This window comes from Sphaerisporangium sp. NPDC005289 (genome assembly GCF_040607455.1).
In the GTDB taxonomy this organism is placed as follows: domain Bacteria; phylum Actinomycetota; class Actinomycetes; order Streptosporangiales; family Streptosporangiaceae; genus Sphaerisporangium; species Sphaerisporangium rhizosphaerae.
The window spans coordinates 49,388-163,822 of sequence record NZ_JBEXGS010000012.1; the positions used below are offsets into that span (position 1 = coordinate 49,388).

The 114,435-nt window shown below is 71.6% G+C and carries 101 protein-coding genes and 2 pseudogenes (1 of these 103 running past the window's edge); 68 read left to right on the plus strand and 35 right to left on the minus strand.

Features of this window, described 5'->3' with window-relative positions:
* Positions 1-391: 391 nt before the first annotated feature.
* The 3 genes from ABZT47_RS21655 to ABZT47_RS21665 form a co-directional block, all read right to left on the minus strand.
* Positions 392-520: a hypothetical protein gene (locus ABZT47_RS21655; RefSeq protein WP_354844761.1), complete on the minus strand. Its 129-nt coding sequence runs from the start codon at positions 518-520 to the stop codon at positions 392-394.
* 256 nt (positions 521-776) lie between these two features.
* Positions 777-1,811 carry a TerC family protein gene (locus ABZT47_RS21660; RefSeq protein ID WP_354844763.1) on the minus strand — a complete coding sequence of 345 codons (1,035 nt, stop codon included), beginning with the start codon at positions 1,809-1,811 and terminating at the stop codon, positions 777-779.
* Positions 1,812-2,011: 200 nt separating this feature from the next.
* Positions 2,012-2,632, minus strand: coding sequence for a helix-turn-helix domain-containing protein (locus ABZT47_RS21665; RefSeq protein WP_354844766.1), 621 nt, complete (start codon positions 2,630-2,632; stop codon positions 2,012-2,014).
* A gap of 128 nt (positions 2,633-2,760) precedes the next feature.
* On the opposite strand from ABZT47_RS21665, the gene ABZT47_RS21670 reads away from it, so the two are divergent.
* The gene (locus ABZT47_RS21670) at positions 2,761-3,114 is read left to right on the plus strand and encodes a nuclear transport factor 2 family protein (protein ID WP_354844768.1); all 354 of its coding nucleotides are present in this window, start codon (positions 2,761-2,763) and stop codon (positions 3,112-3,114) included.
* A gap of 108 nt (positions 3,115-3,222) precedes the next feature.
* Here ABZT47_RS21670 and ABZT47_RS21675 read toward each other — a convergent pair whose 3' ends face one another.
* Positions 3,223-3,801, minus strand: a complete 579-nt coding sequence (locus ABZT47_RS21675; RefSeq protein ID WP_354844771.1) for a CGNR zinc finger domain-containing protein — start codon at positions 3,799-3,801, stop codon at positions 3,223-3,225.
* Between the two features lie 71 nt (positions 3,802-3,872).
* On the opposite strand from ABZT47_RS21675, the gene ABZT47_RS21680 reads away from it, so the two are divergent.
* Both ABZT47_RS21680 and add read left to right on the plus strand, forming a co-directional pair.
* Positions 3,873-4,652 carry a class I SAM-dependent methyltransferase gene (locus tag ABZT47_RS21680; protein ID WP_354844774.1) on the plus strand — a complete coding sequence of 260 codons (780 nt, stop codon included), beginning with the start codon at positions 3,873-3,875 and terminating at the stop codon, positions 4,650-4,652.
* Between the two features lie 82 nt (positions 4,653-4,734).
* Positions 4,735-5,781 carry an adenosine deaminase gene (gene add, locus ABZT47_RS21685; protein WP_354844777.1) on the plus strand — a complete coding sequence of 349 codons (1,047 nt, stop codon included), beginning with the start codon at positions 4,735-4,737 and terminating at the stop codon, positions 5,779-5,781.
* A gap of 125 nt (positions 5,782-5,906) precedes the next feature.
* Here add and pgl read toward each other — a convergent pair whose 3' ends face one another.
* The 6 genes from pgl to tkt form a co-directional block, all read right to left on the minus strand.
* On the minus strand, positions 5,907-6,680 hold the full coding sequence (pgl, locus tag ABZT47_RS21690; protein ID WP_354844780.1) for a 6-phosphogluconolactonase: 774 nt from the start codon (positions 6,678-6,680) through the stop codon (positions 5,907-5,909).
* A gap of 143 nt (positions 6,681-6,823) precedes the next feature.
* A complete protein-coding gene (locus tag ABZT47_RS21695) occupies positions 6,824-7,738 on the minus strand; it encodes a glucose-6-phosphate dehydrogenase assembly protein OpcA (protein WP_354844783.1) in 915 nt (304 codons plus the stop codon).
* Positions 7,739-7,763: 25 nt separating this feature from the next.
* Positions 7,764-9,473, minus strand: coding sequence for a glucose-6-phosphate dehydrogenase (zwf, locus tag ABZT47_RS21700; RefSeq protein WP_354844786.1), 1,710 nt, complete (start codon positions 9,471-9,473; stop codon positions 7,764-7,766).
* Complete coding sequence (locus ABZT47_RS21705) at positions 9,473-11,101, minus strand: glucose-6-phosphate isomerase (protein WP_354844789.1); 1,629 nt, start codon at positions 11,099-11,101, stop codon at positions 9,473-9,475. The genes zwf and ABZT47_RS21705 overlap by 1 nt, the downstream gene beginning before the upstream one ends.
* Before the next feature lie 140 nt (positions 11,102-11,241).
* Positions 11,242-12,351, minus strand: coding sequence for a transaldolase (tal, locus tag ABZT47_RS21710; RefSeq protein ID WP_354844792.1), 1,110 nt, complete (start codon positions 12,349-12,351; stop codon positions 11,242-11,244).
* Between the two features lie 10 nt (positions 12,352-12,361).
* Positions 12,362-14,473: a transketolase gene (gene tkt / locus ABZT47_RS21715; protein WP_354844795.1), complete on the minus strand. Its 2,112-nt coding sequence runs from the start codon at positions 14,471-14,473 to the stop codon at positions 12,362-12,364.
* 422 nt (positions 14,474-14,895) lie between these two features.
* Between tkt and ABZT47_RS21720 the strand changes: the two genes are divergently transcribed.
* Together ABZT47_RS21720 and ABZT47_RS21725 are read left to right on the plus strand one after the other, a co-directional pair.
* Positions 14,896-15,831: a heme o synthase gene (locus ABZT47_RS21720; protein ID WP_354844798.1), complete on the plus strand. Its 936-nt coding sequence runs from the start codon at positions 14,896-14,898 to the stop codon at positions 15,829-15,831.
* Positions 15,832-16,074: 243 nt separating this feature from the next.
* A complete protein-coding gene (locus tag ABZT47_RS21725) occupies positions 16,075-16,554 on the plus strand; it encodes a hypothetical protein (protein ID WP_354844801.1) in 480 nt (159 codons plus the stop codon).
* Positions 16,555-16,639: 85 nt separating this feature from the next.
* Here the strand turns inward: ABZT47_RS21725 and ABZT47_RS21730 are convergent, their stop codons facing one another.
* The gene (locus tag ABZT47_RS21730) at positions 16,640-18,082 is read right to left on the minus strand and encodes an FAD-binding oxidoreductase (RefSeq protein WP_354844804.1); all 1,443 of its coding nucleotides are present in this window, start codon (positions 18,080-18,082) and stop codon (positions 16,640-16,642) included.
* Positions 18,083-18,188: 106 nt separating this feature from the next.
* On the minus strand, positions 18,189-19,901 hold the full coding sequence (locus ABZT47_RS21735) for an ABC transporter family substrate-binding protein (RefSeq protein WP_354844807.1): 1,713 nt from the start codon (positions 19,899-19,901) through the stop codon (positions 18,189-18,191).
* Between the two features lie 102 nt (positions 19,902-20,003).
* On the opposite strand from ABZT47_RS21735, the gene ABZT47_RS21740 reads away from it, so the two are divergent.
* The 4 genes from ABZT47_RS21740 (at position 20,004) to ABZT47_RS21755 (ending at position 26,802) form a co-directional block, all read left to right on the plus strand.
* Positions 20,004-20,984, plus strand: coding sequence for an ABC transporter permease (locus ABZT47_RS21740; RefSeq protein WP_354844810.1), 981 nt, complete (start codon positions 20,004-20,006; stop codon positions 20,982-20,984).
* A gap of 17 nt (positions 20,985-21,001) precedes the next feature.
* Complete coding sequence (locus ABZT47_RS21745; RefSeq protein WP_354844813.1) at positions 21,002-23,713, plus strand: dipeptide ABC transporter ATP-binding protein; 2,712 nt, start codon at positions 21,002-21,004, stop codon at positions 23,711-23,713.
* Positions 23,714-23,944: 231 nt separating this feature from the next.
* Entirely contained in the window at positions 23,945-25,462 is a 1,518-nt protein-coding gene (locus ABZT47_RS21750; protein ID WP_354844816.1) for a PrsW family glutamic-type intramembrane protease, read from the plus strand.
* A gap of 266 nt (positions 25,463-25,728) precedes the next feature.
* On the plus strand, positions 25,729-26,802 hold the full coding sequence (locus ABZT47_RS21755; protein ID WP_354844819.1) for a lytic polysaccharide monooxygenase: 1,074 nt from the start codon (positions 25,729-25,731) through the stop codon (positions 26,800-26,802).
* Positions 26,803-27,336: 534 nt separating this feature from the next.
* Here ABZT47_RS21755 and ABZT47_RS21760 read toward each other — a convergent pair.
* The gene (locus tag ABZT47_RS21760; protein ID WP_354844822.1) at positions 27,337-28,068 is read right to left on the minus strand and encodes an ElyC/SanA/YdcF family protein; all 732 of its coding nucleotides are present in this window, start codon (positions 28,066-28,068) and stop codon (positions 27,337-27,339) included.
* 6 nt (positions 28,069-28,074) lie between these two features.
* Complete coding sequence (locus ABZT47_RS21765) at positions 28,075-29,109, minus strand: COX15/CtaA family protein (RefSeq protein ID WP_354844824.1); 1,035 nt, start codon at positions 29,107-29,109, stop codon at positions 28,075-28,077.
* 377 nt (positions 29,110-29,486) lie between these two features.
* Here ABZT47_RS21765 and ABZT47_RS21770 point away from each other — a divergent pair, with 377 nt between their 5' ends.
* From ABZT47_RS21770 to ABZT47_RS21795, 6 genes are all read left to right on the plus strand, one after another.
* Positions 29,487-30,611 carry an FAD-dependent oxidoreductase gene (locus ABZT47_RS21770; protein WP_354844827.1) on the plus strand — a complete coding sequence of 375 codons (1,125 nt, stop codon included), beginning with the start codon at positions 29,487-29,489 and terminating at the stop codon, positions 30,609-30,611.
* Positions 30,608-30,937 (plus strand): (2Fe-2S)-binding protein, encoded by a 330-nt coding sequence (locus tag ABZT47_RS21775; RefSeq protein WP_354844829.1) that lies wholly within the window; start codon positions 30,608-30,610, stop codon positions 30,935-30,937. The genes ABZT47_RS21770 and ABZT47_RS21775 overlap by 4 nt, the downstream gene beginning before the upstream one ends.
* On the plus strand, positions 30,934-32,418 hold the full coding sequence (locus ABZT47_RS21780) for an NAD(P)/FAD-dependent oxidoreductase (protein ID WP_354844832.1): 1,485 nt from the start codon (positions 30,934-30,936) through the stop codon (positions 32,416-32,418). The genes ABZT47_RS21775 and ABZT47_RS21780 overlap by 4 nt, the downstream gene beginning before the upstream one ends.
* Positions 32,415-33,308, plus strand: a complete 894-nt coding sequence (locus ABZT47_RS21785) for a dihydrodipicolinate synthase family protein (RefSeq protein ID WP_354844834.1) — start codon at positions 32,415-32,417, stop codon at positions 33,306-33,308. Before ABZT47_RS21780 ends, ABZT47_RS21785 begins: the two co-directional genes overlap by 4 nt.
* A 4-nt stretch (positions 33,309-33,312) precedes the next feature.
* On the plus strand, positions 33,313-34,314 hold the full coding sequence (locus ABZT47_RS21790; RefSeq protein ID WP_354844837.1) for a proline racemase family protein: 1,002 nt from the start codon (positions 33,313-33,315) through the stop codon (positions 34,312-34,314).
* Positions 34,315-34,384: 70 nt separating this feature from the next.
* Positions 34,385-35,740 carry an aldehyde dehydrogenase family protein gene (locus ABZT47_RS21795; protein WP_354844840.1) on the plus strand — a complete coding sequence of 452 codons (1,356 nt, stop codon included), beginning with the start codon at positions 34,385-34,387 and terminating at the stop codon, positions 35,738-35,740.
* A 122-nt stretch (positions 35,741-35,862) separates the two neighbouring features.
* Here the strand turns inward: ABZT47_RS21795 and ABZT47_RS21800 are convergent.
* A pseudogene (locus tag ABZT47_RS21800) lies at positions 35,863-36,018 on the minus strand (transposase); the annotation flags it as partial.
* A gap of 126 nt (positions 36,019-36,144) precedes the next feature.
* Positions 36,145-36,846, minus strand: a complete 702-nt coding sequence (locus tag ABZT47_RS21805; protein ID WP_354844843.1) for a helix-turn-helix domain-containing protein — start codon at positions 36,844-36,846, stop codon at positions 36,145-36,147.
* Positions 36,847-37,185: 339 nt separating this feature from the next.
* On the opposite strand from ABZT47_RS21805, the gene ABZT47_RS21810 reads away from it, so the two are divergent.
* The 21 genes from ABZT47_RS21810 (at position 37,186) to ABZT47_RS21910 (ending at position 63,827) form a co-directional block, all read left to right on the plus strand.
* The gene (locus ABZT47_RS21810) at positions 37,186-40,389 is read left to right on the plus strand and encodes a sugar-binding protein (protein ID WP_354844846.1); all 3,204 of its coding nucleotides are present in this window, start codon (positions 37,186-37,188) and stop codon (positions 40,387-40,389) included.
* Positions 40,386-41,285 carry an NAD(P)-dependent oxidoreductase gene (locus ABZT47_RS21815; RefSeq protein WP_354844848.1) on the plus strand — a complete coding sequence of 300 codons (900 nt, stop codon included), beginning with the start codon at positions 40,386-40,388 and terminating at the stop codon, positions 41,283-41,285. The genes ABZT47_RS21810 and ABZT47_RS21815 overlap by 4 nt, the downstream gene beginning before the upstream one ends.
* Entirely contained in the window at positions 41,282-42,607 is a 1,326-nt protein-coding gene (locus ABZT47_RS21820) for an extracellular solute-binding protein (protein ID WP_354844851.1), read from the plus strand. The genes ABZT47_RS21815 and ABZT47_RS21820 overlap by 4 nt, the downstream gene beginning before the upstream one ends.
* A 6-nt stretch (positions 42,608-42,613) precedes the next feature.
* A complete protein-coding gene (locus ABZT47_RS21825; RefSeq protein WP_354844854.1) occupies positions 42,614-43,564 on the plus strand; it encodes a sugar ABC transporter permease in 951 nt (316 codons plus the stop codon).
* A complete protein-coding gene (locus tag ABZT47_RS21830) occupies positions 43,561-44,400 on the plus strand; it encodes a carbohydrate ABC transporter permease (RefSeq protein ID WP_354844857.1) in 840 nt (279 codons plus the stop codon). The genes ABZT47_RS21825 and ABZT47_RS21830 overlap by 4 nt, the downstream gene beginning before the upstream one ends.
* 21 nt (positions 44,401-44,421) lie before the next feature.
* Positions 44,422-46,644 carry an FAD-dependent oxidoreductase gene (locus tag ABZT47_RS21835; protein WP_354844859.1) on the plus strand — a complete coding sequence of 741 codons (2,223 nt, stop codon included), beginning with the start codon at positions 44,422-44,424 and terminating at the stop codon, positions 46,642-46,644.
* Positions 46,645-46,707: 63 nt separating this feature from the next.
* Positions 46,708-47,958: an enolase C-terminal domain-like protein gene (locus tag ABZT47_RS21840; protein WP_354844861.1), complete on the plus strand. Its 1,251-nt coding sequence runs from the start codon at positions 46,708-46,710 to the stop codon at positions 47,956-47,958.
* Positions 47,955-49,100, plus strand: a complete 1,146-nt coding sequence (gene dgoD, locus ABZT47_RS21845; RefSeq protein ID WP_354844864.1) for a galactonate dehydratase — start codon at positions 47,955-47,957, stop codon at positions 49,098-49,100. The genes ABZT47_RS21840 and dgoD overlap by 4 nt, the downstream gene beginning before the upstream one ends.
* A gap of 43 nt (positions 49,101-49,143) precedes the next feature.
* Complete coding sequence (locus ABZT47_RS21850) at positions 49,144-50,115, plus strand: acetylxylan esterase (protein ID WP_354844867.1); 972 nt, start codon at positions 49,144-49,146, stop codon at positions 50,113-50,115.
* Between the two features lie 71 nt (positions 50,116-50,186).
* Complete coding sequence (locus ABZT47_RS21855; protein WP_354844869.1) at positions 50,187-52,223, plus strand: beta-galactosidase; 2,037 nt, start codon at positions 50,187-50,189, stop codon at positions 52,221-52,223.
* Positions 52,224-52,305: 82 nt separating this feature from the next.
* Positions 52,306-52,944 (plus strand): bifunctional 4-hydroxy-2-oxoglutarate aldolase/2-dehydro-3-deoxy-phosphogluconate aldolase, encoded by a 639-nt coding sequence (locus tag ABZT47_RS21860; RefSeq protein ID WP_354844872.1) that lies wholly within the window; start codon positions 52,306-52,308, stop codon positions 52,942-52,944.
* The gene (locus ABZT47_RS21865; RefSeq protein ID WP_354844874.1) at positions 52,937-53,887 is read left to right on the plus strand and encodes a sugar kinase; all 951 of its coding nucleotides are present in this window, start codon (positions 52,937-52,939) and stop codon (positions 53,885-53,887) included. The genes ABZT47_RS21860 and ABZT47_RS21865 overlap by 8 nt, the downstream gene beginning before the upstream one ends.
* Positions 53,884-55,905: an alpha-galactosidase gene (locus ABZT47_RS21870; RefSeq protein WP_354844877.1), complete on the plus strand. Its 2,022-nt coding sequence runs from the start codon at positions 53,884-53,886 to the stop codon at positions 55,903-55,905. The genes ABZT47_RS21865 and ABZT47_RS21870 overlap by 4 nt, the downstream gene beginning before the upstream one ends.
* Positions 55,906-56,238: 333 nt before the next feature.
* Positions 56,239-57,405 (plus strand): branched-chain amino acid ABC transporter substrate-binding protein, encoded by a 1,167-nt coding sequence (locus ABZT47_RS21875; protein ID WP_354844880.1) that lies wholly within the window; start codon positions 56,239-56,241, stop codon positions 57,403-57,405.
* 70 nt (positions 57,406-57,475) lie between these two features.
* Positions 57,476-58,369, plus strand: a complete 894-nt coding sequence (locus tag ABZT47_RS21880) for a branched-chain amino acid ABC transporter permease (RefSeq protein WP_354844883.1) — start codon at positions 57,476-57,478, stop codon at positions 58,367-58,369.
* A complete protein-coding gene (locus tag ABZT47_RS21885) occupies positions 58,366-59,331 on the plus strand; it encodes a branched-chain amino acid ABC transporter permease (RefSeq protein ID WP_354844886.1) in 966 nt (321 codons plus the stop codon). Before ABZT47_RS21880 ends, ABZT47_RS21885 begins: the two co-directional genes overlap by 4 nt.
* On the plus strand, positions 59,328-60,146 hold the full coding sequence (locus tag ABZT47_RS21890; RefSeq protein WP_354844888.1) for an ABC transporter ATP-binding protein: 819 nt from the start codon (positions 59,328-59,330) through the stop codon (positions 60,144-60,146). Before ABZT47_RS21885 ends, ABZT47_RS21890 begins: the two co-directional genes overlap by 4 nt.
* On the plus strand, positions 60,133-60,846 hold the full coding sequence (locus ABZT47_RS21895) for an ABC transporter ATP-binding protein (RefSeq protein ID WP_354844891.1): 714 nt from the start codon (positions 60,133-60,135) through the stop codon (positions 60,844-60,846). The genes ABZT47_RS21890 and ABZT47_RS21895 overlap by 14 nt, the downstream gene beginning before the upstream one ends.
* Positions 60,847-60,848: 2 nt before the next feature.
* Positions 60,849-61,940: a proline racemase family protein gene (locus tag ABZT47_RS21900; RefSeq protein WP_354844893.1), complete on the plus strand. Its 1,092-nt coding sequence runs from the start codon at positions 60,849-60,851 to the stop codon at positions 61,938-61,940.
* Positions 61,937-62,941 (plus strand): ornithine cyclodeaminase family protein, encoded by a 1,005-nt coding sequence (locus ABZT47_RS21905; protein ID WP_354844896.1) that lies wholly within the window; start codon positions 61,937-61,939, stop codon positions 62,939-62,941. The genes ABZT47_RS21900 and ABZT47_RS21905 overlap by 4 nt, the downstream gene beginning before the upstream one ends.
* Positions 62,942-63,152: 211 nt before the next feature.
* Complete coding sequence (locus tag ABZT47_RS21910; RefSeq protein WP_354844898.1) at positions 63,153-63,827, plus strand: GntR family transcriptional regulator; 675 nt, start codon at positions 63,153-63,155, stop codon at positions 63,825-63,827.
* 58 nt (positions 63,828-63,885) lie between these two features.
* On the opposite strand, the gene ABZT47_RS21915 is transcribed toward ABZT47_RS21910, so the two are convergent.
* Together ABZT47_RS21915 and ABZT47_RS21920 are read right to left on the minus strand one after the other, a co-directional pair.
* Positions 63,886-64,509 carry a TetR/AcrR family transcriptional regulator C-terminal domain-containing protein gene (locus tag ABZT47_RS21915; RefSeq protein WP_354844900.1) on the minus strand — a complete coding sequence of 208 codons (624 nt, stop codon included), beginning with the start codon at positions 64,507-64,509 and terminating at the stop codon, positions 63,886-63,888.
* Positions 64,506-64,937: a hypothetical protein gene (locus tag ABZT47_RS21920; RefSeq protein ID WP_354844903.1), complete on the minus strand. Its 432-nt coding sequence runs from the start codon at positions 64,935-64,937 to the stop codon at positions 64,506-64,508. The genes ABZT47_RS21915 and ABZT47_RS21920 overlap by 4 nt, the downstream gene beginning before the upstream one ends.
* Before the next feature lie 162 nt (positions 64,938-65,099).
* Here ABZT47_RS21920 and ABZT47_RS21925 point away from each other — a divergent pair, with 162 nt between their 5' ends.
* Positions 65,100-65,594, plus strand: coding sequence for a carbonic anhydrase (locus tag ABZT47_RS21925; RefSeq protein WP_354844905.1), 495 nt, complete (start codon positions 65,100-65,102; stop codon positions 65,592-65,594).
* Positions 65,595-65,695: 101 nt separating this feature from the next.
* Here ABZT47_RS21925 and ABZT47_RS21930 read toward each other — a convergent pair whose 3' ends face one another.
* Positions 65,696-66,607, minus strand: a complete 912-nt coding sequence (locus ABZT47_RS21930) for an EamA family transporter (RefSeq protein WP_354844908.1) — start codon at positions 66,605-66,607, stop codon at positions 65,696-65,698.
* Between the two features lie 395 nt (positions 66,608-67,002).
* Between ABZT47_RS21930 and ABZT47_RS21935 the strand changes: the two genes are divergently transcribed.
* Positions 67,003-67,377, plus strand: a complete 375-nt coding sequence (locus tag ABZT47_RS21935; RefSeq protein WP_354844912.1) for an STAS domain-containing protein — start codon at positions 67,003-67,005, stop codon at positions 67,375-67,377.
* Between the two features lie 9 nt (positions 67,378-67,386).
* Here ABZT47_RS21935 and ABZT47_RS21940 read toward each other — a convergent pair whose 3' ends face one another.
* Together ABZT47_RS21940 and ABZT47_RS21945 are read right to left on the minus strand one after the other, a co-directional pair.
* Positions 67,387-68,100, minus strand: coding sequence for an ABC transporter permease (locus tag ABZT47_RS21940; RefSeq protein ID WP_354845275.1), 714 nt, complete (start codon positions 68,098-68,100; stop codon positions 67,387-67,389).
* Between the two features lie 172 nt (positions 68,101-68,272).
* Positions 68,273-69,187 (minus strand): ABC transporter ATP-binding protein, encoded by a 915-nt coding sequence (locus tag ABZT47_RS21945; protein WP_354844915.1) that lies wholly within the window; start codon positions 69,185-69,187, stop codon positions 68,273-68,275.
* 217 nt (positions 69,188-69,404) lie between these two features.
* On the opposite strand from ABZT47_RS21945, the gene ABZT47_RS21950 reads away from it, so the two are divergent.
* The 12 genes from ABZT47_RS21950 (at position 69,405) to ABZT47_RS22005 (ending at position 83,131) form a co-directional block, all read left to right on the plus strand.
* Positions 69,405-70,418 (plus strand): VOC family protein, encoded by a 1,014-nt coding sequence (locus ABZT47_RS21950; RefSeq protein ID WP_354844919.1) that lies wholly within the window; start codon positions 69,405-69,407, stop codon positions 70,416-70,418.
* An 87-nt stretch (positions 70,419-70,505) separates the two neighbouring features.
* The gene (locus ABZT47_RS21955; protein WP_354844922.1) at positions 70,506-72,992 is read left to right on the plus strand and encodes a SpoIIE family protein phosphatase; all 2,487 of its coding nucleotides are present in this window, start codon (positions 70,506-70,508) and stop codon (positions 72,990-72,992) included.
* 261 nt (positions 72,993-73,253) lie between these two features.
* Positions 73,254-74,432, plus strand: coding sequence for a multidrug effflux MFS transporter (locus tag ABZT47_RS21960; RefSeq protein ID WP_354844925.1), 1,179 nt, complete (start codon positions 73,254-73,256; stop codon positions 74,430-74,432).
* A gap of 93 nt (positions 74,433-74,525) precedes the next feature.
* Positions 74,526-75,305, plus strand: a complete 780-nt coding sequence (locus ABZT47_RS21965) for a winged helix-turn-helix transcriptional regulator (RefSeq protein WP_354845278.1) — start codon at positions 74,526-74,528, stop codon at positions 75,303-75,305.
* Positions 75,302-76,714: a Fe-S cluster assembly protein SufB gene (gene sufB / locus ABZT47_RS21970; RefSeq protein WP_354844928.1), complete on the plus strand. Its 1,413-nt coding sequence runs from the start codon at positions 75,302-75,304 to the stop codon at positions 76,712-76,714. The genes ABZT47_RS21965 and sufB overlap by 4 nt, the downstream gene beginning before the upstream one ends.
* A 2-nt stretch (positions 76,715-76,716) precedes the next feature.
* Positions 76,717-77,838 carry a Fe-S cluster assembly protein SufD gene (gene sufD, locus ABZT47_RS21975; RefSeq protein ID WP_354844931.1) on the plus strand — a complete coding sequence of 374 codons (1,122 nt, stop codon included), beginning with the start codon at positions 76,717-76,719 and terminating at the stop codon, positions 77,836-77,838.
* Positions 77,835-78,173 (plus strand): non-heme iron oxygenase ferredoxin subunit, encoded by a 339-nt coding sequence (locus ABZT47_RS21980; RefSeq protein ID WP_354844933.1) that lies wholly within the window; start codon positions 77,835-77,837, stop codon positions 78,171-78,173. The genes sufD and ABZT47_RS21980 overlap by 4 nt, the downstream gene beginning before the upstream one ends.
* Entirely contained in the window at positions 78,174-78,920 is a 747-nt protein-coding gene (sufC, locus tag ABZT47_RS21985; RefSeq protein ID WP_354844935.1) for a Fe-S cluster assembly ATPase SufC, read from the plus strand.
* Entirely contained in the window at positions 78,917-80,179 is a 1,263-nt protein-coding gene (locus ABZT47_RS21990) for a cysteine desulfurase (RefSeq protein WP_354844938.1), read from the plus strand. The genes sufC and ABZT47_RS21990 overlap by 4 nt, the downstream gene beginning before the upstream one ends.
* Before the next feature lie 3 nt (positions 80,180-80,182).
* The gene (sufU, locus tag ABZT47_RS21995) at positions 80,183-80,620 is read left to right on the plus strand and encodes a Fe-S cluster assembly sulfur transfer protein SufU (RefSeq protein WP_354844941.1); all 438 of its coding nucleotides are present in this window, start codon (positions 80,183-80,185) and stop codon (positions 80,618-80,620) included.
* A gap of 73 nt (positions 80,621-80,693) precedes the next feature.
* Positions 80,694-81,068: a metal-sulfur cluster assembly factor gene (locus tag ABZT47_RS22000; protein ID WP_354844944.1), complete on the plus strand. Its 375-nt coding sequence runs from the start codon at positions 80,694-80,696 to the stop codon at positions 81,066-81,068.
* Positions 81,069-81,457: 389 nt separating this feature from the next.
* Positions 81,458-83,131: a DEAD/DEAH box helicase gene (locus ABZT47_RS22005; protein ID WP_354844946.1), complete on the plus strand. Its 1,674-nt coding sequence runs from the start codon at positions 81,458-81,460 to the stop codon at positions 83,129-83,131.
* Between the two features lie 80 nt (positions 83,132-83,211).
* On the opposite strand, the gene ABZT47_RS22010 is transcribed toward ABZT47_RS22005, so the two are convergent.
* Positions 83,212-84,228, minus strand: coding sequence for a LacI family DNA-binding transcriptional regulator (locus ABZT47_RS22010; protein ID WP_354844949.1), 1,017 nt, complete (start codon positions 84,226-84,228; stop codon positions 83,212-83,214).
* A gap of 436 nt (positions 84,229-84,664) precedes the next feature.
* On the opposite strand from ABZT47_RS22010, the gene ABZT47_RS22015 reads away from it, so the two are divergent.
* The 7 genes from ABZT47_RS22015 to ABZT47_RS22045 all read left to right on the plus strand — a co-directional run bounded on the left by ABZT47_RS22015 (position 84,665) and on the right by ABZT47_RS22045 (position 90,201).
* Entirely contained in the window at positions 84,665-84,928 is a 264-nt protein-coding gene (locus ABZT47_RS22015) for a phosphoribosyl-ATP diphosphatase (protein ID WP_248961442.1), read from the plus strand.
* An 80-nt stretch (positions 84,929-85,008) separates the two neighbouring features.
* The gene (gene hisG / locus ABZT47_RS22020; protein WP_354844952.1) at positions 85,009-85,854 is read left to right on the plus strand and encodes an ATP phosphoribosyltransferase; all 846 of its coding nucleotides are present in this window, start codon (positions 85,009-85,011) and stop codon (positions 85,852-85,854) included.
* Between the two features lie 105 nt (positions 85,855-85,959).
* Positions 85,960-86,850, plus strand: coding sequence for an ABC transporter ATP-binding protein (locus ABZT47_RS22025; protein WP_354844955.1), 891 nt, complete (start codon positions 85,960-85,962; stop codon positions 86,848-86,850).
* 3 nt (positions 86,851-86,853) lie between these two features.
* Positions 86,854-87,591 carry an ABC transporter permease gene (locus ABZT47_RS22030; protein ID WP_354844957.1) on the plus strand — a complete coding sequence of 246 codons (738 nt, stop codon included), beginning with the start codon at positions 86,854-86,856 and terminating at the stop codon, positions 87,589-87,591.
* A 3-nt stretch (positions 87,592-87,594) separates the two neighbouring features.
* Complete coding sequence (locus ABZT47_RS22035) at positions 87,595-88,740, plus strand: sensor histidine kinase (RefSeq protein WP_354844960.1); 1,146 nt, start codon at positions 87,595-87,597, stop codon at positions 88,738-88,740.
* Between the two features lie 94 nt (positions 88,741-88,834).
* Positions 88,835-89,440 carry a response regulator transcription factor gene (locus ABZT47_RS22040; protein ID WP_354844963.1) on the plus strand — a complete coding sequence of 202 codons (606 nt, stop codon included), beginning with the start codon at positions 88,835-88,837 and terminating at the stop codon, positions 89,438-89,440.
* 185 nt (positions 89,441-89,625) lie between these two features.
* Positions 89,626-90,201, plus strand: coding sequence for a dihydrofolate reductase family protein (locus ABZT47_RS22045; protein ID WP_354844966.1), 576 nt, complete (start codon positions 89,626-89,628; stop codon positions 90,199-90,201).
* Positions 90,202-90,264: 63 nt separating this feature from the next.
* Here the strand turns inward: ABZT47_RS22045 and ABZT47_RS22050 are convergent, their stop codons facing one another.
* Positions 90,265-90,864, minus strand: a complete 600-nt coding sequence (locus tag ABZT47_RS22050) for a TetR family transcriptional regulator (RefSeq protein ID WP_354844969.1) — start codon at positions 90,862-90,864, stop codon at positions 90,265-90,267.
* A 53-nt stretch (positions 90,865-90,917) separates the two neighbouring features.
* Between ABZT47_RS22050 and ABZT47_RS22055 the strand changes: the two genes are divergently transcribed.
* Complete coding sequence (locus ABZT47_RS22055) at positions 90,918-91,718, plus strand: SDR family oxidoreductase (RefSeq protein WP_354844973.1); 801 nt, start codon at positions 90,918-90,920, stop codon at positions 91,716-91,718.
* A 44-nt stretch (positions 91,719-91,762) separates the two neighbouring features.
* Positions 91,763-92,305: a GNAT family N-acetyltransferase gene (locus tag ABZT47_RS22060; protein WP_354844976.1), complete on the plus strand. Its 543-nt coding sequence runs from the start codon at positions 91,763-91,765 to the stop codon at positions 92,303-92,305.
* Here the strand turns inward: ABZT47_RS22060 and ABZT47_RS22065 are convergent.
* Positions 92,300-92,650: pseudogene (locus ABZT47_RS22065) on the minus strand (transposase); the annotation flags it as partial. The gene ABZT47_RS22060 and the pseudogene ABZT47_RS22065 overlap by 6 nt on opposite strands.
* A 410-nt stretch (positions 92,651-93,060) precedes the next feature.
* On the opposite strand from ABZT47_RS22065, the gene ABZT47_RS22070 reads away from it, so the two are divergent.
* Positions 93,061-94,104 (plus strand): hypothetical protein, encoded by a 1,044-nt coding sequence (locus ABZT47_RS22070; RefSeq protein WP_354844978.1) that lies wholly within the window; start codon positions 93,061-93,063, stop codon positions 94,102-94,104.
* A gap of 278 nt (positions 94,105-94,382) precedes the next feature.
* Here the strand turns inward: ABZT47_RS22070 and ABZT47_RS22075 are convergent, their stop codons facing one another.
* Positions 94,383-95,210, minus strand: coding sequence for an LLM class F420-dependent oxidoreductase (locus ABZT47_RS22075; RefSeq protein ID WP_354844981.1), 828 nt, complete (start codon positions 95,208-95,210; stop codon positions 94,383-94,385).
* A gap of 378 nt (positions 95,211-95,588) precedes the next feature.
* On the opposite strand from ABZT47_RS22075, the gene ABZT47_RS22080 reads away from it, so the two are divergent.
* Positions 95,589-96,224 (plus strand): isochorismatase family cysteine hydrolase, encoded by a 636-nt coding sequence (locus tag ABZT47_RS22080; RefSeq protein WP_354844984.1) that lies wholly within the window; start codon positions 95,589-95,591, stop codon positions 96,222-96,224.
* Between the two features lie 218 nt (positions 96,225-96,442).
* Here ABZT47_RS22080 and ABZT47_RS22085 read toward each other — a convergent pair whose 3' ends face one another.
* The 4 genes from ABZT47_RS22085 to ABZT47_RS22100 all read right to left on the minus strand — a co-directional run bounded on the left by ABZT47_RS22085 (position 96,443) and on the right by ABZT47_RS22100 (position 99,372).
* Positions 96,443-96,640, minus strand: coding sequence for a DUF397 domain-containing protein (locus ABZT47_RS22085; RefSeq protein WP_354844986.1), 198 nt, complete (start codon positions 96,638-96,640; stop codon positions 96,443-96,445).
* A complete protein-coding gene (locus ABZT47_RS22090) occupies positions 96,631-97,458 on the minus strand; it encodes a helix-turn-helix transcriptional regulator (RefSeq protein ID WP_354844989.1) in 828 nt (275 codons plus the stop codon). The genes ABZT47_RS22085 and ABZT47_RS22090 overlap by 10 nt, the downstream gene beginning before the upstream one ends.
* Before the next feature lie 209 nt (positions 97,459-97,667).
* Positions 97,668-98,312: a LysE family translocator gene (locus ABZT47_RS22095; protein ID WP_354844991.1), complete on the minus strand. Its 645-nt coding sequence runs from the start codon at positions 98,310-98,312 to the stop codon at positions 97,668-97,670.
* A 157-nt stretch (positions 98,313-98,469) separates the two neighbouring features.
* Entirely contained in the window at positions 98,470-99,372 is a 903-nt protein-coding gene (locus ABZT47_RS22100) for a helix-turn-helix transcriptional regulator (RefSeq protein ID WP_354844994.1), read from the minus strand.
* A 155-nt stretch (positions 99,373-99,527) separates the two neighbouring features.
* On the opposite strand from ABZT47_RS22100, the gene ABZT47_RS22105 reads away from it, so the two are divergent.
* The 3 genes from ABZT47_RS22105 (at position 99,528) to ABZT47_RS22115 (ending at position 103,109) form a co-directional block, all read left to right on the plus strand.
* Complete coding sequence (locus tag ABZT47_RS22105) at positions 99,528-100,445, plus strand: NADP-dependent oxidoreductase (protein ID WP_354844997.1); 918 nt, start codon at positions 99,528-99,530, stop codon at positions 100,443-100,445.
* Between the two features lie 244 nt (positions 100,446-100,689).
* A complete protein-coding gene (locus ABZT47_RS22110) occupies positions 100,690-102,366 on the plus strand; it encodes an NCS1 family nucleobase:cation symporter-1 (RefSeq protein ID WP_354845000.1) in 1,677 nt (558 codons plus the stop codon).
* On the plus strand, positions 102,363-103,109 hold the full coding sequence (locus ABZT47_RS22115; protein ID WP_354845003.1) for an aspartate/glutamate racemase family protein: 747 nt from the start codon (positions 102,363-102,365) through the stop codon (positions 103,107-103,109). Before ABZT47_RS22110 ends, ABZT47_RS22115 begins: the two co-directional genes overlap by 4 nt.
* Positions 103,110-103,193: 84 nt before the next feature.
* On the opposite strand, the gene ABZT47_RS22120 is transcribed toward ABZT47_RS22115, so the two are convergent.
* Positions 103,194-104,441 (minus strand): glutamate--cysteine ligase, encoded by a 1,248-nt coding sequence (locus tag ABZT47_RS22120; protein WP_354845005.1) that lies wholly within the window; start codon positions 104,439-104,441, stop codon positions 103,194-103,196.
* 376 nt (positions 104,442-104,817) lie between these two features.
* Between ABZT47_RS22120 and ABZT47_RS22125 the strand changes: the two genes are divergently transcribed.
* Positions 104,818-105,915: a serine hydrolase domain-containing protein gene (locus ABZT47_RS22125; RefSeq protein ID WP_354845008.1), complete on the plus strand. Its 1,098-nt coding sequence runs from the start codon at positions 104,818-104,820 to the stop codon at positions 105,913-105,915.
* A gap of 54 nt (positions 105,916-105,969) precedes the next feature.
* Positions 105,970-106,503, plus strand: a complete 534-nt coding sequence (locus ABZT47_RS22130) for a pyridoxamine 5'-phosphate oxidase family protein (RefSeq protein ID WP_354845011.1) — start codon at positions 105,970-105,972, stop codon at positions 106,501-106,503.
* A 157-nt stretch (positions 106,504-106,660) separates the two neighbouring features.
* On the opposite strand, the gene ABZT47_RS22135 is transcribed toward ABZT47_RS22130, so the two are convergent.
* Positions 106,661-106,963 (minus strand): hypothetical protein, encoded by a 303-nt coding sequence (locus tag ABZT47_RS22135; protein WP_354845013.1) that lies wholly within the window; start codon positions 106,961-106,963, stop codon positions 106,661-106,663.
* Positions 106,964-107,247: 284 nt separating this feature from the next.
* On the minus strand, positions 107,248-108,300 hold the full coding sequence (locus tag ABZT47_RS22140; protein ID WP_354845016.1) for an EAL domain-containing protein: 1,053 nt from the start codon (positions 108,298-108,300) through the stop codon (positions 107,248-107,250).
* An 813-nt stretch (positions 108,301-109,113) separates the two neighbouring features.
* Here ABZT47_RS22140 and ABZT47_RS22145 point away from each other — a divergent pair.
* Entirely contained in the window at positions 109,114-109,890 is a 777-nt protein-coding gene (locus tag ABZT47_RS22145) for an acVLRF1 family peptidyl-tRNA hydrolase (protein WP_354845019.1), read from the plus strand.
* Between the two features lie 197 nt (positions 109,891-110,087).
* Here the strand turns inward: ABZT47_RS22145 and ABZT47_RS22150 are convergent, their stop codons facing one another.
* The 3 genes from ABZT47_RS22150 to ABZT47_RS22160 form a co-directional block, all read right to left on the minus strand.
* Positions 110,088-111,335 carry a cellulose binding domain-containing protein gene (locus ABZT47_RS22150; RefSeq protein WP_354845022.1) on the minus strand — a complete coding sequence of 416 codons (1,248 nt, stop codon included), beginning with the start codon at positions 111,333-111,335 and terminating at the stop codon, positions 110,088-110,090.
* Between the two features lie 341 nt (positions 111,336-111,676).
* Positions 111,677-112,624: a PaaX family transcriptional regulator C-terminal domain-containing protein gene (locus ABZT47_RS22155; protein ID WP_354845024.1), complete on the minus strand. Its 948-nt coding sequence runs from the start codon at positions 112,622-112,624 to the stop codon at positions 111,677-111,679.
* A 134-nt stretch (positions 112,625-112,758) separates the two neighbouring features.
* Entirely contained in the window at positions 112,759-113,481 is a 723-nt protein-coding gene (locus tag ABZT47_RS22160; RefSeq protein WP_354845027.1) for a helix-turn-helix domain-containing protein, read from the minus strand.
* 297 nt (positions 113,482-113,778) lie between these two features.
* On the opposite strand from ABZT47_RS22160, the gene ABZT47_RS22165 reads away from it, so the two are divergent.
* Positions 113,779-114,435, plus strand: the start of a protein-coding gene (locus tag ABZT47_RS22165; protein ID WP_354845030.1) for an ABC-F family ATP-binding cassette domain-containing protein. The gene runs 942 nt beyond the window's last position; only the first 657 of its 1,599 coding nucleotides appear in the window; the start codon lies at positions 113,779-113,781; its stop codon lies off the right edge, out of view.

Below are 114,435 nucleotides of genomic sequence, written 5' to 3' on the forward strand. Positions count from 1 at the left end.
CGAGGGAGCAGGGCCGAGGGAGCAGGGCCGAGGGAGCAGGGCCGAGGGAGCAGGGCCGAGGGAGCAGGGCCGAGGGAGCAGGGCCGAGGGAGCAGGGCCGAGGGAGCAGGCCGACGGAGCAGGGCCGAGGGGCGGGGCCGGAGCGGTGGTGCGCTCGCGTGGCCGGGAGCCGGTCGCGATCGGCCGGCCGGGCGTCGATTTCTCCGAATATACGGGCGCCGGGCCGAAGAGTTCATTGTCTTCCGCCGTCTTCGCGAACCGTATGCGGTTCACCCGGGCGGGCTGGTGCGTTCAGCCGTCCTCGCCGGAGAATCGTACGTCCGGCGTTTTCGCTTGAGGTCTATTATCGGGTAGATGGTGCTGGAATCCGGTTAAAAGTTAAGGTCGTATATCAGTCCCAGGTGGTGCCGGCGGCGCGGGAGTAACCGTCCCAGGTGGTGCCCGCGGTGCGCGAGTAGGAGTCCCAGGTGGTGCCGGCGGAACGAGTGGCGGTGGCGGCGGAGAAGGCGCTGGCGGTCATTTTCCGTCTCTTTTCTGGAGGGCTTGTCGTTCGTCCTTGTGAGAACAACTCTCCGCCATTGCGGGCCCTCGGAACAGACGATTCGGCGGCAGCAAACTGCACGCCCCTGACCACTTCCTGCCATGCGATCGAGCGACATCCCCCTCGCGCGTCCCGGGACGGTGTCACCGCAGGTCGACGCGCTGTTCCAGGCCGGTCTGCCGACCTGCCGTGCGCCGTCCCCGGCACCTGACCGTGATGGGGGTCCTCATACGGCTCAGCTTCCGGAGCGCCTCTTGTGAGCGGCTTGGGCCCTGGTCGGCGGGCTCTCCCCATCGCCTTCCGATGCCGGCCGGTCGCCGGCCGCCGGCACGGCCGGCCGGCTCGTCGGCGCCGGGCCGGCGCCCTGGCGGGTGGTGAGCCAGCTCGCGATGACGGCGGTCGCGAGGATCGCGGCGACCACCGCCAGCGAGACCCAGGTCGAGATCTTGTAGACGTCCAGCAGGAGCATCTTCACCCCGACCCACACCAGCACCAGCGCCAGGCCGAGCTTCAGGTGGACGAACCGGTGCATCAGCCCGGCCAGCAGGAAGTACATCGCGCGCAGGCCGAGGATGGCGAAGGCGTTGGAGGTGAAGACCAGGAACGGCTCGGTGGTGACGGCGAAGATCGCGGGAATGGAGTCGACCGCGAAGACGATGTCGGTCACCTCGACCAGCGCCAGGACCGACAGCAGCGGGGTGGCGGCCCGCCTGCCCGCCTGCCGGACCCAGAACCGCTGCCCGTGGTAGTCGTCGGTGACCGGCACCAGGCGGCGGAGCAGCCGCAGCGTCCTGCTGCGCGCCGGGTCGACGGTCTGGCCGCGGTGCAGGGCCAGGCGGACGCCGGTGAGCACCAGGAAGGCGCCGAACACGTACAGGACCCAGGAGAAGCTCGCGATCAGCGCCGAGCCCGCGGCGATGAAGACGCCGCGGAAGAGCAGCGCGCCCAGCACGCCGTAGAACAGCACGTGGTGCTGATAGCGCGCCGGCACGGCGAAGTGGCCGAAGATGATCGCGAACACGAAGATGTTGTCGACGGCCAGCGACTTCTCGATCACATAACCGGCGTAGTACTGGCCGGCGTACTCCGCGCCCCACCACCACCAGACGGCGGCGCCGAAGGCCAGTCCGAGGCACACCCAGATCGCCGACCACAGGGCCGCCTCGCGCATGCCGATCACATGGGCATGGCGATGGGTGAACAGGTCGATGGCGAGCATCGCGGCGATGACACCGAGCACCGCCGGCCAGGCCCACAGGGCGACGTTCACAAGGGGACACCTTTCCGGTCGAGACGACCGGAGGTCTCTCCGCCGTCCAGGCCACGTGGTGTTCCGGGACGGCGCCAGGACCGGGCGGGCATCGGGCCCGCCGTACTGACGACCCTGGCGTCTAGGGGTACTCCCCTCCGCGCTCACAGGATACGCGACCGGCTCACCGCGGAAAAGAGCAGGTCAGCGGGCTGAAGGCGTCAGCCGTGCAGGGCGCGGAGGGCGGCGGCGAGCAGGCCGGACCGCTCGGCGGGGGTGAGGGCGCCGTCGCCGGCCGACAGCAGCGCCAGCGTGCCGTTCTTCGCCACCGCGTACGCGGCGTGCGCCCGCACGACGCCGGCCGCGTCAGGCCCGGCCGCGTCGGGCCCTGGCGGGGTGAGCGCGGCGGTGAGGGCGGCGGTGAGGGCGGCGGTGAGGGCGGCGTTGATCTCCTGGGACCTCGGGACCACGCGCTGGAGCGCGGCGCGCGCGGAGGGGTCGCCGCCGATGAGGTCGATCAGCGTGTGCAGTTCCGCCGTGGTGTCGATGACCGCGCCCAGCAGTTCTCCGGCGTCCGCGCGGCCGGAGGCGGCGGCGTCGGCCAGCCGCTGGTAGGCCAGCAGCGGCTCGGCCATCAGCGCCTCGATGATCTCGGCCTTGGAGGCGAAGTGGTAGTACAGGGCCGCCTTGCTCGTGCCCAGCCGGCCGGCGATGTCGGCGATGGACGTCCCGGCGTACCCCTGCCCGGCGAACAGTTCCTGGGCGATGGACAGGATGCGCCGCCGGGTCTCCTGGGCGTTCTGCCCGGCCCGGCCGCCCTGACGTTCCTTGGTGCCCGACATCGCCCGCCCTCCGGCCGCGGAGGACGGACCCGCTGTCCGCGCCTCCACGGAGCAGTGTACTTGACGACCGTTCAGTAAGTGATGCACGCTTGCTTACCGAACGGTCGGCAAGTGAACGGAGCAGCGAAATGACCAGGGACGACATGAAGGCGATCGTGGAACGCATGTACGCGGCCGCCAACGCAGGAGACCTCGACGCCGTGGAAGAGATCTTCGCCCCGGACTTCTACAGCCACCCGATGGGGACGACGGGCACCGAGGCCGTCACGAACGCCTGGCGGGACATCCGCGAGCGCTACCCGGACCTGCGGGTCACCATCGAGGACATGCTCATCGACGGGGACAAGATCGCCCTGCGCTCCACCGTGCACGGCGCCGCGGGGGCGGACGGGCGGCAGGATCCGGCGCTCATGGAGATGATCCGCGTCGCCGACGGACGCGTCACGGAGGTCTGGGGACTCACCGGCATGGTGTGGCGCTGACGCCTCCCGCGGGCGTTCAGGCCTCCCGTGGGGGCTGAGGCGACTCGCGAGGAGTGGCGGCTCGCGGGGGCTGAGGCGGCTCGCCGGCGTCGAGGCCGCCCGCGGGGGCTACGGACGGCTCGCGCGCGCCCGGAAGGCGGCGGTCTTGACCCGGTTCTGGCAGGTGGTCGAGCAGAAGCGGCGGGTGCCGTTGCGCGAGACGTCGACGTAGACGCGGTCGCAGTGGGACGCCGTGCACACCCCGAGCCGGTCGTACAGCTCGCCGCCCAGGACGATGGCCAGGCCGCTGGCGCAGCCCGCCGCCCAGTCGTCGCCCAGGGTGCCCCCGCCGCCGTGGAAGTGCAGGTGCCAGGGCTCGCCGTCGTGCCGCTCCAGGTGCGGCCGGGCCTGGGTGCGGTCAAGGACGCGGTTGACCTGCCGGGCGGCGGTGTCCAGGTCGCCGGTCTCGACCGCGTCGAAGACCACCCGCAGCTCGGCGGCCACCCGGGACAGCTCGGCCGCCTCGGCGTCGGTGACCTCCCGCGAGCCCCGGTGGCCGGCGCGCAGGGCCTCGGTGACGGTGGCGCGCCGGTCGGGGCCGGGCGGCGGAGGCGTGTACGGCCTCCCGTGCGCCTCGCCGGGCGTGAGCCGGTTGACCAGGGCGGCGGCGACGGCCACCACGGCATCGGTGTGACTGTTGAAATTCACTTGACCGGTTACATCCTCGCGTCTTACCGTGTGACTGCCCAAATAGTTTACGGCAGTTACAGGGAGTCCTCATGTCCATTGTTCCCCGCGAGCGGGCCCGCGACTGGATCCTGCGGTGGGATCGCCAGCAGGAGGGCTACATGCCCGACCGCGAGGCCCGTTTCGCCGCCCTCATCGACGCCGTTGAGGCCGGGGCCGGGCGGCCCGACCCGCTGGTGCTCGACCTCGGCTGCGGGCCCGGCTCGCTCGCCGCCCGCTTGCTCGACCGCCTGCCCGAGGCCACCGTCGTGGCCCTGGACGCCGACCCGCTGCTGCTCGCGCTCGCCCGTGCCGCGCACGAGGGCAGGCCGGGGCTGCGCTTCGCCGACGTGGACCTGCGGACCCCCGGGTGGGCCTCGTCCCTCGGCCTGGACCGCCCGGTGGACGCGGCGGTGAGCACCACCGCGCTGCACTGGCTGGCCGAGCCGGAACTGCGCGTGATGTACCCCGAGCTGGCGAGCGTGATGAAGCCCGGCGGCGTGTTCCTCAACGGCGACCACATGGAAGTGATCGACATCGCGCCGGCCCTGGCCAAGCTGGAGCGGGCGGTGCACGAGCGCGCCATGCGCCGCAGGTCCGGCGCCGGACGGCCCGAGGACTGGCGCCAGTGGTGGGACGCCGTGGCCGCCGACCCCGACCTGGCGGCACTGGCGGACGAGCGCGCCCGTAAGGTCGCCGGCGCGGCCCACCGTGGATCGGAGTCGCTGGAGCTGTCCGCGCACGTCACCGCCCTGCGCGACGCCGGCTTCGCCGAGGTGGGCACCCTGTGGCAGAACGGGAACGACCGCTTGCTGTGCGCCATTCGCAGCTGAGAACCGGAAACTGACATCTTCGTGTGAGATTTCCGCCGGGACACTACCACCGATCCCGGCGGGCTGCTTAGGGTCGGGCGCTATGACGCAGAGCACCGCCTCGACACACGCCTTCATCGCCGCCCTGCCCAAGGTCGAACTGCACCTGCACCTGGTGGGAGCCGCCTCGGTGCCCACGGTCCTGGAGCTCAGCCGGCGGCACCCCGGCGGCCCGGTGCCCTCCAGCGAGGAGGAGTTGCGCGCCTTCTACGTCTTCAGGGACTTCCCCCACTTCGCGGAGATCTACGCCGACGTCAACCGCCTGGTGCGCGAGCCCGAGGACGTCGCCACGCTGGTCACAGGAGCCGCGCGCGACCTGGCCGCGCAGAACGTCCGCTACGCCGAGCTGACGGTCACGGTCTACTCCCACCAGCGGATGGGCATGTCCAACGCCGCGATCACCGAGGCGCTGGACCTGGCCGCCCGGGCCGCGGCGGCCGACCACGGCGTCCGCGTCGGCTACGTGTTCGACATCCCCGGAGAGGCCGGGCCCGAGGCCGCGCGGGCGACGCTCGACCACGCGCTGTCCGCGCCGCCGGAGGCGCTGGTCGGCCTCGGCCTGGCCGGCATCGAGCAGGAGCGGCCCAAGTACCGCGACGCCTTCCGGGACGCCTTCCGCGCGGCCACCGCCGCCGGTCTGCACAGCGTGCCGCACGCGGGCGAGATGACCGGGCCCGAGACGATCTGGGAGGTCGTCGAGGGGCTCGGCGCCGAGCGCATCGGCCACGGCATCAGCTGCGTGCGCGACCCCCGCCTCATGGCCCACCTCAAGGAGACCCAGATCCCGCTGGAGGTGTGCCCGACCTCCAACGTGTGCACCGGCCAGGTGCGCGACCTGGCCTCCCACCCGCTGCCCCGGCTGCTGGAGGAGGGCCTGTTCGTCACGCTCAACAGTGACGACCCGCCCATGTTCGCCACCACCCTGAACGGCGAGTACGGCGTCGCCGCCCGCGTGTTCGGCCTGGGAGAGGCCGAGCTGGCCGCGCTGGCCCGCAACGCCGTGCGGGCTTCCTTCCTCGGCGAGCGGGCCAAGCGCGAGATCATCGACGAGATCGACCAGGTGTGCGCGGCCGGGCCGGCGAGCGCCTGACCCGCCGCCGACCCGCTGCCGCCGGCCCGCCAGCGCCTGACCCGCCGCCGGCTCCGATGACCCGGCGGCGGGTCTCGGCGGACGGCGCCGGAGTCGCGCGGCGGGACGGCCCGCCGCGCGCCCTGTCAGGGAGACGCGCGCCGGGTGAGCCCCGGCGGGATCTTGGAGGCGGCGGCCCGGTCCAGCAGGAACAGGGTGCGCAGCCGCCCCCTGGCCCCCGCCCCCGGCACCTGGTAGGGGCCCGACTCCTGCAGCGCCAGCCGGACGGCCCCGGCCTTGTCCTCGCCGGCCACGATGACCCACACCTCGCGGGCCGCCCTGATGGTGGGATGGGTCATCGAGATGCGCGTCGGCGGCGGCTTGGGCGCGCCGTGCACCGCCACCACCGCACGCTCGTCGTGGACGGCCGGCATCTCGGGGAACAACGAGGCCACGTGGCCGTCCGGGCCGAGGCCCAGCATGAGGATGTCGAACGAGGGCACCGGCCCGTGGTCCTCGGGCCTCGCGGCCTTGCGCAGCTCGTCGGCGTACCGCTCGGCGGACTCCTCGGCGCTCAGCCCGGAGTCGGGGCCGAGCATCGGGTGCACCCGCGCGGGGTCGACCTCCACCCGGTCCAGCAGCGCCTCCCGCGCGCCGGTCTCATTGCGCTCGGCGTCGCCGGTGGGCAGGAAGCGCTCATCACCCCACCAGACGTCCAGGCGGCGCCACTCGACGGCGTCGCGCGCCGGGGTGGCGGCGACCTCCCTCAGCGTGGCGACGCCCATGCCACCGCCGGTGAGCACCAGGTGGGCCGACCCCTTGGCCGCCTGCGCGTCGGCCAGCCCGGTGATCAGGCGGGCGGCGACGGCCTTGGCCAGCACATCGGCGTCCCGGTGGATCAGGACCGAGGGAACACTCACGACAACACCCCTCCAGCTACATGAAACGACGGCGCCCGGCACCACCCTATGCACCGAAGATCGGAGCAGGGGCGGTGCCGGGCCGCCAGGTCGGAAAGCCGGGGGCGCCGGCCCGGAATCAGGGGCCGGCGCCGCCGGACGGGTCAGGAACCGTCGAAGTCCGCGACGCGCTTGATCGCCGAGGCGTACAGCTCATCGGGGTCCAGCCGCCGCAGCTCCTCGGCGAGCAGGTCGGAGGTCGGCCTTCGGGCCAGGGCCACGTGCCGGTCGGGCTGCCCCGGCCGGATCAGCGTGGCGGTGCGCGAGTCGTGCCGCTCGACGACGATCTCGCCCTCGCCCTGCAACCGCAGGTGCACGCTGGTCAGGCCGGGCCCCCGGGACTCGGTCACCTTGATCGGCGCGTCGAGCTTCTCCGACAGCCACACCGCCAGCAGAGAGGCGCTCGGGTGACCGGGCTCGGCCTCGACGTAGCCGGACAGGACCCGGTCCACCGGCTGGTCGAACGCCGCCGCCAGCAAGCTGCGCCAGGGCGTGATGCGCGTCCACGCCAGGTCGGTGTCGCCCGGCGAGTAGCCGTCGGCCCGGCTCCGGATCGCCGCCACCGGGTCCGGCGCCGAGCGGGCGTCGGTCACGCGGCGCTGCCCGAACGAGCCCACAGGGTCCTTCGCCGGCGAGGCGGGGGCGTCGCCGGGCCACCACACCACCACGGGGATGTCGGGCAGCAGCAGCGGCGACAGCACCGAGTCGGCGTGCTCGGTGAGCTCCCCGTACAGGCGCAGCAGCACCACCTCGCCGGTCGTCAGCTCGCCCACCCGGATCTCGGCGTCCAGCCGGGTGGCCTCGCCGCGCTCCCTCGGGATCACCGCGAGGATGCGCGAGGGATGCTCGCGCGCGGCCTCCGAGGCCGCGCGCACCGCGTCGTACTGGTGGCTCTCGTCGCACACCACCACCAGCGTCAGCACCATGCCGACGGCCGGCGCGCCGACCTGGTGGCGCAGGCGCGTGAGCTGCGAGGAGATGTCGGAGGCCGTGGTCGACCCCATCAGGAAAGTGGTCACAGCGACTCCCGCGTTCCGTTGCCGATCACAACCGCCTCCAGGCCCGGCCGTCTCTGGACATCATCTCGTCGGCCGAGGCCGGGCCGCCGGTGCCGGCAGGGTAGCCCTCCGGCTGGTCCGGACGCGACGCCCAGTAGTGCTCGATCGGGTCCATGATCTTCCAGGACAGCTCGACCTCCCGCTGGTGCGGGAACAGCGGCGGGTCGCCGATGAGCACGTCCAGCAGCAGCCGCTCGTAGGCCTCCGGCGAGGACTCAAGGAACGCCTCGCCGTAGGCGAAGTCCATGTTGACGTCCCTGACCTCCATCGCGGTGCCCGGCACCTTGGAGCCGAACCGCACCGTGATGCCCTCGTCCGGCTGGATGCGGATCACCAGGGCATTGTGTCCCAGTATCTCGGTGTCGGTCTTGCTGAACGGCAGGTGCGGCGCCCGCTGGAACACCACGGCCACCTCGGTCATCCGCCGGCCGAGCCGCTTGCCGGTGCGCAGGTAGAACGGCACGCCCGCCCAGCGCCGGTTGGCGATCTCCACCTTGATCGCCGCGTAGGTCTCGGTCTTGGAGTCCTGCGGGATGCCGTCCTCCTCCAGGAAGCCCTTGACCGGCACGCCGCCCTGCCACCCCGAGGTGTACGCGCCGCGCGCGGTGGCCAGGCCGAGGTCCTCGGGCAGGGTGACGGCCTCCAGGACCTTCTCCTTCTCCCTGCGCAGCGACGAGGCGCCGAACGCCGTCGGGTCCTCCATGGACACCAGCGCCAGCAGCTGGAGCAGGTGGTTCTGGATGACGTCCCTGGCCGCGCCGATGCCGTCGTAGTATCCGGCCCGGCCGCCGACGCCGATGTCCTCGGCCATCGTGATCTGCACGTGGTCGACGTAGCCGCGGTTCCAGATCGGCTCGAACAACGTGTTGGCGAAGCGCAGCGCCAGGATGTTCTGGACGGTCTCCTTGCCCAGGTAGTGGTCGATGCGGAACACCGAGTCGGGCTTGAAGGCCGAGTCGACGATGGCGTTCAGCTCGCGGGCGCTCTGCAGGTCGTGCCCGAACGGCTTCTCGATGACGATGCGCCGCCAGGAGCCCTCGGGCGGCTTGGCCAGGCCGGTGCGCTTGAGCTGCTCGACGACCACGGGGAAGGCCTTGGGCGGAACCGACAGGTAGAAGGCGTAGTTGCCGCCGGTGCCCCGGGTCTCGTCGATCTCCTTCAGCGCCATGGCCAGCGCGTCGAACGCGCCGTCGTCGTCGAAGGAGCCCGGCACGAAGTGCAGGCCCTCGCAGATCTGCTTCCAGACCTCCTCCCGGAAGGGAGTGCGCGCGTTCTCCTTGACGGCGTCGTGGGTGATCTGGGCGAAGTCCTGGTGCGCCCAGTCGCGGCGGGCGAAGCCCACCAGGGAGAACCCCGGAGGCAGCAGCCCGCGGTTGCCCAGGTCGTAGATCGCCGGCAGCAGTTTGCGCCGGGCCAGGTCGCCCGTCACGCCGAACAGCACCAGCACACAGGGGCCGGCCACCTTGGGCAGCCGCCGGTCGCGGGGGTCGCGGAGCGGGTTGGCCTCGATCACGTCGATCGTCGTCGCGGTGCTGGCGACGGCTTGGGCCGCCTTCAGCGACTCGTCGGGGGTGACCTTCGGCTGGTCCTCTCCGGCATGGTTGGCCAGTTCGGTCTCGTGGATCGATGGCGCGGGCACGTTCGCCGGGCCCGTGTCATCGGCGTTGGCCGAGCCCGGCTGCTCGCTGTCGTTCATCAAACCTCCCGTGCGGCGGTGAGCAGGTGCCTGACGCCGGCCTCGCGGTCGGTCAGGTGCAGGCGGAGGACCGGACGCCCGCGCTCGCGCAACGCGTCCAGGTCGCCGAGAGCCTGGGCGAGCTCCAGCCTGCCCAGGGTGTACGGTCTGCCCGGCACCTCGAGGTCGTCGTCCACGGCACCGGTGATCTGCAGGAAGACGCCGTTCCGCGGGCCTCCCTTGTGGTACTGCCCGGTCGAGTGCAGGTAGCGCGGGCCCCAGCCGAAGGTCACCGGCCGGTCGGTCCTGATCGACAGCAGCCCCTGCAGGCTGGCCGGGTCGTGCGCCGCCCAGATGTCGGTGATCACCTCGAAGGAGGCGTCCTCCGGCACCGGGACGTCGAAGGCGGCCTCGCGGTCCAGGAAGGCGCCGATGGAGAGGTAACCGTGGGCCGGAATGCCCTCCAGCAGCGCGGTCAGCACTCCTGGAAGGTCCTTGACGTGCTCGGGGATCTCGCCGTACACCTCGACCGGGCCGTCGACCAGCGCGGGCACGCCGGTCGGCAGCGGGCCCTGGCCCGCCCCGGCGAGGATCCGCGCGGTGTTCTCCTTGGACTCGGCCACGTTCGGCTGGTCGAAGGGGTTGATCCCGAGCAGCCGCCCGGCGACCGCGGTGGCGTACTCCCAGATCAGGAACTGGGCGCCCAGCGGCCCGCGCACCTCGACGTCGCCGTCGGTGTCGATGCTGGCGACGAACTCGTCGGCGGCGCCGGTCGGGTCGATGCCGACGACCGGCAGGATGCCCTTGCCGTGCTTGCCCGTCGACTCGGCGACGAGCTGCTCGGCCCAGTCGGGCAGGCCGTTGATCGGCGAGAGGCTGTCGTCCAGCAGCAGCTTGTCGCGGCCGGACAGGGCCGCGGCGCCGATGGCCGCGCCGAGCGCGAGGCCCGGGCCGTCATCGGCGGACAGGGTGGCGTGGGCCTGCTCGGCCTCGTCGAGCAGCCGCGACACCTCGGCTCCGGCCAGCGCGCTCGGCACCAGGCCGAACGCCGACAGGGCGCTGTAGCGGCCGCCGACCGCGGGGTCGGCCAGGACGACGGTGTACCCGGCCTCGGTCGCGGTGCGCTCCAGCGGCGAGCCGGGGTCGGTGACGACCACGACGCGGCCGGCCGGGTCGATGCCGGCCTCGCGGAAGGCCCGTTCGTAGACGCGCAGGTGGGCGTCGGTCTCGATCGTGGCGCCGCTCTTGCTGGCCACCACCAGGACCGTGCGGTCCAGCCGGTCGTCGAGCGCCCGGCGCACCTGGCCCGGGTCGGTGGTGTCAAGGACGGTCAGCGGCACGTCGAAGGTGGCGCAGATGACCTCGGGAGCCAGCGAGGAGCCGCCCATGCCGGCGAGCACGACGTGCTCCAGGCCGTCGGCCCGGACGCGCTCGGCCAGCGCGGTGATCTGGGGGAGCAGCTCGCGGGAGGACGCGGGCAGGTTCAGCCAGCCGAGGCGGATCTTCGCCTCCTCCTCGGCCTCCGGCCCCCACAAGGCGGGGTCGCCCGCGGTCAGCGCCCGCGGCACCCCGTCTTCGACGAGCTTCCGCACGGCCTCTTCGGCCTGCGCGGCGACCTCCTCGTCACCGAATGTTACGGAAATATCCATTCTGAAGTCTTCTCCTCGCGTGGCCGGCCGGGGCCGGTGGCCGCGGCTGCGGGCGTGCGCCCGCAGCCGGTGCCGGCCGTGGGGCGGGCCGGGCCGGCGCGGTCGCGCGGCCGGCCCGCCCAGGCTGCAGGGGGCGGGCCCTAGCGGGCCTTTTCCAGCTCCGACTCGAGCGTGCCGAGCAACTCGGTCCACGAGGCGACGAACTTCTCGACGCCCTCCTCCTCCAGCGCCCGCACCACGTCGTCGTAGTCGATGCCGACCTGCTTGAGAGCCGCCATGGTGTCCCATGCCTCGGTGTAGCCCGACCGCACGGTGTCGCCGTCGATGGAGCCGTGCTCGGCCGTGGCGTCCAGCGTCTTCTCCGGCATGGTGTTCACCGTGCCGGAGGTCACGAGCTGGTCGACGTACATGGCGACCGGGTAGTCGGGGTTCTTCACCCCGGTGGAGGCCCACAGCGGACGCTGGGGGTGCGCCCCGGCGGCCTTGAGCGCCTGCCACCGATCGCTCGCCATGACCTCCTCGTAGGCGGCGAAGGCCAGGCGGGCGTTGGCGATGGCGGCCTTGCCGCGCAGCGCGAGCGCCTCGGGGGTGCCGATCTTCTCCAGGCGCTTGTCGATCTCGGTGTCGAAGCGGCTGACGAAGAAGGACGCCACCGACTCGATCTTCGACAGGTCCAGCCCGGCGGCCTTGGCCTTCTCGAGGCCCGAAAGCCAGGCGTCCATCACCGCGCGGTAGCGCTCGAGGGAGAAGATCAGCGTGACGTTGACGCTGATGCCCTCGGCGAGTGCCTGGGTGATCGCCGGCAGGCCTTCGACGGTCGCCGGGATCTTGATGTGGACGTTCGGCCGGTCCACCAGCCACCACAGCGCGCGCGCCTCGGCGACCGTCTTCTCGGCGGTGTCGGTCGCCAGACGCGGGTCGACCTCGATGGACACCCGGCCGTCCACGCCGTCGGTGGCGTCGAACACCGGCCGCAGCACGTCGGCGGCCCAGCGGATGTCATAGGTCGTGATGGCCCTGACCGCCTCGCCCACGTCCACGCCGCGCACGGTAAGGTCGCGCAACTGGTCGTCGTAGGCGTCGCCCTTGCTCAGCGCAGAGGCGAAGATGGTGGGATTGGACGTGACGCCGGTGACCTGCTTGTCGCGCACCAGCGCCGCGAGGTTGCCGCTGCGCAGCCGCTCGCGGCTGATGTCGTCCAGCCAGATCGACACGCCCTGGCCGGTCAGGCGCTTCAGGTTCTCACTCATGGCTCGTTCCTCAGTTTCCGGTCGTCTGGCCCTTGTCGGCCCCGGTCTTGGCGAGGCTGCCCTTCGCCGCGGCGGCCACACGTTCGGCGGTCAGGCCGAACTGCTCGTACAGCGTCTTGTACGGCGCGGAGGCGCCGAAGTGTTCAAGGCTCACGACCTCGCCCTCCTCACCCACGAACTGCCGCCAGCCCAGGGCGATTCCCGCCTCGACGGCGACGCGCGCGCGGACCGCGGGAGGCAGGACCGACTGCTTGTAGGCGTCGTCCTGCGCCTGGAACCACTCGACGCACGGCATGGAGACCACGCGGGCCGGGATGCCCTCCTCCTCCAGCAGCTTGCGCGCCCCGACGGCCAGCTCGACCTCGCTGCCGGTGCCGATGAGGATCACCTCGGGCTGCCCGTTGGAGGCGTCCTGCAGGACGTAGCCGCCCTTGGCGACCTTGTCGAAGTCGGCCGTGCCCTCGTACACCGGCAGGTTCTGCCGGGTCAGCGCCAGCGCCGCCGGGCGGTCGGTGTGCTCCAGGACGGTCTTCCACGCGGCCGAGGTCTCGTTGGCGTCGGCCGGGCGGACCACGTCCAGGCCCGGGATGGCCCGCAGCGCCCACAGGTGCTCGACGGGCTGGTGGGTCGGGCCGTCCTCGCCCAGGCCGATGGAGTCGTGCGTCCACACATAGGTGACCGGCAGGCCCATCAGGGCGGCCAGGCGCACCGCCGGGCGCATGTAGTCGCTGAAGACCAGGAAGGTGCCGCCGTAGGGGCGGGTGCCGTCGTGCAGGGCGATGCCGTTGAGGATCGAGCCCATGCCGTGCTCACGGATGCCGAAGTGCAGGGTGCGGCCGTAGCGGTTGCCGGGGAACGCCTTGGTCTGGTGCTCCTCGGGGATGAAGGACGGCTCGCCCTCCATCGTGGTGTTGTTGGACTCGGCCAGGTCGGCCGAGCCGCCCCACAGCTCCGGCAGCACCGGCGCCAGCGCGTTCAGCACCTGGCCGGAGGCCTTGCGGGTGGCGACCGACTTGCCGGCCTCGAAGGTCGGCAGGGCCTCGTCCCAGCCGGCCGGGAGCTTGCGGGCGCTCATGCGCTCGAACAGGGCGACGCGCTCGGCGTTGGCGGCCTGCCAGCTCTCGAACCCCTTGCTCCACTCGGCGTGCAGGGCCCGGCCGCGCTCGACCACCTGGCGGGTGTGCGCCAGGACCTCCTCGGGCACGTCGAAGTCCTTGGACGGGTCCAGGCCGAGGACCTCCTTGGTGGCGGCGACCTCGTCGGCGCCCAGCGCCGAGCCGTGGATCTTGCCGGTGTTCTGCTTGTTCGGCGCGGGCCAGCCGATGATCGTGCGCAGCCGGATCAGCGTCGGCCGCTCGGTCTCCTCGATGGCCGCCCGGTAGGCCGCGTACAGCTCCTCGACGTTCTCGACGTACTCGCCCGTGGCGGTCCAGTCGACCTTGATCACGTGCCAGCCGTACGCCTCGTAGCGGGCGGCGACGTCCTCCGACAGGGCGATGTTGGTGTCGTCCTCGATGGAGATGTGGTTGGCGTCGTAGATGACGTTGAGGTTGCCCAGCTTCTGGTGGCCCGCGATGGAGCTCACCTCGTGGCTGATGCCCTCCTCGATGTCGCCGTCGGAGGCGATGGCCCAGATGCGGTGGTCGAAGGGGCTGTCGCCGGCCGCGGTGTCGGGGTCGAACAGGCCCCGCTCGCGGCGGGCGGCCATGGCCATGCCGACCGCGTTGCCGAGGCCCTGGCCGAGCGGGCCGGTGGTGGTCTCCACTCCGATCGTGTGGCCGTGCTCCGGGTGCCCCGGGGTCAGGCTGCCCCACTGGCGAAGACCCTTCAGGTCGTCCAGGGTCAGCCCGTAGCCCGACAGGTACAACTGGATGTAGAGGGTCAGGCTGGAGTGACCGGCCGACAGGACGAAACGGTCGCGGCCGGTCCACGCCGGGTCGGTGGGGTCATGGCGCAGAACGCGCTGGAACAACAGATAGGCGGCGGGGGCCAGGCTCATCGCGGTGCCCGGGTGTCCGGACCCGGCCTTCTCCACCGCGTCCATGGCGAGCGCGCGTACGACGTCGACCGCGCGCCGATCGAGGTCGCTCCACTCAAGGTTTGGCACGAGTTCGCTGCTCAACTGCTCGATCTCCTATAGGTCAATGGCGCCGGTTCGGCTCGCGCGCCCGTCCGGTCTTTGGGCACCTTCGCTCCCAACACCGGACCTTAATGGGTCGATTCCCCCACCGTAGATGCATTGTTCTTGTGACATGCGGCCGGGGAACATGGTGCTCGCGTCCTTACAACCTTGCCCCTGAGACTCGGTCTGGAACGCGAAAGGCCCCACCGGCCGGGAACCGCGCCGGCGCCGGGAAGACGGGGCGTTCACCAGCGCGGACGACCCCCTCCCCTAGGTGCCCGCGCGAGGGGCATTCGCCCCCGATGCCGGGACCGACGCCACCCCGCACTACAGTGAGTCCTCACAGCGCTGGCTCATGCCCGCAATCACGGATCCGCTCTAATCAGAGGTTACGCGTTGACTCCGCACCCGCTGGAAGCGCCATGACGGTGCTGACCACAAAGCCGCCCACGGCCGCGCTCTCGGCCGCGCGCCGATCGACGCTCGCCACCGTGCGGGCCTACGTGGCGCTGACCAAGCCGCGGATCATCGAGCTGCTGCTGATCACGACGCTTCCGGTGATGTTCCTGGCGGCACGCGGCTTCCCGCCGCTGTGGACCGCCGTGGCCGTCCTGGTCTTCGGCACCCTGTCGGCGGGCAGCGCCAACGTGCTGAACTGCTACATCGACCGCGACATCGACGCCACCATGCGCCGCACCCGCCGCCGCCCGCTGGCGATGGCGGAGGTCACGCCCCGCAACGCGCTGATCTTCGGCGTCGTGCTCGGCGTCCTGTCCACCCTCGGGCTCGGCCTGAGCGTCAACTGGGTGGCGGCCGGCGGGTCGCTCGGGGCGATCCTGTTCTACGTCTTCGTCTACTCGATGCTGCTCAAGCGGCGCACCTCGCAGAACGTCGTGTGGGGCGGCATCGCCGGGTGCATGCCCGTGCTCATCGGCTGGGCCGGCATCACCGGCCGCGTCGACTGGGCGCCGGTGGTGCTGTTCGGCGTGGTGTTCTTCTGGACGCCGCCGCACACCTGGACCCTGGCCATGCGCTACCGCGAGGACTACGCCGCCGCCAAGGTGCCCATGCTGCCGGTGGTCGCCGGCGAGCGCCGGGTCGTGCTCGAGAGCGTGGCCTACACCTGGGCCACCGTGCTGTGCTCCCTGCTGCTGTGGCCGGTCGCCCACACCACGCCGTTCTACGCGGTGGCGGCCGCCGTCCTCGGCGCGGTGTGCCTGTGGGAGGTCTACCGCCTGCTGGGCCGCCTGAACGCCGGCAAGACCGGCGTGGCGCTGCGCCCGATGCGCTTCTTCCACTGGTCCAACGCCTACCTGGCCCTGCTGTTCCTCGCCGTGGCCGTCGACTCCCTGCTCTGAGGCGGTTCCCTTCCTGAGATGGCTCCGGTTCCTCCGGTTCCCCTTCAGGAGGCGGTTCCTCCCTTCCGAGGTGGCTCTGGTTTCCCTTTCTGGGGCGGCTCCCTGTGGCCGCCGAGCTGCCGTTCCGCGTCCGTCGTGCCTTCCGAATCTGACTATTACGGTCATCCGATGTGTGATCGTCCGGCAGAATGATCTGCCGGCCGCCGCCCGGCAGGCGGGTGGGGGCCCGGAAGGGATCATTGGATGCGAAGGACCACCAAGACGGTTCTCCTGGCTGCGGCTCTGTCGATCGGAGGCGTCGTCGCCAACCCCGCGTACGCGGTGGCCTCGGCCCGAACCCCCGAGGGGGTCTGCGGCGCGGGGTTCCACCGCGTCGCCGACAGCAAGCGGGTGGTGAAGACCCGCGAGGGGGACGTGTTCGGCTACGTCTACCTGCTCTACAACCGCAAGACCGGCTACAACTGCGTCACCACCATCAAGACGGTGTACGTCGGCACGCCGACCTACACCTCGGCGACGCTGACCACGCAGACCAAGCGGATCAAGGACGAGCCCGTCAGGACCAACAGCAAGACCGACGGGCGCAAGTACAAGTACTACGCGGGCCCGGTGAAGCTGTACGCCAAGGGCTTCTGCGTCAAGTACTCCGGCACGATCTGGGACACCCGGCGGGACGCGGCGATCGCCACCGGCGGCCGCAACTCCTGGGGTAACTGCGGCTGAGCGCCGCCACGGCGGCCGCGCGCCAAGCGCGGCCGCCCTCGGTCGTCGGCGGTCGTCAGCGGCCCTCAGCGGTCGTCAGCGGCCTTCAGCGGCCGGAGATCAGGCCCGCCAGGCGGGCATAGGCGGATGTACGCGACATCTGGGCGTTCTCGTGGCGGTCGGCGGTGCGGAAGAGCGCGTAGATGGCCTGCACGCCGAGCCAGCGCAGCGGCTCGGGCTCCCACTGGCGCACCTGACGGCCCACCCACGGAAGCCCGGTGAGCTCGGTCCGCCGGCGCAGCACCAGGTCGCGCAGGGTGCGCCCCGCCAGGTTGGTCGTGGTGACCCCGCTGCCGACGTAGCCGCCCGCCCAGCCGAGGCCGGTGGCGTGGTCGAGGTGGACGGTCGAGCACCAGTCGCGGGGCACGCCGAGCACGCCGCACCAGGAGTGCTGGATCCGCGCGCCGGCGGTCGCCGGGAACAGCGTGGTGAGCATCCGGTACAGCGCCGCCACCGTCTGCGGCTGGGTGGCGCCGCGCACGTCGGTGCGCGAGCCGAAGCGGTAGGGCACGCCCCGCCCGCCGATGGCGATGCGGCCGTCGGCGGTCCGCTGGGCGTAGATGTAGGCGTGGGCTTGGTCGCCGAGCAGTTCCCGGCCCTGCCAGCCGATGCGCTCCCACATCCGCTCGCCGAGCGGCTCGGTGACGATCATCGAGCTGTTCATCGGCAGCCACTGGCGGCGCTGCCCGCGGATGCTCGCGGTGAAGCCCTCGGTGGCGCGGATGACGTACTCGGCGGTGACCGTGCCGCGGTCGGTCACCGCGGCCGCCCTGCCCGCCTTGCCCGGGCCGTCCCCGGTCCGCGGCCGGATCTCGGTGACCGTGGTGCTTTCGAAGACGTCGACGCCGAGGGCGGCCACCGTGCGGGCCAGCCCCACGGCGAGCTTGGCGGGCTGGATGCGGGCGCAGTGCGGGCTGTAGGCGGCCGACAGCGCCCCCGCCACGTGGATGCGCTCCTCGCGCTCCTGGGCGGTGAGCGGCCGCATGTCCTGCTCGTCGAACCCCCACAGGCGCAGATCGGCGACCTCGGCGCGCAGGCGGCGGTCCTGGGCCGGGTTGGTGGCCACGTGGACCAGGCCGCCCTTGTGAACGTCGGCGTCGATGCCCTCGGCGCGGGTGACCTCGATGACCTCCTCCACCGCGGCGAACATCGCGCGCTGCAGGTCGATCATCGCCTGCCTGCCGCGGGCGGCGGCGTGCCGTTCGCGGGAGCCGGCGAACTCGGCCGACAGCCAGCCGCCGTTGCGGCCGGAGGCGCCGAACCCGGCGAACTCCCGTTCCAGGATCGCGACGCGCAGGTCCGGCTGCGCCTTCTTCAGGTAGTAGGCCGTCCACATGCCGGTGTAGCCGCCGCCGACGATCGCGACGTCGTAGTCGCGCGACCCCGGCAGCGCGGGCCGGCGTTCCGGGACGCCGATCTGCCGGTACCAGAACGAGACCCCGCCGTTGGCGAAGTCGTCGGTCAACGGCGTGCCGTTCAAGCGGGTCATACTCGTTCCTTACCGCCTTGTATGTGCGGACATACAGCCCAAAGACGGATATTAGGGCCCAGGCGGTCCGATCGTGTCATCCGCGGCGCGGGAGTACCTCAGAGGCTCACTTCTCCCACCCCGCCTTGGTGAAGTCGTCGGAGGACAGGCCGCCCGCGCCGAAGTTGGCCAGCCCCTTGCGCACGGCCAGCACCTGGGGCCGCTGGTACAGCTCGATGGTGTGGCCGAGCCGCCAGACCAGCGCGTCCGCCTGGTTGTACAGCTTGACGGCCTCGGTCCGGTCGGTGGTGGTCTGCGCCTTGGTCAGCAGGTCGACCAGTTCCGGCGAGCTGATCCGGCCGTAGTTCTGGTAGACGTTCTCGCCTTCGGGCTTCTGGTACTGGGGGAACGCCTGCGACAGGAAGAGCTGGTCGACGTTGCGGAAGGAGACCAGGTCGAAGTCGCCGCGGTAGACGTACTTCTCGAAGTAGTCGTTGCCGGGCACCTTGTCGATCGTGATCTGGATGCCCGCCTGGGCCAGCATGTTCTGCAGCAGCGTGGCCTGGTCGGCCTGCTGGGAGGTGGAGTCGGCGCTGATCACGAACGACAGTTTCAGCGGCGCGCCGTCCTTGGTGCGGGGCTGCCCGGCGCCGTTGTCCTTCCAGCCCGCCTCGTCCAGCAGCTTCTTCGCGCCCTCCAGGTCGTACTTGCCGTACTCGCCGGAGTTGTCCTGGTAGCCCTCCTGGTTCGGCATGAAGAAGTGGTTGCCGAGCGGCCGTCCCTTGAACGGCAGGTCCTTGAAGGCCACCTCGGTGAGGGCGCCGCGGTCGACCGCCTTCTCCACGGCGTTGCGCACCTTGAGATCCTGCAGCGGGCCCCGCCCGCCGTTGAGGGTGATGTGCACCTCGTCCCAGCGCGCGCCGACGCGGATGGCGGTGTCCGGGTCGTCCTTGACGCGGCCGTAGGCCTCCGGGCGGATGGCCGCGACGTAGTCGATCTCCTTGTTCAGGTAGGCGTCGAGGGCGGCGGCCGGGTCCAGCGCGCGGAAGACGACGGAGTCGAGCTTGGGCTTGGCGCCCCACCAGTTCGGGTCGCGGACGGCGGTGATGGTCTGCGCCGTCTTGTCGTAGGAGCCGATCTTCCACGCCGAGGCGGTGATCGGCACCTTCTCCAGCCAGCCCTTGTTGAACTTCTCGGGGGTGTCGTAGGCGGCGGCGGGGAACAACGGGTCGAACGTCTGCCGCCAGTCGGCGAACGGCTTGTCGTAGGTCACCTTGACCTCCTGCGGGCCGGCCCCCTGCTCGACCTTGCCGATCAGGTCGTACCCGGGCCACCCGGCGGACAGGTAGGACTTGTCCCTGCCGTTCAGGGCCTTCCACTGCGCCTGGAAGTCCTTGTAGCTCAGCGGGGCGCCGTCCGACCACCTGGCCTTGGGGTTGAGCTTGTAGGTGACCACCTGGGGCGAGGTGGAGGTCACCTCGGCCGATTCCAGATAGTCCGGCACCGGGTGGGGGACGCCCTTGGCGTCGTAGGAGAACAGGTCGGGCTCGACGAGGGCCACGATCGCTGAGCCGTCGCCCTGCGTGCCGTCCACCTGCTGGCTGTTGTACTGCGTGATCCACTGCTGGATGCTCATCCGCAGCGTGCCGCCGTCCTTGAGGCGGTCCAGGGGCTGGGGGTTGATGTCGGCCGCGTCGACGGCCGGGCCGCCGCTCGCGGCGCCCGGCGAACCCGCCGCCGCCGGCGCGCCGGAACCGGGGGAGGGGGTGTTCCCTCCGCATCCCGCGAGTGCCAGCGTCGCCGCGGCGGCCACCGCCCACAGCCGGGTACCTGTCGTCACGTGCTCTCCCCTGGGGTCCTGTTTGCGAACAAAACAGACTTTAACGGTAGGATTACCCAACATTAGCCACCGGGTCAGGCGGGAAGAAGGGAGGGGCACGGCGTGACAGGCTTCCTCGTCAGACGGGCCGGGTACTACCTGGTGCTGCTCACCGTCGCGGTCTTCCTCTCCTACGCCGTGGCCGCCACCGCGCTGAAACCCCGCGCCTACTTCGAGGGCCGCCAGCCGAGACCCCCGGCCGCCGCCGTGGAGGCGCAGCTCACCCACCTCGGCGTCAACGACCACGACCCGCTCCTCGTGCGGTTCGGCACCTGGGCCGGGCACGCGCTCACCGGCGACCTCGGACGGACGATCTTCGACACCTCGGTGGGCGAGGAGTTCGGCCGGCGCGTCGGGGTGAGCCTGCGGCTGCTGCTCGTCGGCACCCTGCTCGGCACCGTGATCGGCATCCTGGCCGGCGTGTGGAGCGCGGTACGGCAGTACCGGCTCTCGGACCGCCTGGTCACGGTCACCTCCTTCGTCCTGCTGTCCACCCCGGTCTTCCTGCTCGCCGTGCTGCTCAAGACCGGCGCGCGGTGGATCAACGAGACCTTCGGCCAGGTAATCAGCTACACCGGCGAGAAGACGCCCGGCCTCACCGGCGGCCTGCTCGCCCAGGCGGGCGACCGCGCCGTGCACCTGCTGCTGCCGACCCTGTCCATCGCCCTCGGCGCCATCGCCACCTACAGCCGCTACCAGCGCGCGAGCACCCTCGACGTCCTCGGCTCGGACTACCTGCGCACCGCGGTCGCCAAGGGGCTCGCGCCGCGGACGGCCCTGCTCAAGCACGGGCTGCGTGTCGCGCTGATCCCCCTGTCGACCTTCTTCGCCTACGGCTTCCTCGCCATCTTCACCGGCGCCACCCTCACCGAGACGATCTTCGGCTGGCACGGCATGGGGGAGTGGTTCGTCGACGCGGTCAACAAGAACGACGTCAACGCGGTCGTCGCCGTCAACCTCTTCGCCGCGGTCGTGGTCCTGGCCTCGGGCCTGGTCGCCGACCTGCTGCACGCCGTACTGGACCCCCGCGTCCGCGACGCCTAGGCCGGGAAGACACCTCCGTGATCGGTATCACCTTGCGAAGGCTCGCCGCGGCCAAGGGCGCCGCGGCCGGCTTCACCGTCATCCTCCTGCTGTTCGCCCTCGCCTTCGCCGGCCCGCTGCTGACCACGTGGCACTTCGGGGACATCGACTTCACCGCCCTCCGGGAGCCTCCGTCGGCCCAGCACTGGTGGGGCACCAACGGCATCGGGCAGGACGTCTTCGCCCAGGTGACCCACGGGCTGCAGAAGTCGCTCGTCATCGGCCTGGTGGTCGCGGTCTTCTCCACCGTCCTGGCGACCCTCGCCGGAGCCGCGGCGGGCTACTTCGGCGGCTGGGCCGATCGGGCCGTCCGCTTTCTGATCGACCTGTTCCTCGTCTTCCCCGGCTTCCTGGTGATCTCGATGATCTCGCCGGTCCTGCGCGGGTCGGGGTGGCCGGTGTTCGCGCTGCTGCTCGGCGTCCTCGGCTGGATGGTCAGCGCCAGGATCGTCCGCTCGATGACGCTGTCGCTCAAGGAACGCGAGTTCGTCCGGGCCGCGGAGTTCATGGGCGTCGGCGGGGCACGGGTGATCGCGCGGCACGTCCTGCCCAACGTGGCCTCGTTCCTGATCGTCGACACCACGATCGCGGTGGGCGGCGCCGTCATGAGCGAGACGACGCTGTCCTACTTCGGGTTCGGGGTGCAGCCGCCCGACGTCTCCCTCGGGACGCTCATCGCCGACGCGACCGCCGGCGCCACCACCTACCCGTGGATGTTCTTCTTCCCGGCCGGCCTGCTCATCGTGTTCGTCCTGGCCGTCAGCATGGTCGGCGACGGGCTGCGCGACGCGGTGGACCCCACCCCCCGGCCCGCCCGCCGTGCCCGCCGTGCCCGCCGTCCGCGTCCCGCCGCGTCGCCGGCGGCGCGCACTCCCCGCGAGCCGGTGCCGGACGACGTCGTTGTGTCGGTCCGGGACCTGCGCGTCGCCTTCGGCGGACAGGAGGCGGTCAAGGGGGTGAGCTGGGACCTGCGACGCGGAGAGGTGCTCGGCATCGTCGGTGAGTCCGGATCGGGCAAGTCGGTCACGGCGCTGGCCGCGATGGGCCTGCTTCCCCCCTCCGCCTCGGTGAGCGGCTCGGTCCGGCTGGCCGGAACGGAGATCATCGGCGCGCCGGTGCCCACGCTCATGGCGCTGCGCGGCAGGCGGGTCGCCATGGTGTTCCAGGACCCGCTGTCGGCCTTCACCCCCGTGATGCGCGTCGGCGACCAGCTCGCCGAGGCCGTCCGCGTCCACCAGCGGGTGTCCAGGGCCGAAGCCGGGCGGCGCGCGGTCGAGCTGCTGCGCATGGTCGGCATCCCCGACCCGGCCCTGCGCGCGGGCTCCTACCCGCACGAGTTCTCCGGCGGCATGCGGCAGCGGGCCATGATCGCGATGGCGATGGCCAACGACCCCGAGGTCATCGTGGCCGACGAGCCCACCACGGCCCTCGACGTGACCGTCCAGGCGCAGATCCTGGACGTGCTGCGCGAGGCCCGCCGCCGGACCGGGGCGGCCCTGGTGTTCGTCAGCCACGACCTCGGCGTCATCGCCGGGCTGGCCGACCGCGTCGTGGTCATGCGCGACGGGCTGGTGGTCGAGCACGGGACGGTTGAAGACGTCTTCGCCCGGCCCAAGGAGGACTACACGCGTGAGCTGCTGGCCGCCGTGCCCCGGCTGGACCAGGCGCCGCCCCCGCGCGACCTGTCCGGCCGGCCGCCGGTACTGCGGGTCTCCGGCCTGACCAGGACCTTTCCGCTGTTCAAGGGCACGGTGTTCCGGCGCGAGGTCGGATCGGTCCGCGCGGTCGACGGCGCGGACCTGCTCGTACGCCGCGGCGAGACGCTCGGCCTGGTCGGCGAGTCGGGCTCGGGCAAGAGCACGACCCTGTTCGAGATCATGTCGCTCGCCCGCCCCGCCGAGGGCACGATCGAGGTGCTCGGATCCGACACGGCCGCGCTCACCCGCGGACAGGCGGCGCGGCTGCGCGGCGAGGTCCAGATCGTCTTCCAGGACCCCATGGCCAGCCTCGACCCGCGGATGACGACCGGCCACATCATCGCCGAGCCGCTGCTCACGCTCGGCGTCCCCCGCAGGGAGGCCCTGGCGCGGGTGCCCGCGCTGCTGGAGCAGGTGGGCCTGCCCGCGTCCCACGCCGAGCGGTACCCCCACCAGTTCTCCGGCGGGCAGCGCCAGCGCGTCGCCATCGCGCGGGCGCTGTCGGTGGAACCCAAGCTCGTCGTCCTGGACGAGCCGGTGTCGGCACTGGACGTCACCGTGCAGGCCGGGATCCTCGCGCTGCTCGCCCGTCTGCGCGACGAGCTGGGCCTCGCCTACCTGTTCGTCTCGCACGACCTGGCCGTGACCCGGCACATCGCCGACCGGGTCAGCGTGATGTACCTCGGCAGGACCGTCGAGAGCGGCGACACCGCCACGCTCTTCGAGGCGCCCCTGCATCCCTACACGCGGGCGCTGATCTCGGCCGTCCCGATCCCCGACCCGTCCCTGGAGCGCCGCCGGCGGCGGATCCTGCTGCCCGGCGACCCTCCGGGCGCCACCGCGCGGCCGGCCGGGTGCCGCTTCCGCGGCCGGTGCCCGGTCTACGCGAACCTCCCGGCGGAGCGGCGGGTCCCCTGCGAGACGGCTGACCCCGAACCGGTGGCCCATGGCGCCGGGCACGTCGTCGCCTGCCACCACCCCGGTGTCGCCTGACCGGGCTCACCGGGCGGGCAAGTCGGAAGATGTACCATTTGGCGCAGGTGTGGGGGCCGGTCGACGGGGGAAGACCAGAGGGTTCGGAGCCGGGTCGTGTACGGGGTGGTGCGGTGATCACGTGGGGCGAGCCGTACGGACGCGGAGGTCGCGCGCCGTGCGGGCGCGGGCCGGGCGCGGGCCGGGGACGCCGAGCGGACAGGTCGTGGCCGGTCGATTACGCTCGCGCCCATGACGAACCGTGATCCCCGCTGGGTGCTGAGGGAGCGCCCCTCTCTCGGGCTCATCATCGGCCTCGTCGTGGCCGGCATATGCGCGCTGGTGTCGTTCTCCTTCGACATCTTCAACGGCGAGCCGGTGCAGTTCTTCATCGCGCTCGTCCTGGCGCTGGCGCCGGTGCCGCTGCTGCTGGCCGCGCTGCTCGGTCTGGACCGCATGGAGCCCGAGCCGGGCAAGGACCTGGCCTTCGCGTTCATGTGGGGCGCGGGCATCGCGGTGCTGGTGGCCGGCATCCTCAACAGCCTCAACCTCAGGTACGTCACCAACGCCCTGCACGACCCGACCGACGCGCGCAACCTGGTGGCGACCTTCGTGGCCCCGGTGGTCGAGGAGACGATGAAGGGCCTGGTGCTGCTGGGCCTGCTGCGCTGGCGCCGCCAGGAGCTCGACGGCCCCACCGACGGCATCATCTACGCCGGCATGGTGGGCCTCGGCTTCGCGATGAGCGAGAACGTCAGCTACTACATCATGGCGCAGGACCAGCACGGCTTCCAGGGGCTGGCGGTGACCGTGGTGCTGCGCGGAATTCTGTCGCCGTTCGCCCATCCGCTGTTCACCTCGATGATCGGCATCGCGGTCGCGTACGCGGCGCAGCGCCAGGGGCCGGTGCGCGGTGGAGTGGTCCTGCTCGGCTGGGCCGGCGCCATCATGCTGCACGGCATCTGGAACGGCTTCACCTCCTACGGCGGGTTCCAGGGGCTGTCGCTGGCCTACCTGCTGCTGATGATCCTGTTCTTCGTCGAGCTGAGCGTGGTCGTCAAGGACCGCAAGCGCATCGTCGGCCTCATCCAGCTCTACCTGCCGCCGTACGGGGGGCTCGGGCTGGTCACCGACTTCGACGTGTTCATGCTGTCGTCGCTGCAGGGGCGGCGGCAGGCCCGCCAGTGGGCCAAGGCCTACGGCGGTCAGGCGGGGCTGCACGCCATGCGCGACTACCAGGTGGCCGCCACCGAGCTGGGCCTGCTCCACGAGCGCGGCGTGCGCGGGGTGATCGACCGTGAGACGTTCGAGACCCGGCGGGAGGCGCTGCTGGCGTGCATGAGCGTCGCCAAGGCGGCCTTCCCCGTCCCCGAGCGGCACCAGGCCACGATCGCCAAGGGCATGGCCCCGCCCGGCTACGCCCCCGGGCACGACACCTGGCACTCGGTCTCCCCCTATCCGCCGCGCGACGGCCTGCCCGGCGACCCGTACCCGGCCGACGGCGCGCCCGGCCCCGAGCACCGCCCGGGACGGCCGCCTTCCGGATACCGGCCCGCCTCGCCGGGCACTCCCGGCCCGGAGTACCACCCGGGGCCGTCCGGCCCCGCGCACCAGCCCGGCACGCCCGGCTCCGAGTACCGGCCCAGCGGGTCTGGCCCTGAGTTCCGGCCCGGCGGGTCTGGTCCTGAGTTCCGGCCCGGCACGCCTGGCCCTGAGTACCGGCCCGGGCCGCCCGGGATGCCCGGGCCCGGTCCGGGTGGGGCGCGCTAGCCCGCCCCGCCGTCCTCCCGCCGTCCTCGCATCGTCCCTGGTCGCCCGCGCGCCCTTGCCGCGCGCGTGGCCCCGTGTTTCAATCGCGTTACGCGGATGTCTGTGGCCACTTCCGATGCCCTTTTCCAGGTGGCCGGGCCAGAGTGGGCGCGCGGCCGGCGCCGCCGCCGCGCGCGCCCTGAGACAGACCGGAGCGGCGCGCGTCCTGCGCCCGCTCGTCCGACCGCCGCCCCCGCGCGGTGGCATCCGCGATGTGAAGAGGAAGCGTGAAAACCAAGGTAAAGGTGGCGATTCTGACCGCTGTGGCGGTCGTGGCCGCCGGGTTGACGACGCTGGGCCTCCAGCGCTCGGCCCTGGCGCACGGCGCGCTCCAGGCGCCCGCCAGCAGGACCTACGCCTGCTACACCGACGGGCTGACCTCCAGCAACGAGATCAAGCCGAAGAACCCCGCCTGCGCCCAGGCCGTCGCCGCGGGCGGCACCCAGCCGCTGTACGACTGGTACGGGGTGCTGCGCTCGGACGGCGCCGGTCGCACGAAGGGCTTCATCCCCGACGGCAAGCTCTGCAGCGGCGGGTTCGACAAGTACGCCGCCTACGACGCGCCCAGGGCCGACTGGCCGGCCACGGTGGTGCAGCCCGGCGCGATGTTCAACTTCGTCTACGGGGCCTGGGTGCCCCACCCCGGCGGGTTCAAGCTGTACGTCACCAAGGACGGCTACAACCCCACCGCGCCGCTGACCTGGGCCGACATGGAGGATCAGCCGTTCCTGACGGCCGATCCCGAGCCGGGGGTGAGCAACGGCGCCTACCGGTTCTCCGGGCGGCTGCCCAACAAGAGCGGCCGGCACGTCATCTACTCGGTGTGGTATCGCTCCGACAGCAAGGAGACCTTCTACGGCTGCTCGGACGTGATCTTCGGAGGCACCTCGACGCCGCCGCCGAGCTCACCCCCGCCGAGCTCCCCGCCGCCCAGTTCCCCGCCGCCGAGCTCGCCGCCGCCGGTCACGCCCACCCCGGCGCCGTCCTCGCCCGGCGCGATCGCCTGCCAGGCCACGGTGACGCTCGCCAGCAGCTGGCAGGGCGGGTTCCAGGCCACGGTGACGATCAAGAACACCGGGTCCACGCCGATCAACGAGTGGTACGTCTCCTGGATGATGCCGCTGGGCATCACCATGACGCAGGCGTGGAACGGGACGATGATGCAGAGCGGCCCGAGCGGCATGATCCACGCGCCGTCATGGGCTCTCAAGCTCGACCCCGGGGCCTCGGCGACCGCCGGGTTCCTGGCCACCATGACAGGGTCGGGGACTCCGACGTTCACCGACGTGAACTGCGGATAGTCCGCGGGCGCGGGCACGCCGGCCTGCGGCGCCGGCCGGCGCGCCCGCGCCCGCTCCTCGAAAGAGGGGCCTTGGGCGTGTACGACCAGCGGAAGCGGCCGACTGGCAGGGGCGGCTGGGCGAGGCGGCTGGGAGAGGTCGGCTGGGCAAGAGGTCGGCTGGGCAAGAGGCCGGCTGGGAGGAGGCGGCGGCGAGGGGAGGCGGCGTCCGGGCATGCGGAAACCCGGGCGCCGGACCGTGAGGCGGAGAGGCACTTCCGCCTCACGGTTGCAGCGTCCGAGTTCAGGACGGGATACGCGGTTGTCGTGGCACTGCCGAGGGGCGTCACCCCTTCCTTGCCGGCGGGCGAGGGACAGATGATTATGGGAGCGCTCCCATGTGCGCGAAGGGACCATACCCCGCAGGCCCGCCGGTGACGAAGCCCTCACTTCACGGCAAGGGCGGGCGGCCGAGAATCCGCAGCTTGCGACCTCCGGCGCCGGCAAGCCCGATGAAACTTTCGCGCCGGAACCGAAACCTCGGTCGCGGGGGCGTTCAGCGGCGGGCGCCGAGGACGCGGTCGAGCGAGGTCTCGCGCGGCCCCGGGAAGACCGGCGGGGACCTCAGCACCACCGCGTCCAGGAACCCCTTCGCGGTCGCGCCGAACTCGCGCACGGCGTAGACGTAGGTCTGGGCGGGGAACCGGGCGGCGGAGTCGTCACCGACGCCGAAGGCGTCAAGGCCCGCGGCCCGGCACAGGGCGACGGCACGCGGCAGGTGGAAATCCTGCGTGACGACGGTGAGGGCGCGGACCCCGAACACCCGGCGGGCCCGCACGCAGGAGTCCCAGGTGTCGAACCCGGCGTAGTCCAGCACCAGCACCCCGGCCGGCACCCCGCGCGCGACCAGGTAGTCGCGCATGACGGAGGGCTCGTCGTAGCCGGGCCGGCTGTTGTCGCCCGACAGCAGAAGGGCCCGCACCTTCCCCACTCGCAGCAACCGGGCGGCGCTGTCCAGCCGGGTCGCCAGCATCGGCGTGGGGGAGTGGCCGTACAACCCGGCGCCGAGCACCAGCCCCACCGGGGCGGCCGGGACCTGGCGCGTCCACCCCGGCGCGGCTCCGGCCGTGAGCCGGTAGCGCGTGGTGGACAGCCAGGCCCAGGTCATCGGCGCCAGGCCGAGCAGACTGAGCGCCACGGCGCCGTGGAACGCGCGGCGCCGGACGGCGCGCGAGCGCAGCGACACCCGGGCGGCGCGGGTCCACCGCGCGACGGCAGGAGGGATCACGATGGTTCAGACGCCGGCGGCGTCCAGTAGGTTCTCCCCGGTGAAGGGCGCGCCGGCCGGGCCGCGCGAGCGCATGAGGTACACCACGCGCAACGTGGCGATCCAGACCAGGGTCGAGCCGAGCACGTGCAGGCCCACCAGCAGCGCCGGCACGGCCAGGAAGTACTGCACGTACCCGATCACGCCCTGGGCCAGCTCGACGCCGAGCAGGATGAGCGCGCCCCGGCGTGCCCGGCCGGGAGAGTCGGTCACGTGCAGCGCGAACAGCAGGGCGAAGGTCAGGCCGAGCACGACCCACACGGCGTCGGCGTGCAGCCGGGCCACCGACTGGATGTCGAAGCCGAACCGTGAGGCGGCTTCGTCCCCCGAGTGCGGCCCGGTGCCGGTGACCACGACGCCGGCGATGAGCAGCGTCAGCACGGCGGCGACCAGGACGAAGCCCAGCGTGCGGATGTCGCGGTGGACCAGCCGCCGCGGCGGCTGGTCGCCCTCGCCCGACCGCGCGTACAGCGCGAACGCCGCCGCGATCATGCCGATGGACAGCAGGAAGTGCACGCTGACCGTGACCGGGTTGAGCAGCGTGCGCACGACCACGCCGCCCCACAGCGCCTGCACGGCGACGCCCAGCGGTTGGATCCACGCCAGGTACACCAGGCTGGAGCGGCGGGGCACCACCCGCATGACGGCGACCACACAGCCGACGGCCACGGCCAGCACCAGGAAGGTCAGCAGGCGGTTGCCGAACTCGATGGCCATGTTCAGGGGCGAGTGCGCGTCGTGCGCGGCGGGGACGAAGCTGTCGGGCGTGCAGCGCGGCCAGGTGGGGCACCCGAGGCCGGAGCCGGTGAGCCGGACGGCCGCGCCGGTCACCGCGATGCCCGCGTTGACGATCACGGCGGCCAGCGCCCACCGCCTGACGGTGGCGGGCGTGGCCGACCACGCGGAGTGGAACAGGTCGAGGGCCCGGCCACGCGCCCGGTCGAGGAGGGCGCCGGTCCCGGCGCCCCCCGCACCGTCGCGGGGCTGGTCTGCTGCGGTCACGGCACACATCGTAGGCGTCCACCCAGCCGGTCCCGAATTGTGTTCCCTTGCCTTGCTCCGCTCGGCGGGCTCGGGGCGCCTTTGAGGCGGCGCTGTGTTTGCTTTTGCCTCGCTTCGCTCGGCGGGCTCGGGGCGCCTTTGAGGCGGTGTCCTTCGTCGTCATCCGGGCTCGTTCCTCACCCTCCCTCCTCCTCAGGACACCGCCGCGCCCCGAGCGGGGTCTTGTGGCCGATCCGCTGGAATCGCTTGGCGGGTTCGGGGGTGCTTGAGGTGATGGTCCGAGGGGGGCTGGTTGGGCTCGGGGGCGGGCGAGCATTGATTACCCTGGTGGATATGTGACATATTACTGACTTGTTTGTGAAAGGGCTGGGGGTGGGATGGCCGACGTCGTGGTGATCGGGGCGGGGGTCGTCGGGGCGGCCTGCGCTTATTACGCCGCGCGCGCCGGGCTGAGCGTCACCGTCGTCGAGCGCGGCGCGGTCGCCTCGGGCACCACCGGGGCCGGCGAGGGCAACATTCTGGTCTCCGACAAGGAGCCCGGCCCCGAGCTCGACCTCGCCCTGCTGTCCAACCGCCTCTGGCGTGAGCTCGCGGCCCTCGGCGGGTTCGAGTTCGAGCCCAAGGGCGGCCTGGTCGTCGCCGAGACCGGCGAGGTGCTCGACGCGCTCACCGCCCTCGCCGTGGCCCAGGACGGGTGCGGCGTCCAGCGCCGGCCGGTCGGCGCCGGCGAACTGCGCGACTACGAGCCCCACCTTTCCCCCGGCCTCGCGGGCGGCGTCTTCTACCCGCAGGACGCGCAGGTCCAGCCCATGCTCGCCGCCGCCGTGCTGCTGCGGCACGCTCCCGGCGCGCGCCTGCGGACCGGGACCACGGTCACCGGCCTCTTGCGCGACGGCGACCGGGTCACCGGCGTCCGCACCGACAAAGGGGACATTCCGGCGGGCGCGGTGGTCAACGCGGCCGGCACCTGGAGCGGCGAGGTGGCCGCGCTGGCCGGGCTCGACCTGCCGGTGCTGCCGCGCCGGGGCTTCATCCTGGTCACCGAGCCGCTCGCCGCCCCGCTGATCCGGCACAAGGTCTACACCGCCGCGTACGTCACCGGCGTGGCCAGCGACTCGGCCGCCCTCGAGACCAGCGCCGTCATCGAGGGCACGCCCGCCGGCACGGTGCTCATCGGCGCCAGCCGCGAGCGGGTCGGCTTCGACCGCACCGTCTCCATCCCGGTGCTGGAGACGCTCGCCCGCCAGGCCGTCGCCCTGTTCCCGGCTCTGGCCGCGCACCGGGTCATCAGGGCCTACTGCGGCTTTCGCCCCTACTGCCCCGACCACCTGCCGGTGATCGGGGCCGACCCGCGCGCGCCCGGGCTGTACCACGCCTGCGGCCACGAGGGCGCGGGCATCGGCCTGGCCCCCGCCACCGGCCACCTGATCGCGGGGCAGCTCACCGGCGCCGCCCCCGGCCTCGACCCGGCGCCCTTCCGACCGGAAAGGTTCGCGGCGTGACCTCATCACCCGATCCCCACGGCCTCGTCCCGCCCGCCGGGGAGCCGCCGCACGCCGGTCGCCTGGTGAGGGCGCGGCCGGAGCCGGGGTTCCCGATCACCGTGGACGGGCGGCCGGTGGTGGCCGTGCGGGGCCAGACGGTCGGGGCGGTGCTGTACGCCAACGGCGTCCGGTCGTGGCGCGCCACCCGCCTGGGCGGGCGTCCCCGCGGCCTGTTCTGCGGCATCGGCGTGTGCTTCGACTGCCTGGTCACCGTCAACGGCGAGCCGTCGCTGCGCGCCTGCCAGACCGAGGCGCGCTCCGGAGACGAGGTGACGACCGGATGAGGGACCTGGCGATCGTGGGAGCCGGCCCGGCCGGGATGGCCGCCGCCGTCGCGGCGGCGCGGGCCGGGCTGAGCGTCGTGCTCGTCGACTCCGGGGCGCGCCTGGGCGGGCAGTACTTCCGCCACGCGCCCGCGGGGTTTCGCGCGCGGCGGCCCGGGGCGCTGCACCACGGGTTCGGGCGCTTCGCCGCGCTGGCCGCCGAGCTGGGGCGCCGTGGCGTCGAGGTGCGCCTGCGCCGCCGCGTCTGGGCCGTCGAGCGGACGACGGACCCGGGCCCGCCGGTCACACCACCCGCGACGGACCCGGGTTCGCCGGTCACACCACCCGCGACGGATGCCGCCGGCGACGGCGGCGTGGTGCTGCACTGCCTGGCGGGCGACCGGGAGGAGCGGCGGGAGAGCGTCGAGGCCCGCCGGCTGCTGATCGCCACCGGGGCCCACGACCGGCCGTTGCCCTTCCCCGGCTGGGACCTGCCCGGAGTGTTCACGGCCGGAGGCGCGCAGGCCCTGCTCAAGGGCGACCTGGTGACCGCCGGGCGCAGGGTCGTCGTGGCCGGCACCGGCCCCTTCCTGCTGCCGGTGGCGACCGCGCTGGCCGCCGCCGGCGCCCGCGTCGCCGCGGTCCTTGAGGCCAACGGCCGCTTCGGCCCGGCCTCCGCCATGGCGGGCCACCCGGGCAGGCTCGCCGAGGCCGCCGGCTACGGCTACGGCCTGGCCCGGCACCGCATCCCCTATCTCGGCCGGCACGCCGTCATCGCCGCCCACGGGGACCGCGAACTGACCCACGTCACCGTCGCCGACCTCGACCGCGACTGGGCGCCGCGCCGCCGCCACACGATCGCCTGCGACGCGCTGGCCGTCGGCTACGGCTTCGTCCCGCAGATCGAACTGGCCGTCCAGCTCGGCTGCGCCACCCGCGCCGGGACCGACGGCACCCCGGTCGTCGCCGTGGACGCCGGGATGCGCACCAGCGTGCCGGGCGTGTACGCGGCGGGGGAGCCCACCGGCGTCGGCGGGGCCGAACTGGCCGAGGTGGAGGGCCGGATCGCCGGGCGCGCCGCCGCAGCCGACCTCGGCCGCCGGGTGCCGCCCGACCCGGGGCCGTCCGCGCGCAGGGACCGGCTGGCGGCCTTCGCCAGGGCCCTGCAGGCCGCCTACCCCGTCCGCGACGGGTGGAAGGGCTGGCTGACGGACGACACGCTGATCTGCCGCTGCGAGGAGGTCCCCTACGCGCGGATCAAGCAGGCGGCGCGGCTCGGAGCCACCGACGCCCGCTCGATGAAACTGCTGGCCCGCCCCGGCATGGGCTGGTGCCAAGGGCGCGTCTGCGGCTACGCCGTGGCCCGCCTGGCCGGCGAGGACCCCGGGCCGCCGCGGCGGCCGGTCGCCCAGCCGGTCAGGCTCGGCGACCTCGCGGGAGACCCGGCGGAAGACCTCGGAGAAGAACCAGCAGGAGACCCCGGAGGAGAGGACCCTCGATGACGACCCGTGAGAAGCCCTGGCACGGCGTGATGGTGGCGACCGCGCTGCCGCTGCGCGAGGACCTGAGCGTCGACTTCGACGGCTACGCCGCGCACTGCCGCCGGCTGGTCGAGCAGGGATGCGACGGCGTGGTGCCCAACGGCTCCCTCGGGGAGTACCAGACGCTCACCCCAGAGGAGCGCGCCCGCGTCGTCGAGACGGCGGTCGCGGCGATCGGCGGCGACCGGGTGATGCCGGGCGTGGCCGCCTACGGCGCGGCCGAGGCGCGCCGCTGGGCCGAGCAGGCCAGGGACGCCGGCTGCCAGGTCGTCATGCTCCTGCCCCCGAACGCCTACCGGGCCGACGAGCGGGCCGTCCTCGCGCACTACCGCGAGGTCGCCAAGGCCGGCCTGCCGATCGTGGCCTACAACAACCCCTACGACACCAAGGTGGACCTGGTCCCCTCGCTGCTGGCCGAACTGCACGCCGAGGGGCTCATCGTCGGCGTCAAGGAGTTCACCGGCGACGTGCGGCGGGCCTACGAGATCGCCGAGCTGGCCCCGGGCCTGGAGGTCCTGATCGGCTCCGACGACGTGGTGCTGGAACTGGCGCTCGCCGGGGCGACCGGCTGGGTGGCCGGGTACCCGAACGCGCTCCCGGCCTCGTGCGCGGCGCTGTACCGGGCCGCCGTCGCGGGCGATCTGGCCACCGCGCTGCCGCTGTACCGCACGCTGCACCCGCTGCTGCGCTGGGACGCCAGGACCGAGTTCGTCCAGGCGATCAAGCTGTCGATGGACCTGGCCGGCCTGCACGGGGGCCCGTGCCGGCAGCCGCGCGTGCCGCTGACGGCCGAGCAGGACGCCGTGGTCCGCGCGGCCACCGAGAAGGCGCTGGCCGAAGGGCTGCGGTGACGTCGTGCGCTCGAAGAAGATCTTCCACGTGGTCGACTCGCACACCGAGGGCATGCCGACCCGCGTCGTCACCGGGGGAGTGGGCGTCATCCCCGGCGCGAGCATGGCCGAGCGGCGCGAGTACTTCATGGCGAACCTGGACCACGTCCGCAAGCTGCTGATGTACGAGCCGCACGGGCACGCGGCGATGAGCGGCGCGATCCTGCAGCCGCCCACCCGGCCGGACGCCGACTACGGCGTGCTGTTCATCGAGGTCTCCGGCTGCCTGCCGATGTGCGGGCACGGCACCATCGGCGTCGCGACGGTGCTGGTGGAGACCGGCATGGTGGAGGTGGCCGAGCCGGTGACGACCGTGCGGCTGGACACCCCGGCCGGGCTGGTCGTCGCCTCGGTGCGCGTGGAGGACGGAGCCGCCACGGCGGTCACCATCCAGAACGTGCCCTCCTTCAGCGTCGCGCTGGACGCCGTGGTGAAGGTCCCCGGCATCGGCGAGATCACCTACGACCTGGCCTACGGCGGCAACTTCTACGCCATCCTGCCCATCGAGTCGGTGGGCCTGCCGTTCGAGCGCGCCTACGGGCAGCGCATCCTGGACGCGGGCCTCGCGGTCTCCGCGGCGATCAACGAGGCGGCCGAGCCGGTCCACCCCCTCGACCCCGGCATCCGGGGCTGCCACCACGTGCAGTTCGTGGCCCCCGGCTCCGACGCCCGGCTGTCGCGGCACGCCATGGCCATCTACCCGGGCTGGTTCGACCGCTCGCCGTGCGGGACGGGCACCAGCGCCCGCATGGCGCAGCTCCACGCGCGCGGCGAGCTGGCGGTCGGGGAGGACTTCGTCAACGAGTCGTTCATCGGCACCCGCTTCACCGGGCGCCTGGTCGAGGAGACCGAGGTGGCCGGCCTGCCGGCGGTCGTCCCCGCCATCACCGGCCGGGCGTGGGTGACCGGCACCGCCCAGCACTTCCTGGACCCGTCCGACCCCTTCCCCGAGGGCTTCCTGCTCTGAGTCGGTCGATGACGTGGACTAGGTTTCCATGAAGCGGGATTTCACCCCTGAGGTTGGAGAGGGATTCACGATGGGTGTTGTCGAGAGCCGGTCCCCCCAGAACCCGGCCGACGTGGTCGCGAGCGCCCCGTCCGCCGGGAGCGAGGGCGTCGCCGAGGCGGTGCGCCGCGCGCGCGCCGCGCAGCGGCGGTGGGCGGGGGCGGGCGCCGCCGAGCGGGCCGGCGTCCTGGCCGCCGCCGCCGCGAACGTCGCCGCCGCCGCCGACGAACTGGCCGCGCTCGCCGTCCGGGAGGTCGGCAAGCCGGTCACCGAGGCCAAGGGCGAGGTGGCGCGCGCGGTGGCCATCCTGCGCTACTACTCCCAGCAGGTCTTCGACCCGGTGGGCGCCCTGTACGAGCCGTCCGGCGCGGGGCTGTCCTACACCCGCAGGCGCCCGCGCGGCGTGGCCGGGCTGATCACGCCGTGGAACTTCCCGCTGGCCATCCCCCTGTGGAAGGCCGCGCCCGCTCTTGCCTTCGGCAACGCCGTGGTGCTCAAGCCCGCTCCGCAGGCGCTCGGCACCGCGTTGCGCCTGGCCGAGATCCTCGGCCTGCCCGAGGAGCTGTTCCAGGTGGTCCCCGGGGACGCCGAGGAGGGCGTGGCGCTCATCGAGGCGGCGGACGTCGTGTCCTTCACCGGGTCGGCCGCCGTGGGCCGCAAGGTGAGCGTCGCCGCGGCGACCCGGGGCGTCCCCGTGCAGGCCGAGATGGGCGGGCAGAACCCCAGCATCGTGCTGGACGACGCCAACCTGGAGGCCGCCGCCGCGCAGATCGCCGCGGCGGCGTTCGGGTACGCCGGGCAGAAGTGCACAGCCACCAAGCGGGTGATCACGGTGGGCAACGCCGGGGAGGTGCGCGAGGCGCTGGTCGCCGCCGTCGCCAAGCTCGGCGTGGGCGACCCCGCCGACCCCGGCACCGCCGTCGGGCCGGTGATCGAGGAGTCCGCCCGCGACCGGGTGGTGGCCTCCGCGGAGGGCGGCCGGGTGCTCACCGGCGGGCAGGCCCTCGACCGCGACGGGTGGTTCGCCGCCCCGACCCTGGTCGACGGGGTGGCCGCCGACCACGTGCTCGCCCGTGACGAGGTGTTCGGGCCGATCTGCCTGGTGCAGGACGCCGGGTCGGTGGAGGAGGCGGTGGCGCTGGCCAACGGGGTGCCCTACGGGCTGGCCTCCGCGGTCTACACCCGCGACCTGGACCGGGCGCTGGAGGTCTCCTCACGGCTGGAGAGCGGCCTGGTCAAGGTGAACAACCCGACCAGCGGCGTGGACTTCTACCTGCCCTTCGGCGGCGAGAAGGACTCCAGCTACGGCCCGCGCGAGCAGGGCAAGGCGGCGCAGGAGTTCTACACCTCCACCCACACCATCGCCCTGGGCCCCGCCGGCGCCTGACCGGCTCCGCGACCCGGGCCGGCAGGCCCCGCCCCGCCTCCCGGCGCCCGGCCCGGAGTCCCGGGCACGCCATCGCGTGTACCCGGTCCTGGAGCCTCCGCCCGCCGTGTTCCCGTAAGCCTTGCGTCGAGCCTGGTGAGGTTCATCGCCGCCGCGATGAGCATGTGCTGGAGATGGGTCTCGGCGGTCCCGCGGTAGCGGGATCGCCGCAGGCCGAAGCCTCTGACGCCCTGGGCGATGGTGCCCTCCACGCCTGCCCTGTGGGCATGGCGTTGCCGCCGTCCGTGCGGTCGCTGCCCTCCTGATGACCTCGGCGGCCGACATCTCCTCCTGTTCGCGCGGGGGTGACTCCGGAGACCGCCGATCGGCGTACGGGGCCACGCGACGGTCCGGCCCGGTCCGCCTCAGCCGTTCTTCTCTATCATTTCTGCCGCGTGCCGGAGTGCGCTGACGAGTTCAGGTATGTGCGCGTCGGTGAAGCGGCCGGACATGCCGACCGCGGCGTACGGTGCCGAGCCGACGGTGACGGCAACGGTGCGTTCGGTTTTGCCGGCGCGCAGGGCGAAACCGGCTTCACGGATCTCCGCGAGATCGGTGAGGACCTGTTCGACCGGGGTCTCGTTCGCGCTGGCGGCCCACATGGCGCGGACGTTCTCGTCGTCCTGGCAGGCCAGCAGGGCCATCCCGAGGCCGGATCGGGTGACCGGGAACAGGCCTATCCGGCCGAGGGCCGTGCTGGTGTCCATGCCCGGGTCGGCGTGGTACAGGTACGACATATGGTCGCGCCAGAGCACGCCCATGGCCACGGTGTGACCGTGGACGTGCAGCTCGCCGAGCGGCCCGAGCGCGCGGCGGATCAGGCCGGACCCGAAGAGGCTCTGGGCGGCCAGGGCATGGATTCCCGGGCCGGGACGATAGCGGCGCCGCTCGTCCTGTTCGATCAGCCGGACGTGCGCGAGGGTCTTGAGCAGCCGGTTCGCGCGGGAAGGTTCCAGCCCGAGCCGTCTTGCGACTTCGCGTGAGCCGAGGGCCTCAGCGGAGCTGGCCAGCAACTGCAGGCAGTCGAGTCCATCCAGGAGTGATTTGTTCGGCTGAGACGGCAGCATGTTGCATTTATAGCATCACTACGGCCCGGTTTGCTACGAGATCGTGTCGCGGGGGTTTCGGCCAAGCGTCTTGACGGTGCTATTACTGCACCATTACGCTCGCCGCACTTGACCAACGACCTCGCCTGAAGCCGCAGTCGACCCTGCTCCAGCAGGCGCGATGACCGCTGCCCAGGTCGGTTTCCCCCATCACGGGGTGGGTCCGGCGGGCTGCCGCCATGGACGGAAGGGCGCCACACGCTGCGAACCGTGGCGAGCCGGTCGGGCTCGCCACGCATCCAAGTCACGGACGACGTTGCGCCGACGAGCGGACCGTGGCTGAGCCGAGAGGTGATGACCTTGACACGACTCTCGAACGCGCACTCCCCTAGGTGGTGGATGCGCGTCGCGATGGGACTGGCCGTTCTCATCGGTCTGCCCCTGATCGGCGTCGCGCGTCCAGCGTTAGCCGACACGCCCGCGGCCTCCGCGGTGCTCTCGGCGACCCCGCAGTGGAACGGCATGGCCGGTAATCCCGGCGACGCCTCCGGCCAGGTCTCCGCGGCGGCCACCGAGCGGGGCGGACGCTCTTGCTGGACCACCACGCAGACGCCGGTCACCAATGACTTCCTCTACTTCCGGGTCGACGCCGCTCGGCAGCCGGCCACCACCGGGTACGCCTTCGTCAAGGTCAGTTACTTCGACGCCGGCCCCGGACACTTCACGATCCAGTACGACGCCACGAATCAGTTCAAAGCCGGCGATGCCGTACCGCTGACGGGCGGGAACGTCTGGCGGTCCTATGTCTTCCAGCTGGCCGACGCCGAATTCAAAGGTGACATGCCGTCCGGCGCGGACTTCCGCATCGCCTCCTGGGACAGCAAGCTCGGACGGTCGGCCACCGATCTGTGCGTGGCCGACGTGTCGGTGAGTTTCAGTGACGCAGAGGCGGTCCGGGTGACCGCGAGCAACCTGGTCTTCAGCGGCGCCGAGCCGCGGACGATCCCGGTGACCTCCAGTGCGGCCACCGTGAGCTGGACGGCCGCCGACGAGCAGGGCGTGCCGGCTGCCGGCGGCACGGCCGCGGTGTCCGGCGGCACGGCGACGGTCGACCTCGCCGCGGTCAAGCCGGGCTACTACACCCTCGGCGTCACGGCCGAGGTGGGTGGACTCGCGGTCACCCGGTACACGCCGGTGGCACTGCTGGACGCGCTTCCCGCCGACGCCCGGCGGCCCGGGGCGCCGTGGGGGGTCGGAACCCACTTCTCCCAGAGCGACCCGCCCGGTCTCATCCCCACGATGGCGAAGGTCGGCTACACCCACGTCCGCGACGCCCTGTCCTGGCAGCATGTGGAGAAGACCGCCGGCACCTACACCATGCCCAGCTACGGCGCCCCGTTCATCAACGGGTTGGCCGCCAACGGCATGCAGCCTCTTCTGGTCGCGGCGTTCGCCAATCCGCTCTACGACGGCGGGAAGACGCCGAGCACACCCGAGGGCCACGCCGCCTTCGCCGCCTACGCCTCGGCGATACTCAACCTCGCCGGCACCAACAAGGTCGAGGTGTACAACGAGTTCGACGGCGGTTTCAACAACGGCCTGTGCGGTCGTACCCCGCAGTGCTACCTGCCCCTGTTGAAGGCGACCTACGCCAAGGTGAAGGCCGACCACCCGCAGGCCGAGGTCGTCGCGCCGGCCGGCGGCGGACCCGCGTGGTGGGAAGAGCTGTTCCAGATCGGCGGCCTGCAGTACATGGATCGCTTCAGCGCGCACCTCTACGGTTTCCCGTCCCCGCCGGAGATCCGCGGCGTGACCCTGATCCCGACGTTCAGGGATCTGATCCGCCGCTACAACAACGGTCGCGACATGCCGATCGACATCACCGAGAACGGATTCCCGACCCACACCGGCGGCGGCGTCACCGAACTGCAGCAGGGCGACTACCTCGTCCGGGCGGCCGGCCTGGCCGTGGCCAACGGGGCGAGCCGCTACTACTGGTACGACTTCCTCAACGACGGCACGACCGCGTCGAACCAGGAGTACAACTTCGGCGTGATGCGCCGGCCCGGGTACCTGGGAATGACCGCCTACACCCCGAAACCGGCACTGGTCGCGCAGTCGGTGATGATCCGCCAGCTGGCCGGCCTGGACTTCCATGCCGCCGACAACCTGGGGTCGGGCGTCTACTCGTACGAGTTCACCGGGGGAACCGGCAAGGCGCCGGTCCGGGTGATGTGGGCGACCAAGCCGACCCAGGTCGAGCTGAGCACCACCACCCCCCTCACGGTCACCAACGCCTACGGCCGGTCCAACACCCTGGAACCCCTGCAGGGCAAGGTGACGCTGGACCTGACCGAGCACCCGATCTTCACCCGGGGCAAGCCGACGGCCGTCGCGGTGGCCGACCCGGTGGTGTACTCCGTCTCGGTTCCGGACACGGTCGCGGTCGGCGACGAGATCCCGGTGACGCTGAAGGTGGACCGGACCCACGGTGGGGGAGGCACGTGGACCAACTTCCAGATCCAGGACAAGACCTACGCGGTGAACGCGCCGGCCGGGCAGACGGGAACGAAGACCGTCACCGTCCCCGGCAGCACGGTGAAGGGCCCGCGAACGGTGCTCGTGCGGGCCGGTTCCGGAGGATCGGCGTCGATCCTGCTGCGCGACGACGCGATGATCACCGATCCGGTGGTGGCGACCGTCGATCCGATCGTGACGTCGGTCGGGCCGGTCGGTGGTTCGCTGCGGGTGAAGATCACCAACAACAAATCGGCGACGCCCCTGAACGTCTCCCAGATCGCTTGGACGGTGGGGACGCAGAGCGGCACGGCGACCGGCGTCGCCCCGGTCCCGCCGAACTCCGTCGCCTCGGTCGACATCCCGGTCGCGGGGATCGTCCCGTGGAAGTCCTACGACATGTCGGTGCGCGTCGACACGGCACAGTTGGGCGCGTTCCGAGCCGTTGGGACCGTCGGCTTCAACCCGATCGAGGCCGACGGGCAGAACGCCGTCGTACCGGTGAATCTGGCGGCCGACGGCGCGGTCGACTACCGGCGGGTTCCCTACGGCGGCGTGTCGGACCTGTCGGGCACCGTCAAGCTCACCCGCACCGCTGACGCGTTGTGGTTGACGGCCGACGTGACCGACAACGTCCACGCCCAGACGAAGACGGCCGGCGGCATGTGGGACGGCGACTCCATCCAGCTGGCGATAAGCCCCGACCTTCCGGGGCGGTCGACCGCCCGCGTCGAGATCGGCGCGGCGCTGCTGGGCACCGGTCCGGCCGTGTACACCTTCACGCCACCGGCGGGCGGATCGGCCGGGGCGACGCCCGGCGCGACGGCGACGATCACCCGGAACGGGACTACCACCTCCTACCGCGTGTCGGTGCCCTGGTCCGCGCTCGGGCTCACCGGTCCGCCCACCGCACCGGTCGCCCTGTCCTTCGTGGTCAACGATGACGACGACGGCATCGGCCGGGCCGGCTGGATCCAGTGGGGCGGCGGCATCGTCCTGACCAAGAACACCGCGGAGATGCGGCCGGTGCAGGTGATGGCACCGTGAGCGGGCCCCGGCGGATCCTGGTCACCGGTGCGGCCGGCCGGCTGGGACGTGCGGCGCTGACCCTGTTCGCCGACCGGCTCATCCCCACCACCGGCCTCGACCTGCACGACCCGGGCGACACCCGGGCGGGCCGGATGGTGACCGGATCCGCCGGGGACCCGACCGTGGTACGTGACGCCCTCGCGGGGGTCGACGCCGTCTTCCACTGCGCGGCGATCCCCGCGCCCACTCTCGGGACGCCGCACGAGGTGTTCACCACCAACACCCGGGCGACGTTCACCGTGCTGGAGGAGGCGGCCCAGCAGGGTGTCACGCGGGTCGTGATCGCCAGCAGCCTGTCGGTGACCGGCCTGCCCTGGTCGCCGCACCCGCGGACACCGGCCTACCTGCCCATCGACGAGGACATGCCGCTGCAGGTGGCCGACCCGTACGCGTTGTCGAAGCAGACCGACGAGGCGGTCGGCGCCATGATGGCCCGCCGGCACGGGATGACCGTCGTCGCACTGCGCCTGCCGCTGCTCGGCGGTCCCGGCGACCAGTTCGACACCTACGCCCGCTACTACGCCGAACACCCGGAGTGGGGGGCCAAGGAGCTGTGGGCGTATCTGGACACCCGCGACGCCGCCCGCGCCGGCCTGCTGGCCCTCACCGCCCCCGTGACGGGATTCCACGCGGTGTTCGTCGCCGCCCCCGACACCCTCAGCGCCACCGACACCGAGGCGCTGCTGGACGAACACCTGCCAGGGGTGCCCCGGCGGACGCGATTCACCGGCCGGAGCGTCGCCATCGACACCGGCCGGGCCACGCGGCTGCTCGGCTTCACCCCTGAACACCTCTTCCCGCTGTCCCTCCCCGGACAGGCACCACCACCCCCACATCAGGAAGTGTCGCCATGACATATACGATCAGCCGTCGGCGCCTGCTCGCGGGCGCGGCCGGACTGGGTTCCGCCGCCCTGCTCGCGGCCTGCGGCAAAGACAGCGAGTCCAAGAACACGGGCAACGACACGGGCGCGGTGACCCTCAACGTGTGGGGCGGAGTCCCACCGGAAAGCGGACCCGACGCCCTGTTCGCCGCGTTCACCGCGAAGCACCCGAACATCAAGGTCAAGTACACCCGTTACGTCAACGACGATCAGGGCAACCTCAAGCTCGACACCGCGCTGCAGGGCGGTCTCGAGATCGACGTGGTCGTGTCGTACGCGCGCTCGGCCCTGGCCAAACGCGTCGAGGCGGGTCTGCTGACCGACCTCACCGACCGGATCGCCGGTGACGCGACGTTGAAGGCCTTCGCCCCCGGCGCGGAACCGGCCAGCAACAACTTCTTCGACGGTAAGGCGTACTCCGTCCCGGCCAGTCGCAGCGTGGAGACGGTGCTGGCGAACAAGAGCCTGCTCGACAAGGCCGGCATCACCGTCCCGGAGGACTGGACGGCCGCCGACTTCCGCGCGATCGCGAAAGAGCTTTCAGGCAAGGACGTGTACGGGTGTCTCACCCCGCCGGACCTGGCCCGCCAGAAGCTCGGCCCGGACTTCACCTACAAGGCCGGCGGCCGTGAGTCCAATTTCGACGACCCGGCGTTCCGCGAGAACTTCCAGCTCCGGCTGGACATGATGGCCGAGAAATCCGCCGTACCGATGACCGAGATCGTCGCGCAGAAGTGGGACGCGTTCGCCCAGACCCCGTTCCTCACGGGGAGGGTGGGCATGTGGATCTCCCAGCCGTTCGTCCTGCGCTACATCAAGGACACCAAGGAATATCCGCACGATTTCCAGACCATCCTGCTGCCGTTGCCGGCGCCGCAGAAGGGCGTGCCGTTCTGGAACACCGGTGGTTACGGCGACAACGTGGCCATCACCAAGAAGTCCGCCCACCAGGACGCCGCCTTCACGCTCCTGCAGTTCTGGCTCGGCGAAGGCGCAACCCGCATGGTGCCCGGCGGCAGGCTCCCGTCGCTCCCCGGCGGTGACACCGCCGTACTGGCCGCCGATCTGGGCGGACCCGACGCGGCGAAGCTGTTCGACGAGCGGTCACTGGTGACCAACCTGCTGACCTCGGACGCGCGGATCCCCGTGGACACCATCCAAACGGCGCACGCGGAGATCGCCACGATCATGAACGGGCTCAACCAGCGGGTCCTGCTCGGAAGCATCAGCCTCGACGAGTGGGCCCGGACCGCCAAGCAACAGTGCGACGCGGCGATCAAAAAGGTGGGTTAGAGACACATGCAGACTCTGGCCGGCCCGGCCCGGTCACCGGTAGTACCGCCCGCCGCGCGGGAGAAGAGGCGCCTGCCGGCCGGGGTCCGTTCCTGGTTGCCGTGGCTGTTCATCACCCCCAATCTTCTCGGACTGATCGCCTTCACCCTGGGGCCGATGCTGGCCGGGCTGGGCATCGCGTTCACCAAATGGAACGTGCTGTCCGGCCTGGGCGGGATCGAGTGGGTGGGCCTGGACAACTTCGCCGACCTGTTCGCCGACCCCAAGTTCTGGAAAGCCCTGGGCCGAACGGTGTTCTTCGCCGGCCTCGGCGTTCCGTTGTCGATCGCCTTCGGCCTGCTGCTCGCCCTGGCCCTCAACCGGCCGCTGGTCGGCCGGGCCGCGCTGCGGGTCGTGTTCTTCGTACCCAGCATGGTCAACACGGTCGCCATCGGCATGGTCTGGTTGCTCGTGCTCAACCCCAGCGCCGGGCTGCTCAACCAGGCCCTGCGGTTCCTGGGTCTGTCCGAGCCGCCGACCTGGCTGGTGTCCGAGGACTGGGCTCTGCCGGCGCTCGTGCTCGTCCAGGTGTGGGCCGGCATGGGCTACCAAGCGGTGATCTACCTGGCCGCTCTGCAGGAACTGCCCCAGGACCTGCACGAGGCGGCGATGATCGACGGCGCCGGCGCGTGGCGCCGGTTCCGCACGGTCACATGGCCGAGCCTCATGCCGACCACCACCTTCCTGGGGATCACTTCGTTCATCAGCACGTCGCAGGGGTTCGGGTTGATCGCCTTCCTGACCGGCGGTGGCCCGGGAGAGTCCACCACCGTGCTGGCCTACTACATGTACCAGTCCGGATTTCAGGCCTACAAGTTCGGCTACGCCGCGGCGATAGGCGTCGTCACGTTCGCCGCGGTGCTGCTGCTGACGCTGCTGATGTGGCGGTTCCAGAAGGGACGGGGGCTCTACACATGACCCGCAGTCGTCGTGCCCGGAGCCCGCGCACCTGGATGCTGAGCGGTGTCATGTGGGCGGTCGCGGTGCTTTTCGCCCTCCCGCTGCTGTGGATGATCTCGGCCTCGCTCAAACGCAACATCGACGTGTTCACGCTTCCGGTGAGGTGGATTCCCGACCCGGTGCAGTGGGTCAACTACGTCGACGTGTGGGCCGGCGACCCGCCCCTGCTGCGTTACTTCGGGAACTCGGTGATCGTGGCGACCGTCGCCGTCACCGGCGAGCTGTTCACGTCCTCTCTCGCCGGGTACGCCTTCGCCCGCATGCGGTTCAAAGGTCGCGACCGTCTCTTCCTGCTCTACATCGCGACCTCGATCGTGCCGACCCAGTTGCTGCTCGTGCCCCGGTTCATGTTCTTCCAGGCCGTCGGCCTGTACGACACCCTGTGGGCGCTGATCCTGCCGAGCATGTTCACCGTCTTCGGCACTTTCCTGATGCGCCAGCACTTCTCCACCGTGCCCGGGGAACTCGCCGAGGCCGCCCGCATCGACGGCGCCGGCGAGTGGTCGATCTACTGGCGTATCTACCTGCCGATGGCGCGGCCCGTCCTCGCGGCACTGGCGATTCTCGGCTTCGTGTGGTCGTGGAACAGCTACGAGACACCTCTGATCATGCTGTCCACCGACGAGAACTACACGCTTCCCGTCGGCCTGACCCGGTTCGTCGACGGCGACGGCGGCCTCGCCGGTGGCCTGTCCATGGCCGCCGCCACCTCGTCGGTCGTGCCGATGATCATCGTGTTCCTGGTGTTCCAGCGCCAGTTCCTGTCCGCGCTCAGCCGCACCGGGCTCAAGTGACACCGACGGAGGCTCACAGCAATGCGTGTTGAACACGCCGGGCACGACATCACCGTGGTCGGCGGTGGTCTGGCCGGCGTGTGCGCCGCCATCGCCGCCGCCCGCCTCGGCCGGACGGTCGCGCTGATCAACAACCGGCCGGTGCTGGGCGGCAATTCCAGCAGCGAGGTCCGGGTCTGGGTGGTCGGTGCCACGAGCCACGGCGACAACCATTACGCCCGCGAAGGCGGGATCATGGGTGAGCTGTTCGTGGAGAACCAGTACCGCAACCCGCAGGGCAACCCGTACGTGTGGGACACCGTCGTGCTCGACGCCGTCCGGGCGGAACCGAACATCTCCCTGTATCTCAACACCGACGTCCGGGACGTCGACGCGGACGGGCCGCCCGAGGCGCGGCGGATCCACACCGTCACCGGGTGGATGATGGGCTCGGAACGGCTCATCCACTTCTCGTCGCCGATCTTTCTCGACTGCACCGGCGACGGCCTGATCGGACACCTGGCCGGGTCCGAGTACCGCATCGGCCGTGAGTCCCGCGGCGAGTACGGCGAGCCCTGGGCGCCCGCCGAGGCCGACGACATCACCCTCGGCAGCACCCTGCTCTTCTACACCAAGGACGCCGGCGAGCCGGTCACCTATGTGGCGCCGTCGTTCGCCAAGGACATCACGCGGACGAGCATCCCGCAGCAGCGCCTCATCCGGGCCGGCGACAACGGCACCGCGTACTGGTGGATCGAGTACGGCGGGGAGTTGGACACCGTCCACGACAACGACGTCATCCGGGACGAACTGTGGTCGGTCATCTACGGCATCTGGGACCACATCAAGAACTCGGGCCGGTTCGACGCGGACACGATGACCCTGGAATGGGTCGGGGCCGTCCCCGGCAAGCGGGAGTACCGGAGATTCATCGGCGACTACGTGCTGACCCAGAACGACATCATGGGCCAGACGGAGTTCCCCGACCGGATCGCCTTCGGCGGGTGGTCCATCGACATGCATCCCCCGCAGGGCATGTACGCGACCGAGGCCGCCTCAAAACACCTGCACCCGGACGGCGTGTACCACATCCCCTACCGCTGCCTGTACTCGGTGAACACCACGAACCTGCTGTTCGCCGGACGCAACATCTCGGCCAGCCACATCGCGTTCGGGTCGACCCGGGTGATGGCCACTTGCGCGACGCTGGGCCAGGTGGCGGGAACCGCCGCCGTCCTGTGCCTCGACCGCCAGGTGGCCCCCCGCGAACTCGACGTGGGCCAACTGCAGCAGACCCTGCTGCGCTCCGACGCGTCCCTCATCGGCCTGGCCGCCGCCGACCCCGCCGATCAGGCCCGCGCGGCGCAGGTGACGGCGTCCTCGACGCTGGACGGGATCGAGGTGACCGAGCCGGGTGAACCGTGGCCGCTGACCGCCGACGCCGGCATCGTGCTGCCGGTCGATCCCGTCTTGACGGGCCTGGAACTCCTCGCCGACGCGGCCGAGACCACGACGCTCGTGGTGGAACTCCATGATCCCGGCCTCGGACAGAACTACGTACCGGGCACGCTGATCGACACCGCGGAGGTCCCGGTCGTGGCGGGCGCCCGGCAGTGGGTCCGCCTTCCACTGGAGTGGACGCCGCCCACCGCGCGCAACGCCTTCCTGCGGTTGCGGGCCAACCGCGCTGTGACCCTGCACGTCGCGGACACGGCCGTCCCCGGCGTGCTCTCCCTGACCCACGTGCCGCCGGCGACGGACCTGACGGAGCGGCAACCGGTGCTCGAGTGGAAAAGTGCCGCCCTGCGCCGCCGTACCTTCTGCCTGCGCACCGGTCCGACCGCGGCCTACTCGGCCGACAAGGTGGTCGACGGGTACCTGCGCCCCTTCGCCGGACCACACCTGTGGACGTCGCGGCCCCTCGCCACGGATGGCGAGCCGTGGTTGCAGCTGGCCTGGGCGGAGCCGGTGACGGTGAGCCGGATCGAGATCATCGCGAACGACGACGTCAACGAGGACCTGATCAATCTGCCCCATCACCGGATGCCGTTCACGCTCATGCCGACGCTCGTGCGCGACTACCGGATCGAGGCCCGCGCCGCCGGAGCCGGCTGGCGACCGCTCGTATCCGTGGCCGGCAACCGGCAGCGGCGCCGCACGCACGGTTTCGCGGCCCCGATCGTGACCGACCGGATCAGGGTCGTCGTCACCGCCACCAACGGCACCGGTTCGGCCCAGCTGATCGCCGTGCGGGCGTACGCCTGACCGTCTGCCGTCCACCGAGCAACGATCCTCGAACAGGAGGTCACGTCCGTGACCCTCAATCCCATGCCGGAAACGCAGGCGCCCTGGCCCGGCCGCGACCGGCTGCGCATCACCGGCGTCCGGTCGATCGTCACCGCCCCGGAGGGCGTACCGCTGGTCGTCGTCCGGGTCGACACCAACGACCCCGGCCTGTACGGGCTCGGATGCGCGACGTTCACCCAGCGGTTCCACGCGGTCGCGGCCACCGTCGACCGTCATGTCGCGCCGCTGCTCGTCGGCCGTCACCCGGCCGACATCGAGGACATCTTCCGTATGATCCATTTCTCGTCGTACTGGCGCAGCGGCCCGGTCACCAACAACGCCCTGTCCGGCGTCGACCAGGCGCTGTGGGACATCGCCGGTAAACGGGCCGGCATGCCCGTCTACGAGTTGCTCGGCGGGCGGGTCCGAGCGGCGGCCGACACGTACCTGCACGCCGGCGGGGCCACCGTCGACGCCACCCTGCAGCAGGCCCAGGTCCTGCTCGCCCGGGGCTACCGGCACGTCCGGCTGCAGGTCGGCAGCCCCGGCGCCGGAACCTACGGTGCTCCGGCCACGCCCGGTGAGTACACCGGAACCCCGCATCCCGGCGGGTGGGACGTGCATCGCTACCTGCGCGACACTCCGGACCTGTTCGCGCAGGCCCGCGCGGTGCTCGGGCCCGAGCCGCACCTGATGCACGACGTCCATTCCCGGCTGACCGTCAAGCAGGCCGTCGGATTGGTCCGCCGGCTCGAGGAGTACCGGTTGTTCTTCCTGGAGGATCCGATCGCCCCCGAGTTCTACGACCGGCTGGGCGAGGTCCGCGCGGCCGCCCCCATGCCCATCGCCGCCGGGGAACAGGTGGCGTCGGTGGCCGACGCGGCCCGGCTCGTGACCGGTGGCGGCGTCGATCTGCTGCGTCTGCACATCTCCTCGATCGGCGGCCTGAGCCCGGCGCGCAAGCTCGTCGCCCTGTGCGAACTGCACGGCGTGGGCACCGCCTGGCACTCACCGGCCGACGTGTCCCCGGTCGGCGCGGCGGCGAACGTCGCGCTCGACGTGACCAGCGCGGCGTTCGTCATCCAGGAGGGTCACGAGTACTCATCGGCCGTCCACGCGGTTTTCCCGGGCACGCTCACACCCCGCGACGGCTACCTCTTCCCGTCGGACGCGCCGGGGTGGGGCATCGACCTCGACGAGCCGGAGGCGGCCAAGTACCCGCCGGTGGAGCACCGCCACGAACGGTGGTCGGCCCAGGTGCGGCAACTCGACGGCGGGATCGTGGCCCCATGAAGATCGACCGCGTCGAGACCTTCCTCGTAGCGCCCCGCTGGCTCTTTCTGAAGATCACCACCGACGACGGTGTCGTCGGCTGGGGCGAACCGGTCGTGGAAGGCCGCGCCGAGACCGTCCGGGCCGCGATCGGTGAGCTGTCCGACCTGCTCATCGGGGCCGACCCGATGCGCATCGAGGACCACTGGCAGGTCCTCACCCGCGGTGGCTTCTACCGCGGGGGCCCCGTACTGTCCAGCACCGTCGCCGGCATCGACCAGGCGCTGTGGGACATCGCCGGGAAGGTCCGCGGGGCGCCGGTCCACGAACTGCTCGGCGGGCCGGTACGCGACCGCGTCCGGATGTACGGGTGGGCGTACGGCGAGACGGCCGGACAGGTCGCCGAAGCCGCCGCGACGGCGATCGCAGCCGGATACACAGCCGTCAAGATCGCACCGCCGGGCCCGATGGCGTTCCTGGACACCCCCGCGGGCCTGAGATCCGTCGTCGATCTCCTGGCCAAGGTCCGCGATGCGATCGGCCCCGACAACGACGTGGCGATCGACCTGCACGGCCGGGCCTCGATCCCCGCCAGCCGTCGCCTCCTGCCACTGCTGGAGCCGTACGTGCCCCTGTTCGTCGAGGAACCGCTGCGACCGGAGTACTCCAGCGACATCGCCCGGATCGTCACGGCGACCTCATCGCCGATCGCCACCGGCGAGCGGCTCTACACCCGGCGCGAGTTCCGGGACGTCCTGGACGCCGGTGTGGCCGTCGTTCAACCTGACCTCTCGCACGCCGGAGGCATCTCCGAGGTCCGGCGCATCGCCGCGGTCGCCGAGATGTACGACGCGGTCCTGGCCCCGCATTGCCCGCTCGGCCCCATCGCACTGGCCGCATGCCTGCAGATCGACCTGGCCACACCCAACTTTCTCATCCAGGAACAGGCTCTCGGCCTCCACCACCACCACGGCCAGGACGGCCTGAACTATCTCGTCGACACCGACGTCCTGCGGTTGCGCGACGGGCACGTCGAGCGACTCGACGCACCCGGCCTCGGCATCGACGTCGACGAGAAGGCGGTGCGCGAAGCGGCGGCACGAGGCCACCGGTTCCGTTCCCCCATCTGGCGCGGCCCGGACGGCGCGTTCACCGAGTGGTGACGACCCATCCCGCGCCCGACCGACCAGCCACCGTGGAGATGACATGGCACTGTTCGACCTGCCCGAAGACCGCCTGCTCGGCTACCGGCCCGACGTCGCGGAGCCGGAGGACTTCGACGGCTTCTGGACCGCGACGCTCCAGGAAGCGCGCGCCCATCAGCTGAACCTCACCGTCACAGCGGCCGACAACGGGCTCGCGCTGATCGACACCTTCGACGTCACCTTCGCCGGCTACGCCGGCAACCCGGTCAAGGCATGGCTGCACCTGCCCGTCACCCGCACCGGTCCACTGCCCGCCGTGGTGGAGTACGTCGGATACGGCGGAGGCCGCGGCCTGCCGCACGAGAGACCTCTGTGGGCCATGGCCGGCTACGCCCACTTCATCATGGACACTCGAGGCCAGGGCGCCAAAGGCCCCAAGGGGGACACACCCGATCCCGACCCCGCCGGCGACCCCGCGTCCCTGGGCTTCACCACCCGAGGTATCGCCAGTCCGGAAACCTACTACTACCGCCGGGTCTTCACCGACGCGGTCCGGGCCATCGACGCCGTACGGCGACTGCCCTCGGTGGACCCGAGCAGGGTGGCCGTCACCGGGACCAGCCAAGGCGGCGGGATCGCCACCGCCGCGGCCGGCCTCGCGTCAGGTCTCGTGGCCGCCATGCCCGACGTTCCGTTCCTGGCCGACTTCTCCCGTGCCCTGGCCATCACCGACGCCTCGCCGTACGCCGAGATCACCGGCTATCTCAAGGTCCACCGGGACAAAAAGGATCAGGTGCTGCGAACCCTCTCGTACTTCGACACGGTCAATCACGCCAAACGGGCCGACGCCCCGGCTCTCTACTCCGTCGGGCTGATGGACCAGATCTGCCCGCCCTCGACCGTGTACGCCTCGTACAACCACTACGCCGGACCGAAGCAGATCCGTGTCTACCCGTTCAACGGCCACGAAGGGGGCCAGGCCTTCCAAGAGGCCGAAAAGCTGAGATTCGCCGCCAAGCCGCTCAGCGGATGAGCGGGGCGCAGCCGACCCGGTGGCGGCCGGGCTCACCTCACCATCACCAGCACCGCGAAGGAAGTGCCGGCATGCAGCCGCACCACACTCACCGATGGCTGCGCTGGCCATCGGATCCGTCCCGGAGCCGTCTCGCGTTCGGCGCCGACTACAACCCCGAGCAGTGGCCACGCCACATCTGGGACGCGGACGTCCGGGCCATGCAGGCGGCCGGCGTGAACATCGTCTCCTTGGCGATCTTCTCCTGGGCCCGGATCCAGCCGCAGGCGGACGTGTGGGACTTCGCGTGGCTCGACGAGGTCATGGACCTGCTGCACGCACACGGCATCGCCGTCGACCTGGCCACGGCGACGGCCTCCCCGCCGCCCTGGCTGACCACGATGCACCCGGAGATCCTGCCGGTCGACCGGGACGGCCGCACCATCTGGCCCGGTGCCCGGCAGCACTGGCGGCCGACTTCGCCGATCTTCCGATCGCATGCGCTCCGTCTAACCCGCGCACTCGCCGAGCGGTACCGCGACCACCCGGCGCTGACCGCCTGGCATGTCAGCAACGAACTGGGCGGCGACAACGCCTACGACTACTCCGACGACGCCGCGACCGCGTTCCGGAACTGGCTGCGCAGCCGATACGGCACCCTGGAGGCTCTCAACCGGGACTGGGCGACCACGTTCTGGTCACAGCGGTACAGCGACTGGGCGCAGATCCTGCCACCACGGCTGGCGGCCACGCACCCCAACCCGACGCAGCAACTGGACTTCAAGCGGTTCTCCTCCGACGCGCTCAAGGACCACCTGCGCGCCGAACGAGCAGTGCTGCACGAAGTGACCCCGGACATTCCCGTCACCACCAACTTCATGGTCATGGGCTGGTCCAAGGCCATCAACTACGCCGACTGGGCCGCCGAGGTCGACTTCGTCGCCAACGACCACTACACGACGCCGGGCCCGCAGGCGCACGACGAACTGTCGTTCTCCGCCAACCTCACCGGGAATCTGGCCGGCGGGCGGCCGTGGTACCTCATGGAGCACTCCACCAGCGCGCTCAACTGGCAGCCGATCAACGTCGCCAAAGCGCCTGGCGAGATGGCCCGCGACTCGCTCACGCACGTCGCGCACGGCGCCGACGCGGTCTGCTTCTTCCAGTGGCGCCAGTCCGCGGCGGGCGCCGAGAAGTACCACTCGGCGATGCTGCCCCACGCCGGCGTCGACAGCACCGTCTTCCGCGCCGTCACCGATCTCGGCGCCACGCTGCGCGATCTCGCCGAGGTGGCCGGCACGACGCGCCGGCCGGCCGGCGCGGCCATCGTCTTCGACTGGGAGTCCTGGTGGACGGCCGAACACGACGCGCACCCCAGCGACCGGCTCCGCTACCGGCAGGAGGCCCTCGACTGGTACACCGCCTTTCTCGAACTCGGTATCCGCGCCGACGTGGTCCCGGTCGACGCGCCGCTGGATCGCTACGGCCTGGTCGTCGCCCCGATCCTGCATGTCGTGCCTGGCGCGCTCGCCGACCGGCTACGCGGCTATGTCGCCGGCGGCGGCCACCTGGTCACCACCTACTTCTCCGGCATCGTCGACGAGCACGACCATGTCTGGCTCGACGGCTACCCGGGAGCCCTGCGCGATCTGCTCGGCATCCGGATCGAAGAGTTCGCCCCCCTGCCCGACGAGCAGATCGTCGAGCTCGACAACGGCACGGTGGGCACCCTGTGGACCGACCGCATCGACATCACCGATTCCGCGACCGAGGTCCTGGCCCGGTACGGCAATGGCGGCCAGACCGGCCGCCCGGCCATCACCCGCCGGGCCGTCGGGTCCGGATCCGCCGCCTACGTCTCCACCCGCCTGCGGCCCGCCGGGCTCACCGTCGTCCTGGCCGACCTGGCGGAACGAGCCGGCATCCACAGCGAACTCCCGCCGGGCCTGCGCGGTCGCGTCGAACTGGCCGTACGCGGACCGTACTGGATCCTGATCAACCGTACTGGACAGCCCCTCGACATCTCCGCCGTCGGCGGCGAACGGCTCGGCGCCGGGACCGCCACTCTGGCACCGCGCGGCGTAGCGGTCCTGCGTCGCGCCGCGGTCCTGGACTCGGCCGGTAAGTGATGATCACTTGGCCCTCGGCGCCCGCTACGGCGCTGCCTGTGCGGTCGGTCGCGTTCGTGTCGGTACCGCGCACGGTGGTGTCGTGAGCGCGCTGGCCGGTGCGCTGGCCCGGTGTCCGGTGATCGCGATCGTCCGCGCGCGGTCGGTCCGCTACGTCCCGGCGGTGCTCGATGTCCTGGCCGGGGCCGGGGTCACGGCGGTCGAGGTGACCCTGACGACGCCGGGCGGGCTGCGCGCCATCGAGGGTGCCGCCACGACGCCGGGGCTCGTCGTCGGGGCCGGCACCGTGCTGCATGCCGCGCAGGCCCGAGCGGCCGTGGATGCCGGCGCCCGGTACCTGGTCACGCCGGCTGTGGTGCCCGATGTGATCGCGGCCGGCGTCGACGCCGGTGTTCCGGTCGTGTGCGGCGCACTGAGCCCCACGGAGATCCTCGCCGCCGCCCGGGCCGGCGCGGCGCTGGTGAAGGTGTTTCCGATCGGGACGGTCGGCGGCGTCGGCTATCTGCGGGCGGTGCGTGCGCCGCTGCCGGACATCCCGCTCGTGCCGACCGGGGGCATTTCCGTCGCCGAGGGCGTCGGCTATCTGCGGGCGGGGGCCCGGGCGGTCGGTATGGGCGGGCCGCTTGTCGGCGACGCGGCCGACGGTGGTGACCTCGCCGCGCTCGCCGGCCGAGCCGAGACTCTGGTCCGGACGCTGCGCCCGGAGCCGGCCGATGCCTGATCTGGTCACGCTGGGCGAGGCCATGGCGGTCGTGCGCGCCACGGACGTCGGCCCGCCGCGGCCCGGCGCCGCGGCGCAGCTGTCGTTCGCCGGGGCGGAGTCGACGGTCGCGATCGGGGTCCGGCGGCTCGGCCACTCGGCGCGGTGGATCGGGCGTCTGGGTTCGGACGCCTTCGGTGACATGATCCTGGCCGCGCTGCGCGCCGAAGGCGTTGGTGTCGACGCGGTCGGTCGCGACGCGGACCGGCCCACCGGTCTGCTGGTCCGTCATCGGCGTACCGCGGACCGGGCGGCGGTGGCCTATTACCGCACGGGCGGTGCCGGGGCGGCGGTGGGGCCGCACGACGTTCCTGCCGACGCGCTGCCGGCGGCGCGCGTGCTGCACCTGACCGGAATCACCCCGGCGCTCGGGGAACGACCACGCGCCGCGGTCGAGGCCATAATGGCGGCGGCCGGCCAGGCCCGCACCCGGATCACCTTCGACGTCAACTACCGGAGTCGCCTGTGGTCCGCGGTCGAGGCCCGGCCGGTGCTGCGTCGACTGGTTGAGAGGTCTGCGACCGTGTTCGCCGGGGCCGAGGAGGCCGCCCTCGTGCTCGATCGGCCGGGGCCGGTGGACGCGATCCAGCTGGCCCGCGGCCTGGCCGAGCTCGGCCCTGAGGAGGTCGTGCTGAAGCTCGGGGCGGCGGGCGCCCTCGTGCTGGCCGGCGGCGACGTCACGCGGGTGCCGGCCGTGGCGGTGACGGCCGTGGACGTCGTCGGGGCGGGCGACGGATTCGTCGCGGGCTACCTGTCGGGCCTGCTGGACGAGCTGCCCCCGGCGGGCAGGTTGGCCCGCGGCGCCATCTGCGGGGCGTTCGCGGTGTCCACCACGGGTGACTGGGAGGGTCTGCCGACGCGCGCGGAGCTCGGCCTGCTCACCGGCGCGGATGTGGTGCGGTGACGCTGGTGCGAACCGGTCCCGCAACCGCCACCAGCCGGCAGACGCCGCCCGGGACGCTGGACGCCGCCTGGCGCCTGCCGCTCGTGCCTCTCGAGGGTGACGGCTGGTCCGGCCGCCCGGGCCTGCTCGCCAGCCGTGACGGCCGGTTGCTGTTCCCACGGTGGACCTCGCGGGTGCAGCAACAGGGCCCGCGGTCGATGTACACCGTGGCGAGCGACGCTGAGACCGGCCTCCACCTGCGATCCTGCCTGGAGATCGGCGCGGGCGGGCTGGTGCTGCTGCACCACGAGCTGACCAACCAGGGCGCCACCCCCGTCGATCTGGCCTGGCTGGAGGCCACCCTGCCGGTGCCGAAGACCGCCGGCCACGTCACCACCTTCGCGGGCCGCTGGACACGGGAGAAGTCGCCGCTGACCATGCCGATGCCGCGGGGAACGACCACACGCGAGTCCCGCCGCGGCCGCGGCGGGCACGACGGCCCCTGGGTGACGCTCGCGTCGGACGGGCGACCACTCAACCGGCACGGCGAGGTCTGGGCGGTCCACCTCGGGTGGAGCGCCGACGTCCGCCATCGTCTCGACCGGGTCACCGAACATGTCACCCTGCTCGGCGCCGGTGAGCTGCTGCGCCCGTGCGAGGTGCGCCTGGAGCCCGGGCAGTCCTACCGCAGCCCGACGGCGTACTTCGCGTGGTCGCCGGCCGGGCTCGACGGGATCGCCGACCGCTTCCACACCTGGATGCGCGCCCGGCCCCACCATCCCCGCACGGTCCGGCCACTCGTGCTCGACACGTGGGAGGCGGTCTACTTCCAACACGAACCGCTGCGCCTGGAGCAGCTCGCCCGGCACGCCGCCACCGTGGGCGTGGAACGGTTCGTCCTCGACGACGGGTGGTTCCGCGGCCGCCGGGACGACACCGCGGGGCTCGGCGACTGGGTGGCCGACCCGGACGTGTGGCCCGATGGCCTCGAACCGCTCGCGAACCTTGTCCACTCGCTCGGTATGCAGTTCGGGTTGTGGTTCGAACCGGAGATGGTCAACCTGGACTCCGACCTGGCCCGCACCGCCCCGCACTGGCTGCTGGCCGATCCCCGATCGGTCCCGTCGCCCGCCGACGTGTCCTTCCGTTCCCAGTACGTTCTCAACCTCGCCCTCCCCGAAGCCTGGGAACATGTGCGCGTCCGAATGTCCACGCTCGTCCGGACGTTGGGCATCGACTTCATCAAATGGGACCACAATCGGGATCTCGTCGAACCGGTGCACGAACACCTGCCGGGCACGCACGCGCAGACCCTCGCGGTGTATCGGCTGATCGAGCGCCTCAAGACCGACCATCCAGGCCTGGAAGTCGAGTCGTGCTCCTCCGGCGGGGCCCGCACCGACCTCGGCATCCTGGAGTTCGCCGACCGGGTGTGGGCGTCGGACTCCAACGACCCGGTCGAGCGGCAGGACATTCAGCGCTGGACGGAGCTCGTCCTGCCACCCGAACTCGTCGGCGCCCATGTCGGTCCCTCACCGTCACATTCGTCCGGTCGCCGCACGGCGTTGTCCTACCGTATGGCCACCGCGCTTCAGGGCTCGGCCGGCTTCGAGTGGGACATCACGCGCTGCACCGAGGAGGACCTCGACGCCGTCACCGCGTTCGCCGGCCTCTATAAGGAGTTGCGCCACCTGCTGCACACCGGCACCGTGGTGCACCCGGACGTGCTCGACGCGGCGCTGCGCGTGCGTGGGGTGATCGCAGCGAACCGCGAGGAGGCTGTGTTCACCATCGTCACCGTCGCCTCGATCGAGGAGGCCCTGACCGAGCGGCTGCGTCTAGTCGGCCTGGACCCCGAGCGTCGATACACGCTGCGCCTGCGGGACGAGATCGGCCCGGCCGAATGGGGCTGGGTCACCCCGGCGTGGATGAGCAAGCCGCCGGTCGTCGTACCGGGCCGGGTGCTGACCGAGGTGGGGCTGCAGCTGCCGACCCTGTGGCCGGTGCAGGCGCTCGTGCTGCACCTCAGCTCCGTATAGTCCGTAACGCGATCGCGCACGGCCTCGGACGATTCACCGCCAAGCAGATCGGGACAGGCGTCCCCCGCAAGATCCGCGTCCTGGGTGTCCCGGTGCGCGACGGCATGGTCGTGATCACCGCCGCGTCACTGGACCGGTGCTCGCAGAGATCTTCGCCAACGGTGTCCCCCGGGCGGCGGGGCTCCGGCCGGGCGGAGATGTCCGGTCTCACCGGGCATATCGGCGTTCGCCAGGCTTGCAACGGTCTGGTCTCGGGGCCTTGACGAGCGCTGTCGGCACGTGTGCAATGTCACACACCATCTGAGCCGTGCAGCACCCGCGAGGAGATACACGATGGGCAAATCGCGCATAGCGCTGGTCTGGTCGCTGGCGGCGGCCGTGGGCATGCTGACGGCCGGATGCGGCCAGGGCCTGCTCGGCGGCGGATCGGAGGAGGGCGGGGACAAGGGCCCCATCGCCCTCGGCATGCTCGTCCCGCAGTCGGGCAGCGAGGCGGCCATCGGCCCGTACATGAAGAACGCCGCCCAGCTCGCCGTGGACGAGATCAACGGCAAGGGCGGCGTCCTCGGCCGCAAGCTGGAGCTCAAGGTCGCCGACGACGCCTGCGACGCCCAGACCGCCGTGGCCGGCGCCAACAAGCTCGTCACCGAGGGCGTCAAGGTCTCGGTCGGCGGTTACTGCTCGGGGGCCACGCTGCCCACGCTGCCGGTCTTCGGCAAGGCGAACATTCCGATGATCATCCCCGCGGCCAACTCGCAGGAGCTGGTCGACCAGCACCTCAAGCACGTCTTCCTGATCAACGGCACCGGCACCCAGCAGGCGACGGCCGCCATGGCGTGGATCACCAAGCAGGGCGCCAAGAACGTCGCGCTGGTGCACGACAACACCAGCTACTCCAAGGACATCGCCGTCCGCACCCAGAAGCTCCTGGACGAGCAGGGCGGCCCGGAGACGGCGATCCTCGAGGCGGTCACGCCCAAGGAGAGCGACTACAGCGCCAACATCCACAACATCATGGCCAAGAACCCCGACTTCGTGTACTGGACCGGCTACTTCCAGGAGGGCGGCCTGATCATCCGCCAGCTCCGGCAGGCCGGGTACAAGGGCGCCATCATGGTCGGCGACGGCTCGGTGTCGGAGAAGATCGCCGAGATCGCCGGGGCCGAGGCGGCCGAGGGCGTCTACGCCACGATGACCCAGACTCCCGAGACCCTCCAGGGCGCCGAGACCTGGATCGCCGACTACACCAAGAAGTTCGGCTCGCCCCCCGGCCCGTACTCCAACCAGGCCTACGACGCCGTGCGCCTGGCCGCCGAGGCCGTCAAGAACGCCGGGTCCACCGACGGCGCCAAGGTCATCTCCGCGCTGGAGGCCGTCAACGGGTTCGCGATGTTCTCCGGCCCGCTGAAGTTCACCCCCGACCACACCCTGTCCACCGGCGGCTTCCAGATCCTGGTCGTGAAGTCCGGCAAGTTCGCCCTGCAGGACGCGCTCAAGTGACCGTGCGCGAGCGACACCCAGGGACGGCCGGCGCCGCACCGGCCGTCGCCGGCCCCGGAGGAATCCTCACATGTCACAGCTGATCTGGAACGGCCTGTTCGTCGGCTCGTTCTACGCGCTGGTGGCGCTGGGCTACAGCATGGTCTACGGGATCATGAAGCTGCTCAACTTCGCCCACGGCGACATCTACATGCTGGGCGCCTTCACCGGCTTCGCCGTCCTCGGCGCGGTCGGCGGCGTCTCGCCCGGCATGGCGCTCCCCGTGCTGCTCGGCGTGCTCGTCGTCACGATGGCCGTGACGGGCCTGTCCGGCGTGGTCCTCGAACGCGTCGCCTACCGCCCCCTGCGGAACGCGCCCAGGCTCTCGCTGCTCATCACCGCCGTCGGCGCCTCCTTCGCCCTGGAGTACGGCATGCGGGCCGCCGCGGGCGCCGACCCGCAGGTCTACCCGCTGCGGCTCGGCGGCACGGCGGTCCAGGTGCTGGGCGCCCGCGTCACCCTGCAGCAGATCGCGCTCATCATCGTCGCCGTCGCCCTGATGGCCGGGCTGAACCTGCTGGTCACTCGCACCCGCGAGGGACGCGCCATGCGCGCCATCGCCCTGGACCCGCGCACGAGCGCGCTGATGGGCATCAACGTCAACGCCGTCATCTCCCGCACCTTCTTCCTCGGCTCCGCGCTGGCCGGCGCGGCCGGGGTGATGGCCGGGGCCTACTACGGCAAGATCGACTTCCTGATGGGGTTCCTCATCGGGCTCAAGGCGTTCACCTCGGCGGTGATCGGCGGCATCGGCAACATCCCCGGCACCATGCTCGGCGGCCTGCTGCTCGGCCTGCTGGAGTCCTTCGGCACCTACTGGCTCGGCGGTGAGTGGCGCGACGTGTTCGCCTTCGGGGTGCTCATCCTGTTCCTGTCCGTGCGGCCTACCGGCCTGCTCGGCGAGCGCGTGACGGAGCGGGTATGACGACCGGCGCCAAGGCGCGCGGGCGGGGGACGCCCGTCGGCCGGGTCGCGTCGCGGCTGCTGGACAGCAAGTGGGCGGGCCTGGCCGGCCTGGCCGTCGCCGCCCTGGCCCCGTTCGTGATCGCCACCCCGTACGCGCTGTCGGTGATGACCAGCGCCGCCATCTTCGTCATGCTGGCCTCCGGCCTGAACATCGTCGTCGGCTTCTGCGGCCTGCTCGATCTCGGATACGTCGCCTTCTTCGCCGTCGGCGCCTACACCAGCGGCGTGCTGAGCACGCGGTTCGACCTGCCCCTGCTGGTCACCGTACCCGCCGTCATCGCGGTGACCGTGGTCGCCGGCGTCGTGATCGGCGCCCCCACCCTGCGGCTGCGCAGCGACTACCTGGCCATCGTCACGCTCGGCTTCGGCGAGATCATCCGCATCACCGCCAACAACCTGGAGGTCACCGGCGGCCCCTCGGGGATCTACGGCATCCCCGGCCTCGGCGGCGGCCCGGTCGTCTTCTACTACCTCACGGTGGTGATCGTGGCGCTCGCGGTCATCGGCGCCTCCCGGCTCGGCCGCTCCCGCCTCGGGCGGGCGTGGCGGTTCGTCCGCGAGGACGAGGACGCCGCCGAGGCCATGGGCGTGCACACCTACCGGGTCAAGCTGGCCGCCTACATCGCGGGCGCCATCTGGGGCGGGCTGGCCGGCGTGCTGTTCGCCGCGCAGCTGTCGGCCATCTCGCCGGGCAGCTTCACCTTCCTGCAGTCGGCCCTGGTGCTCATGGCCGTGGTGCTGGGCGGCATGGGCTCGACGCCCGGCGTCGTGATCGGCGCCATCGTCATCAGCCTGCTGCCCGAGGTGCTGCGCGACTTCGCCGACTACCGGTTCTTCGCCTTCGGGGTGCTGCTCATCGTCGTCATGCTGCTCCGCCCGCAGGGGCTGTGGCCGCACCGGTCCAGGGAGGCGAGCTCATGACCCTGCTGGCGGTGGAGGATCTGCGGCTGTCCTTCGGCGGACTGCTGGCCATCGACGGGCTGTCGTTCACGGTCGGCGAGGCCGAGATCGTCTCGGTGATCGGCCCCAATGGCGCGGGGAAGACCTCCGCCTTCAACTGCGTGACCGGGTTCTACAAGCCCACGGCCGGGCGCGTCGTGCTGTCCGGCCGGGAGATCACCGGCCTGCGGCCCTCCCGCATCGCCGGGCTCGGGGTGGCGCGGACCTTCCAGAACCTGCGGCTGTTCGGCGAGATGTCGGTGCTGGACAACGTCCGCGCCGGGGCCCACCTGTGGCTGCGGCAGAACTTCCTGGACGCGCTGCTGCACACCCCGCGCTACCGCCGCGGCGAGCGGGAGGCGACCGAGCAGGCCCACCACTGGCTCGACTTCGTGGGCCTGCGCGGCGACCGGTTCGGCGAGGCCCGCCACCTGCCCTACGGCGAGCAGCGCAGGGTCGAGATCGCCCGCGCCCTGGCGCGCAGGCCCGGCCTGCTGCTGCTGGACGAGCCGGCGGCCGGGCTGAACCACGGCGAGAAGGCCGAGATGCTGGACCTGATCCGCAGGATCCGCGGCCTCGGCATCGCCATCGTGCTGATCGAGCACGACATGGGCCTGGTCATGGAGGTGTCCGAGCGGGTGGTCGTGCTGAACTTCGGCCGCGAGATCGCCGACGGCCGTCCCGAGGACGTGCGCCGCGACCCGGCCGTCATCGAGGCCTACCTCGGCAGCGACGACGCCGACGCCGACGAGGCGGGCGGCGGGACGGCGAGGGGAGGCCGCGATGGCGGCGCTTGAGATCGAGGGGCTGGACGTCCACTACGGCGGCGTCCACGCCCTGCGCGGGATGTCGCTCACCGTCGGGGAGGGCGAGGTCGTCGCCCTGCTCGGCAACAACGGGGCCGGCAAGACCACCACCCTGTCGGCGGCCTCCGGCCTGGTGCGCCCGACCGCCGGCACGATCACCTTCCGGGGCCAGGACGTGACCCGCGCCAGGCCCGAGGCCATCGTCGGCGCCGGCCTGGTGCACGTGCCCGAGGGGCGCAGGGTCTTCAGCACCCTCACCGTGCACGAGAACCTCCAGGTCGGCGGCTACCTGGTGCGCGACCAGGCGGAGGTCCGCCGGCGCATCGAGCGGGTGTACGCGCTGCTGCCGCGCCTGGCCGAGCGCCGCGCCCAGCAGGGCGGCACGCTGTCCGGCGGCGAGCAGCAGATGCTGGCCATCGGGCGCGCGATGGTCACCGGGCCGCGCATGCTGCTGCTGGACGAGCCGTCGATGGGCCTGGCCCCGCTCGTCGTCGCCTCGGTCATGGAACTGGTGCGCGAGGTCAACGCCGAAGGGGTCTCGGTGCTGCTGGTCGAGCAGAACGCCAAGGCCGCGCTCAAGATCGCCCACCGCGGCTACGTGATCGAGAACGGCCGGTGCGTGCTGGCCGGGTCGGCGGCGGAGCTGGCCGGCGACTCCCGCGTCGTCGAGGCCTACCTGGGAGGTGCCTGACCGTGGAAGCCCGCAGACCGCCCGGCGCGGCCACCGGAGGCGCCGGCCCGATGCCCGGCCAAGGAGAGACCCGCACCACAGGCGCGGCGTCCGCCCTCGCGGAGATCAGCACGGTCGACTACCACACCGGCGGTGAGCCGTTCCGCGTCGTCACGGCCGGAGTCCCGGACATCCCCGGCGCCACGGTCCTGGATCGCAGGGACAACGCCTCGGCGCCCGGGTTCGGCGAGATCGACCGGGTGCGGCGGCTGCTGTGCCACGAGCCACGCGGCCACGCCGACATGTACGGCTGCTTCCTGGTCCCGCCCGACGACCCCGGCGCACACCTGGGCGCGCTGTTCTGGCACAAGGACGGCTACTCCACGGCCTGCGGCCACGGCACGATCGCCCTGGGCGTCCACGCCGTGGAGTCCGGGCTGGTCGAGGCCGGCCCCGACGGCGACACCGACGTGGTCGTCGACGTGCCCTCAGGACGGGTCACCGCGCGCGTCCGCCGCTCCGGCGGGCTGATCGAGTCGGTGACCTTCCGCAACGTGGCCTCCCACGTCGCCGCCCGGAAGGTGCCGGTGATCGCCGTCACCGCCGCCGGCGTCGCGGCGCAGGCCGAGGTCGACATCGCCTACGGCGGAGCCCTGTACGTCTCGGTACCCGCCGGCGCGTTCGGGCTGGCGGTGGAGCCGCGCCACCTCACCGAGCTGATCGTCCTCGGCCGCTCGATCAAGGCGTTCCTCGCCGACCACCCCGCCGCGCGGCATCCCGCCGACGACCGGCTGTCGGGCATCTACGGGGTGATCTTCTACGACGAGCTCGCGCCGGGCCGCCAGCGCAACGTCACCGTCTTCGCCGACGGCGAGGTGGACCGCTCGCCCTGCGGGTCCGGTACCGCCGCCCGGCTCGCCCTGCTGCACGCCGACGGGTTCACCGGGGAGCTCGTCCACGAGAGCATCGTCGGGAGCGTGTTCACCGGGCGGGTGGCCGAGGAGCGCGGGGACGCCGTCATCCCCGAGATCACCGGCATGGCCTACCGGACCGGCGTCCACCGGTTCACCATCGACCCGCGCGACGCCCTCGGGGCGGGGTTCACGCTGCGATGAGCGAGCTGCCGTATCTCGACGGGGACACCGTGCGGGCGCTGATGCCGATGGACCGCGCCGTGCGCGTCCTGCACGACGCGCTGCGCGCCGGGCTCGACCCTGACGGCGGCCCCCCCCGCGCCGTGGCCGGGGTGCCCGCCGGGCAGCTCCTGCTGATGCCCGCCTGGCACGGCCGGCACGCGGGGGTCAAGATCGCCGGGGTGGCGCCCGGCAACCCGGCGCGCGGGCTGCCGCGCATCCAGGGCGCCTACCTGCTGCTCGACGGGGACACCCTGGCCCCGCTGGCCGCGATGGACGGGGCCGCGCTCACCGCGCTGCGCACCCCGGCGGTCTCGGCGCTGGCCGCGGAGTTCCTGGCCCGGCCGGACGCGCGTTCGCTGACCGTCTTCGGCGCCGGGCCCCAGGCGCGGGGCCACGTCGAGGCGCTGCGTTCCGTCCGCCCCGTCGAGCGGGTCACCGTCGTGGCCCGCGACCCCGCCCGCGCCCGCGCGTTCGCCGAGCGGTGCGCCGGCCTCGGCCTCGCCGCGACGGCTCTGCGCATCGCCGGCGACGCCGTCCCGACCGGCGACGCCGTCCCGGCCGGTGGGGCAGGAGCGGCGGGGACGGCGGAGGTGGAGGAGGCCGTGGCGTCCGCCGACCTGATCGCCTGCTGCACGAGCGCCAGAGAGCCGTTGTTCCCGGGCGCGCTCGTCGCCGACGGCGCCACCGTCGTCGCGGTCGGGTCGCACGAGCCGGACGCCCGCGAGATCGACGGTGAGCTGGTCGCGCGGGCGACCGTGGTCGTCGAGTCCCGGGCCGCCGCGCTCGCGGAGGCCGGCGACCTGGTCATCCCCGTCAAGACGGGCCTGATCGGAGCCGGCCACATCGCGGGCGACCTCGCCGAGCTCGTGCGGGGCGGCGTCGAGCCGGGCCCCGGCCCTCGCGTGTTCAAGAGCGTGGGCATGGCCTGGGAGGATCTGGTCGTGGCGGCCGCCGTCCACGAGGCGTGGGCGGGCCGATGAGCCTGGGGAGGGGTGCCGGCATGGCGAGGGCCGAGCGAGGTGGCCGGGCGTGCGCGCCCGCGCCGCATGACCGCGTGAGCGGCTCCGGGCGGCGTGACCGGGTGAGCGGCTCCATGGGAAGTGTCCGCGTGAGCGGCTCTTGGGGGACTGTCCGCGTGAGCGGCTCCGGAGGGAGTGTCCGGACGGGGCGCTCCGGGCGGGGTGGTCGGGCGTGAGCGAGGAGGGGAGGCTGGACCTGCCGGTCATGGGCGGGCGCCAGAGCCTGCGCGAGCAGGTCGCCCAGGCGCTGCGCGACGCGCTGGTGGCCGCCGAGATGCGCCCCGGCGTGGTGTACTCCGCCCCGGTGCTGGCCGCGCAGTTCGGCGTGTCGGCCACCCCGGTGCGCGAGGCGATGCTCGACCTGGCCAAGGAGGGCCTGGTCGAGGCGGTGCGCAACAAGGGGTTCCGGGTCACCGAGCTGTCCGAGCGCGACCTGGACGAGCTCACCGAGATCCGCAGGCTGCTGGAGGTCCCCACGGTCGCCCGGCTGGCGGGCGCCCCCGCCGCCGGGGACGCCGAGCGGCTGCGGCCGGTGGCCGAGGAGATCGTCTCGGCGGCGGAGCGTGGCGACCTGCTGGCCTACGTCAACGCCGACCTGCGCTTCCACATGGACCTGCTGGCCCTGGCCGGCAACGCCCACCTGGTGGAGATCGCCCGCGACCTGCGCTACCGCGCCCGGTTGTACGGCCTGAAGACCATGTCCGAGCGGGGCACGCTGGCCGACTCCGCCCGCGAGCACCTGGACATCCTGGACGCCCTCGCCCGCGGCGACGCCGAGGCCACCCGCACCCTCATGGACCACCACATCCAGCACGTGCGGGGCATCTGGGCCGACCGCCCGGAGTGACGAAGGGGCCCCAAGGCCGGTACGCCGGAACCGCGGCCCGTCCCGCCCGTCCGCCCGTCTACGCGGTGAGGCGCCGCTCGAAGCCGGTGACCATGGCGAGCAGGCCGGCCTCGAACCACTCGTCGTAGAACGCCGCCACGGCGGGGTCGGCGACCGGGGCGGCCGGCCGCGTCCCCGGTGGGCGGCCGACCTGGGCGAGGGCGTGGCCGAGGACGTAGACGCCCACCGACTGCACGGCGGTCAGGGCGTCCTGCCGGGCGACGCCCGAGGCGGCGAAGCGCTCCAGCAGGCCGGCCAGCAGGGTGAGACCGGTGTCGACGTCGACGGGATGGGTGGCCAGCAGGGGCACGGCGTCGGGGTGGGCGAGCAGCGTCCGCCGGTAGGCGAGGGCGAACAGACGCAGGGCCTCGGTCCACGGGACGGCCGGGACGGGCTCGGCGGCCGCCTCGGCGAACAGGTGGCCGACCAGCGCGGTGAGCAGGGCGTCGCGGTTGGGCAGGTGCCGGTACAGGGACATGGCCGCCACATCGAGACGGGCGCCCAGGCGGCGCATGGTCAGCGCCTCCAGCCCTTCGGCGTCGAGGATCTCCACGGCCGCGGCCACGATGCGCTCGCGGCTGAGCACGGCGGGCCGCCCGCCGCGCCCGGCCGCGCGGGGCCGGCTCCCCGCTGGTGGGTTCATGCGGTCAGGGTAGCGGCGAGGGTGGTCGCGAGCATCTGCAGGGAAAGCGCGCCCACCACCATGTGCTGGACGTCGATCACGACGTCGTGGCCGTCGGTGGGCAGGATCTTCAGCGTGCGGCCGTAGTCGCGCAGGTAGGTCTCCCGCTGGGCGGCGGAGGCGGGGCGGAAGTAGGGCACCCACCAGTTCCACAGGTGGCCGCCCACGACCAGGCAGCACAGCAGGCTGGCCGTGACGAGCGACCAGGTCTGGTGCAGGGCGACCCCCGCGGCGATCAGCAGGGGGAAGGGGTAGTTGATCGCCGCCGCGGCCAGCCGCCGGCCGACGTTGCCGGGGGCCAGGTCGTTGAGCGGGAACATGGGCACCCACTCGGTCACGGCCAGCCAGGCCAGCCAGACGAGCGGGACGATGATCGCGAGCGTGGTCATGGCGCCTCCATGTAGTTTGTGTACGAGGTAAGCTTACGTCGTACACAAACTAGGGCGCAAGAGTCCGGCCGGGTCTGGTGACCGAACGTTAAAGGCTGTTGACTGAGTAGGTAATACAGGGAAAGCTGGGACCGGCCGCTCCCGAACGACCGTGGAGGCTCCATGAGCGTCACCGACGAACTGCTCGCCAACGCCGAGCGCTACGCGGCGGACTTCGGCAAGGGGCACCTGCCGCTGCCGCCCGCCCGGCAGGTCGCCGTCCTGGCCTGCATGGACGCCCGCCTCAATGTGTACGGGCTGCTCGGGCTCACCGAGGGCGACGCGCACGTCATCCGCAACGCCGGCGGGGTGGTCACCGCCGACGAGCGCCGCAGCCTCGCCATCAGCCAGCGCCTGCTCGGCACCCGCGAGATCATCCTCATCCACCACACCGACTGCGGCATGCTGACCTTCACCGACGACGCCTTCAAGGACGCCATCGCCGGCGAGACCGGCCTCAAGCCCGACTGGGCCGCCGAGGCGTTCGCCGACCTGGACGAGGACGTCCGCCAGTCCATCGCCCGCATCCACGCCGACCCGTTCATCCCCGTCAAGGACTCGGTCCGCGGCTTCGTCTACGAGGTGGAGACCGGCCGGCTCCGCGAGGTGAAGGCCTGACGGGCGGCCGGGCGAGGCCGCCGGCGTCGGGGGACGCGGGCGGGCGGCGGTCAGGTGGTGCGGGCGGTCAGGTGGTGCGGGCGGTCAGGTGGTGCGGGCGGTCACGTGCTGCGGGTCGCCCCTGCGGAGGCGATGACGACGCAGATGATGGCCGCCCATTCGCGCAGGTGGAGGACCTCGCCTAGCACCACGAGCCCGACCAGGGCGGCCATGGCGGGTTCCAGGCTCATCAGGATGCCGAAGACCCGCTTGGGCATCCGCCGCAGCGCCTCCAGCTCCACGCTGTAGGGGATGACCGACGACAGCAGGCCGACGCCCGCTCCGAGCAGCAGGAGCTCGGGGGTGAGCAGCGCCGTGCCGCCGCTGGTCACCCCGATCGGCGCGATCACGACCACCGCGACCAGCATGGCGAACGACAGCCCCGAGGTCCCCGGGAACCGGCCGCCCACGGCGGCCGAGAGCAGGATGTAAGCGGCCCAGCACCCGCCCGCCACGGCGGCGAACGCGATGCCGGCCCAGTTCAGCCCGCTCGTCTGGCCCCACGGCGCGAGCAGCAGGATGCCGGTGGCGGCCAGCGCCACCCACAGCAGGTCCTTGCGCCGGTGCGAGGCGGCGACCGCGACTCCGAGCGGTCCGAGGAACTCGATGGTCACGCAGATGCCCATCGGCAACCGGGCCAGGGCCTCGTAGAACGAGAGGTTCATCACGCCCAGCGTCACGCCGAAGGCCGCCCCCGCGGCCAGGTCGCGCCGGCTCAGCCCGCGCAGGCGGGGCCGGGCGACCACGGTGAGAATGGCCGCGCCCGCCGCGATGCGCAGGAACACCACCGCGCTGGGCGGCAGCGCGGCGAACAGGTTCTTCGCCAGGCCGGCGCCGATCTGCACCGACAGGATCGCCAGGATCACCAGTCCGGACGGGGGCACGGCGCCGATCGCGGCGCGCGCCATGGCGCCCGGCCGCGCCCGGCCCTGGGGGAAGGGGCCGGCGGAGGAGGACAGGGAGTGCACGGTCATGGGCGTCGGTCCTCGGATTCCTCACACGGGGCGTGCGGTCGGGGAGGCGGGGTGGCCGGCCGCTCACCGGCGGCACTCCGGCGCGTTAGAGCATAGGCCGCCGGACTCTTCAGATCGGCCACCGGGGGCCGCGCGGGCCGCTCTTCAGATCGGCCACCGGGCCGCACGGGCCGTCGACGCCGGTGTCGTCACCGGACCGGCGTCGCCGATGACCGACGTGCCGCCACCGCGGTGTTCCGCCGGCGACGCGCGCCGGCCGACGCGGCCCACGCGCGGGCGCCCTGTCTCCTATGACAAGTGCGGCGATGCGCGTAGGCTGAGGGCAGCGGTGACTTGCTCGCGCCCGGTTCGAGCGCATAGGCGATTTCTTTCGCACCGTGGGATCGGATCCGATCGTGACAGCCCTGTCGATCCAGATGGCGCACGGCCAAGATCGCACCACCCTCGCCCTGATCGGTGACCTCGACAGGACCTCGGCCATCCACCTGGACGACGCCGTCGAGGCGGCACTGTACGACGGTCATCGGCACCTCACCGTGGACACCTCCGAACTGACCTTCTGCGACTCCTCGGGACTGTGGGCGTTGCTGCGGGCCCAGCGCGCCCTGGCGCAGGTCCAGGGCACCATGGCGCTCACAGGCATTCACGGCGTCCTGCGGCGCGTTCTGGAGGTCACCCGGCTCGCCGATGCCTTCACCATTCAGCACACCCCGCCTCCCGCCACCTGCCGGGCACCGCACCGGGCGCCTCTCAGAACCCGGTCGGCGTAGTCCGGCACCTCACTCCCAGCGGAAGAAGCGGGACGCCAGGGCCAGGGAGACCACGGCCCACGCCAGCAAGACGAGCACGTCGTGCGCCGGGAAGCCGCTCGCCCCGGACAGCACCGCGCGCACCCCCTCGGTCAGCGCCGTGATCGGCAGCAGCTCGACGACGGCGCGCAGCGGGTGCGGGAAGGCCGACACCGGCACCACCACGCCGCCGAGGCCGAGCAGCACCAGGTAGACGAGGTTGGCGGCCGCCAGTGTGGCCTCGGCGCGCAAAGTGCCCGCCATCAGCAGGGCCAGCCCGCTGAATGCGGCCGTGCCGAGCAGGAGCAGCAGAGCGGCCCACAGCGGGTTGCCCCGGGGATGCCAGCCCATGGCCAGGGCGACGGCCGCCACGACCACGACCTGCAGCGCCTCCACGGTGATCACCGCGAGGGTCTTGGCCAGCAGCAGGCCGGGCCGGGACAGGGGAGTGGCGCCCAGGCGCTTGAGCACCCCGTACCGCCGTTCGAAGCCGGTGCCGATCGCCTGCCCGGTGAAGGCCGTGGACATGATCGCGAGCGCGAGCACGCCGGGGGTGACGAAGTCGACCCGCCTGCCGGGCACCTCCAGCAACGGAATCGCGGAGAAGCCCACCAGCACCAGGATCGGGATGATCAGCGTGAGCAGGAGCTGCTCGCCGTTGCGCAGCACGGCCCGGATCTCCGCGCCGGCCTGCGCGAGCACCATGCGGCGCAGCGGCGCCGCTCCCGGAGCCGGCGTGAAGTCGAGCACGGGCGCGGTCACCGGGATCTCCTCAGGAGCATCGGGGTCAGAGAGTGGGCGCCCGGCACCGCGATGCCCGCGGGGGCCGGGACGCGAGCGGAGGCGGCCCGGGCGAGGGCGCGCGAGCGCGGAGGGGTCATCGCAGTTCCCGTCCGGTGAGTTCGAGGAAGACGTCCTCCAGGGTGCGGCGCTCGACGCTCAGGTCGTCGGTGGTGACGCCCTCGGAGGCGCACCAGGCGGTCACCGTGCCCAGCAGTTCGGGACCCACGTGGCCCTCGATGACGTAGTGGCCGCTCGGGGACTCCTTGGCCGTGCTCCCCGTGGGCAGCGCGTTCAGCAGCTCGTCCAGATCGAGCCCGGGGCGCGCCCGGAAGCGCAGCTGGCGCTCGGCCCCGGTGAGCGACCGGGGGCTGCCCTCGGCCACGACCCGGCCGCGGTCGATGATGACGACCTTGTCGGCGAGCTTCTCGGCCTCGTCCATGTGGTGGGTGGTCAGCACCGTGGAGACCCCGCGGGCGCGCAACTCGGCGATGACGTCCCAGCAGGCGTGCCGCGCCTGCGGGTCGAGCCCGGCGGTCGGCTCGTCGAGGAAGACCAGCTCGGGCCGGCCGATGATCGCGGCCGCCAGCGACAGGCGCTGCTGCTGGCCGCCGGACAGGCGGCGGTAGGGAGTGCGGGCGTGCTCGGTCAGGCCGAGCCGGTCGAGCAGGGCGCCGGGGTCGAGAGGCGCGGCGTGGAAGCGGGCCACCAGCCGCAGCCACTCCCCGGCGCGGGCGGCCGGGGGCACGCCGCCGGACTGCGGCATCACCCCGACCCGGGGTTTGAGCGCGGCCCCGTCGCGCGCGGGATCCAGGCCGAGCACGCGCACGGTGCCGCCGTCGGCGCGCCGGAACCCCTCGCAGATCTCCACGGTGGAGGTCTTGCCCGCGCCGTTGGGGCCGAGGATCGCGGTGACCGCGCCGCGTTCGGCGACGAGGCTCAGACCGTTGATCGCGAGCGTGCGGCCGTATCGCTTGACCAGGTCGGTGAGCGCGACGGCTGGGGCGTTCATGAGGACGAGTCTAGGGACCGCGCGCCGCGGTCCCGGCGGCGACCGGGGCGTCCGGTGCCGCGTGACGGTAAAGCTTCGCAGCACTTCCCATCAAGGCGGGCGGTCGCGGGACATGTCGGCCGTGTCGCCGTGTGAGGCTGACGCTCGTCCCCTGCCGCGCCCGCGCGGACGCGGGGGGCGGCTCGGGCGTGAACATCCGCTGTCAAGGAGGTCCGGCATGCCCACGCGTACCGGTTACAAGCCCGGCGTGCCCTGCTGGGTGGACCTCGCCAGCACCGACCTCACCGCGTCGGTCGCCTTCTACGAGGCGCTGTTCGGCTGGCGGGCCGCGTTCGACACCTGCGGGGAAGCGGGGGTGTACGGCCGTTTCTCCCAGGGGGGCAGGCTGGTGGCGGGCATCGGCCCGACGTTCTCCCCTGACCGTCCCTCGGCCTGGAACACCTACTTCGCCACCGGGGACGCCGAGTCGGCCACCGAGCGGGTCAAGGAGGCGGGGGGACGGGTCGCCGTCGGGCCGGTCCAGGTCTTCGACGAGGGCACCATGGCGGTCTTCCAGGACCCCGAAGGCGCCTCGTTCCTGGTCTGGGAGCCGGTGCGGCACCAAGGCGCGCAGCTCGTGGACGAGCCGGTCGCGCTCTGCTGGAGCGAGCTGGCCTGCCGCGACCCGGAGGGGGCGAGGGCCTTCTACGGCGAGGTCTTCGGCTGGAGCGCCCGGACCCTGACAGGCCCCGGAGGCGGCGACCGCGCCGAGTGGCTGCTTGACGGCAGGCCCGTGGCCGGCCTGCGGACCATGAACGCAGTGCCCTCCCCGCCCGGCCGCGGGACGCCGTCCCTGGGGGAGCGGGTGGCGCCGTCTCCGGGAGGTGCGCCGTCCGTGCCCGAGGCAGGTACGCCGTCCGTGCCCGAGGCAGGTACGCGGTCCGTGCCCGAGGCAGATACGCCGCCCGTGCCGGACCGCGGGGCGCCGTCCTCGCCGGACGCGCCGCACTGGCTGGCGGTCTTCGCCGTGGCCGGCTGCGAGGCCACCGCCGTCCTCGCCGAACGGTGCGGCGGCGCGGTCGTGAGCCCGCCGCGGGACCTGCCCGCCGGACGGCACGCCGTGCTCGCCGATCCGTGCGGCGCCGTCTTCGCCGTCATGGCTCCGAGCCCTCCCGGCGGGGCCCGGCCGACGCTCTCCGCGTCCGGGGAGAGCGGACCTCCTCCGAAGGGGCAGGTCACGCCTCGAGGGTAGAATCGCCTGGTAGCGGGGCTACCGGCAGGGTCCACCATGAGCGCAACCCGATCGGGACGGAGTGTCGGAAGAGGGCTGACACCCCTCATGCTCATCGCGAGCAGCGTGCTCGCGATGCTGGTGGGGCTTGTCTTCGGGGCGCCGTTCTGGGCGATCACCGACCTGCTCCGCGCGACGGACGCGCGAGAGCACACCCGCGTCACGCTCGTCGAGATGAACGGCCTCCAGAAGCTCGTCCTCGACCTTGAGACGGGAGCGCGCGGCTACCTCATCACCCGGCAGCAGCGTTTCCTCCAGCCGTGGGAGGCCGCCAGGGAGGCCTTCCCCGGGGAGGCGCGGAAGGTGATCGCTCTCGCCCGCACGACCGAGCTGCGGCGCCAGGCCGTCGAGATCACCGGTGACGGCGATTCCTTCCTCCGCGACTATTCGGTCCCGCTGGTCGAGGCGGCGAAGCGGGGGGATCCGTCCGCCTGGAGCGTGGCGACGACGGTGGAAGGTAAACGACGCGTCGACCACTTCAGGTCTCAGTTCGACCGGTTCGACCGCGAGGCGCGGTCCATATTGGCGGCGCAGGAGCAGGCCGCCGAGGCCAAGGTTCGCTGGGCGACCGCGGCGGCGGCCGGCGGGCTGGTGGCATCGGTCCTCCTCATCGCCGGTTACAACGGGTATCTGACACGGGCGATCGTCCGGCCGGTGCGCCGGGCCGCCGCCGTCGCCACCAGGCTCGCCGGCGGTGACCTCTCGGCGCGCATGCCCGAAACCGGCACCGGCGAGATCGGGGAGCTCGAAGCCGCGTTCAACGGCATGGGGAGTTCGCTGGAGGAGAGCCGCAGGCTGGCGGACGAGGCGCACATGCGCCTCAAGCTGCTGTACGAGGCCGGCACGGCGGTGGGCACCACGCTCGACGTGGGCCGGACGGCGGAAGAACTGGTGCAGGTGGTGGTCCCCGAGTTCGCCGACTTCGTCACCGTCGACCTGTCGGTGTCCGTCCAGCGAGGTGAGGAGCACCCTCCGGCCGAGTGGGAGCAACTGTGCCGGGTGGCCAGGGGAGGCATCGGGGAGGTCGTCCCCTTCCAGCCGGCGGGCAGCCTGATCACCTGGCGGCCGTCCACCCCCCAGGCCAGCAGTCTTCGCCACGGGATCACCATGGTCGAGCCCGACCTGCGGGGTGGCACCGCATGGCGGTCCCAGGACGGCGAGGAGGCCGCGCGGATCCTCGATCGCGGCTGCCATTCGCTGATCACGACCCCGCTGTCCGCTCATGGAATGCGGATGGGCGTGGTCAGCTTCTGGCGCTCGCATCCGCACGAGGCATTCGACGATGAGGATCTGTCCTACGCGGCGGAGCTGGTCGCCAAGGCCGGCGTCGCCATCGACAACGCCCGCCGCTACACCCAGGAGCGCGACACGGCGCTGACCCTGCAGCGCAGCCTGCTGCCCCAGCGGCTGTGCGACCGGCCGGCGGTGGAGATCGCCTCCCGTTACCTGCCCGCGGGTGTGCAGGCGGGTGTGGGGGGCGACTGGTTCGACGTGATCCCCCTGTCCGGCTGCCGGGTCGCCCTGGTCATCGGGGACGTCGTCGGCCACGGCATCCACGCCTCCGCCACCATGGGGCGGCTGCGCACCGCCGTGCGCACGCTGGCCGACGTCGACCTGCCGCCCGACGAGCTTCTCACCCATCTGGACGACCTGGTCATCCACCTGCTCAACGAACAGCAACCCGGCGCGTCCGAAGGCGAGGCGGGGATCTTCGGGGAGCTGGGAGCCACGTGCGTGTACGCCGTCTACGATCCGGTCTCGCGGTGTTGCACCATGGCCACCGCCGGTCACTTCCTGCCCGTCCTGATCATGCCAGACGGCACCACGGAGGTCGTGAACGGGCCTGTCGGTCCTCCCCTCGGCATCGGCGGCCTGCCCTTCGAGACCACCGAGCTGTTCCTGGCCCCCGGCAGCGTGATCGCCCTGTTCACCGACGGCCTGGTCGAAGTCCGCGACCGCGACATCGAGCAGGGGCTCGCCGAGTTGCGCCGTGCCCTGGCGATGCCGGCGGCGTCGCTCGAAGACGCCTGCGACGTCGTGACCGGTGCGCTGCTCGACGGTCGTCGCGCGGCCGATGACGCGGCCCTTCTCCTCGCCCGCACCGGAGCCCTCTCTGCGGACCGGTTCGCCACGTGGGACGTCCCTGCCGACCCGGCCCGGGTCTCGCACGCCCGCCGGCTGGCCATGGACCAGCTCCACGCCTGGGGCCTGGACGAGATGGAGTTCATCACCGAACTCGTGGTCAGCGAACTGGTCACCAACGCCATCCGCCACGCGGCTCCCCCGATCCAGCTGCGGCTGATCCGCGGCAACACGCTGATCTGCGAGGTCTCGGACGGCAGCAGCACCGCGCCCCACTTGCGCCGAGCCCGCGTCTTCGATGAGGGGGGCCGCGGGCTGCTGCTGGTCGCACAGCTGACCCAGGGCTGGGGGACGAGGCAGACCACCTCGGGCAAGACGATCTGGTGCGAACAGGTTATGCCGGCCTCCGTGCCGAGCGATGGGGCACGCGAGGCGTTCCCGGAAGTCGTGTGAGCGTGGCGTCACCGGCGGCGGGATGTTGCGCCCGCTCCCGCGGACGGTCCATGGCCGGTTCGAGGGCGTCCGCGAAGGGGGACCGGAAAGTTATAGCCAAATGGGAATTAGGTGGGCTTTGTAGAGGTTGGGGGTTCCTCGCCCCCTTGTGGGCTGTTTGATACCTCAGCTCACGAAAGGGATCGCATGCGCGCGACCGCTGTGCAGCAAGACGCCCCGGCGGATCGCTCCGCCGGCCAGAGGCGCCGGCGGGGAGTGCTCGTGCTCATCCTGGGCGCGCTGTCGGCGATCGGGCCGCTGTCCATCGACATGTACCTGCCCGCGCTGCCGGCCATCAGCGGGGAGATGATGACCGGGGCCGCCCAGATCCAGCTCACGCTGACCGCCTGCCTGGTCGGGGTCTCGGTGGGCCAGCTCGTCGCCGGGCCGCTGAGCGACGTGCGGGGACGGCGCGGCCCGCTGATCTTCGGGGTCGGCGCCTACGCGCTCGCCTCGCTGCTGTGCGCGTTCGCCCCCACCGTCTGGGCGCTGGTCGGGCTGCGCCTGGTGCAGGGCCTGGCCGGCGGCGCGGCGCTGGTGATCGTCCGGGCGATCGTGCGCGACCTCTACGACGGACCGGCGATCGCGCGCATCTTCGCGACGCTGATGCTGGTGAGCGGGCTGGCGCCCATCCTGGCCCCGATCGCCGGGGCCCAGTTGCTGCGGGTCACCTCCTGGCGCGGGGTGTTCGTCGCCCTCGGCGCCGCCGGGCTGGTCCTGCTGCTGGCCGTGCTGGCAGGTGTGCGTGAGACGCTGCCGGCCGGGGAGCGGGGCGGCGGCGGGTTGCGGCACACTCTGGCGATCTTCGGAGTGCTGCTGCGCGACCGGTCGTTCATGGCGGCGGCGATGGCGGGCGGGCTCGGCTTCGCCGGCATGTTCGCCTACATCTCGGGGTCGCCGTTCGTGCTCCAGGAGATCTACGGGGTGTCCCCGACCGGCTTCTCGGTGATCTTCGCGACCAACGCGCTCGGTCTGACCCTGATGGCCCAGGTGGGCGGCCGGGCCGCGGGCCGGGTCCCCCCGGCGCGGCTCGTGCTGGTCGGCCTGCTGCTGGGCGTGATCGGCGCCGCCGGTCTGGCCGGAGCCGTGCTCGCCGGCCTCGGCCTGCCCGTGGTGGTCGCCTCGCTGTTCACGCTGATGTGCGGGGCCGGGCTCTCGTTGCCCGGGTCGGGGGCGCTCGCGCTGGCCGGCCAGGCGCCCCAGGTGGCCGGCAGCGCCTCCGCGCTGCTCGGCCTGCTGCAGTTCGGCTTCGGCGGGCTGTCCGCGCCGCTCGCGGGCCTTGGCGGCACCGGGACGGCGCTGCCGATGGCGCTGGTCATGGTGGTGCTCACCGTGGCGGCCCTGATGACCTTCCTCGGGCTGCGCCGCCGCACGCCCGCGACCGGCGTTTCCCCAGCTTAGGTAAGCCTTACCTGCGTGACGTACCCCATGAACGTCGAGTTGTGTGCCGGGAAGGAATTACGGCACACTGATGTTGTGAAAAACGTGACCGGGATGACGAACGCCGAGAAGGGCGCCGAGCGCGGTACGCGCGCGCGCGTCGCACGGCTCATCCTGGAGCACGGCCCGATCAACGCCGCCGCCCTGGGCGAGCGGCTCGGGCTGACACCGGCGGCGGTGCGCAGGCACCTCGACGCGCTGCTCGCCGAAGGCATGATAGAGCCCCGCACGGTGCGTCCCCGCGGTCAGCGCGGGCGCGGGCGGCCCGCCAAGCTGTTCGTGATCACCGACGCGGGCCGCAGCGCCTTCGTGCACGCCTACGACGGCCTGGCCGGGGGCGCCCTGCGTTTCCTCGCCGAGCGCGCGGGCGAGGAGGCCGTCGCGGAGTTCGCCCGGTCCCAGGTGAGCGGCCTGGTGCGGCGGCTGGCCCCGGCGATGAGCGAGGTGCCCGCCGACCAGCGGGTGCGCGTGCTCGCCGAGGCGCTGACCGCAGACGGCTATGCCGCCTCGGCCAGCCAGGCGAAGTCGGGCGGCGAGCAGTTGTGCCAGCACCACTGCCCCGTGGCGCACGTGGCGGCGGAGTTCCCGCAGTTGTGCGAGGCCGAGACCGAGGCCTTCGGGCAGCTTCTCGGCACCCCCGTCCAGCGCCTGGCGACCATCGCCCACGGCGACGGGGTGTGCACCACCCACGTGAGCCCGAGGGCGCTGGCCGCACAGCGGAACCAACCTGCGACCCCCCGGCGCACCGCGACCGTGGACACCTCAGACGACTCCGGCGATGTGACCATAAGCACTTCGCGGAACGCGATCGAGAGCAAGGAGACCGGAAGGTGACTCTCACCGACCGCCCGGAGCTTGAAGGCCTCGGGAATTACAAGTTCGGCTGGGCCGACGCCGACGTGGCCGGCGCGACCGCGCGCCGCGGCCTGTCCGAAGAGGTCGTGCGAAACATCTCCGCGTTGAAGAACGAGCCCGAGTGGATGCTCGACCTGCGGCTGAAGGGCCTTCGCCTGTTCGGCAAGAAGCCCATGCCCACGTGGGGGTCCGACCTGTCGGGCATCGACTTCGACAACATCAAGTACTTCGTCCGCTCCACCGAGAAGCAGGCCGCCTCCTGGGACGAGCTGCCGGCGGACATCAAGAACACCTACGACAAGCTCGGCATCCCCGAGGCCGAGAAGCAGCGCCTGGTCGCCGGCGTCGCCGCGCAGTACGAGTCCGAGGTCGTCTATCACAAGATCCGTGAGGACCTCGAGGAGAAGGGCGTCATCTTCCTCGACACCGACACCGGCCTCAAGGAGCACCCGGAGATCTTCAAGGAGTACTTCGGGTCGGTCATCCCGGTCGGCGACAACAAGTTCGCCTCGCTGAACACCGCGGTGTGGTCGGGCGGCTCGTTCATCTACGTGCCGCCGAACGTGAACGTCGAGATCCCGCTGCAGGCCTACTTCCGGATCAACACCGAGAACATGGGCCAGTTCGAGCGCACGCTGATCATCGTCGACGAGGGCTCCTACGTCCACTACGTCGAGGGCTGCACGGCGCCGATCTACTCCTCCGACTCGCTGCACAGCGCGGTCGTCGAGATCATCGTGAAGAAGAACGCCCGCTGCCGTTACACGACCATCCAGAACTGGTCGAACAACGTCTACAACCTGGTGACCAAGCGCGCCGTCGCCTACGAGGGCGCCACCATGGAGTGGATCGACGGCAACATCGGCTCCAAGGTCACGATGAAGTACCCCGCCGTGTACCTCATGGGCGAGCACGCCAAGGGCGAGACGCTGAGCGTCGCCTTCGCCGGCGAGGGCCAGCACCAGGACGCCGGAGCCAAGATGGTGCACCTGGCGCCCAAGACCTCCTCGACGATCGTCTCCAAGTCGGTCGCGCGCGGCGGCGGCCGCACCTCCTACCGGGGCCTGGTCCAGATCGAGGAGGGCGCGGCGGGCTCGGCCTCCACGGTCAAGTGCGACGCCCTGCTCATCGACCAGATCAGCCGCTCCGACACCTATCCCTACGTCGACGTCCGCGAGGACGACGTCTCCATGGGGCACGAGGCGACCGTCTCCAAGGTGTCGGACGACCAGCTGTTCTACCTCATGAGCCGCGGCCTGAACGAGGACGAGGCCATGGCGATGATCGTGCGCGGCTTCGTCGAGCCGATCGCCCGCGAGCTGCCCATGGAGTACGCGCTCGAGCTGAACCGGCTCATCGAGCTGCAGATGGAAGGAGCGGTGGGCTGACCATGGGGCTGGATTCCAAGCCACTGTCGACCCTGCACGGGAAGGCCTCCTACAAGCTGGAGGACTTCCCGGTCCCCACCGGCCGCGAGGAGGCCTGGCGCTTCACGCCGCTGTCGCGGCTGCGCGGCCTGCACGACGGCACCGCCGCGGGCTCGGGCACGGTCGTCGTCAACGTGGACGCCGCGCCCGAGGTCTCGGTAGAGACCGTCGGCCGCGACGACCCCCGCATCGGCAAGGCGTTCGCGCCGACCGACCGGGTCAGCGTCCAGGCGTTCACCTCCTTCGAGAAGGCCACCGTGATCACGGTGCCGAAGGAGGCCGTCACCTCCAGGCCGACCGTCATCAGCCTGCGCGGCGAGGGCGGCGGCGCGGTGTACGGCCACATCGTGGTCGCCGTCGAGCCGCTCGCCGAGGCCGTGGTCGTGCTCGACCACCAGGGCAGCGCGGTGTACGCCGACAACGTCGAGTTCGTCGTCGGCGACGGCGCCAAGCTGAAGGTCGTCAGCCTGCAAGACTGGGCCGACGACGCCGTGCACGTCTCCCAGCACCACGCCCACCTGGGCAGGGACGCCACCTACCGGAGCTTCGTCGTCACCCTCGGCGGAGACCTGGTGCGCTTGTCGCCGTCGGTGACCTACACCGGCCGCGGCGGGGACGCCGACCTGAGCGGGCTGTACTTCGTGGACGCCGGCCAGCACATCGAGCACCGCCTGCTGGTCGACCACAGCGTCCCCGACTGCCGCAGCAACGTCGACTACCGCGGCGCCCTGCAGGGCGACGACGCGCACGCCGTCTGGATCGGCGATGTGATCATCCGCGTCGAGGCGACCGGCACCGACACCTACGAGCTCAACCGCAACCTCATCCTCACCGACGGCGCCCGCGCCGACTCGGTGCCGAACCTGGAGATCCTCACCGGCGAGGTCGCCGGCGCCGGCCACGCCTCGGCGTCCGGCCGCCTGGACGACGAGCACCTGTTCTACCTGCAGGCACGGGGCATCCCGTTCGACGAGGCGCGCCGCCTGGTCATCCGCGGGTTCTTCGCCCAGCTCCTCCAGAAGATCGAGGTCGAGGAGATCCGCGAGCGGGTTCTGGCCGCGGTGGAGGCGGAGCTCGGCTCATGACGTTCATCAAGGCCTGCACGATCTCCGACATCCCCGACGGCGGGGTCGTCGGCGTCGAGGTCGAGGGCACGCCGGTCGCGCTGGTCCGCAAGGACGGCGAGGTGTTCGCCCTGCACGACGTGTGCTCGCACGCCGAGGTACGCCTCAGCGAGGGCGACGTCTACGACGACACCCTTGAGTGCTGGCTGCACGGGTCGTGTTTCGACGTGCGCAGCGGCAAGCCCACCGGGCCGCCCGCGGTGCGCCCGGTCCCTGTCTACCGAGTGAAGCTCGAAGGCGACGACGTGCTCGTCTCGCTCGACAGCGCAGACCATGCTGAAAATGGGGAGTCTTAAGTGTCCACGCTGGAAATTCGTGACCTGCATGTCGCCGTGGAGGACAAGGAGATCCTGCGCGGCGTCAACCTGACCGTCCGTGCGGGGGAGACCCACGCCCTCATGGGCCCCAACGGGTCGGGCAAGTCGACGCTCGCCTACGCCGTCGCCGGCCACCCGAAGTACACCATCACCTCCGGCACGGTCACCCTCGACGGCGAGGACGTGCTGTCGCTGACGGTGGACGAGCGCGCCCGCGCCGGGCTGTTCCTCGCCATGCAGTACCCCGTCGAGGTGCCCGGCGTCTCGGTGTCGAACTTCCTGCGCAGCGCGGTCACCTCCGTGCGCGGTGAGGCGCCCAAGCTGCGGGTGTTCACCAAGGAGCTCAAGCAGGGCATGGACGCCCTGTCGATCGACCCCGCCTTCGCCCAGCGCAACCTCAACGAGGGCTTCTCCGGCGGCGAGAAGAAGCGTCACGAGATCCTGCAGCTCGAACTGCTCAAGCCGAAGATCGCCATCCTCGACGAGACCGACTCCGGTCTGGACGTCGACGCCCTGCGCGTCGTCTCCGAGGGCATCAACCGCTTCGGCGCCTCCGGCGAGACCGGCGTGCTGCTGATCACGCACTACACGCGCATCCTGCGCTACGTGAAGCCGGACTTCGTCCACGTCTTCGCGGGCGGCAGGGTCGTCGAGGAGGGCGGCCCCGAACTGGCCGACCGGCTCGAGTCCGAGGGTTACGAGCGCTACACGAAGGCGACCGCATGACAAACGGCATGTTCGACGTGGACAGGATCCGGAAGGACTTCCCGATCCTGTCGCGCGAGCTGCCCGGGGGGAGGCCGCTGGTCTACCTCGACTCGGGCAACTCCTCCCAGAAGCCCTCGCAGGTCATCGCGACCATGCGCGAGCACATGGAACAGCACTACAGCAACGTCGGCCGCGCTCTGCACACGCTCGGCGGCGAGTCGACCGAGGCCTACGAGGGCGCGCGCGACAAGGTGGCCGCCTTCATCGGCGCGCCGGACCGCGACGAGGTGGTCTTCACCAAGAACGCCTCCGAGGCGCTCAACCTGGTGGCCTACTCCTTCGGCAACCCGACCTGCGCCGACGATCGGTTCCGCATGGGGCCCGGCGACGAGATCGTCATCTCCGAGATGGAGCACCACTCCAACATCGTGCCCTGGCAGTTGCTCGCCCAGCGCACCGGCGCGACCCTGCGCTGGTTCCCGGTGACCGACGAGGGCCGCCTGGACCTGTCGGGCCTGGACGAGCTGGTCAACGAGCGCACCAAGATCGTGTCGGTCGTGCACCAGTCGAACGTCCTCGGCACGGTCAACCCGGTGGACGGCATCGTGGCCAGGGTCCGCGAGGTCGGCGCGCTGATGATGCTCGACGCCTCCCAGTCGGTGCCGCACCGCGCGGTCGACGTGGCGGCGCTCGGCGTCGACTTCGTGGCCTTCACCGGGCACAAGATGGTCGGCCCGTCCGGCATCGGCGTGCTGTGGGGCCGGCGGGAGCTGCTGGAGGCCATGCCGCCGTTCCTGGGCGGCGGCGAGATGATCGAGGCGGTCTGGATGGACCACTCGACTTTTGCTCCGGTACCCCACAAATTCGAGGCCGGCACCCCACCTATCGTCGAGGCGATCGGGCTCGGCGCGGCCGTCGACTATCTCACCGCGGTGGGCATGGACGACATCCGCCGGCACGAGCACGAGCTCACCGTGTACGGTCTGAAGGCGTTGTCCGAGGTCCCGGGCTTGCGCATCATCGGGCCCACCACGGCCGAGGACCGCGGCGGCCTTCTGTCGTTCACCATTCCGGACATTCATCCCCACGATGTGGGGCAGATATTGGATGACCAATTCGGCGTCGCCGTGCGCGTCGGGCATCATTGCGCCCGGCCGCTGCATTTGCGCTTCGGAATACCGGCGTCGACGCGGGCGTCTTTCTATCTGTACAACACCACGGACGAGATCGACGCACTGGTCCGGGGCATCCATTACGTCCAGAAGGTGTTCGGATAAAAGATGATCGCCGAGTCGCTGTACCAGGAGCTGATCCTCGAGCACTACAAGCACCCGCAGGGCCGTGGCCTGCGCGATCCGTTCGACGCCGAGGTGCACCACGTGAACCCCACGTGTGGCGACGAGGTGACGATGCGGGTCAAGCTGGGCGACGGCGGCCAGGTCGAGGACGTGTCCTACGACGGCCAAGGGTGCTCGATCAGCCAGGCCGCCGCCTCCGTCCTGCACGAGCTGGCCACCGGTTCCACCGTTGTCCATTCTCTGGCGGTGGTGGACGAGTTCACCCGGCTCATGCAGGGCCGGGGTCAGATCGAACCCGACGAGGACGTGCTGGGTGACGCCGTCGCCTTCGCGGGTGTGGCGAAGTTTCCGGCCAGGGTGAAGTGCGCCCTGCTGGCATGGATGGCCTACAAGGACGCCGTGGCGAGGAGCTCGGCATGAGCGTCCCGCGGCCGGTTGGATTGGACGGCCCCGCGCGCGGGGCGGCATGTGCGAGGCAAGGCGAGGAGGCGGCGTGAGCAAGCCCGTGGAGACCCCGACGGGGACCGTCACCGGGTTCGACGGTGAGGCGAGCCTGGAGGAGGTCCTCGAAGCCCTGAGGGACGTCGTCGACCCCGAGCTCGGGGTCAACGTGGTGGACCTCGGTTTGGTCTACGGCGTGAACCTCGACGAGGGCGAGCCCGGTGCGCCGCCGGTCGCCACCATCGACATGACCCTCACCAGCGCCGCCTGCCCGCTCACCGACGTCATCGAGGAGCAGGCGCACTCGGCCCTCGAGGGCATGGTGTCCGACGTCAAGATCAACTGGGTCTGGCTTCCCCCGTGGGGCCCGGACAAGATCACCGACGACGGCCGCGACCAGCTCCGCATGCTCGGATTCAACGTCTGACCATCACATCTCCTGACGCCCCCACGAGACCGGCCCGCGGCGCCCGGCCCTGCCGGGCCGCCGTCCCTTCGCCGGGATCGGTGCGGGGCGTCCTGTCGGACGCCGTTCTCCCTGTCTGCGAGACCTCGGTACGGCGATCCGCGCGCTTTCGCGCCCTGGTACGGCCCGTCGCGGAGCCTCGGCCGCACCCGCTTGATCGCATCCGGACGAGGATAGGCTAGACTTCAGTTCGCCCACTGTTTCGAGTGGTGCTCGCGTGTGCCATGAGCGCACCGCTTCGCATCCTTCCGGGTGCCCGTGTTCGAGTGCGGCGCAGGCCGCACGCCCCCGGCTCGTCCTTTCGCAGAAGTGACGCGCCATCTCTCTTCGATCGAAAGGCACGACCAATCGTGACCATCACCAACACCGCCATGCCCGCCGACGCCATGACCGGCGCGGGGCACGACCAGGACGCGCGGACCGCGCGGTCCGCGCGGGCGGTGTCCAGTCCGAAGGGCTCCGCGTCCACGGCCCCCGCCGCAACCCGGCCGCAGGCCGTCCCCTCCGAGGCCCTCCCCGCCTCCGGTGAGACCCTCCCCGAGTCCGCCGCCGACGCGCCGGAGGAGTTCTCCCTGCTCGGCCTGCCCAAGCCGCTCATCACCGCGCTGGCCCGGCAGGGCATCACCAGCCCGTTCCCCATCCAGCGGGCCACCATCCCCGACATCCTGTCCGGCCGCCACGTCCTTGGCCGCGGCCAGACCGGCTCGGGCAAGACCCTGGCCTTCGGCCTGCCCACCATGGCGCTGCTCGGTGGCGTCAAGGCGGCGCCGCGCCGGCCGCTCGCCGTCATCCTGGTCCCCACGCGTGAGCTGGCGATGCAGGTGACCGACGCCCTCGAGCCGCTCGGCCGTGGCCTGTCCCTGCGCATCAAGACCGTCGTCGGCGGCATGTCCATGGGCCGGCAGATCGAGGCGCTGCGGCGCGGCGTCGAGATCGTCGTCGCCACCCCCGGCCGGCTCACCGACCTCATCCAGCAGGGCGAGTGCTCGCTGCAGGACGTGCGCGTGACGGTGATCGACGAGGCCGACCACATGTGCGACCTCGGCTTCTTCCCGGTGGTCAGCGCGCTGCTCGAGCGCACCCCCTCCGATGGCCAGCGCCTGCTGTTCTCCGCCACGCTCGACGGGGACGTCGACAAGCTGGTCCGCCGCTTCCTCCACGACCCGGTGACGCACTCGCTGGCCCCGGCCACCTCGCCGGTGGAGACGATGGAGCACCACGTGCTCCAGGTCACCCGGGACGACAAGTTCGCCGTCACCGCCGAGATCGCCGCCCGCGAAGGCCGCACGATCATGTTCGTGCGCACCCAGCACGGCGTCGACCGGCTGGTCAAGCAGCTCGCCCGGGTCGGCGTCCGCTCCGGCGGCCTGCACGGCGGCAAGCGGCAGAACCAGCGCACGCGCATCCTGTCGGAGTTCCGCGAGGGCGCCATCGGCGTGCTGGTCTGCACCGACGTGGCCGCGCGCGGCATCCACGTGGACGACGTCAGCCTCGTCCTGCACGTGGACCCGCCGATGGACCACAAGAGCTACCTGCACCGCGGCGGCCGCACGGCCCGCGCCGGCGAGCGCGGCACGGTCCTGACCCTCGTGCTGCCCAACGAGCGCCGCTCCACCGAGACGATGACCCGCCGGGCGGGCGTTCAGCCGTTCCGCCTGAAGGCCACGCCGGGGCACCCCCGCCTGGCCGAGGTGGCGGGCGCGCAGCGGCCGAGCGGCGTGGAGGTCGCGGTGTGGGAGCCGGCGGCCCCGGTCGCCAAGCGCCCGCGCCGCGAGGGCGGCCACGGCGGCGGTGACCGCCGTCCGCGCCGCTTCCACGACCGTCCCCGCGAGGACGGCGACCGCCGCGACGCCGCCCCCCGCGGCGAGCGCCCGGCCTCGGGCGACCGTCCCGCCCGCGGCTACCAGGGCGAGCGTCCCTCGCGCGGCTATCAGGGCGAGCGCCCGGCGCGCGACGCCCGCGGCGGCCCCCGCCGCCCCGCCTCCGACCGTCGCGAGCACACCCCCGGCCGCGCCGCCCGCTGACCCATCGACGAAGGCGCACCCGCTCCGTGCGGGTGCGCCTTCGTCATTTGCGGGGACCGTATGTCAGGACAAGAGACGATCTAGGCCGGTGGGGGAGCGGTGCTGCCTCGGGGGGTGAGGCGGGCGGCCTGGTCCTCGTAGGCGGTGACGTGGTCACCGGCGATGAGCGAGAGCAGGCGGCGGGCGCCGTGCGCGCCGTAGGCGGGGATGTCGCGGGTGAGCGCGGTGAGCGGTGGCCGGACCACCTGCGAGAGCGGGGAGTCGTCCCAGGCGACGATGGACAGGTCGCCGGGGACGTCCAGGCGCATCTCCTGGGCGACCGACAGCCCGGCCACGGCCATGATGTCGTTGTCGTAGACGACGGCGGTCGGCCGCGCGGGCGAGCTGAGCAGCCTGCGGGTGGCGCGGGCGCCCTGCTCGCCGGTGTAGTCGGTGTGCACGGTGACGGCCTCGCTCACGCCGAGGCTCGCGCAGACGGCGGTGAACGCCTCGTCGCGCAGCGCGGTGTGCAGGAGCCGGGGCAGGCCGGCGACCCGGGCAATGCGGCGGTGGCCGAGCGCGGCGAGGTATTCGACGGTCTCGCGGACGGCCGTGCCCTCGTCGGACCAGACCGGCAGCAGCGACCCCGACCCCGAGGGTTGCCCGAACACCACGACCGGCATGCCCATCGACTCCATCTCGCTCACGCGGGAGTCGTCGGAGTGCAGGTCGACCAGGATGGCGCCGTCGACGCGGCCCTCGCCCCACCATCGGCGGTAGACCGCCATCTCCTCGTCGTGGTCGGCGACCACCTGGAGCATGAGCGCGTACGACTGCGCCGACAGCTCCCCCTCGATGCCGCTGATGAGCTCCATGAAGAACGGCTCGACGCCGAGGAAGCGCGCCGGGCGGCACAGCGCCAGGCCGACGGTGTTGGCCCTGGCCCCGTTCAGGGCGCGGGCCGCGCTGTTGGGCCGCCAGCCGATCTCGTCGGCGATCGCCAGGATGCGCGCCCGGGTGGACGCCGACACCCCCGGCTGCCCGTTGAGCGCGTAGGACACCGCCCCTTTGGACACCCCGGCCTGCCGCGCGATGTCGGCGATCGTCGGACGTTTCACAGCGGCCCCTTTGCTGAACCGGTCTAGACCAACCGTGTCTGCCCAGTACCTTACTACGCTCCTTGCAGGTGGAACGGGCTCTCTCCCGGCCGGACGGCCGCCCGGCGTACGGGGCGCTGACCCTATCGGCGCGGGGAATCCAAGGGACGGGCACGGTGGCGCCCCCGTTGCGACCGCATAGGCGGGGGCCGTGGTCTCACGTTGCTTATCCGGTTCAGCACCTGTCTCCCTGTCAAAGGCGGAACACGCGGAACCGGCGGCCGTCACCTTCACCGGCGCCGCCGGCAGATGGGCACCAGATGGCCTGCCTGCCGCACGGCCGGGTCCCGTTCTGGTCCGTTTGACGCGCCGGGGGGCTCTCGGGCGGGTGCCTAGCACGCCTCGCGCCCGCCGCCGACTACTCTTGACGAGCAGGCACACCGACGTGAGAGAGACCATGAAGACCTTCGAAGAGCTGTTCGCCGAGCTTTCGGACAAGGCGCGCACCCGTCCCGCCGGGTCGGGCACCGTCGCGGCCCTGGACGCCGGTGTCCATGCCATCGGCAAGAAGGTCGTGGAGGAGGCCGCCGAGAGCTGGATGGCGGCCGAGCACGAGTCCACCGACCGGGCGGCCGAGGAGATCTCCCAGCTGCTCTACCACGTCCAGGTCCTCATGATCGCCCGGGGCATCGGGCTCGACGAGGTCTACAAGCATCTCTAGGCCGGAGCATCCGGCCGCAGCCGACCGACCTCGTTCCCCGACCCGATGCCTCTCCGATCCGAAAGGGACCACGGCAAGCCATGCTCCGTCTCGCCGTACCGAACAAGGGCGTGCTCAACGAGGCCGCCCAGACCATCCTGAAAGAAGCGGGCTACCGCTCGCGCAAAGACTCCAAGGAACTCGTGGTCGTCGACCCCGAGAACTCCTGCGAGCTGTTCTTCCTGCGCCCGCGCGACATCGCCGTCTACGTCGGCGAGGGCACCTTGGACGTCGGCATCACCGGCATGGACATGCTGGCCGACTCCGGGGCCCCGGCCGAACAGATCATCCCGCTCGGCTTCGGAGTCTCCACCTTCCGCCTGGCCGCCAAGCCCGGCGCGTTCACCTCGATCCACGACCTCCAGGGCATGCGCATCGCCACCTCCTACGCGGGGCTGCTCGGCAAGTATCTCGCCGAGGTGGGCGTCGACGCCCGGGTGATCAAGCTGGACGGCGCGGTGGAGACCGCGATCAGGCTCGGCGTCGCCGACGCCGTGGCCGACGTGGTCGAGACCGGCACCACGTTGAGGAATGTCGGCCTGGAGGTCTTCGGCGAGCCGATCGCGCAGTCGCAGGCGGCCCTGATCAAGCAGGTCGGCGCCGAGGAGACCCCCGCGGTCAGGCAGCTTGTCCGGCGCCTGCAGGGCGTGCTGGTCGCCCGCGACTACGTCATGATCGACTACGACATCCGGGCCGAGCGCATCGACGAGGCCATCGCGATCACCCCCGGCATGGAGGGGCCCACGGTCTCCCCGCTGCACCGCGAGGGCTGGGTCGCCGTCCGGGCGATGGTCCCGCGCAAGGGCCACCAGCAGATCATGGACCAGCTCTGGGAGATCGGCGCCAAGGCCGTCCTGGTCACCGCCATCTTCGCCTGCCGCCTTTGATTCCACGCTGATCCCGCTCCGATGATCCCGCTCTGACAAATGTCATCGCCAGGCCCGGATGGTCGGCACTGAGGATCTCCGGCGTTCCCTTCTAGCGTTGAGCACATGAACGCCATATCCCTCGCCGGCGTGCGAAAGAGCTTCGGTGAGGTCCGCGCCGTGGACGGCCTGGACCTCACCATGGAGGCCGGGCGCACGGTCGCGCTCCTCGGCCCGAACGGGGCCGGCAAGTCCACGACGATCAACATGCTGCTGGGCCTGACCCGCCCCACCGCCGGGGACATCCGCGTCTTCGGCCGCACCCCCGACCAGGCGGTCGCCGCCGGCGACATCGGCGCGATGCTCCAGGAAGGGACGCTCATCCCCGAGCTGACCGTCCGCGAGCTGGTCGACTTCGTCCGCCGCCTCTACCCTCGTCCCCTGCCGCTGGACGAGCTGCTGCGGATGGCCGACCTGACCGACCTGGCCTCGCGCCGTGCCGACCGGCTGTCCGGCGGTCAGTCCCAGCGGGTGCGGTTCGCCCTCGCCGTCGCCGGGTCGCCCCGGCTACTGGTGCTGGACGAGCCCACCGCCGCCATGGACGTCGAGTCGCGGCGCGCCTTCTGGGAGGGCATGCGCGCCTACGCCGCCCAGGGACGCACGGTGCTGTTCGCGACCCACTACCTGCAGGAGGCCGACGAGAACTCCGACCGGGTGATCGTCGTCGCCCGCGGCAAGGTGGTGGCCGACGGCACGGCCGCCGAGATCAAGGCGGGCGCCGGCGGCAGCTCGGTGGAGTTCTCGCTCGGCGTCCAGTCGGCGGCCCGCCTGGACGCCCTGCCGGGGGTCACCGGCGTCACCATCCTCGACGGCAGGGTGACGCTGCGCACCGCCGACACCGACGCGACCGTGGCCGCGCTGTACCGCCGCACCACGCTGGAGATCAGCGACCTGCAGATCAACGGGGCCGATCTGGAGGACGCCTTCCTCGCTCTCACCCAGTCCTCGGAGGCGTGAACCATGCCGCACTACATCAAGATCGAACTGCTTCGGATGTTGCGCAACAAGCGCTATATCATCTTCGTCGTGGCCTTCCCCGTCGCCTTCTACCTGCTGTACTCCAACCTGTACGGCGACCAGGCCGACCCCTCGACCGGCACGCGGGCCGCCGTCATCCTGATGGTGTCCATGGGCGCCTACGGGGCCCTGGCCGCCTCGATCATGTCCACCGCCGTCCCGTGGGCGCAGGAACGGCAGAGCGGCTGGCTGCGCCAGCTCCAGATCACCCCGCTGCCCGGCTGGTCGATCATCCTGACCAAGCTCATCGCGTCCCTGCTGCTGGTGCTGCCCGCGCTGCTGTTCGTCGTGCTGGCCGCGGTGCTCACCCAGCATGTGTCGCTGAGCGCGGGGGAGTGGGCCGCGCTGATCCCGGTCATGTGGGCGGGCACGATCCCGTTCGCGGCGCTCGGCCTCATCATCGGCTCGCTGGTGCGCCCGGACACCGCCCAGCCGATCGCCATCATCAGCATGTTCGGCCTCGCGCTGCTCGGCGGCCTGTGGTTCCCCGTCGACATGCTCCCCAGCGCCCTGCGCACCGTCGCGCACGTCCTGCCGTCCTACGACTACGCCTCCATCGGCTGGGAGATCGTCGCGGGTCACACCCCCTCGGGGGCGTCCGTGGCCGGCATTCTCGGCTGGGCGGTCGCGCTCGGCGCCGTCGCGGTGTTCGCCTACCGCAGGGCGACGGTGCGGGCCTGAGTCATGAGCGGTCTCAGCAGCGTGTTCACCTTCGGCGGGGTGGGCGACAAGCCGTCCCGCTGGAGGCGCCTGCTCGGCACGTCCTTCGGCCTGGTCTACCTGTTCTACCCGGTCTCGGACGTCACCTCGGGCGCGATCACCGGAACCAAGGCGTACTGGGCGGTCGCCTCGCTGGTCGCCTTCGTCACCTGCTACATCGCCACGGTGCTCAGCCCGAAGGACTACGGCGAGCCGGGACGCTGGACCGCTCCGCTGCTGTCGGTGCTCGTGCTGATGGCCATCGTGCTCCCGATCATCTTCGGGGGCGGCTGGGTGGCGCTGCCCGTCTACGTCACCGTCGTGATCAGCATGGGCCTGCCCAGCCGGGTGGCCCTGGCGGGCATCGCGGGAATGGCCGGCGTCGTGGTGGTGGACGGCCGCCTTTCCGGGGCCGACGGCGGGGCCATCGCGCTGCTGGTGATGCAGGTCGTCACGCTCGGCGTGCTGTTCATGAGCGTCCGCAACACCCGCGTTCTGCTCAACCGGCTGCACAGGGCGCAGAGCGAGGTGGCCCGCCTGGCGGCCAGCGAGGAACGGCTGCGCATCGCCCGCGACCTGCACGACCTGCTCGGCCACAGCCTGTCGCTCATCGTCCTCAAGAGCGAGCTGGCCGGACGGCTGGCCGAGAGCGGCTCGCCCAGGGCCACCGGCGAGATCCGCGACATCGAGTCGGTCGCCCGCATGGCCCTGCAGGAGGTCCGCGAGGCGGTCACCGGCTACCGCCAGCGCGGCCTGTCGGAGGAGCTCGACAGTGCCCGCGCCGCGCTCGACGCGGCGGGGGTGAATGTCGTGGTGCGCACCACCGGCACTCCGCTGCCCGACACCCTGGACGGCCTGTTCGGCTGGGCGGTGCGCGAAGGGATCACCAACGTCGTCCGCCACGCCCGTGCTCGCAGGTGCGAGATCACCGTGACCTACCACGAGGGCAAGGCCGGTCTCGAGGTCACCGACGACGGCCACGGGGACGGCACCTACGAGCCGGGCAGCGGCCTGACCGGGCTCGCCGAGCGCGTCCAGGCCGCCGGTGGCACCCTGGACGCCGGCCCCTCCGCCGGGGGCGGCTTCCACCTGCGTGTCACCGTCCCGGCCCCCGTGGGAACCCGCGCGTGACCCGGCTCACCGACCACCTGCGCATGGCTTGGCGCACACCCCACCCGGGCCGCGTCATGCCGCCGCCCGGCCTTCGCACCCCCGGGAGCGGCACGTGATCAGAGTGGTGCTGGCCGAGGACCAGGCGATGGTCAGGGGCGCCCTGTCCACCCTGCTCGGCCTGGAAGCCGACATCGAGGTCGTCGGCGAGGCCTCCACCGGGGAGGAGGCCGTCGCCGTCGTCCGCGAGACCAGGCCCGACATCGCTCTGCTGGACATCGAGATGCCGGTGATGGACGGCATCACGGCCGCCGCCGAGATCGTCCGCGTGGCGCCCGGGTGCCGCGTCATGATCCTCACGACGTTCGGCCGACCCGGCTACCTGCGCCGGGCGATGGAGGCCGGCGCGGTGGCGTTCATGGTCAAGGACAGCCCGGCCCGCGAGCTGGCCGCCGCCATCAGGCGGGTGCTGGCCGGGGAGCGGGTGATCGACCCGGCCCTGGCCGCCGCCGCCCTCAGCGCCGGCCCGAACCCGCTGTCCCCGCGGGAACGCGACGTGCTGTCCGCCGCCGCCGACGGCTCGACCATCGGCGACATCGCCCTGCGCCTGCACCTGTCCGAGGGCACCGTCCGCAACTACCTGTCCACGGCCATCCAGAAGACCCACACCCGCAACCGCATAGAAGCCGTCCAGCGAGCCCAATCCCAAGGCTGGCTCTGACGACGTGCGTGAGGGCATGGCCGGAGCATCCGGCGCGCTTCGCGCGAGCGACGCTCGGGCCGTTCGGACGAGCCCGGAAAGTTCTGGAAGAGATCCGGGGAGGCGTGTCGGATCGGGGCGGTGGTGTTCGTAGCAGTGGTGAGGCCGCCGCAAGGCGCGCGACCGACTTCCCGCGAGGAGACACCGTGACCGCCACGTACACCTTCGACATCTTCTCCACCCTTGACGGCTTCGCCAATCACGACGGTGACTGGGGCGGCTACTGGGGCAAGCAGGGCCCCGAGTTCCTCGCATATCGCGCCGCCGCCTACCGCGACCCGCTGCGCATGGTGCTCGGGGCCACGACCTACTCGTCGAACGCGCCGTTCCTTGACGCGGGCTTCGACCGCAGCCTGTTCGACGGGTGGATCACGCGCATGTTCGCCTCCCCGGTCACGGTGCTGTCCAGCCGGCTGAGCGAGCCGCTCGACTGGCCGGACACGACCGTCGAGTCCGGCGATCCCGTCGAGGTGGTCACGCGGCTCAAGGCCGAATCCGATGTGCCGCTGCGCTCCCACGGCAGCCTGACGCTCAACCGGGCGCTGCTGAACGCCGGCCTGGTCGACACCATCGAGGTGACGGTCTTCCCGGTGATCTCCGGGGCGACCGGCGTGGACCGGGTCTTCGACGGCGCTGACGACTTCGACCTCGAACTGCTCGAGGCCCGGACCTTCGACCGCCACACGCAGGTGCTGACCTACCGGCCGACCCGACACGGCTGATCGGCGACGGGACCGCCGCCGGTTCGCGTGGCGGTCGGCCCGGCCCCGAAACCGCTGCCGTGGCTAGGCCGGTGGCTCGACGACCACCGCCAGCATGCGGGTGACCTGAGCCGTCAGCAGATCCGGATCGGCGTCGCGCAGCGCCGAGGTACCGATGAGGCGGCGCAGCAGCCAGGTGCCGGCCAGCAGGGCGAGCCCCAGTTCGGCGCGTTCCCGCGCGTGGGGGCCGTGCAGGGCGGCGCTGAACCGGGCCCCCACGTGCTTCTCGATGCCGGCTCGGATGATCTCCGCGGCTCTTGGGTTGGCCGCCGACTTGAGCATCAGCTCGAACGGTCCGAGGTGGTCCGTCTCCGGGGCGGTGCGGTCCACCAGCGCGCGGGCGGTCTCGGCCGTCACATCTGCCGGATCGGCCGGGACCATCGTGGGGTCGGCGAACGAGACGTCCACCACCTCGGTGAACAGCCCTTCCTTGGAGCCGAAATAGCGGTTGACGAGCATGGCCGTCACTCCCGCGTCCGCGGCTATGTCGCGGACGCCCACCCCGTCGTAGCCGTGCCGGGTGAAGGCCGTGATCGCCGAGGTCAGGATGGCCTGCCGGGTGGCCGCGGCATTGCGGGGCCGGGCGGTGGGGTGCGTCATGGCGAGCAAGTCTACAGCTGACAACTTGTCATGGTAGTCTACGACTGTAGACAAAAGTCTCGACCCAAGGAGTTCTGATGGATCTGCAACTCATTGGACGTCGCGCCCTGATCACCGGGTCGACGTCCGGACTCGGTGAGGCCACCGCCCGGCTGCTCGCCCGGGAAGGCGCCGCGGTCGTGGTCCATGGCCGCAGCGCAGAGCGGGCACGGGCGGTCGCCGACTCGATCGCCGCCGACGGCGGAAAGGCGTCGATCGCGGTGGGCGACCTGGCCACCGATGCCGGCGCGGACGCGACGGCCGAGGACGCTCTGGCCGGCGGTGACGTCGACATCCTGGTCAACAACGCCGGCGCGTACGAGCACCTGAACTGGGCCGACGCCACCGCGGACATCTGGCAGGACACCTACGACATCAATGTCGTGTCCGGGGTGCGGATGATCCAGCGCCTGGTTCCCGCCATGCGTGAGCGCGAGTACGGGCGGGTCGTCACCATCGGAGGCGGCCTGAGCACGCAACCGTTCAACAGCCACCCGCACTACAACGCCTCCCTCGCGGCCCGGCACAACCTGGCCGTCTCACTCGCCCGCGACCTGGCCGGCACCCGCGTCACCTCCAACGTCGTGGCACCCGGCGCGATCCTCGTCCCGGCCGTGCGGGACTTCCTGGTCAAGCTGTCGCCCGGGCGCGGCTGGGGCGAGACCTGGGAGGAGATCGAGTACAACTCGGTCCGCGAGATCGTGCCCAACGACCGGGTGCGTTACGGCAGGCCAGAGGAGATCGCGGGCGCCGTCGCCTACCTGTGCGGCCCCTACGCCGAGTACATCAGCGGCGCCACCATCCGCGTCGACGGCGGCACGGTCCGCGGCGCCTTCTGAAGACACCTAGGGCGTGTATCGGAAGTGCTGGGATCATTTAGGCCATGACAGCTGATCGGAATGGCATGGAGGTCGTCTTCCAGCGTGTCGGCGTCGACCGTATGGACGAGGTGCTGTGCGTGCTCGATGAGGCGGCGGGATGGCTCAACGCACGTGGAATCGGCCAGTGGCCTGTGCGTTTTGAGGCCGCATGGGTTGAGGAGGCCCTCTCTCGGGGCGACACGTGGCTGGTGGCTACCGGGGACAAGGTGGCGGGGACGGTCACCATGGACTGGTCGGATCCGCTGTGGGCGGATGCCGACGGCGCGGCGGGATACCTGCACCGCATGGCCGTGCGTCGATGGGCGGCGGGGCTCGGGGCCCGCATTCTCGACTGGGCAGCCAATGCCGCACGGCAGCAGGGCGCCAACTCCCTGCGGCTGGACTGCGTGAAGTCCAATGATCGGCTGCGTGCCTACTACGAGGCCCACGGCTTCGCGCACCGCGGAGACGTGCCGGTGGGGGGTGCTCCTGGTCAGCGGCTGGAGGATGGTCCGGTCACCTGGGTCAGCCGCTATGAGCTTGCCCTGCCGCGGCGCGAGTCATAGCCACTCGTTGATGGCCGCGACAAGGACGATGGCCTCGTACCGGACGGCGAGTTTCGCATAGCGGGTGGCTACCGCCCGGTGCCTCTTGAGGCGGTTGATCCCGCACTCCACCGCGTGGCGCTCGCGGTAGTCGACCTGGTCGAACTTCGGCGGCCGGCCGCCGCGTGAGCCGCGCTTCTTGCGGTTGCGGACCTGGTCGGCCTTGTCCGGGATGGTGCTGCGGATCCCGCGCCGGCGTAGGTAGGCGCGGTTGTTGCGGGAGGCATACGCTTTATCGGCGCGGACGCGGTCCGGCCGGGTGCGGGGCCTGCCCGGCCCAAGGCGGGGCACACGGATCTTCTTTACGCGCCACGAATCGAGATCGTCTCACGTCGAAGATCGACTTTCGATACACGCCCTAGTGCGACCAGCCAGGTCATCGCGTGTCGAGCCCAATCCCAAAGCCGGCTCTGCCGAGGAATCCGGCGGGGAGCACGAGCCCGACGGCGTGTCCGGCGTGCCCCTGATTCTGGGCGACGTCGGCGATCCATATCCGACGGAGCCGCGGCGCAGATGCGGCTGCGGCGGAATGCCCCCGACGGTGACCTGTCCGCCTGATGGGCGGGACGCTCTCTGTATCGAACATGTGATCTAAAAATCTGGAGCCGGTGCTTCGGCCGAGGTTACGATCTTGCTGTTCGCCGGCCGGGTCGATCGGCCGGCTCTCCACGCTGACGGGGCGGGAAGACGCCCCGCTGACCGAACGGAGATCGAGCTTGAGGCGTGCGCTGATCGCGATGGGCATGGGGTTGAGCTTGCTGGGGTCCACCGTCGTCGCAGGTCCGGCCCGGGCCGCGAGTCCGCTGGCCGTGCCGTTGGCTTCCACTGTGACGGCGGCTCAGCAGGTCGCGAGCTTCTGGCTGGCCGACGGGGCCGCCAATCTGAGGAACGCCACGCCGTACACCGTGGAGACCGAGACCAGCGGCGAACGGCTTTCCGCCGGCATCGTCCCGGACGGTCCTCCGGCGTCCATCCCGCCGCTGGAGGGGCCTGCCTCGCCTGAGGGCGAAACGCCCCCGACCTCGGGCAAGGTCTTCTTCATCGGCAGCGATCTGCTGCCGCACTGGTGCACGGGCACGGTCGTGCACGCGAAGTTCAGGAACGTCGTCGCGACGGCGGGGCACTGCGTGCTGGACGTTGAGGCTCCGATGGGCGCGCTCTGGAAGTGGGTCTTCGTCCCCGGCGGCCACTCCGACGGAACGACCCCGTTCGGCCTCTATGTCGGCAAGCGTGCCTACACCCACTACGACCTGGACGACCTTCGCGACTACGACCGGGACTACGCCTTCGTGAACGTGTACGACGGGGTCGTCTCCGCGTCGCCGGACGCGCTGAGCGATGTCGGGAGGCTGGGCGATAACGTCGGCGGGCAGGGAATCGAGGCCAACCAGCCGCTCCCGTCGACGGTGGACGTGCTCGGCTATCCCGCCGGCCCTCACCCCGACGGCAGCCTGCCCTACACCGGCGGGACCCTCGAACGCTCGACCGGAGCGGCCTTCGCGGCGAAGGTCACGATGTTCAGGATGGACCGGCCTGTCGGCGTGGATTCACCGTTCACCGGTGAGGGGTCCCTCGGGTCCTCGTGGCTGACCCAGTACAGCGACGACAGCCGTAAGGGCTATCTCAACGGCATCACGGTCAGCGTTTCCGACACCGACGGCGACGGCCGGTACGACACCGGCATATCGCCGTACTTCGACGGCGAGTTGTACGGGGTCTACCTCAAGGCCACCGCCTACTGGACGGGTTCCATCATCTGAGCGCCCTCCGTCCCCACCGCGCCCGCCCGCACGGGTGGGCGCGGTGCCGCTGTTGATTCCTTCAGGCCACCTCGCCGGCCTTCGTGGCGCGCAGGAAGCTCGTCCAGGCCTCCGGGGGGGAAGGTCGGGACGGGACCAGCCGAGGTTGGTACATCAGCGGCGCGACCGTCCGCGTCGACGGCGGCACGGTCCGCGGCGCCTTCTGAAGACGCCCATCGGGATCCACCCATCGAGGGCCGTAAGGCCCGCCGGCAGCGGCTGACCTGGCGCCGGCGTGGCTACAGATGGTCGCTGACGAGCGTGGCGAACTCGTCCAGCACGTGCAAGGTCTCGTCCTCGGGCAGGGTCGGCAGCGAAAGCGCCAGGCGGTCGGCCCCCGCTTCCGCGTAGGCGGCGATGAGTTCGGCATCGGGGGACACCGACGCCACGATCACCGGCACGTCCCCGGCGACCTCGGCCAACTGGTCCAACTGGGGCCGGACCCGGGCCGGGTCGTCCGCCGAGTGCGGCATCCAACCATCGCCGTGCTCCGCCACCCTGGCCAACGCCGCCTGGCCATCTCCACCGATGTAAATGGGCGGATGCGGGTCTTGTACCGGCTTGGGCCAGCAGAACATCGGGTCGAAGTCAACGTACCGGCCGTGGAACTCGGCCTCGTCCTTGGTCCAGATCTCCTTGATCGCGGTGAGCCGTTCGTTCAGCAGGGCCCCCCGGGTGCGTGGATCCGTGCCGTGATCGCGCATCTCCTCCCGATTCCAGCCCGTGCCCACGCCGAAGATCACCCGGCCGTGGGACACCAGGTCCAGGCTGGCGACCTCCTTGGCGGTATGAATGACATCGCGCTGGGCCAGCAGGGCCACGCCGGTTCCCAGCAGCAGGTCGTCGGTCACCGTCGCAGCGACGGACAACGCGACGAATGGGTCCAGCGTGCGGTAATACACCCTGGGCAGCTCGCCGCCCATGATGAACGGCGTCTCTCGCTTCACTGGGACATGGCTGTGCTCGTGCAGGAAAAGGGAATCGAAACCGCGCTCCTCCAACGCCTTGGCCAGCACGGCAGACCGGATGCCCTCGTCCGTGATGAACGTCGTGACACCAACCCTCATCTCTCAAGTGAAGCACTCTCCCTGCGCCTGTCGCCTGCCAGGGGTGGGCCGGAGTGGCACCGCTCGACGCGGAACCGTGCGGCGTCCGGTACGGCACCACGATGCGGCGCCGTTCGAGCCTGTCACCGATCTTCACCACCGTCAGGCCGCGGGCCACCCGCCGGCGGGTTCCGCCGTGCACGCGTTCTCAGGCCGTTCCTGGGGTGAGGCAGCACTGCAGGTAGTGTGAGTACGTGGGAGTCGCGCTGCTGGGCGCGCCATCTGGTTCGGTATCCACAACCGCGCATCGACAGCGATCGGCGCGTTCTCAGAGCTCGCAGGCATCGTCCCCTGAACGGCATCACTGGGATCTGTGAGATCGAAACATGAGGACACATCATGTCGAGGGTCACATATGAACCGAAGGCCACGGGCCTGGTCCTGATCGACACTGTGAACGACATCTTCTCCGAGAACGGAAAAGGCTACCCTCTCTTCAAGGACGAGTTCGCGCGGATCGGCGTTCTGGAGAATCTCGTACGCCTGCTCGCGGGGGCACGCGAGCGACAGATGCCGATCTTTTTCTGTCCGATGTCCTACACCGAAGAGGACTACACGACGTGGAAGCACCTGTCCGGCATCCACCAGGAGATGTACGAAAAGCGGATGTTCGAGGCCGGCAGTTGGGGCGCTGACTTTCACCCTCGGCTGGGGCCGCGTCCCGGCGAGATCACGATCATCCCGCACAAGAACATCGACGTGATCGCCAACACCGACCTCGACGTCCAACTACGTCAGCACGGCGTCGAGTACGTCGCGGTCGCCGGGATGATCGGCACCCTCTGCGTGGAGTCGACCGCGCGCAGTGCGATGGAACGCGGCTACCACGTGACGACGTTCACGGACGCCACCGCCGCCATCGGCGGCGAGGAGGCCTACGAGGAAATGGTGCGGCGCTACCGGCTGATCTCACATGCCACCGTCGACGTCGGAGGCTTCCTCGCGGCGAGCGGCAAGAGCGTTCGGTCAGGCTGAAGGCAGGCGGCGGGTGGCCGCGGACCGGTCCTCAGCCGGCCGCTGACCTCGTGGCGAGGTCATTCTCTCCGCCGGGGCGCGACGGTGATCTCCTCATCCAGGCCGGCATGGATCCGCGAGATCTCGGACGTGGACATCCCGGAATCGACGCCCAGGGCCGCCGCCGGCTCATGTGCCGGTCGCGCAGTGCCGGCGGCGGGCTTTCTCCGCTCAAGCGCTCAGGGGGTCTGGCCGGACTTCATGGCCCGGAGGAACCTCGTCCAGGCCTCCGGGGGGAAGGTCAGGACGGGGCCGCCGGGATTGGTGGAGTCGCGGACGGCGACGACTCCGGGCAGGTTGGCCGCCACCTCGACGCACATGCCGCCGTCGCTTCCGGACCGGCTCGATTTGCGCCATCGCGCCTTGGTCAGATCCATCTCCGCACCGCTTCCTCGATCATCTTGAGGGACAGGGTCTGTGCGTGAGCTTCGCCGCGGAGAGTGTCGTGCAAGGTGCGAAGCCGTGTGATCGTCGCGCGATCGTCAACGGTACGTCCCTGCGGCTGTGTCTCCACATATCCGGTATAAGCGGAACCGCGCATTTCCGCTATGCCGAACGCCCCGAGAAACCCTGCGGCGGCCCTGGAACCGTAGGGGACTATCTGAATGGTGATCCTCGGCAGGCGGGACATTCCCGCCAGGCTTTCCATCTGCTCACGCATGACGGCGGGGCTTCCGATCGGCCGATGGAGAACGCCCTCGTCGACGAGGGCCCAGACCATGGGCGGGTCGTCGCGTGAGAGGGCGTTCTTGCGCTGCATGCGGCCGGCGAGGCGTGTCCCGATCATTTCCGCCGTGATGCCTGGGTCGTCCTCGAAGAGCGTCCGTGCATATGCCTGTGTCTGGAAAAGGCCGGGGACGAGGAGGGGGTCCCATAGACGGAGATCGGTCGCGCGTAGTTCCTCGGCGGCCCAGTCGCGGAAGTGTTCGGGGACCGGGGGGAGGGGCGGCCAGGCGTCCAGGTAGAGGCCCTGCATGACGCCGTCGAGGCCGAAGACCTGGTCGCACAACTGGGCGAGGCCTTCTGTGGGGATGCGTCTGCAGGTCTCGACCATGCCGATCAGGCTCTCGGAGTAGCCGACCCTGCGGCCGAACTGCTCCTGGGTCATCCCCGCCCTGAGGCGGTGCCGCCGTAGCTCGTACGAGAACCGCGCCGCACCCGATGATTGGGGGTCGATATCGACCAGTCTGCCCATCTATCCCTCGCCTTTGCCGCGCCACGGCACATCCCACGAGCTCAAGACTCGGGGAGGGTGTCACGTCCGCGTCGAGGTGGCTAGGTTCCCCGATGCGTACAGACGGCTCGGAGACAGCGACCTGAAGTCTGGGCCGCTGGCCGGCCGGCCGGGGAGTTCGGGACGAGGTCGTCGTGACCACCAAGTGCAGCGCGCCGCAGGGTCACCGGTCAGGGACGTCCGCTGAACGCGAGCCTGCCGCCGAGGACGAGCAGGACGGCGCCGACGATGCCGTCCAGCACCGGCTCGAAGAGACGGCGCCCGAACAGCCGGGCCGCCCGGTGCGCGGTGAAGGCGAACACGAAGGTCCCGGTCAGGTTGCCCATGGCCGCGATGAGCGTCAGGCCGATGATGAGCGGGGTGGCCGCCGTGCCGCCGGTCGTGACGAACTGGGGGAGCAGCGCCGTGAAGAAGGCGGCGGCCTTGGGATTGAGCAGGTTGGTGGTCAGCCCCTGCTTGAAGAGCGCCCCGGAGGTCGCCGGAGCCTGAACGGGCACGGGAACGGTCGCCGCGGGACGCGCCGCCCGCCGCCATGCCTGCCAGAGCATGCGAGCTCCGAGGTACCCGAGGTAGACGCCGCCGGCGAGCTTGAGCACGGTGAAGGCGAGCGCGGACGCCGCCAGCACCGCGGCGATGCCCGCGCACGCGGCCAGTCCCCACAGCAGCAGGCCCGTCGCGCTGCCGAGGCCGGTGCGCACGCCGGCGGCCCAGCCGTGGCGCATCGCGTTGCGCACGACCATGGCCGTGTCGGGGCCGGGCGTGATGGTGATCAGCGCGACGATGCCGAGATAAGCCACAAGAGCCTCATGTGTCATATCCCGACCCTATGGGCCTGTGCGGGCTTCGGATCTTGAGATGAGTCGAAGGCTCCGGACCCACCCGATCGCTCCGCGTAGGAGGGTCCACTTCGATGATCGTCGGCTGTGGGTGATCGCTCGATCGACCACAGGTGCGATCACGGAGCTGACGTGCTCAGGACGTACGTGAGTCGCCGATCACCCTCGTCGGTGCGCTCGCCCTGGTGGTGGCACGCGTCGCGGCGGTGTCGTGCCGGTGCTGCGGGCCGAGCACGCGAAGCATGTCCAGCGCCTCGGTGCCGCCGGGCGGCGGGGTGAAGACCCGCAGCCGCTGGTCGGTCGCGGGCGTCGCCAGCACTTCGCAGTCGAGGTCGATCCTGCCGAGCTCGGGATGCGTGAGCCGGTACGGGTGTGACACGCGCACCGCGACCTCGTGCCGGTCCCACAGCGCCGCGAACTCGGCGCTGGCCGCGCGGAGCCGCGTGACGAGTGTGCGGGATGCCGCGTCGTTGCCCCGGCGGGCCGCCGCGGCGCGCAGGTCGGCGACCAGCTGCCGGGCGTGCTCCTCGTGCTCTTCGGCTGCGAAGTGGCTTCGCACGTCCGGTTCGGTGAACCAGCGCAGCACGATGTTGCGGTCCTCCTGGGCCACGGTGCACACGCATCCGAACAACGCCGCCGCCATGTCGTTCTGCGCCAGCAGGTCGCCCAGATCGCTCAGGACCTGGACCGGAACGCTGTCCAGCCGGTCGAGCAGGTACAGCATGCTCGGCCGCAGGTACTCCCCGGCCCGCGCCCCCTCCGGCGGGCGGTGTCCGGCGAGCAGGTACAGGTGGTCCCGCTCGTCGGTGGTGAGCCGCAGCGCGCGCGTCAGCGCGGCCAGCATCTGAACCGAGGGCTGCGGGCTTCTGGCCTGCTCGAGCCGCATGTAATAGTCGGACGACATTCCGGCGAGCACCGCGACCTCCTCGCGGCGCAGTCCTGGCGTACGCCGCCTCGGGCCCTCGATCAGCCCGACGTCCCGTGGAGTCAGCCGTTCCCGGGACCGGCGCAGGAAATCGGCAAGGTCGTCACGGTTCATCACCATATCGGTAGTGATATCACCACTCGTGGAACGCATCCCCGGACCGCCGATCCTAGGCGGACCGCTCCGGTTCTCAGCCGTCGAAGGCGAAGGCATAGTTCTGGTGTGGCCGTCCAAGGCCCAACCGGACGAGGCGGAGCGGTGATCACGTCATGAAGGCAGTGCGGTTCCACGAGTACGGCGGGATCGATGTCCTGCGGGTGGAAGAGGTGGAACGTCCGGCCCCGGGCCCCGGGCAGGTGCTGGTCGAGGTCCGCGCGGCCGGGATCCAGCCCGGCGAGGTGATGATCCGGGAGGGGGCGCGGCACGACCGCTGGCCGGCGAGGTTCCCCTCCGGGCAGGGCAGCGATCTGGCCGGCGTCGTGGTGGAGGCCGGTCCGCAGGTGCGCGGCTTCTCGGTGGGCGACGAGGTCCTCGGCTTCACCCACAACAGAGCGAGCCACGCGGAGTTCGTCGTGGTCGACGACGTGAATCTGGTCTCGCGCCCGGAGGGGCTGCCCTGGGAGGTGGCCGGGTCGTTGTACGTGGCCGGCACGACCGCGTACGCCACCGTGTTCGCCGTCGACCCCGGACCGGCGGACACGGTCGTCGTCTCCGGTGCGGCGGGCGGCGTCGGGTCGCTCGCCGTGCAACTCGCCCGGCGGCGCGGCGCCACGGTGATCGGGCTGGCGAGCGAGCCGAACCACGCCTGGTTGAAGGACCGCGGTGTCGTCCCGGTCAGGTACGGGGAGGGTGTGGCCGAACGGATCCGGCAGGCCTGCGGCGGGAACGTCGACGCGTTCATCGACACCTTCGGCGACGGCTACGTGGCCCTGGCGGTGGAACTGGGCGTGCGGCCCGAGCGGATCGACACGATCCGCGACTGGCGGGCCGCGGCCAAGGTCGGTGCGCGGACCTACGGAGAGGGCGCGGCGGCGTGCGCGGTCGTGCTCGGCGAACTGGCCCGGCTCGCCGCGCGCGGGGAGCTCGAGGTGCCGATCGCCCGCGTCTACCCGCTGGAGGGAGTGCGGGACGCCTTCCGCGAGCTGGAGCGGGGGCACACCCACGGCAAGATCGTGCTCCGGCCCTAGAGCATGTACGGCATGGGAGATCAGAGGGATTCGCCGGAAGGCGACTCGTCCGCCGAGCAGTATGGGCGCCATTTCGCCCCTGTCATACGGGATTAACACCGGCGAAATTCGCCGCCGGGCGCCAAGTAATAGGTTGACGGTGTCGGTCGAGGGTTCCTCTCGACCGTACGCGTGCGCGCACTGCACTGCCGGTCCCTGATCAGGACATGTCCGTCCACCGCACCTTTTCGCCCAGGGATGCGAAATGACCGAATCCAGTGTGTCACCCCCACCCAGCCACGCACCCGACATGGTCACCACTACCGCCACCACAACGACCGTCCCGGCGGCCTCCGGCGAGGACGCCCCGGCCGGTGGCCTGGTCAAGCCCGGCTACGATCCCCGGCTGGCCAACGAGGACCTGGCTCCGCTGCGCCACCAGAACTGGTCCTCCTACAACATCTTCGCCTTCTGGATGTCGGACGTGCACAGCGTTGGCGGCTACGTCACCGCGGGCAGCCTGTTCGCCCTGGGCCTGGCGAGCTGGCAGGTGCTGTTCGCGCTCGTGGCGGGCATCGTCATCGTCAACGTCTTCTGCAACCTGGTGGCCAAGCCCAGCCAGATGACCGGCGTGCCGTACCCGGTCATCAACCGGGCGATCTTCGGCGTGCTGGGCGCGAACATCCCGGCCGTCGTCCGGGGACTCATTGCCATCGCCTGGTACGGCGTGCAGACCTACCTGGCTTCACAGGCGCTCATCATCATCTTCCTGAAGTTCTGGCCTGCCACGGCGGCCCTGAACGACGTGCGCGAGTACGGGTTCCTGGGGCTGCCCGCGCTCGGGTACATCTGCTACGCCATCCTCTGGGTGGCGCAGGCGGCGGTCTTCTGGAAGGGCATGGAGGCCATCCGCCGGTTCATCGACTGGGCCGGGCCCGCCGTGTACGTGGTCATGCTGGTCCTGGCCGTCTACCTGGTGAGCCGGGCCGGATGGCGGAACATCAGCCTCGACCTCTCCCAGGGTGAGGTGCTCGGCTTCGGCGAGTCCATCCCGGTCATGCTGGGCGCCATCGCCCTGGTCGTCTCCTACTTCTCCGGGCCGATGCTCAACTTCGGGGACTTCTCCCGGTACGGGCGCTCGTTCGCCGCGGTGAAGCGGGGGAATCTGCTGGGGCTCCCGGTCAACTTCCTCTTCTTCTCCATCCTGACGGTGATCACCGCCTCGGCCACGGTGCCGGTGTTCGGCGAGCTGATCACCGACCCCATCCACACCGTCCAGCGCATCGACACGCCGTTCGCCATCCTGCTCGGCGGGCTGACCTTCGTCATCGCGACGGTCGGCATCAACATCGTCGCCAACTTCATCTCCCCGGCGTTCGACTTCTCCAACGTCAACCCCAGGCGGATCAGCTGGCGTACCGGCGGCATGATCGCGGCGGTCGGGTCGGTGCTGCTCACGCCCTGGAACTGGTACGGCAACCCCGACGCCATCCACTACACGCTCGGCCTGCTCGGAGCCCTCATCGGGCCGCTGTTCGGCATCCTGATCGCCGGCTACTACGTGTGCTCGCGGCAGCGGGTGTGGGTGGACGAGCTGTTCACCCTCGACCGGGCCGGCCGATACTGGTTCCGCGGGGGGTACAACCCGAACGCGGTCTGGGCGACCGTGGCCGCGGGCGTGCCGGCCATCGCCTCGGTGCTGGCCCCCAAGCTGCTGCTCGACCTCGGTCTGACCACGATCGACCTGACCTGGATCGCCGACTACAGCTGGTTCATCGGCTGCGGGCTGGGCTTCGTGGCGCTGGTCGTGTTCGAGCGGGTCTCGCCCCGCATCACCGGCCTGGACCGCGACCTGGCCGCCGCCTCCGACGGGGCCGCCGCCTCCGACGGGGCCGCCGCCCGAGCGGCCGTCCCGGAGGGCGCGACTCCGGCCGGCCCGTGACCCGCATCCGGGTGATCAACCCCAACACCGCCCAGGCCATGACCGAGTCGATCGGCCGTTGCGCCCGGGCGGTGGCGGGGCCGGGCACGACGATCGTGGCCGTGAGCCCGGCCATGGGCCCCGAGTCGATCGAGAGCCACTACGACGAGGCGCTCGCCGTTCCCGGGCTGCTCACCGAGGTCGCGGCCGGTGAGCGGGACGGGACCGACGGGTACGTCATCGCCTGCTTCGGCGACCCCGGCCTGGACGCGGCGCGCGAGCTGGCGGCCGGCCCCGTCGTGGGGATCGCCGAGGCCGCCATGCACGTCGCGACCCTCGTCGGACGCGGCTTCAGCGTGGTGACCACCCTGTCCAGGACGGCGGGCCGCGCCTGGGACCTCGCCCACAGGTACGGCTTCGCCGCCGCCTGCCGCGGCGTGCACGCCTGCGACATCCCCGTGCTCGATCTGGATCGCCCTGACGGCGACGCCCGCGAGGTGGTCACCAGGCTGTGCGCCGCCGCCCTCGAAGCGGACGGCAGTGACGCGGTGGTGCTCGGCTGCGCCGGGATGGCGGCGTTCTGCGCTGAGATCTCCGGCCGCCTCGGCGTCCCGGTCATCGACGGCGTGACCGCCGCCACCACCCTCGTCGAGTCGCTGGTGCGCCTCGGGCTGCGCACGAGCGCCCGCGGCGAGTACGCGCCGCCCCCGCCCAAGCGCTACTCGGGACCTCTCGGCGGCTTCACCATCCCGGCCCGGGGATGATCTCCGCCGCGCCGCCGGAAACGCCCCATCGTTGCATGTGATCCGTCGGCTACGCCGGCACGCGGTGTGGCCGTGGCGGCCGGATCAGAGGCTCGCGGTGGCGACGTCGAACGCCTCGATCAGGCGTGCCGCGCCGGCCCGGCCGGTGTCCGGGGCGAGCAGGGCGCGCTGGCGTTCGGCACCGGTGCCCGTGCGGGCCAGTGCGGTCAGAAGCCGGTCGACCTCCTCCTCGTCGCCGGTCTCCCGCAGCGCGGGACGGATGCGGTCGAGCATCTCGTCCACGAGCGCGGTGGCGGGCACCCCGCCGCCCGTCTTCGGATGCACGCCGTCGCCGTTCAGCCCGAAGCGGGCGGCGGACCACAGGGCGGCCCGCAGGATCTCGGTGTCGCCGGGGTCGGCGGTGTCCGCGCCCGCCGCCAGCTCGGCGCAGGCGGTGCGCACCAGCGCGCGCGACAGAGCGGCCTGGAGCACCGCCTCGTCCACGGTGGCGGCGACGTCCGCGGCCCTGAGCTCGACGGTCGGGAACCGCGCCGACGGCCTGGCCAGCCAGTACGGGTGCGCTGAGGAGGCCAGCGCGCCGCTGCGGTGCAGCATGGCCGTCACCTGGTCGTAGTGCGCGGCACTGGAGAAGTGCGGGGGGATGTCGGTGGCGGGCCAGCGGGACAGCGCGACGGTGCGCCAACTCGCGTAGCCGGTGTCGGCGCCGTCGCAGAACGGGGAGTTCGCGGAGATCGCGAGCAGGGTCGGCAGCCAGGGCCTGAGCCGGTTGACCACCGCCACCGCCATCTCACGGTCGGCCACGCCCACATGGACGTGCAACCCGCACGTCTCCTGCTGGGTGACGATCAGTCCGTACAGGTCGCGCAGTTCGCCGTACCGCGCCTTCGCCGACACGGTGCGGGGGACGGCCGGAGGGGTGACCGGAGAACCGATGGCCAGGACGCGCAGGCCCGCCTCGGCCGCGGCGCGTCCCAGCCGGGCCCGGCCCCCGGCCAGCACCTCGCGAAGCCCGCCCAGGTCCGTCCGTACGGGGGACACCGTCTCGATCATGGACGCCAGCAACTCGGCCTCGAACCCGGTCGCCGACCCCGTCGGCCCGGCGCCCGTACCCGCCGTCGCGGGGGCGCCTGAGCCGGTCGCCGCCGCCTGCTCGGCGTGCCGGTCGGCCACGTGCGCGGGCTCGCCGGCCCGCGGTCTGTCGAGTACGTCCAGCAGTCGTGCGTTGCCGGGGACGGGGCGGCCGTCCAGGGCGTCGACGACCAGGAACTCCTCCTCGACGCCGAGGGTGACCGCGTCGCCCTCGGCCGGCCGATAGGACCGCGCGAAGCTCACCTACACCGTCCCAAGCCATGAGGGGGACACCACGAAAAACTCGCGACGGCCCGGGCGCCTGCGCGACACGGGCGGCCTGCGGCGCTTCGGCTCGTTCATCGACGCCATTCTAAAACCGCCACCCCTCACCCATGAGCCCCGCAGGGCGATGATCGATGCGCCCCGACATTCCCCGGGCGAGGGGGAACATGTTCGCCCCGCACCGGTTCATGAGTGATCGACGTTGGGGGTGCCGCACGGCGAACGCGCACCACGCGTCTGGACGGGACCACGACGGCCGAGTCGTGATGCCACGCGAAGGGCACGGATGGGCGGCACCTCACATTCCGCCGGACCGGAGAGGTGATTCCTCCGCGCTGCGGGGGAGGTGACGGCGATGGCGACGATTGGGATACAGGACCGGATCCAGCGTCATATCGACACGCTGATCGAGACCGGCGCGGAGACCGGTGTGCAGGTCGCCGTCTATCACCATGGCGCACTGATCGTCGACGCGGTGGCCGGTACGGCCGACCCGGCCACCGGGAGGCCGCTCACCTTCGGAACGCCGATCTTCAGTTTCTCCACCGGCAAGAACGTGGCGGCCGTGCTGGCACATCTGCTCGTAGAGGGTGGTCTCATCGATTACGACACCCCGGTCACGGACCTGTGGCCCGAGTTCGGCGTGCACGGCAAGGCCACGGCGACACTGCGGCACGTGCTGACCCACACCGTCGGCCTTCCGGCCATGCCGCGACAGATCACCCCGCGCGAGCTTTCCGACTGGGCAAGGGTGTGTGAGGCGCTGGCCGCCGCCGAGCCGCGCTGGCCGCCGGGCACCGCCGTCGGCTATCACTCGTACACCTTCGGCCATCTCGTCGGTGAACTGGCCCGCCGCGCGACCGGGCGGCCCATGCGCGCGCTGCTCCGTGAGTGGATCACCGCGCCGCTCGCTATCGAGGGGCAGCTCTACTTCGCCGCTCCCAAGGAGTCGCTCGCGGGGCTGGCACGCCTGGAACAGCAGGCGCGGCAATGGCCTGCCGGCCCTGACGACGGTGCTGCGATCCTCGCACTTTGGGAAAGCCGGCCCAGTGCCGACTTCGGCAACGACGACGAGATCCTGCGCGCCGACATTCCATCAGTGGCCAGCGCCACCGCTCACGGCCTCGCCGCGATGTTCAACGCCGTGCTGCAGGGCGAACTCCTGGACTCCGCGCGGTCGGCGCACCTGTCCGCGCTCGCGTTCGAGGGGACGGACCAGGTTTTCGGCAATCCCTCGCGGATGGCGCTGGGCTTCCCGATCGGCAGGATCGGCGCCCTCGCCGAGGAGAACTCCGTGGCATTCGGATGGCCGGGCGGAGGCGGAAGCTACGCCTACGCCGACCCCGTGCGGGGGGTCGCCTTCGCGCTGACGAAAACCCGGCTCGTCCCGAACTTCGACACCGCCCTGTCGGTCACCGCCATTCTGGCCGACCATCTCGCCGGGACCCGCTGAGCGTTCCTGCGGCTGTGCCGGGATGAGATTCGCGACGATCAGAAGGAGAGAATCATGTCCGCTCACACAGTCGGCGACTCGACCGCGCCGCAGACCGGCCTCGGTCCGTTCTCCTCGCCCGGCGCCTGCCCGACGCCCTGGGAGGAGACGGAGTGGGCACTGCGCCGGATCCAGAAATTCCAACTGTGCACCGTGCGCCGGGATGGCCGCCCGCACGTGACACCGTTGCTGGCGGTGTGGACGCTGGGCGCGATGTGGTTCACCACCGGCGAGAACGAGCAGAAGGCCAAAAATCTTAGCGCCAACCGGCACTGCGCGCTGACCGCCGGAACCGGCACCCTGACCGGCGTGGACCACGTCATCGAAGGCACCGCGAGCCTGGTCACCGACCAGGCCACCAGGGACGCCGTGGCGACCGCCTTCGAACAGGCCTATGGCTGGCAGCTCACCCGCGAGGACGGAACCTGGTACCACCTGGGCGACGCCGTCCGGACCGGCGATGTCCGCCTCTACCGGCTCCAGCCGGACAAGGGCTTCGCCTTCGCCACCGGTAGCGAGTCGTCCGAGACCCGCTACCAGTGGAGCTGAAGGCGCAACGCCGCGACGCCCACGCAGTCGTGCCGTGACCTCCCCGCCGCAGAGTGCTCGGACGTGCCAGGCCACCGGATCGCGATCGCGGGTGACGGCTTCAGCCGTGCGAGGCCGTTCTCCTGCGCATGCCGGCGCGGGGAGGCGTTCGAGCGGATCAGTAGTGGTACTTCGTCACCTGCTTGCGGCGGACGATCATTCGGAAGATCCACAGTGGGAGCCACACGAACAGGCCCCATAAGCCACAGGTGAGGATGGTCAGCACCAGGTGCAGCGTGTGCGACCCGGCGGACAGACCACGCTGTTTGGTCACGATCTTGCGCGGCCCGGGCGGTGGAGGTGGGTACTGCTGCCCTTGATACTGCGGCGGGTACTGCTGATCGTGGTACGGCTGCTGCGGGTGGCCGTAGGGCGGCTGGTCCGGAGGATAGGGGGGCTGGCCCACGCGGTCGCTCTCCATGACTGGATAGTGGTAGTGATCTTTGTGGGACGTGCAGGCGCCGCGGCCGGTTTACCGCGCCCCGCTCCCCGAAATCAGCATGGCCCACCTCGCGAGCAACCGCCGGCGCCCGGCCACGGCCCTGCTCAAGGCGGCTCTGAGACGGGTCAGATCAAGGTCACCAGACGGCGGGTAGCCGTAAGGACTCCTTCACATCTGGGGCTCGCCTGCCTCCGGCCCTGAGGGCGTGTCCTGGGACGCCCTCGCAGGCACAGAAATCTACAACGTAAAGGCGGCGGCCCCGGTCAGCGCTGGGCGGGCTGGAGGTCGGCGACGTGGCGGATCAGGTCGCCGACGTGGACGACGCCCATGCAGCGGCCCACCTCGTCCACCACCACCAGGTCGTCGTACACCCGCGCGGAGTCCTTGCCCGCCACCTGCATGGCGGCGATGACCGGGGTGGTCTTGGGCACGACGCGGGGCGGGTCGGCCAGGCGGTGCGCCGGCTTCTTGGCGTGCAGCGCGTGCCCGTAGGGGCCGGCGATCGACAGCAGGAAGCGGCTGCGCTCCACGCTTCCCCGTGGACGCTGATACTCGTCGACCAGGATGACGCTGGTGATCGACGGTTCGGTGCCGAGGGCCTCCACCACCTCCTCCGCCGTCGCGTGCATGCCCAGCGTCACCGCGGGCATCAGGAACTCCTGGACCCGGGGCCCGAGGTCGATCATCGACGGCTGGGGCTCGGCCGGCACCGGCAGCGGCACGTGCACCCTGCCGTGCGAGGGCCGCCAGTCGAGCGGGGCCAGCAGCGGCCCCTGGGCGAGACGCACCCCCCAGCCGCGCAGCGTCGTGAGCTGCGCCTCGTCGCGCACCTGGGGAGCCAGGACGTGGACGCCCAGGCTCTTGGCCATGTGCGCCACCGCCTCGCCGACGGCGTTGCGCCGCGCGTCGCGGGGCACCCGTTCCATCAGTTCGGGCGAGAGCACCAGCGCGTACGGCGCGGCGTCGGCGATCAGGTCGAGCGGGACGTGAGAGGTGCCGAGGCCGCCGACGGCGACCAGGTAGCCGATGGTCCGCAGGCCGTCGATGCCGGTCAGCAGGGCTCGCCGGTCGCGCGCCGCGACGTCGCCGGTGATCACCAGGATCACCTCGCGGGGGCGGCGGCTGGTGGCGCGCATGGCCTCGTGCAAGGGGGCGAGGGCTCCGGAGCCCTGGACCACCGCGTCCGAGGGCACGGTGAGCAGCAGCGGCAGCAGCGCCTCCTCGCGGGCGGCGGCGTAGGCGGCGGCGACCGTCCCCGAGACGTCCCCCGTGATCCCTATGGAGGCCGCCTCGGCTGCCGCCTCGACGGCGATCACCCCTCCGGTGTCCAGATCGACGATCGGGAAGAAGGCCGCGGTGGCCCGCGGGGCTCCCGGCGTCCCCGGCGGGAACGACCCGAACGACCCGGAAGGTCCGGACGGTCCGGACGGTCCGGACGGTCCGGAGTAGAAGCCCGGATGGCCCCCGGAGCCCGTGGGGCTGGAGGTGGGGAAGCCCGGGTGACCCCCGGTACCGGAAGTGACGAAGTCCGAATGCCCCGGGGTGTCGGTGGTGGGGAAGTCCCGGTGACCCGCGGAACTGGAGGTGACGAAGTCCCGATGACCTGGGGTGCCGGACGCCGGGAAGTCCGGATGACCTGTGCCGGGCCCGGGGTGGGACGGATGTCCTGCGGGGCCGGAGGCCGGAAAGCCCGGGTACGTCGCCGGCGGCGTCGCGCCGGGATGTGGGGACGCGGGCGCGGGATGTCCCGGGGGGACCGCCTCCGGGCCGCCGGGGGCGGCTCCGTGGCGGCCGGGGGAGGGGGCGCCGGGAGATCCCGGTGAAGCCGGAGGGGCCATCGAGGCTCCCGGGGATGCGTCGGTATGGGTGGCGGTCGCCAGGATCGAGGCGGCCGGGGAAGAGGTTCTGAGGACCGTCACCCATGGATTGTGCTGCGGTTTCATCACCTCAAGGCACGCTGGAAGGCGGAATTCACGGATATTTCCCCCACTGTTGGAGGGAAGGATTTCTTTACCGACAGCCGGAAGCGCTGTCACACCCCGTAGCCAAGATCCCGTTTCGGGTGCCCCATCTTCGCCGGTTCCTCGCCGTCCGCGTGCGTGGTCCTTCGTCCTGTACTGTCGCTGGTCATGGCGGGACGACCGGCGGCGGGCGGGGGGCGATGGGTGTCGGTCGCGCCCGAGCGCCTGGAGGGATGGCTGCGCGGGTTCGCCGAGCGGCACGGCGCGAGCGAGGCGGCCTTGCGGTACGAGGCCACGGCGGTCCCGCGCGGCGAGGTGGTGTGCCTGCGCGCCTCTGACGGCGCCGTCGCCGAACTCCACGTCCCCTTTCCCCCGTTCACCGCGCCACCCTCCGCGAGTGTGCCGCCCGAGACGTCCGCCGCGCCACCCTCCGCGGGTGTGCCGCTCGAGACGTCCACCGCCGAGGCGGAGGACGTTCGCGGTGAGGGCCTCCTCGCGGCCCTGGTCGCGCACGCGACGGCCGAGCGGGTGATCGGTGTCCTGCTCGTGCGGCTCGGCGGGCACGCGGCGGGCGTGTTCGAGGGACGGCGGCTGGTGGCCTCCAAAGTGGGCTCGCGCCTGGTGCACGGGCGCAGTGCCGCTGGAGGCTGGTCGCAGCAGCGCTTCGCCCGCCGCAGGGAGAAGCAGGCCGGCGAGGCGTCGCAGGCGGCGGCCGACGTGGCCGCGCGGGTGCTGGTGCCGCGGGTGGCGGCGCTGGACGCGGTCGTCCTCGGGGGAGATCGGCGCGCCGTGGACGCCCTGCGCGCGGACCGGCGGCTCGCGCCGCTCTTCGCCCTGGAGGCCGGGCCCTTCCTGGACGTGCCCGATCCGCGGCTCGCCGTGCTCCAGGACACCCCCAAGAACTTCCGCGCCGTCCGCGTCCGCCTGCTGGACCCCGCGGGCTGAGCCCAGGCCTCCGCCGTCCGCGTCCGGCCGCTCGATCCCGTGGCCGCCCCGTCCGCGTCCGGCCGCTCGAACCTCTGGCCTCCGCCGTCCGCGACGGTGGGCGCAGGGCCCTGACCAGCGCTTACCGGCAGAACGGCGGGCCGGGACCTCGGTCCCGGCCCGCCGCTACGACGCGTCCTGCCCAGCGTGGGCCGGGATCAGGTGGCGGTGCAGGTGACGGTGGCCCCGGCGCCGGTTCCGTTGCCCTGGAACCCGAGGCTGGTGCTCTGCCCGGCCGACAGCCGCGCGTTGTAGCTCTGGGGGCTGATGGTCACGGTGCCGGTGGTGCCGGAGTTGACGCCGTTCCAGATGGAGGTGATCGTGACTCCGGAGGGCATGGCGAGGGTGAGCCTCCAGCCGTTGATCGCGGCGCCGCCCGCGGTGACCTTGAGGGCGGCGACGAACCCGCCGCTCCATTGGCTCTCCACCGCGTAGGTCGCCGAGCATCCTCCGGTCCCGCCGCTGGGCGACGGAGAAGGTGACGGGGAGGGCGAGGGCGACGGGGACGGCGAGGGGGACGGCGAGGGCGAGGGCGACGGGGAAGGAGAGGGGGTGCCGCCGTCGAGCGTGAGGTTCTTCTGCTGGACCTGCCACTGGGTGTTGCACAGGCCGCAGTTGGGGCCGACGAAGTTGGCCCCGGCCGTCGTGTCGCCCTTCAGCCGCCACTTGAGGTACAGCACCGCCACGCGGCCGAACTCGCCGCCGTTGGTCTGGCCGTAGGTGCCGCCGTGCCCGACGTTCAGATTGCCCATGAAGGCGGGCAGCCCCGACGGCAGCTTGCCCCAGTCGTCGATGGCGTTCGGGTAGGCGATGTCACTGGTCCCGCCGATGAAGTAGGCGATCGGCTTGGTCAGCCGGCGGAGCTGGTAGTCGTCGGAGTCGTTCAGCAACCCGCTGCTGAAGATGGTGGTCGTGGTGACACGCGAGTCGTTGGAGACGGCGTAGGCCTCCAGGCCACCGCAGGAGTAGCCCCCTACGGCGATCTTGGTGGTGTCGAGTTTGCCGTAGTACTTACTGCCCTGGCGGCTGTTCTCCGCGACCGCCCAGTCGATGGACTGGGTGAGCATCTGGGACGTCGTCGAACCCGAGGCGTTCGGGCCGCCGCTGGCGATGGCGAGGAACCCGTACGAGGCGATCTCGCGGAGGAAGTTCTGCTGCGAGAGCCCGTTGGCGGAGCAGCCGCCGTTGCCCCAGACGAAAATGGGGAGTTTTTCGGACGGGAGGGTTCCGGGCCGGTAAATGGTGTGATTGGACAGGCCGGTGGAGGTCTCGTAATCAGCCGGATAGGGGCCTGAACCGCCGACCGCCGCGACGGCGGTCGGCGTCATGGTGAGCGCCACCATTCCGGCGCATATCGGGGCGACCGCGGCCGCCAGTACCGCGCTGATGATCGAGCGTTTTCTCATTTAGCCCTCCGAAGGCGTGACAACGGCGCTCTGTGTCGGATGTGGCATACGCGGCGGACGCCGGCGGGAGCCCGGCAACGGCACGGCCGACTCCCGCCGCGCCGGGCCGGCCGGCGCCGGACCGAGTCCGCGGATCGATACGGCGAACCATCGGCTGCCGGTCGCTCTCGTGTCAGCCGCGATGAGCCGATGGGCAATGCGCAGTTACTATCACTGCGGCGAATAAAAGTGTCAAGCGACCGCGTTCAGCCGGTCGGGCGGTGTGCGCGCGGGCCGGAAACGCCCCTGGCGCGATCGGCATCCGGGCGGCCGCCGGTCGTCCGAGTGAGTGAAAGTTTCCTTTAACCGTCCCTGCGGGCCGGGGCGGAAACAAAGTTTTCCGACGCCCGGAAGTGGGTGATCCACGATGCGGCGTCCGGCCAGTACGGCGTCGTGACCTGGACCAGCCGCACCTCGGCGAGCGTGCCGAGAGCGGAGTGGATCTCCAGCATGAGCTCCCTGGCGGCCTGGCGGGGCCACGGTGCCGGCAGGAGGTGCTCGGGGAGGTCCGGGTCGATGTCGGGGAACCTCCGCCAGGAATCCATGACGGAGGTGCGGGCCACCAGCGCCCGGGTCGCGTCGACCTGCCCGTCGCGGACGGCCGCCCGCAGGTCCGAGTACCGCGCGATGAAAGCGTCGTAGGCCGAGGCGAGGCCGGCCAGGTCGTAGGCGGCGGCAGGGCCGTGCGGGCCGGCCTCCGCGTCGAAGCGGGTGTGCATCACCGACCAGCGGCCACCGTCGACCCCGTCCATGATCTCGTGCAGCGCCTTGGTCGCCGGACCCGCGTCGGATCCGGGCCGGATCCACACACTGTCGTACAGCCGGGCGAAACCCAGCGCCCCCAGAGCCCTGCGGACCGCGTGCCGCGGGGCCTGGCCGGACTGGGGGATCGAGAAGGAGACGGTCACCCAGTCGCCGGTCCACCGCGGCGGGCGTGCGCCGAAGCCGAGGAAATGATCCATCCGGGCGCGATGCCTGGCGATCGCCTGAGAGGTGAGGTGGTACACGGGCGGCCGTCCGGATCCCCGCACGGCGATCAGGCCACGCCTGGTCAGCCGGGACAACGCGGCCCGCGCGCTGGACTCGCTGATGCCGAACTCCCCGAGCATCGCGACCACCGCCGCCGACGGAAGGTTCGCCTCCGAGGAGTCGAGGTACTCGCCGAGCAGGGTCGCCAGAAGGTGCTGCGGGTTGGGGCCGGCCTGCGCCCGCGGGGCTCCGACATCCTCCGAAGGCACGTGGGCGCTCACGTCATCAGCTTGCCGCACGGCGACGTCCCTGCCGAACGACTCCGCCCTCGCGCCGTCGGCCTCGCGTTCGTCCCGGCGAGCTCAGGGCCCCTTGCATATACGCGTTTCCCGCGGCGGCCGCACGTCGGGACCCGTCACAGGCTTGTGCTGATCGCGCCGGCGACGCGGGCGGTGGTGTCGGCGAGCCGCGGCAGCGGATGCGACGCTCCGACCAGCGCGTAGAGGGCGGCCACCGTCTCGCCCGCCGCGTCGTGGAGGGGGGCCGCCACGCAGCGCACGAGCGGCATGAGCTCCCCGCGGTCGTAGGCCACGCCCGTGTCGCGGATGTCCGCGAGCTCCCGGCGCCCGCTCCCCGGCGGCAGGGCCAGCGATCTGCCCACCGGAGTGCAGGCCAGCAGGACCCTGCCGGCCGCGGTCGTCCAGCACGGCGACGAGGTGCCGGGCACGATCGGCGCCAGATGCCGCATCTCGCCGGCCACCGCGTCGATCACCATGGTGTGCCCGTGCGACAGGACGCAGACCCCCACCGTCGCTCCGGTCATCCGGGCGAACCGCCGTAGGGGGCGCTGCACGGCCTGGCGCAGCGCCGGACTCGCGCGCCAGGCCCCGGCCAGCCGGTGCACGCGCTCGCCGACGCGGTACCTGCCGCCGGACTTCTCCACCGCGCCCAGATCGGTCAGCTGTTCCAGCAGGCGGTACGCGGTCGCCTTGGGCAGGCCGCTCTCGGCGGCGATCCGCGTCAGACCGGCCTCGCCGGTGCGTTCGAGGACGTCCAGGAGGGTGAAGGCGCCTTCCAGCACGCCACGCCCGGCCGTCACCGGCCCGTTCGCGGAGTCCGCGCCGACTGAAGCCGTCATGGGCGAACAGTACGGCGCGTGACCGCCATGTACCAGTCTTGTCACCGAAACCGTCTCAAAAGGAGGCGGCGGGCCGGCGACCCGGTGGGCGGACCGCTGGGCGGACCGGGGAATCGGCGGGCGCGCGGACCATCAACCCCGCCGCAGGCAGCCCGTACACTAGGCCTATGCGCACTCCCGATTGATCGGCGCACTCACGAAGCGGGCCGAGCCGCGTGGCGGCCCCGCCGCGTTCCCGGTATCCACCGTCAGCACGTCCTTCGACCTTGTTCCCCGCTCTGGGAGTGTTCCCTCATCATGATCATCGCGTCCGACATCGAACTGCGCGCCGGTTCCCGCCTGCTCATCGAGGGGGCCTCCTTCCGCGTCAACCCCGGCGACCGCATCGGCCTGGTGGGCCGCAACGGCGCGGGGAAGACCACGCTCACCAAGGTGCTGGCCGGCGAGGGGCTGCCCGCCGCCGGCACGGTGACCACCACCGGCAGCGTCGGCTACCTCCCCCAGGACCCGCGCACCGGAGACCTGTCGGTGCTGGCCGCAGACCGCATCCTGTCGGCCCGCGGGCTGGACGAGGTGCTGCGCGAGCTGCGCCAGGCCGAGATCGGCATGGCCTCCGACGACTCCCGCGTGCGCGACCGCGCCGTGCGCGCGTACGGCCGCCTGGAGGACCGGCTGCACGTCCTCGGCGGGTACTCCGCGGAGGCCGAGGCGGCCTCGATCGCCTCCAGCCTGGGCCTGCCCGACCGCGTGCTCAAGCAGCCGCTCCAGACGCTGTCCGGCGGCCAGCGGCGGCGGGTGGAACTGGCCCGCATCCTGTTCAGCGGAGCTGAGACTCTCCTGCTTGACGAGCCGACAAACCACCTCGATGCGGACTCAATCGGGTGGCTTCGTGATTTTTTACGATCACACCAGGGCGGTTTGATCATTATTAGCCACGATGTCGGGCTTCTTGAA

What these genes read in the sequence shown, in the direction of transcription:
- ABZT47_RS21655 (WP_354844761.1), bottom strand. Translation starts at nt 520, where the DNA reads ATGACCGCCAGCGCCTTCTCCGCCGCCACCGCCACTCGTTCCGCCGGC.
- ABZT47_RS21665 (WP_354844766.1), bottom strand. Translation starts at nt 2,632, where the DNA reads ATGTCGGGCACCAAGGAACGTCAGGGCGGCCGGGCCGGGCAGAACGCC.
- ABZT47_RS21670 (WP_354844768.1), top strand. Translation starts at nt 2,761, where the DNA reads ATGACCAGGGACGACATGAAGGCGATCGTGGAACGCATGTACGCGGCC.
- ABZT47_RS21680 (WP_354844774.1), top strand. Translation starts at nt 3,873, where the DNA reads ATGTCCATTGTTCCCCGCGAGCGGGCCCGCGACTGGATCCTGCGGTGG.
- add (WP_354844777.1), top strand. Translation starts at nt 4,735, where the DNA reads ATGACGCAGAGCACCGCCTCGACACACGCCTTCATCGCCGCCCTGCCC.
- zwf (WP_354844786.1), bottom strand. Translation starts at nt 9,473, where the DNA reads ATGAACGACAGCGAGCAGCCGGGCTCGGCCAACGCCGATGACACGGGC.
- ABZT47_RS21705 (WP_354844789.1), bottom strand. Translation starts at nt 11,101, where the DNA reads ATGGATATTTCCGTAACATTCGGTGACGAGGAGGTCGCCGCGCAGGCC.
- tal (WP_354844792.1), bottom strand. Translation starts at nt 12,351, where the DNA reads ATGAGTGAGAACCTGAAGCGCCTGACCGGCCAGGGCGTGTCGATCTGG.
- ABZT47_RS21720 (WP_354844798.1), top strand. Translation starts at nt 14,896, where the DNA reads ATGACGGTGCTGACCACAAAGCCGCCCACGGCCGCGCTCTCGGCCGCG.
- ABZT47_RS21725 (WP_354844801.1), top strand. Translation starts at nt 16,075, where the DNA reads ATGCGAAGGACCACCAAGACGGTTCTCCTGGCTGCGGCTCTGTCGATC.
- ABZT47_RS21730 (WP_354844804.1), bottom strand. Translation starts at nt 18,082, where the DNA reads ATGACCCGCTTGAACGGCACGCCGTTGACCGACGACTTCGCCAACGGC.
- ABZT47_RS21750 (WP_354844816.1), top strand. Translation starts at nt 23,945, where the DNA reads ATGACGAACCGTGATCCCCGCTGGGTGCTGAGGGAGCGCCCCTCTCTC.
- ABZT47_RS21770 (WP_354844827.1), top strand. Translation starts at nt 29,487, where the DNA reads ATGGCCGACGTCGTGGTGATCGGGGCGGGGGTCGTCGGGGCGGCCTGC.
- ABZT47_RS21780 (WP_354844832.1), top strand. Translation starts at nt 30,934, where the DNA reads ATGAGGGACCTGGCGATCGTGGGAGCCGGCCCGGCCGGGATGGCCGCC.
- ABZT47_RS21785 (WP_354844834.1), top strand. Translation starts at nt 32,415, where the DNA reads ATGACGACCCGTGAGAAGCCCTGGCACGGCGTGATGGTGGCGACCGCG.
- ABZT47_RS21795 (WP_354844840.1), top strand. Translation starts at nt 34,385, where the DNA reads ATGGGTGTTGTCGAGAGCCGGTCCCCCCAGAACCCGGCCGACGTGGTC.
- ABZT47_RS21805 (WP_354844843.1), bottom strand. Translation starts at nt 36,846, where the DNA reads ATGCTGCCGTCTCAGCCGAACAAATCACTCCTGGATGGACTCGACTGC.
- ABZT47_RS21820 (WP_354844851.1), top strand. Translation starts at nt 41,282, where the DNA reads ATGACATATACGATCAGCCGTCGGCGCCTGCTCGCGGGCGCGGCCGGA.
- ABZT47_RS21825 (WP_354844854.1), top strand. Translation starts at nt 42,614, where the DNA reads ATGCAGACTCTGGCCGGCCCGGCCCGGTCACCGGTAGTACCGCCCGCC.
- ABZT47_RS21830 (WP_354844857.1), top strand. Translation starts at nt 43,561, where the DNA reads ATGACCCGCAGTCGTCGTGCCCGGAGCCCGCGCACCTGGATGCTGAGC.
- ABZT47_RS21835 (WP_354844859.1), top strand. Translation starts at nt 44,422, where the DNA reads ATGCGTGTTGAACACGCCGGGCACGACATCACCGTGGTCGGCGGTGGT.
- ABZT47_RS21840 (WP_354844861.1), top strand. Translation starts at nt 46,708, where the DNA reads ATGCCGGAAACGCAGGCGCCCTGGCCCGGCCGCGACCGGCTGCGCATC.
- dgoD (WP_354844864.1), top strand. Translation starts at nt 47,955, where the DNA reads ATGAAGATCGACCGCGTCGAGACCTTCCTCGTAGCGCCCCGCTGGCTC.
- ABZT47_RS21850 (WP_354844867.1), top strand. Translation starts at nt 49,144, where the DNA reads ATGGCACTGTTCGACCTGCCCGAAGACCGCCTGCTCGGCTACCGGCCC.
- ABZT47_RS21855 (WP_354844869.1), top strand. Translation starts at nt 50,187, where the DNA reads ATGCAGCCGCACCACACTCACCGATGGCTGCGCTGGCCATCGGATCCG.
- ABZT47_RS21865 (WP_354844874.1), top strand. Translation starts at nt 52,937, where the DNA reads ATGCCTGATCTGGTCACGCTGGGCGAGGCCATGGCGGTCGTGCGCGCC.
- ABZT47_RS21875 (WP_354844880.1), top strand. Translation starts at nt 56,239, where the DNA reads ATGGGCAAATCGCGCATAGCGCTGGTCTGGTCGCTGGCGGCGGCCGTG.
- ABZT47_RS21880 (WP_354844883.1), top strand. Translation starts at nt 57,476, where the DNA reads ATGTCACAGCTGATCTGGAACGGCCTGTTCGTCGGCTCGTTCTACGCG.
- ABZT47_RS21885 (WP_354844886.1), top strand. Translation starts at nt 58,366, where the DNA reads ATGACGACCGGCGCCAAGGCGCGCGGGCGGGGGACGCCCGTCGGCCGG.
- ABZT47_RS21890 (WP_354844888.1), top strand. Translation starts at nt 59,328, where the DNA reads ATGACCCTGCTGGCGGTGGAGGATCTGCGGCTGTCCTTCGGCGGACTG.
- ABZT47_RS21895 (WP_354844891.1), top strand. Translation starts at nt 60,133, where the DNA reads ATGGCGGCGCTTGAGATCGAGGGGCTGGACGTCCACTACGGCGGCGTC.
- ABZT47_RS21905 (WP_354844896.1), top strand. Translation starts at nt 61,937, where the DNA reads ATGAGCGAGCTGCCGTATCTCGACGGGGACACCGTGCGGGCGCTGATG.
- ABZT47_RS21915 (WP_354844900.1), bottom strand. Translation starts at nt 64,509, where the DNA reads ATGAACCCACCAGCGGGGAGCCGGCCCCGCGCGGCCGGGCGCGGCGGG.
- ABZT47_RS21920 (WP_354844903.1), bottom strand. Translation starts at nt 64,937, where the DNA reads ATGACCACGCTCGCGATCATCGTCCCGCTCGTCTGGCTGGCCTGGCTG.
- ABZT47_RS21925 (WP_354844905.1), top strand. Translation starts at nt 65,100, where the DNA reads ATGAGCGTCACCGACGAACTGCTCGCCAACGCCGAGCGCTACGCGGCG.
- ABZT47_RS21930 (WP_354844908.1), bottom strand. Translation starts at nt 66,607, where the DNA reads ATGACCGTGCACTCCCTGTCCTCCTCCGCCGGCCCCTTCCCCCAGGGC.
- ABZT47_RS21940 (WP_354845275.1), bottom strand. Translation starts at nt 68,100, where the DNA reads ATGGTGCTCGCGCAGGCCGGCGCGGAGATCCGGGCCGTGCTGCGCAAC.
- ABZT47_RS21945 (WP_354844915.1), bottom strand. Translation starts at nt 69,187, where the DNA reads ATGAACGCCCCAGCCGTCGCGCTCACCGACCTGGTCAAGCGATACGGC.
- ABZT47_RS21950 (WP_354844919.1), top strand. Translation starts at nt 69,405, where the DNA reads ATGCCCACGCGTACCGGTTACAAGCCCGGCGTGCCCTGCTGGGTGGAC.
- ABZT47_RS21955 (WP_354844922.1), top strand. Translation starts at nt 70,506, where the DNA reads ATGCTCATCGCGAGCAGCGTGCTCGCGATGCTGGTGGGGCTTGTCTTC.
- ABZT47_RS21965 (WP_354845278.1), top strand. Translation starts at nt 74,526, where the DNA reads ATGACGAACGCCGAGAAGGGCGCCGAGCGCGGTACGCGCGCGCGCGTC.
- sufD (WP_354844931.1), top strand. Translation starts at nt 76,717, where the DNA reads ATGGGGCTGGATTCCAAGCCACTGTCGACCCTGCACGGGAAGGCCTCC.
- ABZT47_RS21980 (WP_354844933.1), top strand. Translation starts at nt 77,835, where the DNA reads ATGACGTTCATCAAGGCCTGCACGATCTCCGACATCCCCGACGGCGGG.
- ABZT47_RS21990 (WP_354844938.1), top strand. Translation starts at nt 78,917, where the DNA reads ATGACAAACGGCATGTTCGACGTGGACAGGATCCGGAAGGACTTCCCG.
- sufU (WP_354844941.1), top strand. Translation starts at nt 80,183, where the DNA reads ATGATCGCCGAGTCGCTGTACCAGGAGCTGATCCTCGAGCACTACAAG.
- ABZT47_RS22015 (WP_248961442.1), top strand. Translation starts at nt 84,665, where the DNA reads ATGAAGACCTTCGAAGAGCTGTTCGCCGAGCTTTCGGACAAGGCGCGC.
- hisG (WP_354844952.1), top strand. Translation starts at nt 85,009, where the DNA reads ATGCTCCGTCTCGCCGTACCGAACAAGGGCGTGCTCAACGAGGCCGCC.
- ABZT47_RS22025 (WP_354844955.1), top strand. Translation starts at nt 85,960, where the DNA reads ATGAACGCCATATCCCTCGCCGGCGTGCGAAAGAGCTTCGGTGAGGTC.
- ABZT47_RS22030 (WP_354844957.1), top strand. Translation starts at nt 86,854, where the DNA reads ATGCCGCACTACATCAAGATCGAACTGCTTCGGATGTTGCGCAACAAG.
- ABZT47_RS22035 (WP_354844960.1), top strand. Translation starts at nt 87,595, where the DNA reads ATGAGCGGTCTCAGCAGCGTGTTCACCTTCGGCGGGGTGGGCGACAAG.
- ABZT47_RS22055 (WP_354844973.1), top strand. Translation starts at nt 90,918, where the DNA reads ATGGATCTGCAACTCATTGGACGTCGCGCCCTGATCACCGGGTCGACG.
- ABZT47_RS22060 (WP_354844976.1), top strand. Translation starts at nt 91,763, where the DNA reads ATGACAGCTGATCGGAATGGCATGGAGGTCGTCTTCCAGCGTGTCGGC.
- ABZT47_RS22075 (WP_354844981.1), bottom strand. Translation starts at nt 95,210, where the DNA reads ATGAGGGTTGGTGTCACGACGTTCATCACGGACGAGGGCATCCGGTCT.
- ABZT47_RS22080 (WP_354844984.1), top strand. Translation starts at nt 95,589, where the DNA reads ATGTCGAGGGTCACATATGAACCGAAGGCCACGGGCCTGGTCCTGATC.
- ABZT47_RS22085 (WP_354844986.1), bottom strand. Translation starts at nt 96,640, where the DNA reads ATGGATCTGACCAAGGCGCGATGGCGCAAATCGAGCCGGTCCGGAAGC.
- ABZT47_RS22090 (WP_354844989.1), bottom strand. Translation starts at nt 97,458, where the DNA reads ATGGGCAGACTGGTCGATATCGACCCCCAATCATCGGGTGCGGCGCGG.
- ABZT47_RS22095 (WP_354844991.1), bottom strand. Translation starts at nt 98,312, where the DNA reads ATGACACATGAGGCTCTTGTGGCTTATCTCGGCATCGTCGCGCTGATC.
- ABZT47_RS22100 (WP_354844994.1), bottom strand. Translation starts at nt 99,372, where the DNA reads ATGAACCGTGACGACCTTGCCGATTTCCTGCGCCGGTCCCGGGAACGG.
- ABZT47_RS22105 (WP_354844997.1), top strand. Translation starts at nt 99,528, where the DNA reads ATGAAGGCAGTGCGGTTCCACGAGTACGGCGGGATCGATGTCCTGCGG.
- ABZT47_RS22110 (WP_354845000.1), top strand. Translation starts at nt 100,690, where the DNA reads ATGACCGAATCCAGTGTGTCACCCCCACCCAGCCACGCACCCGACATG.
- ABZT47_RS22125 (WP_354845008.1), top strand. Translation starts at nt 104,818, where the DNA reads ATGGCGACGATTGGGATACAGGACCGGATCCAGCGTCATATCGACACG.
- ABZT47_RS22130 (WP_354845011.1), top strand. Translation starts at nt 105,970, where the DNA reads ATGTCCGCTCACACAGTCGGCGACTCGACCGCGCCGCAGACCGGCCTC.
- ABZT47_RS22135 (WP_354845013.1), bottom strand. Translation starts at nt 106,963, where the DNA reads ATGGAGAGCGACCGCGTGGGCCAGCCCCCCTATCCTCCGGACCAGCCG.
- ABZT47_RS22145 (WP_354845019.1), top strand. Translation starts at nt 109,114, where the DNA reads ATGGCGGGACGACCGGCGGCGGGCGGGGGGCGATGGGTGTCGGTCGCG.
- ABZT47_RS22150 (WP_354845022.1), bottom strand. Translation starts at nt 111,335, where the DNA reads ATGAGAAAACGCTCGATCATCAGCGCGGTACTGGCGGCCGCGGTCGCC.
- ABZT47_RS22160 (WP_354845027.1), bottom strand. Translation starts at nt 113,481, where the DNA reads ATGACGGCTTCAGTCGGCGCGGACTCCGCGAACGGGCCGGTGACGGCC.